At 63.9% G+C, this 112,916-nt stretch carries 109 protein-coding genes, 1 other RNA gene and 2 pseudogenes; 62 read left to right on the forward strand and 50 right to left on the reverse strand.

The genetic code is table 11. The annotated features are described in order from the left end of the window. Positions 1-444, reverse strand: a pseudogene (locus tag C8N32_RS15295) (hypothetical protein); the annotation flags it as partial. Positions 445-591: 147 nt separating this feature from the next. Here C8N32_RS15295 and C8N32_RS07100 point away from each other — a divergent pair. The 3 genes from C8N32_RS07100 to C8N32_RS14845 all read left to right on the forward strand — a co-directional run bounded on the left by C8N32_RS07100 (position 592) and on the right by C8N32_RS14845 (position 1,782). Continuing rightward, the gene (locus C8N32_RS07100) at positions 592-957 is read left to right on the forward strand and encodes a hypothetical protein (protein WP_146159687.1); all 366 of its coding nucleotides are present in this window, start codon (positions 592-594) and stop codon (positions 955-957) included. Positions 958-1,095: 138 nt separating this feature from the next. Then, complete coding sequence (locus C8N32_RS07105; protein ID WP_107891881.1) at positions 1,096-1,350, forward strand: hypothetical protein; 255 nt, start codon at positions 1,096-1,098, stop codon at positions 1,348-1,350. A 48-nt stretch (positions 1,351-1,398) separates the two neighbouring features. Continuing rightward, positions 1,399-1,782 (forward strand): hypothetical protein, encoded by a 384-nt coding sequence (locus C8N32_RS14845; protein WP_146159688.1) that lies wholly within the window; start codon positions 1,399-1,401, stop codon positions 1,780-1,782. On the opposite strand, the pseudogene C8N32_RS07110 reads toward C8N32_RS14845, so the two are convergent. After that, positions 1,685-2,155 (reverse strand): annotated as a pseudogene (locus C8N32_RS07110) (transposase); the annotation flags it as partial. The gene C8N32_RS14845 and the pseudogene C8N32_RS07110 sit on opposite strands and share 98 nt — an antisense overlap. A gap of 269 nt (positions 2,156-2,424) precedes the next feature. Here C8N32_RS07110 and C8N32_RS07115 point away from each other — a divergent pair. The 3 genes from C8N32_RS07115 (at position 2,425) to C8N32_RS07125 (ending at position 6,325) form a co-directional block, all read left to right on the forward strand. Next, on the forward strand, positions 2,425-2,862 hold the full coding sequence (locus C8N32_RS07115) for a MarR family winged helix-turn-helix transcriptional regulator (RefSeq protein ID WP_107891883.1): 438 nt from the start codon (positions 2,425-2,427) through the stop codon (positions 2,860-2,862). Positions 2,863-2,932: 70 nt separating this feature from the next. Continuing rightward, on the forward strand, positions 2,933-4,102 hold the full coding sequence (locus C8N32_RS07120) for an acetyl-CoA C-acyltransferase family protein (RefSeq protein ID WP_107891885.1): 1,170 nt from the start codon (positions 2,933-2,935) through the stop codon (positions 4,100-4,102). Between the two features lie 75 nt (positions 4,103-4,177). Then, positions 4,178-6,325: a hybrid sensor histidine kinase/response regulator gene (locus tag C8N32_RS07125; protein WP_107891887.1), complete on the forward strand. Its 2,148-nt coding sequence runs from the start codon at positions 4,178-4,180 to the stop codon at positions 6,323-6,325. Here C8N32_RS07125 and yaaA read toward each other — a convergent pair. Genes yaaA through C8N32_RS07140 form a run of 3 tightly spaced genes read right to left on the reverse strand, consistent with a single transcriptional unit; the run spans position 6,274 to position 9,408 of the window. Then, a complete protein-coding gene (yaaA, locus tag C8N32_RS07130) occupies positions 6,274-7,035 on the reverse strand; it encodes a peroxide stress protein YaaA (RefSeq protein ID WP_107891889.1) in 762 nt (253 codons plus the stop codon). The two genes, C8N32_RS07125 and yaaA, sit on opposite strands and share 52 nt — an antisense overlap. A 32-nt stretch (positions 7,036-7,067) precedes the next feature. Further along, positions 7,068-9,167: a DNA helicase RecQ gene (recQ, locus tag C8N32_RS07135; RefSeq protein WP_107891892.1), complete on the reverse strand. Its 2,100-nt coding sequence runs from the start codon at positions 9,165-9,167 to the stop codon at positions 7,068-7,070. Continuing rightward, on the reverse strand, positions 9,121-9,408 hold the full coding sequence (locus C8N32_RS07140) for a YggT family protein (protein ID WP_107891894.1): 288 nt from the start codon (positions 9,406-9,408) through the stop codon (positions 9,121-9,123). The genes recQ and C8N32_RS07140 overlap by 47 nt, the downstream gene beginning before the upstream one ends. A gap of 129 nt (positions 9,409-9,537) precedes the next feature. Here C8N32_RS07140 and C8N32_RS07145 point away from each other — a divergent pair, with 129 nt between their 5' ends. From C8N32_RS07145 to mepA, 3 genes are all read left to right on the forward strand, one after another. Further along, positions 9,538-10,068, forward strand: coding sequence for an acyl-CoA thioesterase (locus tag C8N32_RS07145; protein WP_107891896.1), 531 nt, complete (start codon positions 9,538-9,540; stop codon positions 10,066-10,068). A 618-nt stretch (positions 10,069-10,686) separates the two neighbouring features. After that, a complete protein-coding gene (locus tag C8N32_RS07155) occupies positions 10,687-12,033 on the forward strand; it encodes an MFS transporter (RefSeq protein WP_107891901.1) in 1,347 nt (448 codons plus the stop codon). Then, positions 12,015-12,896: a penicillin-insensitive murein endopeptidase gene (gene mepA / locus C8N32_RS07160; protein WP_107891903.1), complete on the forward strand. Its 882-nt coding sequence runs from the start codon at positions 12,015-12,017 to the stop codon at positions 12,894-12,896. Before C8N32_RS07155 ends, mepA begins: the two co-directional genes overlap by 19 nt. Positions 12,897-13,117: 221 nt before the next feature. Here mepA and C8N32_RS07165 read toward each other — a convergent pair whose 3' ends face one another. Beyond that, entirely contained in the window at positions 13,118-14,368 is a 1,251-nt protein-coding gene (locus tag C8N32_RS07165) for a DEAD/DEAH box helicase (RefSeq protein ID WP_107891905.1), read from the reverse strand. 525 nt (positions 14,369-14,893) lie between these two features. On the opposite strand from C8N32_RS07165, the gene C8N32_RS15480 reads away from it, so the two are divergent. Next, complete coding sequence (locus tag C8N32_RS15480; protein ID WP_107891907.1) at positions 14,894-16,072, forward strand: flagellin; 1,179 nt, start codon at positions 14,894-14,896, stop codon at positions 16,070-16,072. Positions 16,073-16,246: 174 nt separating this feature from the next. On the opposite strand, the gene C8N32_RS07175 is transcribed toward C8N32_RS15480, so the two are convergent. The 3 genes from C8N32_RS07175 to C8N32_RS07185 are packed head-to-tail and all read right to left on the reverse strand — an operon-like array spanning position 16,247 to position 18,871. Further along, positions 16,247-17,071 carry an amidohydrolase family protein gene (locus C8N32_RS07175; RefSeq protein ID WP_201132358.1) on the reverse strand — a complete coding sequence of 275 codons (825 nt, stop codon included), beginning with the start codon at positions 17,069-17,071 and terminating at the stop codon, positions 16,247-16,249. After that, on the reverse strand, positions 17,061-18,071 hold the full coding sequence (locus tag C8N32_RS07180) for an aldo/keto reductase (protein ID WP_107891909.1): 1,011 nt from the start codon (positions 18,069-18,071) through the stop codon (positions 17,061-17,063). The genes C8N32_RS07175 and C8N32_RS07180 overlap by 11 nt, the downstream gene beginning before the upstream one ends. Further along, positions 18,068-18,871, reverse strand: coding sequence for an IclR family transcriptional regulator (locus tag C8N32_RS07185; protein WP_107891912.1), 804 nt, complete (start codon positions 18,869-18,871; stop codon positions 18,068-18,070). The genes C8N32_RS07180 and C8N32_RS07185 overlap by 4 nt, the downstream gene beginning before the upstream one ends. A gap of 107 nt (positions 18,872-18,978) precedes the next feature. Between C8N32_RS07185 and C8N32_RS07190 the strand changes: the two genes are divergently transcribed. From C8N32_RS07190 to C8N32_RS07260, 15 genes are all read left to right on the forward strand, one after another. After that, positions 18,979-20,295, forward strand: coding sequence for an ABC transporter substrate-binding protein (locus tag C8N32_RS07190; protein WP_107891914.1), 1,317 nt, complete (start codon positions 18,979-18,981; stop codon positions 20,293-20,295). A 96-nt stretch (positions 20,296-20,391) separates the two neighbouring features. Further along, positions 20,392-21,300: a carbohydrate ABC transporter permease gene (locus tag C8N32_RS07195; protein ID WP_242509497.1), complete on the forward strand. Its 909-nt coding sequence runs from the start codon at positions 20,392-20,394 to the stop codon at positions 21,298-21,300. Next, positions 21,300-22,145, forward strand: coding sequence for a carbohydrate ABC transporter permease (locus C8N32_RS07200; RefSeq protein ID WP_107891916.1), 846 nt, complete (start codon positions 21,300-21,302; stop codon positions 22,143-22,145). The genes C8N32_RS07195 and C8N32_RS07200 overlap by 1 nt, the downstream gene beginning before the upstream one ends. Positions 22,146-22,148: 3 nt before the next feature. Next, a complete protein-coding gene (locus C8N32_RS07205; protein ID WP_107891918.1) occupies positions 22,149-23,258 on the forward strand; it encodes an ABC transporter ATP-binding protein in 1,110 nt (369 codons plus the stop codon). Then, the gene (locus tag C8N32_RS07210; protein ID WP_107891919.1) at positions 23,245-24,357 is read left to right on the forward strand and encodes a mandelate racemase/muconate lactonizing enzyme family protein; all 1,113 of its coding nucleotides are present in this window, start codon (positions 23,245-23,247) and stop codon (positions 24,355-24,357) included. Before C8N32_RS07205 ends, C8N32_RS07210 begins: the two co-directional genes overlap by 14 nt. Before the next feature lie 3 nt (positions 24,358-24,360). After that, positions 24,361-24,690, forward strand: coding sequence for an L-rhamnose mutarotase (locus C8N32_RS07215; RefSeq protein ID WP_107891920.1), 330 nt, complete (start codon positions 24,361-24,363; stop codon positions 24,688-24,690). Beyond that, complete coding sequence (locus C8N32_RS07220) at positions 24,683-25,336, forward strand: RraA family protein (RefSeq protein ID WP_107891921.1); 654 nt, start codon at positions 24,683-24,685, stop codon at positions 25,334-25,336. The genes C8N32_RS07215 and C8N32_RS07220 overlap by 8 nt, the downstream gene beginning before the upstream one ends. Beyond that, a complete protein-coding gene (locus C8N32_RS07225) occupies positions 25,336-26,451 on the forward strand; it encodes an enolase C-terminal domain-like protein (RefSeq protein WP_107891922.1) in 1,116 nt (371 codons plus the stop codon). Before C8N32_RS07220 ends, C8N32_RS07225 begins: the two co-directional genes overlap by 1 nt. Beyond that, positions 26,448-26,780, forward strand: a complete 333-nt coding sequence (locus tag C8N32_RS07230; RefSeq protein WP_107891924.1) for a UxaA family hydrolase — start codon at positions 26,448-26,450, stop codon at positions 26,778-26,780. Before C8N32_RS07225 ends, C8N32_RS07230 begins: the two co-directional genes overlap by 4 nt. Continuing rightward, positions 26,773-27,960: a UxaA family hydrolase gene (locus C8N32_RS07235; RefSeq protein WP_107891926.1), complete on the forward strand. Its 1,188-nt coding sequence runs from the start codon at positions 26,773-26,775 to the stop codon at positions 27,958-27,960. The genes C8N32_RS07230 and C8N32_RS07235 overlap by 8 nt, the downstream gene beginning before the upstream one ends. 11 nt (positions 27,961-27,971) lie before the next feature. Next, positions 27,972-28,700 carry an SDR family oxidoreductase gene (locus C8N32_RS07240; protein WP_107891928.1) on the forward strand — a complete coding sequence of 243 codons (729 nt, stop codon included), beginning with the start codon at positions 27,972-27,974 and terminating at the stop codon, positions 28,698-28,700. A gap of 15 nt (positions 28,701-28,715) precedes the next feature. Beyond that, a complete protein-coding gene (locus C8N32_RS07245) occupies positions 28,716-29,552 on the forward strand; it encodes a fumarylacetoacetate hydrolase family protein (RefSeq protein ID WP_107891930.1) in 837 nt (278 codons plus the stop codon). 73 nt (positions 29,553-29,625) lie between these two features. Further along, the gene (locus C8N32_RS07250; protein WP_107891932.1) at positions 29,626-30,603 is read left to right on the forward strand and encodes a sialic acid TRAP transporter substrate-binding protein SiaP; all 978 of its coding nucleotides are present in this window, start codon (positions 29,626-29,628) and stop codon (positions 30,601-30,603) included. 73 nt (positions 30,604-30,676) lie between these two features. Beyond that, positions 30,677-31,159: a TRAP transporter small permease gene (locus tag C8N32_RS07255; protein WP_107891934.1), complete on the forward strand. Its 483-nt coding sequence runs from the start codon at positions 30,677-30,679 to the stop codon at positions 31,157-31,159. Positions 31,160-31,180: 21 nt separating this feature from the next. Beyond that, complete coding sequence (locus C8N32_RS07260) at positions 31,181-32,452, forward strand: TRAP transporter large permease (protein WP_242509496.1); 1,272 nt, start codon at positions 31,181-31,183, stop codon at positions 32,450-32,452. Between the two features lie 241 nt (positions 32,453-32,693). Here the strand turns inward: C8N32_RS07260 and C8N32_RS07265 are convergent, their stop codons facing one another. Beyond that, entirely contained in the window at positions 32,694-34,250 is a 1,557-nt protein-coding gene (locus C8N32_RS07265; protein WP_107891939.1) for an acyl CoA:acetate/3-ketoacid CoA transferase, read from the reverse strand. A 105-nt stretch (positions 34,251-34,355) separates the two neighbouring features. Further along, positions 34,356-35,240, reverse strand: coding sequence for a hydrogen peroxide-inducible genes activator (locus C8N32_RS07270; protein ID WP_107891941.1), 885 nt, complete (start codon positions 35,238-35,240; stop codon positions 34,356-34,358). Positions 35,241-35,349: 109 nt separating this feature from the next. Between C8N32_RS07270 and katG the strand changes: the two genes are divergently transcribed. The 8 genes from katG (at position 35,350) to C8N32_RS07315 (ending at position 46,226) form a co-directional block, all read left to right on the forward strand. Continuing rightward, positions 35,350-37,506, forward strand: a complete 2,157-nt coding sequence (katG, locus tag C8N32_RS07275; RefSeq protein WP_107891943.1) for a catalase/peroxidase HPI — start codon at positions 35,350-35,352, stop codon at positions 37,504-37,506. Between the two features lie 77 nt (positions 37,507-37,583). Further along, positions 37,584-38,831: an MFS transporter gene (locus tag C8N32_RS07280; protein WP_107891945.1), complete on the forward strand. Its 1,248-nt coding sequence runs from the start codon at positions 37,584-37,586 to the stop codon at positions 38,829-38,831. A 407-nt stretch (positions 38,832-39,238) separates the two neighbouring features. Then, positions 39,239-39,685 (forward strand): DUF411 domain-containing protein, encoded by a 447-nt coding sequence (locus C8N32_RS07290; RefSeq protein WP_107891949.1) that lies wholly within the window; start codon positions 39,239-39,241, stop codon positions 39,683-39,685. Positions 39,686-39,774: 89 nt separating this feature from the next. After that, positions 39,775-40,653 carry a phosphoserine phosphatase SerB gene (serB, locus tag C8N32_RS07295; RefSeq protein WP_107891951.1) on the forward strand — a complete coding sequence of 293 codons (879 nt, stop codon included), beginning with the start codon at positions 39,775-39,777 and terminating at the stop codon, positions 40,651-40,653. Between the two features lie 120 nt (positions 40,654-40,773). Continuing rightward, a complete protein-coding gene (locus C8N32_RS07300) occupies positions 40,774-42,279 on the forward strand; it encodes an SLC13 family permease (RefSeq protein ID WP_107891953.1) in 1,506 nt (501 codons plus the stop codon). A gap of 24 nt (positions 42,280-42,303) precedes the next feature. Beyond that, positions 42,304-43,434, forward strand: a complete 1,131-nt coding sequence (locus C8N32_RS07305) for a capsular polysaccharide export protein, LipB/KpsS family (RefSeq protein ID WP_107891955.1) — start codon at positions 42,304-42,306, stop codon at positions 43,432-43,434. A 71-nt stretch (positions 43,435-43,505) separates the two neighbouring features. Next, positions 43,506-44,528 carry an aspartate-semialdehyde dehydrogenase gene (locus C8N32_RS07310; protein WP_107891957.1) on the forward strand — a complete coding sequence of 341 codons (1,023 nt, stop codon included), beginning with the start codon at positions 43,506-43,508 and terminating at the stop codon, positions 44,526-44,528. 102 nt (positions 44,529-44,630) lie between these two features. Then, positions 44,631-46,226: a DUF4139 domain-containing protein gene (locus tag C8N32_RS07315; protein WP_107891959.1), complete on the forward strand. Its 1,596-nt coding sequence runs from the start codon at positions 44,631-44,633 to the stop codon at positions 46,224-46,226. Here the strand turns inward: C8N32_RS07315 and C8N32_RS07320 are convergent. From C8N32_RS07320 to C8N32_RS07330, 3 genes are read right to left on the reverse strand one after another with little or no spacing between them, the layout of a single operon-like run. Further along, complete coding sequence (locus C8N32_RS07320; RefSeq protein ID WP_107891961.1) at positions 46,223-46,534, reverse strand: DUF190 domain-containing protein; 312 nt, start codon at positions 46,532-46,534, stop codon at positions 46,223-46,225. The two genes, C8N32_RS07315 and C8N32_RS07320, sit on opposite strands and share 4 nt — an antisense overlap. A gap of 3 nt (positions 46,535-46,537) precedes the next feature. After that, the gene (locus C8N32_RS07325) at positions 46,538-47,515 is read right to left on the reverse strand and encodes a sodium-dependent bicarbonate transport family permease (RefSeq protein ID WP_107891963.1); all 978 of its coding nucleotides are present in this window, start codon (positions 47,513-47,515) and stop codon (positions 46,538-46,540) included. 53 nt (positions 47,516-47,568) lie between these two features. Then, entirely contained in the window at positions 47,569-48,219 is a 651-nt protein-coding gene (locus tag C8N32_RS07330; RefSeq protein WP_107892135.1) for a carbonic anhydrase, read from the reverse strand. Positions 48,220-48,367: 148 nt separating this feature from the next. Between C8N32_RS07330 and C8N32_RS07335 the strand changes: the two genes are divergently transcribed. The 3 genes from C8N32_RS07335 (at position 48,368) to C8N32_RS07345 (ending at position 51,010) form a co-directional block, all read left to right on the forward strand. Next, on the forward strand, positions 48,368-48,715 hold the full coding sequence (locus C8N32_RS07335) for a hypothetical protein (protein ID WP_146159689.1): 348 nt from the start codon (positions 48,368-48,370) through the stop codon (positions 48,713-48,715). 79 nt (positions 48,716-48,794) lie between these two features. Further along, complete coding sequence (locus C8N32_RS07340; RefSeq protein WP_107891967.1) at positions 48,795-50,177, forward strand: leucyl aminopeptidase family protein; 1,383 nt, start codon at positions 48,795-48,797, stop codon at positions 50,175-50,177. 2 nt (positions 50,178-50,179) lie between these two features. Continuing rightward, complete coding sequence (locus C8N32_RS07345) at positions 50,180-51,010, forward strand: C40 family peptidase (protein ID WP_107891969.1); 831 nt, start codon at positions 50,180-50,182, stop codon at positions 51,008-51,010. Here C8N32_RS07345 and C8N32_RS07350 read toward each other — a convergent pair. The 7 genes from C8N32_RS07350 to C8N32_RS07380 all read right to left on the reverse strand — a co-directional run bounded on the left by C8N32_RS07350 (position 51,007) and on the right by C8N32_RS07380 (position 57,749). After that, positions 51,007-51,462, reverse strand: coding sequence for an NUDIX hydrolase (locus C8N32_RS07350; RefSeq protein ID WP_244905905.1), 456 nt, complete (start codon positions 51,460-51,462; stop codon positions 51,007-51,009). The genes C8N32_RS07345 and C8N32_RS07350 overlap by 4 nt on opposite strands. A gap of 91 nt (positions 51,463-51,553) precedes the next feature. Beyond that, positions 51,554-52,084: an isopentenyl-diphosphate Delta-isomerase gene (gene idi / locus C8N32_RS07355; protein WP_107891973.1), complete on the reverse strand. Its 531-nt coding sequence runs from the start codon at positions 52,082-52,084 to the stop codon at positions 51,554-51,556. Continuing rightward, entirely contained in the window at positions 52,081-53,262 is a 1,182-nt protein-coding gene (locus C8N32_RS07360) for a geranylgeranyl diphosphate reductase (RefSeq protein WP_107891975.1), read from the reverse strand. The genes idi and C8N32_RS07360 overlap by 4 nt, the downstream gene beginning before the upstream one ends. A gap of 5 nt (positions 53,263-53,267) precedes the next feature. Next, the gene (locus tag C8N32_RS07365) at positions 53,268-54,557 is read right to left on the reverse strand and encodes a BCD family MFS transporter (RefSeq protein WP_107891977.1); all 1,290 of its coding nucleotides are present in this window, start codon (positions 54,555-54,557) and stop codon (positions 53,268-53,270) included. Next, positions 54,557-55,462: a chlorophyll synthase ChlG gene (gene chlG, locus C8N32_RS07370; protein WP_107891979.1), complete on the reverse strand. Its 906-nt coding sequence runs from the start codon at positions 55,460-55,462 to the stop codon at positions 54,557-54,559. The genes C8N32_RS07365 and chlG overlap by 1 nt, the downstream gene beginning before the upstream one ends. Before the next feature lie 42 nt (positions 55,463-55,504). Next, positions 55,505-56,932, reverse strand: coding sequence for a transcriptional regulator PpsR (gene ppsR, locus C8N32_RS07375; protein ID WP_107892138.1), 1,428 nt, complete (start codon positions 56,930-56,932; stop codon positions 55,505-55,507). A 22-nt stretch (positions 56,933-56,954) separates the two neighbouring features. Further along, positions 56,955-57,749, reverse strand: coding sequence for a cobalamin B12-binding domain-containing protein (locus C8N32_RS07380; RefSeq protein ID WP_170106753.1), 795 nt, complete (start codon positions 57,747-57,749; stop codon positions 56,955-56,957). A 307-nt stretch (positions 57,750-58,056) separates the two neighbouring features. Here C8N32_RS07380 and bchF point away from each other — a divergent pair, with 307 nt between their 5' ends. From bchF to C8N32_RS07450, 14 genes are all read left to right on the forward strand, one after another. Beyond that, a complete protein-coding gene (bchF, locus tag C8N32_RS07385; RefSeq protein WP_107891983.1) occupies positions 58,057-58,536 on the forward strand; it encodes a 2-vinyl bacteriochlorophyllide hydratase in 480 nt (159 codons plus the stop codon). Continuing rightward, complete coding sequence (locus C8N32_RS07390; RefSeq protein ID WP_107891985.1) at positions 58,533-59,819, forward strand: ferredoxin:protochlorophyllide reductase (ATP-dependent) subunit N; 1,287 nt, start codon at positions 58,533-58,535, stop codon at positions 59,817-59,819. Before bchF ends, C8N32_RS07390 begins: the two co-directional genes overlap by 4 nt. Further along, positions 59,816-61,354 carry a ferredoxin:protochlorophyllide reductase (ATP-dependent) subunit B gene (gene bchB, locus C8N32_RS07395; RefSeq protein ID WP_107891988.1) on the forward strand — a complete coding sequence of 513 codons (1,539 nt, stop codon included), beginning with the start codon at positions 59,816-59,818 and terminating at the stop codon, positions 61,352-61,354. Before C8N32_RS07390 ends, bchB begins: the two co-directional genes overlap by 4 nt. Then, entirely contained in the window at positions 61,344-64,916 is a 3,573-nt protein-coding gene (locus tag C8N32_RS07400) for a magnesium chelatase subunit H (protein ID WP_107891990.1), read from the forward strand. The genes bchB and C8N32_RS07400 overlap by 11 nt, the downstream gene beginning before the upstream one ends. A gap of 15 nt (positions 64,917-64,931) precedes the next feature. Beyond that, positions 64,932-65,828, forward strand: coding sequence for a ferredoxin:protochlorophyllide reductase (ATP-dependent) iron-sulfur ATP-binding protein (gene bchL, locus C8N32_RS07405; protein ID WP_107891992.1), 897 nt, complete (start codon positions 64,932-64,934; stop codon positions 65,826-65,828). Next, positions 65,828-66,511, forward strand: a complete 684-nt coding sequence (gene bchM / locus C8N32_RS07410; RefSeq protein WP_107891994.1) for a magnesium protoporphyrin IX methyltransferase — start codon at positions 65,828-65,830, stop codon at positions 66,509-66,511. The genes bchL and bchM overlap by 1 nt, the downstream gene beginning before the upstream one ends. After that, complete coding sequence (locus tag C8N32_RS07415; protein ID WP_107891996.1) at positions 66,508-67,947, forward strand: PucC family protein; 1,440 nt, start codon at positions 66,508-66,510, stop codon at positions 67,945-67,947. Before bchM ends, C8N32_RS07415 begins: the two co-directional genes overlap by 4 nt. 17 nt (positions 67,948-67,964) lie before the next feature. Then, positions 67,965-68,747: a photosynthetic reaction center subunit H gene (puhA, locus tag C8N32_RS07420; protein WP_107891998.1), complete on the forward strand. Its 783-nt coding sequence runs from the start codon at positions 67,965-67,967 to the stop codon at positions 68,745-68,747. An 11-nt stretch (positions 68,748-68,758) separates the two neighbouring features. Continuing rightward, positions 68,759-69,388, forward strand: coding sequence for a photosynthetic complex putative assembly protein PuhB (puhB, locus tag C8N32_RS07425; protein WP_107892000.1), 630 nt, complete (start codon positions 68,759-68,761; stop codon positions 69,386-69,388). A gap of 7 nt (positions 69,389-69,395) precedes the next feature. Next, positions 69,396-69,848 (forward strand): photosynthetic complex assembly protein PuhC, encoded by a 453-nt coding sequence (puhC, locus tag C8N32_RS07430; protein ID WP_107892002.1) that lies wholly within the window; start codon positions 69,396-69,398, stop codon positions 69,846-69,848. A 44-nt stretch (positions 69,849-69,892) separates the two neighbouring features. Continuing rightward, positions 69,893-70,189 (forward strand): hypothetical protein, encoded by a 297-nt coding sequence (locus tag C8N32_RS07435; protein WP_107892004.1) that lies wholly within the window; start codon positions 69,893-69,895, stop codon positions 70,187-70,189. Then, positions 70,186-71,301, forward strand: a complete 1,116-nt coding sequence (acsF, locus tag C8N32_RS07440) for a magnesium-protoporphyrin IX monomethyl ester (oxidative) cyclase (RefSeq protein WP_107892007.1) — start codon at positions 70,186-70,188, stop codon at positions 71,299-71,301. The genes C8N32_RS07435 and acsF overlap by 4 nt, the downstream gene beginning before the upstream one ends. Beyond that, a complete protein-coding gene (gene puhE, locus C8N32_RS07445) occupies positions 71,298-72,119 on the forward strand; it encodes a putative photosynthetic complex assembly protein PuhE (RefSeq protein WP_207186955.1) in 822 nt (273 codons plus the stop codon). Before acsF ends, puhE begins: the two co-directional genes overlap by 4 nt. A 127-nt stretch (positions 72,120-72,246) precedes the next feature. After that, the gene (locus C8N32_RS07450) at positions 72,247-72,696 is read left to right on the forward strand and encodes a c-type cytochrome (protein WP_107892009.1); all 450 of its coding nucleotides are present in this window, start codon (positions 72,247-72,249) and stop codon (positions 72,694-72,696) included. A gap of 52 nt (positions 72,697-72,748) precedes the next feature. On the opposite strand, the gene dxs is transcribed toward C8N32_RS07450, so the two are convergent. The 13 genes from dxs to C8N32_RS07515 form a co-directional block, all read right to left on the reverse strand. Next, entirely contained in the window at positions 72,749-74,665 is a 1,917-nt protein-coding gene (gene dxs, locus C8N32_RS07455; RefSeq protein ID WP_107892011.1) for a 1-deoxy-D-xylulose-5-phosphate synthase, read from the reverse strand. Between the two features lie 156 nt (positions 74,666-74,821). Then, positions 74,822-75,916, reverse strand: coding sequence for a photosynthetic reaction center cytochrome PufC (gene pufC / locus C8N32_RS07460; protein WP_107892012.1), 1,095 nt, complete (start codon positions 75,914-75,916; stop codon positions 74,822-74,824). Between the two features lies 1 nt (position 75,917). Continuing rightward, positions 75,918-76,886, reverse strand: coding sequence for a photosynthetic reaction center subunit M (gene pufM / locus C8N32_RS07465; RefSeq protein ID WP_107892014.1), 969 nt, complete (start codon positions 76,884-76,886; stop codon positions 75,918-75,920). 2 nt (positions 76,887-76,888) lie between these two features. Then, positions 76,889-77,737, reverse strand: coding sequence for a photosynthetic reaction center subunit L (pufL, locus tag C8N32_RS07470; protein WP_107892016.1), 849 nt, complete (start codon positions 77,735-77,737; stop codon positions 76,889-76,891). A gap of 144 nt (positions 77,738-77,881) precedes the next feature. Then, a complete protein-coding gene (gene pufA / locus C8N32_RS07475) occupies positions 77,882-78,046 on the reverse strand; it encodes a light-harvesting antenna LH1, alpha subunit (protein ID WP_107892017.1) in 165 nt (54 codons plus the stop codon). A gap of 13 nt (positions 78,047-78,059) precedes the next feature. After that, positions 78,060-78,209, reverse strand: coding sequence for a light-harvesting antenna LH1, beta subunit (gene pufB, locus C8N32_RS07480; RefSeq protein ID WP_107892019.1), 150 nt, complete (start codon positions 78,207-78,209; stop codon positions 78,060-78,062). Positions 78,210-78,329: 120 nt separating this feature from the next. Continuing rightward, a complete protein-coding gene (gene pufQ / locus C8N32_RS07485; protein ID WP_107892021.1) occupies positions 78,330-78,542 on the reverse strand; it encodes a cytochrome PufQ in 213 nt (70 codons plus the stop codon). Further along, the gene (gene bchZ / locus C8N32_RS07490; protein WP_107892023.1) at positions 78,539-80,020 is read right to left on the reverse strand and encodes a chlorophyllide a reductase subunit Z; all 1,482 of its coding nucleotides are present in this window, start codon (positions 80,018-80,020) and stop codon (positions 78,539-78,541) included. Before bchZ ends, pufQ begins: the two co-directional genes overlap by 4 nt. Next, positions 80,020-81,582, reverse strand: a complete 1,563-nt coding sequence (gene bchY / locus C8N32_RS07495; protein WP_107892025.1) for a chlorophyllide a reductase subunit Y — start codon at positions 81,580-81,582, stop codon at positions 80,020-80,022. The genes bchZ and bchY overlap by 1 nt, the downstream gene beginning before the upstream one ends. A 102-nt stretch (positions 81,583-81,684) precedes the next feature. After that, entirely contained in the window at positions 81,685-82,686 is a 1,002-nt protein-coding gene (locus tag C8N32_RS07500) for a chlorophyllide a reductase iron protein subunit X (protein ID WP_107892027.1), read from the reverse strand. Continuing rightward, complete coding sequence (gene bchC / locus C8N32_RS07505; RefSeq protein ID WP_107892029.1) at positions 82,676-83,623, reverse strand: chlorophyll synthesis pathway protein BchC; 948 nt, start codon at positions 83,621-83,623, stop codon at positions 82,676-82,678. Before bchC ends, C8N32_RS07500 begins: the two co-directional genes overlap by 11 nt. A gap of 112 nt (positions 83,624-83,735) precedes the next feature. Beyond that, positions 83,736-84,887 carry a methyltransferase gene (locus tag C8N32_RS07510; protein ID WP_107892031.1) on the reverse strand — a complete coding sequence of 384 codons (1,152 nt, stop codon included), beginning with the start codon at positions 84,885-84,887 and terminating at the stop codon, positions 83,736-83,738. Continuing rightward, positions 84,884-85,744 (reverse strand): polyprenyl synthetase family protein, encoded by an 861-nt coding sequence (locus C8N32_RS07515; RefSeq protein ID WP_107892033.1) that lies wholly within the window; start codon positions 85,742-85,744, stop codon positions 84,884-84,886. Before C8N32_RS07515 ends, C8N32_RS07510 begins: the two co-directional genes overlap by 4 nt. 114 nt (positions 85,745-85,858) lie before the next feature. Here C8N32_RS07515 and crtD point away from each other — a divergent pair, with 114 nt between their 5' ends. Beyond that, entirely contained in the window at positions 85,859-87,394 is a 1,536-nt protein-coding gene (gene crtD / locus C8N32_RS07520; protein ID WP_107892035.1) for a 1-hydroxycarotenoid 3,4-desaturase CrtD, read from the forward strand. Continuing rightward, positions 87,391-88,266, forward strand: coding sequence for a carotenoid 1,2-hydratase (gene crtC / locus C8N32_RS07525; RefSeq protein WP_107892142.1), 876 nt, complete (start codon positions 87,391-87,393; stop codon positions 88,264-88,266). The genes crtD and crtC overlap by 4 nt, the downstream gene beginning before the upstream one ends. Before the next feature lie 11 nt (positions 88,267-88,277). On the opposite strand, the gene tspO is transcribed toward crtC, so the two are convergent. Genes tspO through C8N32_RS07540 form a run of 3 tightly spaced genes read right to left on the reverse strand, consistent with a single transcriptional unit; the run spans position 88,278 to position 91,394 of the window. Then, the gene (gene tspO, locus C8N32_RS07530; RefSeq protein ID WP_338110827.1) at positions 88,278-88,766 is read right to left on the reverse strand and encodes a tryptophan-rich sensory protein TspO; all 489 of its coding nucleotides are present in this window, start codon (positions 88,764-88,766) and stop codon (positions 88,278-88,280) included. A gap of 5 nt (positions 88,767-88,771) precedes the next feature. Then, the gene (gene crtB / locus C8N32_RS07535) at positions 88,772-89,842 is read right to left on the reverse strand and encodes a 15-cis-phytoene synthase (RefSeq protein WP_107892037.1); all 1,071 of its coding nucleotides are present in this window, start codon (positions 89,840-89,842) and stop codon (positions 88,772-88,774) included. Between the two features lies 1 nt (position 89,843). Further along, entirely contained in the window at positions 89,844-91,394 is a 1,551-nt protein-coding gene (locus tag C8N32_RS07540) for a phytoene desaturase (protein WP_107892039.1), read from the reverse strand. 128 nt (positions 91,395-91,522) lie between these two features. Here C8N32_RS07540 and crtA point away from each other — a divergent pair, with 128 nt between their 5' ends. The 4 genes from crtA to bchO are packed head-to-tail and all read left to right on the forward strand — an operon-like array spanning position 91,523 to position 95,814. Then, complete coding sequence (gene crtA / locus C8N32_RS07545; protein WP_107892041.1) at positions 91,523-92,248, forward strand: spheroidene monooxygenase; 726 nt, start codon at positions 91,523-91,525, stop codon at positions 92,246-92,248. After that, on the forward strand, positions 92,245-93,249 hold the full coding sequence (bchI, locus tag C8N32_RS07550) for a magnesium chelatase ATPase subunit I (protein WP_107892043.1): 1,005 nt from the start codon (positions 92,245-92,247) through the stop codon (positions 93,247-93,249). Before crtA ends, bchI begins: the two co-directional genes overlap by 4 nt. A gap of 8 nt (positions 93,250-93,257) precedes the next feature. Further along, positions 93,258-94,940 (forward strand): magnesium chelatase subunit D, encoded by a 1,683-nt coding sequence (locus C8N32_RS07555; RefSeq protein WP_107892046.1) that lies wholly within the window; start codon positions 93,258-93,260, stop codon positions 94,938-94,940. A 4-nt stretch (positions 94,941-94,944) separates the two neighbouring features. Further along, positions 94,945-95,814 carry an alpha/beta fold hydrolase BchO gene (gene bchO, locus C8N32_RS07560; RefSeq protein ID WP_107892048.1) on the forward strand — a complete coding sequence of 290 codons (870 nt, stop codon included), beginning with the start codon at positions 94,945-94,947 and terminating at the stop codon, positions 95,812-95,814. Here the strand turns inward: bchO and C8N32_RS07565 are convergent. From C8N32_RS07565 to C8N32_RS07575, 3 genes are all read right to left on the reverse strand, one after another. After that, positions 95,811-96,746, reverse strand: a complete 936-nt coding sequence (locus C8N32_RS07565; RefSeq protein ID WP_107892051.1) for an SH3 domain-containing protein — start codon at positions 96,744-96,746, stop codon at positions 95,811-95,813. The two genes, bchO and C8N32_RS07565, sit on opposite strands and share 4 nt — an antisense overlap. Before the next feature lie 3 nt (positions 96,747-96,749). After that, positions 96,750-97,745: a GDP-mannose 4,6-dehydratase gene (locus C8N32_RS07570; RefSeq protein WP_107892053.1), complete on the reverse strand. Its 996-nt coding sequence runs from the start codon at positions 97,743-97,745 to the stop codon at positions 96,750-96,752. Between the two features lie 90 nt (positions 97,746-97,835). Continuing rightward, complete coding sequence (locus C8N32_RS07575; RefSeq protein WP_107892055.1) at positions 97,836-98,348, reverse strand: c-type cytochrome; 513 nt, start codon at positions 98,346-98,348, stop codon at positions 97,836-97,838. A 121-nt stretch (positions 98,349-98,469) separates the two neighbouring features. Between C8N32_RS07575 and C8N32_RS07580 the strand changes: the two genes are divergently transcribed. Further along, positions 98,470-99,303: a prephenate dehydratase gene (locus C8N32_RS07580; RefSeq protein WP_107892057.1), complete on the forward strand. Its 834-nt coding sequence runs from the start codon at positions 98,470-98,472 to the stop codon at positions 99,301-99,303. Here the strand turns inward: C8N32_RS07580 and C8N32_RS07585 are convergent. Then, a complete protein-coding gene (locus tag C8N32_RS07585) occupies positions 99,297-99,758 on the reverse strand; it encodes an SRPBCC family protein (RefSeq protein WP_170106754.1) in 462 nt (153 codons plus the stop codon). The genes C8N32_RS07580 and C8N32_RS07585 overlap by 7 nt on opposite strands. 294 nt (positions 99,759-100,052) lie before the next feature. Here C8N32_RS07585 and C8N32_RS07590 point away from each other — a divergent pair, with 294 nt between their 5' ends. From C8N32_RS07590 to recR, 5 genes are all read left to right on the forward strand, one after another. Then, positions 100,053-101,972: a bifunctional 2',3'-cyclic-nucleotide 2'-phosphodiesterase/3'-nucleotidase gene (locus C8N32_RS07590; RefSeq protein ID WP_107892061.1), complete on the forward strand. Its 1,920-nt coding sequence runs from the start codon at positions 100,053-100,055 to the stop codon at positions 101,970-101,972. A 16-nt stretch (positions 101,973-101,988) separates the two neighbouring features. Beyond that, positions 101,989-102,087: signal recognition particle sRNA small type (ffs, locus tag C8N32_RS07595), an RNA gene on the forward strand. A gap of 66 nt (positions 102,088-102,153) precedes the next feature. Continuing rightward, a complete protein-coding gene (locus C8N32_RS07600; protein WP_107892063.1) occupies positions 102,154-103,905 on the forward strand; it encodes a DNA polymerase III subunit gamma/tau in 1,752 nt (583 codons plus the stop codon). 16 nt (positions 103,906-103,921) lie between these two features. Continuing rightward, a complete protein-coding gene (locus C8N32_RS07605) occupies positions 103,922-104,266 on the forward strand; it encodes a YbaB/EbfC family nucleoid-associated protein (protein WP_107892065.1) in 345 nt (114 codons plus the stop codon). Further along, complete coding sequence (gene recR / locus C8N32_RS07610) at positions 104,266-104,865, forward strand: recombination mediator RecR (protein WP_107892068.1); 600 nt, start codon at positions 104,266-104,268, stop codon at positions 104,863-104,865. Before C8N32_RS07605 ends, recR begins: the two co-directional genes overlap by 1 nt. 3 nt (positions 104,866-104,868) lie before the next feature. Here recR and C8N32_RS07615 read toward each other — a convergent pair whose 3' ends face one another. From C8N32_RS07615 to C8N32_RS15540, 9 genes are all read right to left on the reverse strand, one after another. After that, complete coding sequence (locus C8N32_RS07615) at positions 104,869-105,303, reverse strand: molybdenum cofactor biosynthesis protein MoaE (RefSeq protein ID WP_107892070.1); 435 nt, start codon at positions 105,301-105,303, stop codon at positions 104,869-104,871. After that, a complete protein-coding gene (gene moaD, locus C8N32_RS07620; RefSeq protein WP_107892072.1) occupies positions 105,300-105,548 on the reverse strand; it encodes a molybdopterin converting factor subunit 1 in 249 nt (82 codons plus the stop codon). The genes C8N32_RS07615 and moaD overlap by 4 nt, the downstream gene beginning before the upstream one ends. Position 105,549: 1 nt before the next feature. After that, on the reverse strand, positions 105,550-106,119 hold the full coding sequence (pgsA, locus tag C8N32_RS07625) for a CDP-diacylglycerol--glycerol-3-phosphate 3-phosphatidyltransferase (protein ID WP_107892074.1): 570 nt from the start codon (positions 106,117-106,119) through the stop codon (positions 105,550-105,552). Positions 106,120-106,137: 18 nt separating this feature from the next. Next, positions 106,138-108,003 carry an excinuclease ABC subunit UvrC gene (gene uvrC / locus C8N32_RS07630; RefSeq protein WP_107892076.1) on the reverse strand — a complete coding sequence of 622 codons (1,866 nt, stop codon included), beginning with the start codon at positions 108,001-108,003 and terminating at the stop codon, positions 106,138-106,140. A gap of 289 nt (positions 108,004-108,292) precedes the next feature. Further along, positions 108,293-109,075, reverse strand: coding sequence for an SDR family oxidoreductase (locus tag C8N32_RS07635; RefSeq protein ID WP_107892078.1), 783 nt, complete (start codon positions 109,073-109,075; stop codon positions 108,293-108,295). Beyond that, a complete protein-coding gene (locus C8N32_RS07640) occupies positions 109,072-110,028 on the reverse strand; it encodes a calcium/sodium antiporter (RefSeq protein WP_420853790.1) in 957 nt (318 codons plus the stop codon). Before C8N32_RS07640 ends, C8N32_RS07635 begins: the two co-directional genes overlap by 4 nt. A 7-nt stretch (positions 110,029-110,035) precedes the next feature. After that, positions 110,036-110,206: a hypothetical protein gene (locus C8N32_RS14950; RefSeq protein ID WP_170106755.1), complete on the reverse strand. Its 171-nt coding sequence runs from the start codon at positions 110,204-110,206 to the stop codon at positions 110,036-110,038. Between the two features lie 3 nt (positions 110,207-110,209). Then, positions 110,210-111,010, reverse strand: coding sequence for a S49 family peptidase (locus C8N32_RS07645; protein WP_107892148.1), 801 nt, complete (start codon positions 111,008-111,010; stop codon positions 110,210-110,212). Between the two features lie 61 nt (positions 111,011-111,071). Beyond that, complete coding sequence (locus tag C8N32_RS15540) at positions 111,072-112,160, reverse strand: glycosyltransferase family 2 protein (RefSeq protein WP_420853791.1); 1,089 nt, start codon at positions 112,158-112,160, stop codon at positions 111,072-111,074. Between the last annotated feature and the right edge of the window lie 756 nt (positions 112,161-112,916).

Here is a 112,916-nt window from a genome sequence, read left to right on the forward strand (position 1 = left end):
GAAGGACAGCGGGAAGCGCAGATACCACCGCACCGCGCAAAGTATGATGTCACGCGGAAAACGGTGATGCTTGAACGGTGACTGACGCGCCATGACCGACCGCAAAAAGCAGGAAGGTCGCCAAATAGCGCGGTTAATGCTACAGTCCCTCTCCACGCCATGTGTCTCGACGAGGGCGGCGGCCAATTCCTTGAGCGTAATGTCCGGTCCGGCTTGCACGATCTCCAGCAGAAAATCCCGGTGCGGGGCGAGTTTGCCGAACTGACCGGCGGGGCGACCTTGTGGCCTGGGAACCGCCTTACCGTGTTCACGATGCTCCGCTGCCAATCGCACCGCCGTGGCTGCACTCACGCCGAACAGCCGCCCCGCTGAACGGGCCGAGTTGCCCTCAGCGACGCAAGCGCAAATCCGTTCCCGAAGGTCCAAAGAGTAAGGTTTGCCCATGATCCACCTCCCAACAGAAGTGAACCGGAGAAAAATCTGGCCTGTGAATCCCAAGTCGATTCAAATCAAACGCAAACCGCTTTAGAGCAAATTGGTCCTGAAATAGAGGCAGCGTCACAGGGGCGTTTTCCACGGGCACCGATCCGAATGCAGGAAGGGGTTCCAGGTCCTGACGGTTTTGGAGCGGCCCATATCTCCCCGGACAAACACAGACGGGCCCGCGCTTTGGGTTACGCAGACGGGTTTGATCTGATCGAGGACGTTGCGAAGAACCACGACGTTGTGGTGGAGCAGATCAACGGACGGCTGATGCTGGTCAAGCGCGAAGGGCAAAACCGCTACGTCATTGCCGAGTATCAACCCGGCGGAATCTGGGATCGAATTCTGGGGATCAAAGACCAGTACTACGGGGTGACGACTGGGTTCCCTGACGGCTATGGCCAGTCAGTAAGGGGAAAGACCTCGCTCAACAGAGCATTGAACTCTGGCGGAACGAAATTATGGGAAAAATGAGCGCTGTGGTGGAAGGCCAACCACCGGCCAAAGGCCGCCCTGTACCGCTGTTTTGCCCAGCGCTCGGTGTTGGACGTAGTTACTCCGGGGGCGAAGTTCAAGCCCCCGGACAGGCAAGCCGTAGGGTGCAAGATTTCAATGACAGACGAACACGACTTTGAAATCCAGCCCAGCGGCGAGGCCCACCGGCTGCACACGGACCAGTTTCTGAACGAGATACTGGACGGGCTGGAGCGCGGCGCCATGGAGGCGCTGATCGCGACCGACCCGACCGAGACAGCGCGCCACGCCCAATACAGAGGTGAAATTGGCGCCATCCGATCCCTGCGGACGAAGTTGAAGACCCTCGCGGAGGGCAAGACCAAACGTCCGGCACGGGGTTCCGTGGCCTGAGCCGCGGACCATACCTGCAAAATCGCAGAGCACAGGAGACGTTGACCCATGGAGGACAGCGATTTGGAGGCTGTTGCCGACACCTTTGAGGACTTCACCGACGAGGATCACAAGACCGACACCCTTGACGGCGGAGACGATGAGATCGGCAGCGGCAAAGGCAGAACTGATGACGAGGAATACCCGGAGGATCCGGCCGAGGACGCAACGCCGGAAGGCGAGGACGGCAAGGCCGAAGACCCGGATTCCGACGATCAGGTGCGCGTCACACTCGACGACGGGAGTATCCGAAACTCTGTGTATCTGACCGAGCCCATGCGGTTTTCAGATACGGTCAGGCATCGAAGCGCCCAGCGGACATTATGGCCGGATGATTGCGGGCTGCAACCCATTCCCGGACGGCACGGCCTCCCTTCTCGAAGTTGCGGATGACCAGGAAGATCGGCTTCATGGCGGCCTCTTCGGTCGGGGACGAGCCTTTGGTCTTCAGCGTTTTCCACAGCACCCGGTTCAGCGATTCCACGGCGTTGGTGGTATAGATGATCTTCCGGATCGCCGCGCTGAAAGCATAGAACGGGGTGACCTCGGACCATGCCCGGCGCCAGGCCGGGGCGGTCGAGGGATATTTCCCGCCCCAATTCGCCTCGAAGACGTCCAGCTGGCGGGCGACCTCTTCGGCGGTCGGGGCCTCGTAGATCGGGCGCAGATCGGCGGCCACCGCCTTGCGGTCCTTCCAGCTGCAGAAGTTCATGGAATGCCGGATCAGGTGAACGATGCAGGTCTGGACCGTGATCTCGGGGAAGGCCTGCCTCCAAACGGAGTCATTGCCCCGAACACAGGCCAATCCGCACCGAGTGGAATCCCCCGGTCAGGGGATCAGGCGCTCTGACGCATATGAAGCCCTTGACCTGACCGGGACGAGGGGCCATTGATACCGTGTTGTTGTTTTTGTTCATCTTTAACAGTTTTCGCCCGTGCAAACCGCCTGCACCAGAACCCGGTACAGCGATTTCCGCGACACAACAGCCGCTCCGCAAATCGGTCAATCGCTCTTGACTGCCAAAAGGACCACCGATGACACCAAAGGATTTGAGCCGTTTAGATCTTCAGGAGTTCCTCCCCTATCAGTTGAACGCCACATCGGAACGCATCCGCCGCGAAGGCGCGACACGTCTGCGGGCGCATTTCGACCTGTCGGTGACGGAGTGGCGCGTGCTGATGTGCCTGCTGGAACAGGGGCCGGTCAGCGTGCGGGAAATCCATGAACGTCTGAACATGGAAAAATCCAAGGTTTCGCGGGCCGGGGCCGACCTGGTGGAGGCAGGGTATGTTTCCAAGCAGGAAAACGCCGCCGACCGGCGCCTGATCGAAATGCGCCTGACCTCCAAGGGACGCGCCCTGATGGACAAGGTCGTTCCCCTTGCCCTGGACTTTCAGGATGAAATCGCTTCCATGATCGGCCCCGATTACGAGTCCCTCAAGGCCGGGTTGCGCAAACTCTCCGATCTGTGAACGCCACGTTCTTGTGCCCTTTCCCGGTGCGGCTGCTACTGTGCGCTCAGGGAGACCAAGGGAGTCACACATGACCGGCATTGTCATTCTCGGCGGCGTGCGCACCGCCATCGGAACGTTTGGCGGCAGCCTTGCCGCCACCCCGCCCATTGACCTGGGGGCCATCGCCGCCCGCGCCGCGCTGGAGCGCGCCAACCTGGAACCGGGGCGGATTGGGCACGTGGCCTTCGGCCATGTGATCAATACCGAGCCGCGCGACATGTATCTTTCCCGCGTCGCAGCGATGGAGGCGGGTATTCCCGACACCACCCCCGCGATGAACGTCAACCGACTGTGCGGGTCCGGGGTACAGGCGATCGTATCGGTCGCACAGGCACTGATGCTGGGCGACGCCCAATTCGGGCTTGCGGGCGGTGCCGAATCCATGAGCCGCGCCCCCTACATCCTGCCCGCTGCCCGCTGGGGCCAGAAAATGGGAGACGCGGGCGCGGCGGACATGATGCTGGGGGCTCTCAACTGCCCGTTCGGAACCGGCCACATGGGCGTAACCGCTGAAAACGTTGCCGCGGAATACGGAATTACCCGCGATGCGCAGGATGCCTTCGCACTGGAAAGCCAGGCCCGCGCCGCCCGCGCCATTGCCGAGGGCCGGTTCGACAACCAGATCGTGCCCGTTCCGGTCCGGCAACGCCGCGAAGCCGCCGCTTTCACAACCGACGAACATCCAAAGGCGACAACCGCCGATGCCCTGGCCGGGTTGCGCCCGGTATTCCAGAAAGACGGCACCGTGACCGCGGGCAACGCCAGCGGCCTGAACGACGGGGCGGCCGCACTTGTTCTGGCCCGCGAAGACGCCGCCGCCGGGTTGTCTCCGAAGGCCCGGATTTTGGGGTATGCCCATGCCGGCGTACGGCCTGACATCATGGGGGCCGGCCCGATCCCGGCTGTAGAGGCGCTTTTGACCCGGACCGGCCTCAAGGCCGACGATTTCGACGTGATCGAAAGCAACGAGGCCTTTGCCGCCCAAGCCCTGGCGGTCAGCGCCGCGCTGGGCTTCGACCCCGCGCGCGTCAATCCGAACGGCGGCGCGATTGCACTGGGGCACCCGGTTGGGGCGACGGGCGCGATCATCACCGTCAAGGCGCTTTACGAACTGGAGCGCATCGGCGGCAAACGCGCTCTGGTAACCATGTGCATCGGTGGCGGCCAGGGTATCGCGCTGGCTCTGGAGCGGATCTGACCTCCGCCTTACCGGCGGTAAACGATTATTCATCTTGTTCCACCACGATCCGCGCATCCGGGATCGGAGGCGTGCATGGATCTGGCGAAAAAACTGGCAGAGGAGCGGCGCGCGCGCCTCGCCGCAGAGCGGCTTTTACACCAGAAAAGCCGTGAACTGAGCGAGGCAAACCGCCAGTTGGCCCGCCATGCGCGCACGCTTTCGCACGAGATCAGCGAAACCCGGAATCGGGCCGAGGCGCTGGCGGGCCGCAATGCCAGCGTACAGGTCGAACTGCGCCAGGTCAGCCGCGCCGCCGCACTGGCGGAAGAACGGTTATGGGCCTCATTGGGAGCTATCCGCGACGGGTTTGCCATTTATGACCCCGACCTTCGTCTCGCCGCCGGCAACCCGGCCTATCTCGCGATGTTCGAGGGGTTGGAAGATGTCCGCCCCGGCGCGTGCTATTACGATATCCTGCGCCTGTCTCTGGAGGAAGGGTTGTTCGACAATGAGGGCCTTGAGATCGGGACGTGGCTGCAAAATGCCCGTGATCGCCTCGCCCGGACACCGATCGCCCCCCGCGTCCTGCGGCTCTGGGACGGGCGCTACATCAAGGTTGTCGATCGGTTCGCACCCTCGGGGGATCTTGTCACGCTCACCGTCGACATGACCGAAACCATGCGCACCCTCGCCGCGCTGGAGGCGATTCCGGATGGCTTCGTCCTGTTTGACCAGGACGACCGGATGGTGATGTGCAACGAACGATACCGCGAGATCTATGCAAGGACCGCGAACCGGATCAGGCCGGGGACATCCTTCGAAGACCTGCTGCGCTTTGGCCTTCAGGAGAATCAGTACGACCTGACCGGCAAAGACCCTGGGGAATGGATGGCCCATCGGCTGGCCTGCCATCAGATCACCGGTGGGCTGGTGGAGGAAAAGCTCGCCGATGGGCGCTGGGTGCGCATTCTGGAAAAACGCACCCCCGATGGCGGGGTGGCCGGGCTGCGGGTGGACATCACCGAACAGAAGGCCCAGCAGCAGGTTCTGGAACAGGCCCGCCGGGCGGCAGATGCCGCCAGCCGCGCGAAAAGTGTCTTTCTCGCCACCATGAGCCATGAGTTGCGCACCCCCATGAACGGTGTCGTCGGCATGGCCGACCTTTTATGCGCCACGGAAATGACCGGGGAACAGCGCGATTACGCCGAAACCATCCGTCAGTCGGGCGAAACGTTGTTGAGGCTTCTGGGGGACATCCTCGACTTCTCCAAGCTGGAGGCCGAGAAGATGACACTCCACACGGCCCCCTTCGACTTGAAGGACCTGGCCGAGGAGGTCGTGGGCCTGATGCGCAACGCCTTCGCGGGGCGCATGCTGACGCTTTCGGTGACTTGCGATCCTGCCCTGCCGGGCCGGCTTATGGGGGATGCGGGGCGGCTCCGCCAGATCCTGACAAACCTTGTCGGGAACGCTGTCAAGTTTACCGAAAAGGGCCGGGTCGAGGTCGGCATCGGCGGACACGCGCAGGGCGGGTGCTGGCAGGTGCGTCTGACCGTGAGCGACAGCGGCATCGGAATCGCCCCCGAGATGCGGGAGCACATCTTCGGCGAATTCAATCAGGTCGACGACCGGAAGAACCGAAGGTTCGAAGGCACCGGGCTGGGGCTGTCGATCACGCGGCGCCTGGTGGACCTTATGGGCGGCCGGATCTGGGTGGAATCCGAACCGGGCACAGGGTCGTGTTTCGGTGTGGATCTGTGCCTGCCGGTCGCCCCCGGCGCGGTTGTCGCGCGCCGGATGCGCGTACTGGCGGTGGACGACAACCAGACCAACCGGCTGGTCTTTACCAGCATGGCCAAACACCTCGACATCGACCTGGAACTGGTCGACTCCGGCCCCGCCGCGATCGAGGCCTGGGAGCGGGAGCGCCCGGACATGGTGTTTATGGACATTTCCATGCCGGGCATGGACGGCAAAGAAGCAACCCGCCGTATCCGTGAGCGGGAAGCGGCGCAAGGCGCCCCCCGAACCCCTGTCATTGCGCTGACCGCTCATGCGTTGCCGGGCGATGACGCGGAAATTCTGGACGCCGGGCTTGACGGCTATGAAACCAAGCCCCTGCGCCGCGCGCGGCTGGTTGGGCTGTTGAACGCACACGCCCCGCCCGGATGCAAGCCCGCCACACCGGATCAGCCGCGCAGGAAAACCGGACGGTCAGCCCCGGACAGCTCGGGGGTATAGCGGTAGCCGCCGGTGTCGAACTCAGACAAGCTTTCGGGATCCGTCAGGCGGCGGGTGACGACGAAACGGGCCATGGCCCCCCGTGCCTTCTTCGCATAGAAACTGACGACTTTCGGCTTATCCGGTTTGTTTTCAAGAAAAACGGGCGTGATGACGCGTAGTTTCAGCGCCTCGGGCATGACGGCACTGAAATATTCCTGACTGGCACAGTTCACCAGAATATCCGTGCCTGCCTGCGCCGCCGCCGCGTTCAGGGCCCCGGCCAGCCGGTCCCCCCAGTACTCGTAAAGCGACCGCCCCTTGCCGGTTTTCAGCTTGCTGCCCATCTCCAGCCGGTAGGGCTGAATCGCATCCAGCGGGCGCAGCACGCCGTAAAGCCCGGACAGGATGCGAAGGTGCCCCTGCGCAAAGCGCAGATCGTCCTCATCCAGCGAGGCCGCCTCCAGCCCCGCGTAGGTATCGCCGTCGAACGCAAGCGCCGCGGGCTTCGTGGCTTCGGAGGGCGGGTTTTCGGAGAAGGCCGCGAAACGCTCGGCATTCAAGGCCGCGAGCCTCTCGCTCATGTCCATCAGTCGTTGCAGATCGTTCACGGAAAGACGGCGGGCGGTCTGCACCAGATGGGCGGCATCCGCCTCGAAGGCGGGTCGGGTGGTGGGCCTGTCCACCGGCGTCAGGTCAAGCCGTTTGGCGGGCGAGATCACAACAAGCATCGCGGGGTCCTTTTCCTGGAAAGGGGCGTGGCTCAACCGTCTGCGAGAATCTTCAGGAAGGCGCCCCCGAAACGGTCGATCTTTTGCTGCCCCATTCCGGGCAGGCGCGCCATGTCCGCCAGGGTGCGCGGACGGCGTTCGGCGATGTGGCGCAAGGTGGTATACGTGCAGGACAGAAATTTCTCCGTCCCATCGGCGCCACGGCTGAGTTCAAGTTGAGCTTCGTGCAGACGGTCGAGCAGATCCCCGGCCGGGCGACCGGCCAGTTTGCGCCGGGCCGGATGTGGTGTGGGGGCGGGCGCGCCAGTAACGACCTCCAGAAAGGCAGGGCCATAGCGTTCCAGTTTTTTCGCACCGACGCCGGTGATACGCGCCATGGCATCCAGCGTGCCGGGCCGGGTCTCGGCCATCTCGATCAGGGTGCGATCGGCAAAGATCACGTAGGCCGGCACATTCGCAGCCTCGGCAAAGGCGCGGCGGCGGGCCTTCAACGCGGAAAGCAGCGGGGCATCCTCGTCGTTGACCTGCGTTTTCACCACCGGCCCCTTGCGGACCCGGATGGTGTCTCGGCGCAGGGTGATCTTCTCCCCCCTCAGGACCGGGCGTGCCTTTTCAGTCAGACACAGGGCACCGTGACGCTCCGGGTCCGGGCGGACAAGATCATGGCCCATCATCTGGCGGAATACAGCCTGCCAGCCGGGGCGGTTGAACTCCTTGCCGACACCGAAGGTGGGCAGGCCGTCATGCCCCCGCTGGCGAACCTTGTCTGTCGGCGTGCCGGTCAGGATGTCGGTCAGGTGACCGGCGCCGAAATTTTCCCCCGTGCGTAAAATCGCAGAAAGTGCCTTTTGAACGGCCTCCGTGGCATCGAACAGGGCGGGCGGGGCCTCGCACAGGTCGCAGTGACCGCAGGGGGCGGCCTCTTCCCCGAAATAGCGCAGCAAGGTCTGGCGACGGCAGGTCAGGGCCTCAGCCAGACCCAGCAGCGCGTTCAGCCGGGTGTGGTCGGCGGCCCGGCGCTCCGGCGGGGCGGGGCTTTCGTCGATCTGGGCGCGGCGCAGGCGGATATCTTCGGGACCATAGAGCGTCAGCGTTTCGGCAGGGGCGCCATCGCGCCCGGCCCGGCCAATTTCCTGGTAATAGGCCTCGATCGACTTGGGCAGGTCGGCATGGGCGACCCAGCGGATATCGGGCTTGTCCACCCCCATGCCGAACGCCACGGTGGCAACGACGATCAGCCCGTCTTCCTTCTGGAAGCGGTCCTCAACCATGCGCCGGTCGGCGGGGTCCAGGCCCCCGTGGTAATGACAGGCCGCGTGCCCGGCCCGGACAAGCGCGCCGGCCAGGCTTTCGGTCTTGGCCCGGGTCCCGCAATACACGATCCCCGCCTGCCCCTTGCGCGCGGCGGCAAAGGCCAGGATTTGCTTGCGGGGGCTGTCCTTGGGCGCGAAGGCAAGGTGGATGTTGGGCCGGTCGAACCCGCGCAAGAAGGTTTTCGGCGGGGTTCCGTCGAACAGGCGGGCAACGATTTCTTCCCGCGTTTCGGCATCCGCGGTGGCGGTGAAGGCCGCCAGGGGTACGTTCAGCGCCTTGCGCAGCGCCCCGATGCGCAGGTAATCGGGGCGGAAGTCATGGCCCCACTGGCTGACGCAATGGGCCTCATCCACGGCGATGCGCGTCACGCCCGCCCGACGCAGAACCCCCAGCGTGGCACCAGAGGCCAGCCGTTCCGGTGCCATGTAAAGCAGCTTGAGCCGCCTTTCCCGCAGCGCCGCCCAGACGGCCCCGGTTTCGGCCTCTGTATTGGCCGAGGTCAGCGCCCCGGCCTCCACCCCTGCTTCGCGCAGGGCACGGACCTGGTCACGCATCAGGGCGATCAGGGGGGAGATCACCACGGTCACGCCCTCCCCGCAGAGGGCGGGCAACTGGTAGCACAGCGACTTCCCCCCGCCCGTGGGCATGATGGCCAGGATATTCTCCCCGGCGATCACCGCGCACACGATTTCCGCCTGTCCCGGACGAAAACTCTGGAACCCGAAGACAGAAACAAGACGTTCGCGGGCGCGGTCTGCGGTGGTCCCCGCCTCAGGCAAAGGCGTAGATGTTGTTGGCAATGATGATCCGCAGGGCATATATGCCCAAGAGCACGATCAGGGGGGCAAGGTCCAACCCCCCCGTGTCCGGCAGCAGGCGGCGGACCGGATCATAGATCGGGGCCAGAACCCGGCTCACCCCGCCCCAGATCTGCGCCACGACCGGCTGATGGAGATTGAGTACCTGAAAGCTGATCAGCCAGCTCATGATGATGTGGACGATGATGATGAACCACGCCACGTCTAGAACAAGCAGGATAATCTGGAAAAGCGAAGTCATGGACAGCCCCGGTTGCGACGTTTGCCCCAGAGGTAAGCGGCCTTTGCGCATCACGCAACCGCATTCCGCCGCGTCGCGCTTGACGAACCCCGCGCATCAAGGTGCCCTGCGCCCTGAAAGGAGCCGCCGATGTACCCCTTCCTGCGCCTGATCAAGGAGTTCCACGTTCACCGCCATGCACCGCCCCTGCCGCTGACGGGGACGCATGTGTCCACCCATATCTGCTGGCCGTGGGATCTGGACATCTGGATGGAACTCAACAACGGCCGGACACTGACCCTGCTGGATCTCGGCCGCCTGCCACTGGCGAAGCGGGTGGGGTTGATCGCGGTGCTCAGGGCCAACCGCTGGGGGTTGACGATGGCCGGTGTCAGCGTGCGGTATCGCCGCCGGGTCAAGATGTTCGACCGGTTCGAGACCCGCAGCCGTTGTGTCGGCTGGGACGACAAGTTCATCTATATCGAGCAGGGGATGTGGCGAAAGGGAACCTGTGCAAACCACGCGCTTTATCGCTCGGCAGTGACAGATGCGACCGGCATCGTCCGGCCCGAACGCGTCATGGAGGCGATGGGCGCACGCGTGATCTCCCCCCCCTTGCCGGAGTGGGTGCGCAACTGGATCGCCGCCGATGCGACGCGCCCCTGGCCACCCGAAATCTAGCTGCGGAGACCATTGACCGGCTTGCGGCCGGACAGCCTGCATGGCGCCCGAACCGATGCGGGCATGTTGCGCGCTCTGTTCTGGCTGGCGGACGGGAAAATGAACCCGCTGATGCCGCGCCCTCCCAAGAGCCATCGCCAGCCGCGGGACGGAGACCGGCACGTGTCGGGCGAAATGACCCCATCACTCGCGCAGGATTGCATATGCGATACACGCCGGCTGGGATGCGCACCCCAGAACCATCAAGAGGGAAGCAGTGGGCGACACAGGCGGGGTTGCCCGGAGGCAGGCGGTCGCGACGCGCGGCAACCTGCCTCCGGCTGGTTCCCAGGGCATGGAAAGCAAAAGGCGCCACGCATGAATCCCAGGCCGGCATCGACTGGAAAGGCGCTTCGATACGACAAACGTCGCGCATCCCGGATCGAAATCACGTCCGGCAACCTCACGCAGAACCGGCGGCGGAATGCAGTGCGCTTCGACCGGCACCCAGAGGTCTCCCTTTCGGCCATTGCGCCGATCGCGGCCGGGCTCTGCCGACTCTGAATACAATAAGTCTGCCACCTGGGGGCTTGCGCGGCATCCCCGCACACGGTTTGATGCCTGCAAAGGGGGAAACGCATGGCATCACGGCGCATCTGGGGCTGGTGGTTCTACGACTGGGCCAGCCAGCCCTTCAGCACCCTGTTGCTGACCTTCATCTTCGCCCCCTACATCAAAGACCTGCTGGACGATGGCACGGCGGCGCAAGCCGCCTGGGGCTATGGCGTGGGGGCAGCGGGCCTTGTCATCGCCTGCCTTGCGCCGGTCCTGGGCGCCGTGGCCGACAACGGTGGGCGGCGAATGGCATGGATCGTCTTTTTCTCCGTGTTTTACGTGTTGGGAGCAACCGGGCTTTGGTGGGCCGAACCGGGGAATTTCAGCCTGCCGCTCATCCTGCTGTTTTTCGGGATCGGGCTGGTGGGAATGGAGTTCACCACCATCTTCACCAACGCCATGCTGCCCGAACTGGGCGGACGCGACGAAATCGGGCGGATTTCCGGAACCGGCTGGGCCTTCGGGTATACCGGCGGGCTGATCGCGCTGATCATGATGTTGACGATGTTCGCGGAAAATGCGGACGGCGTGACACTGATCGGAATCGCGCCACTTTTCGGGCTGGATGCGGCCGCACGGGAAGGAACGCGCTTTGTCGGGCCTTTCGTCGCCGCGTGGTACGTGTTGTTCATGCTGCCGTTCTTCATGTGGATGCGCGACGCTCCACATCACCGCGCCGTACCGCTGGCGCAGGCATTGCGCGTCGCCTTGCCGGATCTGCGCGCCACCCTGCGCCGCCTCCCCCGAACGCCCAGCCTGATGACCTATCTGGCGTCGTCGATGTTTTACCGGGATGCCCTGAACGGGATGTATGCCTTCGGCGGGATATATGCCGCCGGGGTGCTGGGGTGGTCGGTGGTCGATGTCGGGATATTCGGCATCCTGGCGGCGCTGGCGGGTGGGGTCTTTGCGTGGGTTGGCGGACAGGCGGACCACCGTTTTGGCCCAAAGCCGGTAATTCTGTTTTGTCTTCTGGTCCTGACGGGCGTGGCGCTGGCGGTCGCATTCGTCTCCCGCGAGGCGGTGTTCGGGGTCGCCGTGGGGGCGGGATCGGTCTTGCCGGATGTGGCGTTCTACGGGCTGGGCGCCGCCATCGGCGCGGCGGGGGGCGCGATGCAGTCCGCCAGCCGCACGATGATGGTGCGTCAGGCCAACCCCGCGCGCATGACCGAAGCGTTCGGGCTCTATGCGCTGGCGGGCAAGGCGACGGCATTCCTTGCGCCGGTTTCCATCGGTCTGGTCACCGACATGACCGGTAGCCAGCAGCTTGGCATCCTGCCTCTGGTGATTCTTTTCGGACTGGGACTTTTTCTGTTACTATTCGTCAAAGCAGATGGCGAACAGGCGGAGAAATGGCACGAATTTTCCTGATCCTGATGCTGGCCCTCGGGCTGGCCCTTCCGGCGGGGGCGGAACCGCCGGCCAAACAATTGTTCGGGGCGCAGCGCAGCGCCTCACCGCACAAACCGGCGGTTTTCGGCGCCTATGCAAAGGGCTGTATCGCGGGGGCGGAGGAACTGCCCGAAACCGGCCCCACATGGCAGGCCATGCGGCTGAGCCGCAACAGAAACTGGGGCCATCCCGAAACGATCGCCTTCATCAAACGCCTCAGCCGCGAAGCCACCCGCCACGGGTGGGCGGGCCTTTACATCGGCGACATCAGCCAGCCGCGGGGCGGGCCGATGACATCTGGACACCGCTCCCACCAGGTGGGGCTCGATGTCGATATCTGGATGCTGCCGCCCCGGCGGCTCAACCTGACCCGGTCCGAACGTGAAAGCCTGTCCTCCATCTCCGTGCGCAGCGCCGACCAACGCAGAGTAAACGGCAACTTCACACGCGCCCACGCGGAGATCCTGAAGGCGGCAGCCTCGGATCGCGCGGTGGACAGGGTCTTCGTGACACCTCCGGTCAAGATCGCGCTGTGCAAGACCGCAACGCGGGCCGACAAGGGGTGGCTGCAAAAGATCCGCCCGATCTACGGGCATCACTACCATTTTCACGTGCGGCTCAAATGTCCCGGCGATTCCCCCGGGTGCCAGGATCAGCGCCCGACGGTGGCAGAGCTGTCGAAAGGCGGGAACGGTTGTGACGAGACACTGACATGGTGGGTGACCGACTACCTGAACCCGCCGAAAACCCCCTCCAAACCCGCACCGAAGCAGCGCCACCCCCGTGACTACACGATGGCGGACCTGCCTCGGCAGTGTGCGACGGTGGTATCCGCGCGCTAGGAGACGCGCCACCAGACCGCGGGCTTCAGGAGAGAACAGACCCGAGATCGCCCGCAGGACCAAAGCGGCGTTCTCCGTAACGCAGACCCACAGGCGATGGGGGCCAGACGGCGGTCAGGCATATTGCGCGGTTGCCGTCTCTGCCCGAGGAACCATGCAGGAACAGGGGGTCGGGGCCCCGAAAACAGCAGGCCGGAACGCGCCGGCCTGCCACCAAAGGATCATGCGGCCTTGCGGCGGCGCCTGCGGGCGGGGGCTTTGTCCCCGCGCGGTTTGCCCGGCCCGGCCCGGCCACGCTTCCTTGGGCGCCCCCCCGTGCCCCGGCCCTGTTCCACCGGACCTTCGGGACGGGTCCCGCTGGCCACCGGGATCGCGGCCTTCATAAGTTTTTCGATCTGACGCAACAGGCCCGTCTCTTCGGGGGTGCAAAGGGCAATCGCCTCACCCTCCCGTCCGGCACGGGCAGTCCGGCCGATACGGTGGACATAATTGTCAGGGACCTCCGGCAAATCATAATTGACGACATAAGCCACCCCCGGAATGTCGATCCCGCGTGCCGCCACATCCGTCGCCACCAGCGTGGTAATCGTGCCCTCGCGAAAGGCCCGGATGGCGCGGTCACGCTGTCCCTGGCTCTTGTTGCCGTGGATCGACGCCGCGTTATAGCCATCGGCGACAAGGCTTTTCATCAGCTTTTCCGCGCCATGCTTCGTCCGTGCAAAGACCAGCGTCAGCGCACCGGCATCGCGTGACAGTATCTCGCGAAGCTTTGCCGGTTTGCCCGGCTTGTCGAGAAAATGAACCGATTGGGCAACCTTGTCGGCCGCCTTGCCCGGCGGTGAGACCTGTACCCGGCACGGATTGGTCAGGTAGGCACGGGACAGTTCTTCCATCTGTCTGGGCATGGTGGCCGAAAACAGCATGGTCTGACGCGGTGTCCCCAGTTCAGGGGCGATCCGGCGCAATGCGTGAATAAATCCGAGGTCGAGCATCTGATCGGCCTCGTCCAACACCAGGTGGCGCACGCTGCCAAGATCGACCGCGCCGCGCTCCATCAGGTCGATCAGGCGGCCCGGTGTGGCCACCAATATATCGGTCCCCCGGCCAAGCACCCCGATCTGCCGGTTGATGGATTGCCCGCCAACCACCGTGGCGACGCGCAGTCGTGTGCCCCCGGTCAGCGCCCCCAGGCTTTCCGCAATCTGGTTCACGAGTTCGCGCGTGGGCGCCAGGATCAACGCCTTGGCGGTTTTGGGCGCAGGTTTTCCGGGGCGCGCCAGCAGGTGATCCATCAGCGGCAGGCCGAAGGCCAGCGTCTTGCCGGTGCCGGTCTGGGCAAGGCCCAACACGTCATGCCCGGCCAGAGCAAGCGGAATCGCCTTTGACTGGATCGGGGTCGGTTGGGTAAGACCCGCACGGGTCAGTGCGGCGGTCAGTTTCGGCGCGAGGCCGAGAAATTCGAAATCGGTCAAGATATGTCCTGTTCATGCCGTCGGCCCCTGGCCGTGCGGCGGTGATGCGGCACCCACCCATGGGCGGAAGCTGCGAGGGTCTGGGCGGCCTCGGGACGGGCGGGCGTCTCCCGCGGCATCCGGCCGTCGCATCAGGAACCCTGCGTGATGGGGAACTGTGGATCGTCTTGCGCTGATGCGCCCGAAGGCGCGGCATGCTCACGCGGCAGCGCAGCGTCCCGTGGCATATGGGCCAGCGGCCCCGCCAAGTCAAGCACCCCGAACGCGCCCCCAAGCGCAAGCCCGGCCCCGCAAAGAAGACAGGCCGGTATCGGAACGCTCATAGCCCAGGTAAACGGGGCGGAAAACCCGGCCGGCTTAACCGGATGTTAGAGATTCGCCCCGATCTTGGCCTGCGCACCGGAAACGGTGGCGCGGGGCTGGATGCGGCAATCCCCGTCTCGCATTCGTCAGAAGGCGTTTCGCTCGCCCGGAACGGGCGGTCAACCGACTGGCGCATTGCGCTATTCACGAGGAAAACTCAATATGTCCAGCATTCTCACGAACAATTCGGCCATGGTGGCCCTGCAAACCCTGAAAGGCATCAACAAGGACCTGGCCCAGACTCAGGGCGAAATCTCCACCGGCAAGTCCGTTGCCTCCTCCAAGGACAACGCCGCCGTATGGGCCATCGCCAAGGTCATGGAATCGGACGTTCAGGGGTTCAAGACCATCTCTGACAGCCTGGCGCTCGGCCAATCCACGGTCGCGGTGGCCCGTAACGCGGCGGAGTCCGTCACCGACCTCCTGAAAGAGATGAAAACCAAGATCACCTCGGCCCAGGAATCGAACGTGGACCGGGAGAAGCTGCAAACCGACGTCGAAGCCCTGACCGAGCAGATCAAGTCTGTCGTCGGGTCCGCCCAGTTCAACGGGCTCAACTTCCTCAACGGCAGCACCACGGACGCGACGGAAATTCTTTCTTCTCTCGACCGCGACAGCGCCGGGAACGTGACCGCGAACTCCATCAGCGTGGCCGCCCAGGATCTCCGCGTCGGGGGCACCAACAGCACAAACACCGCAGCCGTCGGGACTGTCGGCGCCGGTGCGACGGTCGGGGCCGCATTTACCTTCCAGGGTGGCGGCGCGGCCCTTCCCGCTTCGGACGTCACGGTCGACAACGACAATCTTGACGAGATCATTGCCGGCGATGTGATCACCATCACCGTGGGGGACAAAACCGCCAGCTATACGATTGCCGAAGGCGATGACGACGCGGCCATCGATGCGGCTGTTGGCGCGGCCCTTACCGATGCCGGTATCACCAATGTCGTTTATACTGCCGGCACGGTAGAGAACGATACCGCCGGCGATCTCGAAATTGGCATCCAGGTCGCGCGTGGTGGTCTGGGGGAACTGTCCGGCTTCGACGTGACCACCGACCAGGGGGCGAAAGATGCCCTGACCTCCATTGAAGGGCTGATTCAGAAATCGGTGAACGCCGCCTCGGAATTCGGGTCTGTCGAACGCCGGATCGATATCCAGAACGAATTCGTCGGCAAACTGATGAACTCGATGAATGCCGGGATCGGCACGCTGGTGGATGCCGACATGGAAGAGGCCTCGGCACGGCTGAAGGCGTTGCAGGTACAACAACAGCTTGGCACACAGGCACTGTCCATCGCCAACCAAGCGCCGCAATCCCTGTTGTCGCTGTTCCGGTAAACCTTTGGCGCGGAGCACGTGAGGCGCTCCGCGCCGGTCTCCTTGCAGCTTGCCATCGCAGAACCAAAGCGATACCGCGGGCCGCGCCCGGAGCGGACAGCGCCTGCATCGCGGCACCAGCGTCTTCGCGAAAATGCGCCACAAGGCGCGCCCCCACACACAAGGCGCGTCCCCTCAGAGACGGTAGAACGCGCGCGCGGTGCCCCCCATGATCCGCTCCCGATCCTCCGCCGGAAGGCCCGAAATCAGGGCCTCCACCATCTCCAGCCACCCCGGATAATCGCCGGCGAGATTCACCACCGGCCAGTCGCTGCCGAACATCAGCCTGGCCGGCCCAAAGGCACATATCAGATGTTCGGCCACCGGACGGATTTTTGCCAGAGTCGGGTCGTCCCCGGCTTCGGTCAGCAGGCCGGACAATTTGCAAAAGGCATTCGCTTCCGCAGCAACCGCCTTTATATCATCCGCCCAGGCGGCAATATCGCCCTTCGCGAGTTCCGGTTTTGCACCATGGTCGATCACGCAGCGCAGATTCGGGTGGCGCCGTAACCGGGCACGCAGCGGTTTCAGATGGCGGGGGAGCACGAGCGCATCAAAGGTGAGCCCCCGGCTTTCAAGTGCCTCGAAGACGGGGTCTAGGCTCGGACGCAGGATCCACTCATCATCCTCGATGCCCTGGATCATCGGCCGGATGCCGCAAAATTTCGGGTCGGCGGCAAGACGGTCCAGCACATCAAGGGCGTCGGGCGCGTCCATTTCAATCCAGCCGACAACCCCCCCGATCCGGTCATGTGCCCGTGCGGTCCGCAACAGAAATTCGGTTTCAGCGATGGTATCGCTGGCCTGGACCAACACGGTTTTGTCGATACCCGCCGCATCCAGAAGCGGCTCCAGGTCCGCAGGCGTGAAATCCCGGTAGATCGGCGCCAGGTCCGGCGTCAGCCAACCGTAATCACCGCGCGCGAGGCTCCAGAAATGGTGATGGCTGTCAATTTTCATGATCTTGTTCCTCCGGAACGGGAGCATCCTGCCGCAGCAGGCCTTCGGTTTTCAGATCGCGCCAGAAGGCCGCGGGGATCGGGGTACGCCACCAGCCCAAAATCTGGGAAAGTTCCTCTACGGAACGCGGGCCGGGAATGGTGCTTTTCACCAGAGGATGCGCGGCGCAAAAGGCCAGGGCGGCGGCGGGAAGCGCAACCGCGTGGGCATCGCAGATCCGGTGAATCGTCCTGACCCGGCTTTCCACGGCATGGGGAATCGCCCCGTAATCAAAGGTTTCACCACCGACGAGGACGCCGGAATTGAACGGACCGCCAATCACGATACGGGTTCCGGCACGGGTACATGCGGGGAAGAGGTCGTCGAGGGGAGATTGTTCCAGCAGCGTGTAACGCCCGGCCAGCAGGAAGACATCCCAGTCGCCATGGCCGAGCGCGTCAAGGCAGACCCGGGTTTCGTTCACGCCGAGCCCGATGGCGGACAGGATGCCCTCGGAGCGCAGCCTGTCGAGGGCACGGTAACCACCCTCCATCGCCATGCGAAACAGGGCGGGGCCGCGCTCCGATCCGTGAGTCTGGGACCCGATGTCGTGCAGGTAAACGATGTCGACCCGATCCCGGCCAAGGCGCTGCAACGAATCCTCAACACTGCGCAGAACGCCATCATGGGAGTAATCGAAGACGGGTGTGAAAGGCAAAGGGGCGACCCAGGCGCCGGGATCCGCCATGGGACCGGGGCGTAGCAAGCGCCCCGCTTTCGTGGAAACAACCGCATCCCGACCGCGCAGGGCTGCGCCAACCAGGTGTTCGGACAGGCCATGCCCGTAAAAAGGGGCGGTATCGAAATATCTGATCCCGGCTTCGTGCGCGGCCCGGATCGTGGCCAGGGCCTGGGGTTCGGGAACCGGATGGAATATCCCGGCAAGGGAGGCACAACCCATACCGAGGGCAGTGATTTCCGGGCACCGGGACGTCGGCTGATTGGCGGAGACTGGTGTCATTCGGGCCCTCCTGTGCTTACGGGGCCAAAGATTTGCCGCGTGATTTCGGCCGCGGTCGAACAGAGCATGGCCAACGCCTGGTCCATGTCCGGGGCGCTGTAACTGTCGATACGCTTGAGGAACGGACATGTCAGTGCCGCGATCGCGTTGCCGAACGGGTCGAGGATGGGCGCCGAGATGTTCATGACCCCGATCGTGGTCTGGCTTTCGCTGCACAAGTGCCCATTTTGGCGAATTTGCTCAAGACGATCCGCAAACTCTTGCGGCGGCATCTCGGTTTCGCCCGCCACCAGCTTGTGCGCCGCTAGGAGCCGCGCGCGCAGTTCAGGTGTCTGGAATGTGGCGAGGACCATGCCGGAGCCTGTGTTGTACACCCCGATGACGGACCCGGTGCGCAAGGATATGCGCCAGTTTCCGCGCGACGCGAAAGACGAGACGATGATGATTTCGCCCTCCTCCTGCATCGCCAGGTGGACGGATTGCTCCGCCTGGGCCACGAAGTCGCGCATCAACGGCTCAGCCGCGTCGAGAAACCGGCGCCGCGGCGGGTGCATGTCGGCAAGCACGAGCAGCTTGAGGCTGAGCAGGTAGCGGTCCCCGTCGGGGTTTCGGATGACATAGCCGCGCCGCACAAGGGTGTCGAGCATGCGGTAGATCTCGTTCGGCCCACGGCCAAGTCCCTTTGCGATTTCCGCCTGTGTCAACGCCACGGACGAAGCCGCGAGCAACTCCAGAATATCGAGCCCCTTGTCCAGCGCCGGTGCGCGGTAGCGAGAAATTTCTGCCGGTTCTTTTCCCATCGCCCCCTCATTCACTCATAAATATGACATTGACTAGAAAATAGTTGACATTGCAAGGTCATTCATTGATGCATGATGTACTCATATAAAAATGAAGGGGAGGCGCAATGAAACTGTTTGAACAATCCTTCACGGCAACGGTCGCGATACTGACGCTTGTGACGCCGCTTCATGCCCAGGATTATGGAAACTTCGAAAACTACACCCTGCGCGTGAAGCTGATTGGCGGCGCCCAGTATGAGCCGCTCTACACGCTGATCCCAGAGTGGGAGGCCGCGACGGGCGCCCGGGTCGACATTCTCTCGCGCAAAAGCCATTTCGAGCTTGACCGCGAAATGAAGCAGGACATCGCCGCCGGCGGTGTCGAATACTGCGTATTTTCCAGCCACACCAACTTTGCCCCGCAATATGCGGCAATGAACCAGCCGCTTGACGGCCTGGTCGGCCAGGATGTGATCGCGGCATTCTCGCCGCTGGTCATCGACCACGCGACGGTTGACGGAAAGCTTGTATCGCTGCCGCGCCATTCCGATGTCTCGAACCTGTTCTACGTCAGATCGCTCTATGAAGACGCGGACAACAAGGCCAGATTCAAGGCGCAATACGGTTACGACCTGATGCCGCCTGAAACCTGGAACCAGGCCAGCGACCAGGCGATATTCTTCGCCGATCCGCCCAACCGCTATGGCACCCACTTCGCCGGCAAGGACGAGGCGATCACCGGGCGCTTCTATGAGATGCTCGTCGCGAATGGCGGCAAGCTCTTCAACGACGACTGGACGGCGGCCTTCAACGGGCCGGAGGGCCAGGAGGCGCTGAACTGGTTCACCGGACTTTACCAGGAAAAGGCGGTTCCGGCGGGAACGCCGAACTATGTCTGGGACGATCTCGGCCTCGGCTTCGCGGCCGGAAATGTGGCCTTCGACCTCGACTGGGCCGGCTGGGCGGGGTTCTTCAACAGCAAGGATTCCAACATCCGGAACGACATCGGGGTGGTTCTCGCACCGAAAGGATCGGGCGGAAAGCGCACGGGCTGGTCCGGCTCGCACAGCTTCTCGATAACGCAGAACTGCGAAAACAAGGAGGCCGCGGCAAGCTTCATCACCTTCCTGACCAGCCATGAGGCGCAGATGATCGAGGCACGCACGGGCCTGCTGCCCACGCGCACACAGGTGTGGGACGACATCATCGCCGAGTTCAAGGACCAGGACAACGACTTCATGGTCGAGGTTTTCGAGGTCTGGGGTGAGTCCATGCGCGATCATGCCTTCACGCCCCCGCTGATCGCGGAATGGGGTGAGGTGTCGAATGCCCTCTGGCCCCAGCTCCAGGCGGCGATCGTCGGCGACAAATCGGTCGAGGACGCGCTGAACGACGCGGCAAAGGAGGTGAACGAAATCATGGAAGATGCCGGGTACAACTGACCCTGCCTGCCGCCGGGCGCTTTGCCCTTCGGGGCGGGTGCGCCCCAAATCCGGATGAAGGGCTGCGCCTTCGGGCGTGCAAAGGAAAGCGACTGCATGAAACGGATGCGCCGATATGTCAGGAACAATGCCGTGCCCCTGGCGCTTTTGGCCCCGGCCGTGATGATCATACTGGTCGTGGTTTTACTGCCCCTGATCTTCTCCTTCTATACCGGCTTCACAAACTATCGGCTGATCCGGCCGGAGTCCCTGTGGGATTTCATCGGACTGCGCAACTATGCGCGGGTCCTGACCGACGCCGATTTCTGGGCCGCGCTGTGGCGAACGGTGCTGTTCCTGACCGTCGCGCTGAACCTTGAGATGCTGTTGGGCCTGTGCCTTGCGCTGATGGTCAACCGCATCACCTGGGGCCAGCGCACCATGCGGACGATCATGATGTTTCCGATGATGTTCTCACCGATCCTGGTCGGCTTCCAGTTCAAGTACATGTTCAACGACACGATCGGCGTGGTGAACAACGCCCTGCAATCTCTGGGCCTGAGCCAGAAGGCGATTCCCTTCCTGGTGGATCGCTGGCTTGCCTTCGGATCGATTGCCTTTGCCGAAATATGGATGTCGACCTCGATCTTCGCGATCCTGATCCTGGCCGGGCTTTTCGCCATGCCCCGCGACCCGATCGAGGCGGCGCGCGTGGATGGATGCACCTCCTGGCAGGTCTTCCGGCATATCACCCTACCGTTCCTGATGCCCTTCATCTATATCGCGATGACTATCCGCTCACTCGATGTCGCGCGGGCCTACGACATCGTCGATGTGATGACAGGCGGCGGCCCCGCCGGGCGGACGGAACTGCTTTGGACGCTGATCGCCCGCACCGCCTATGACGACGCGCGGATGGGGCGGGCCAATGCAATGGCCTATGTCTCCATCCTGCTGTCGATCTTCTTCACCTGGTTTTTCTTCCGCAAGCTCATGGCGGCGCGGCAACACCTGGGAGCCTTCTGATGAGCCGCGGGCAAAGGGACTTTCTGATCTGGGTCGCCACCTTCCTGGTGATGCTGGCGATCTGCATTCCCGGCCTTTGGGTGGTGCTTTCCGCTTTCCGCCCGAACGGGGAAATCCTAACCAAACCTGCCGTATGGATTCCGCGCGACCTGTCGTTCGACAATTTCCGGGCGATCTTCGGCCTGGGGGACAATGTCGTGGGGATTCCGGTCGGCTCCTACTTCTGGAACTCCGCGGTGATCTCGGTCACATCCACGGTGGTTGCGGTGACAATCGGCATGTCGGGCGGCTACGCCTTCGCACGCTATCGGTTTCCCGGCAAATCCTCGGCGTTCCTGTGGCTGATGCTGTCGCGCACCGTGCCGGGAATCGCGCTTTCGTTGCCGCTGTTCATCCTGTGGAGCTGGACCGGGCTGATCGACACCAAGCTGGGGGTCATAATCGTCTACACTGCGATCAACGTACCCTTTACTATCTGGCTGACCGAGGGCTTCTTCCGGCAGGTGCCGCGCGATCTTTCCGAGGCGGCACAGATCGATGGCTGCACACCCTGGCAAGCCTTCTGGAAGGTGGAGTTCCCCCTGGCAAAGTCCGGCATCGCCAGCGCCGCGATCTTCGCCTTCCTGACCTCCTGGAACGAATACGCGCTGGCCAGCCAGCTTACGCGGTCCACCGACAGCAAGACGTTGCCGGTAGGGCTGATGGATTTCACCGCCCAGTTCACCATCGACTGGGCCGGGATGAGCGCAATGGCGGTCATCATCATCATACCGGCTCTGATCCTGACATTCCTGGTGCAAAAGCATCTGATCGCGGGTCTGACGTTCGGCGGAGTCAAGGGATAGGGCATGGCAGAAGTTTCCCTGCGCAAAGTCATCAAGCGATACGGACAGATGGAGGTCGTGCATGGCATCGACCTGGAGATCGCTCATAACGAGTTCGTTGTGCTGGTCGGTCCCTCGGGGTGCGGGAAATCCACCACCCTGCGGATGATTGCCGGGCTGGAGGAGATCTCGGACGGCGAAATCGCGATCGGGGGCAAGGTGGTCAACCGGCTGCCGCCACGCCAGCGCAACATCTCCATGGTTTTCCAGAACTACGCGCTCTACCCGCACATGACGGTGCGCGAAAACCTGGGATTCAGCCTTAAGATCGCCGGAAAGGCGCGCGAAGAGATCGACCGCGCAGCGGACGAGGCGGCGCAGATCCTCGGGCTGACGCCATATATGGACCGCACGCCCGGAGAACTCTCGGGCGGGCAGCGGCAACGGGTCGCCATGGGGCGCGCGATCGTGAGACACCCGGATGTCTTCCTTTTCGACGAACCGCTCTCGAACCTCGACGCGAAGCTGCGCAGCCAGATGCGGATCGAGATCAAGAAGCTGCACCAAACGGTGGCGACCACGGTGGTCTACGTGACCCACGACCAGGTGGAGGCGATGACGCTCGCGGACCGGATCGTGATCATGCGCGACGGGCATATCGTCCAGACCGGCACACCCCTGGACGTGTTCGAACGCCCGGTGAATACCTTCGTCGCCACCTTTATCGGATCTCCGGCAATGAACCTTGTGGATGGCATGGCAGAGGGCGGCGCGATCAGGCTTTCTGACAACGTCAGGGTCCCGCTGCCGCACGGCTTCGCTGCTCTGGCCGAAGGGCAAAGGGTGACCTTCGGCTTCCGGGCCGACAACCTGATGCCCCTGGGGCACGGGCTTGCGGAAACCGGGGAGGTCGCGACGCTTGAACTGCCGGTTTCCCTCGCCGAGCCGCTCGGCGCGGAAACGCTGCTTTTGGCGGAAATCGCCGGGAAGGAAGTGCAGGCGAAGATGATGCACCCGCGCCCGGTATCGCCGGGCGAAGTGCTGAAATTCCAGCTGGCCCTCGACTATTGCCACCTTTTCGACGCCGAAAGCGGCGTCCGCCTCGAACGGAAGCGGGACCATGGCACAGATTGAACATATCGAAATCCGAATGGTGGACCTCAAGCCAAAAGTGCGACGGACGGATGCGATACAGAGCTTCGAATCCCAGGAAACGCCGATCGTCCGGATTGTGGATACCGATGGCGCCGTCGGAACAGGGTATTCCTACACGATCGGCACCGGCGGGCCTTCGATCGTCGCCCTGCTGGAAAAAACGCTGGCGCCGCGCCTGATCGGGCGCGATGCCGAAGAGATCGAGGCGATCTGGAACAGCCTGCTGATGGCGACCCATTCGACGGCGGTCGGGGCGATCACCTCTCTGGCATTGGCCGCCATCGACACGGCGCTGTGGGACTTGCGCTGCCGGCGGGCCGGCCTGCCGCTCTGGCGGCTCGCGGGGGGCTCCAAAAGATCGGTCCCGCTTTACACCACCGAAGGCGGCTGGCTGCATATCGAGACGCAGGCGCTTGTCGAGGAGGCGCTGGAGGCACGGGAAAAGGGATTTTCCGGATCGAAGATCAAGATCGGCCGGCCCCACCTGTCCGAGGACCGGGCGCGGCTTCGGGCCGTGCGCAACGCCGTGGGCGAAGCCTATGAGATCATGACCGACGCCAACCAGTCTTTCTCCCTTCCCGAGGCGATCCGGCGGGCGCAGATTCTGGAGGAGGCGGGAATCGCCTGGTTCGAGGAACCGATGCCCGCCGACGATATCGGCGCGCATGCACGCCTCAGCCGTGCCACACCGGTTCCCGTGGCCGTCGGCGAGAGCATGTATTCTCTGTCGCAGTTCAAGGAGTATCTGCAACAGGGCGCCTGCGCCATCTTGCAGGCCGACGCCGCCCGCATCGGCGGGATCACACCATGGCTCAAGGCGGCGCACATGGCAGAAGCCTTCAACGTGCCGATCTGCCCGCACTTCCTGATGGAGCTGCACGTGAGCCTTGTCTGCGCAGTGCCAAACGCGCCCTGGCTTGAATACATTCCCCAACTCGATCTGATTGCGCCCGAAAGCCTGCGGATCGAGAACGGGCACGCCTGTCCGTCAGACGCGCCCGGGCTGGGCATCGAATGGGACTGGGACGCCATTACCGCGCATGGCGCGATGGCTCCGGTAACCTTGGGGAGGAAATGAGCGATGCAACGCATGGGCATGGCAACACGTCTGAAACCGGAGAAGAAGGCGGAGTATCTGCGCCTGCATGCGGCGGTCTGGCCCGGCATTCTGGCCATGATCCGCGCGTGCAACATTCGCAACTACTCCATTTTCCTCAAGGAGCCCGAGAACATCCTGTTCGGCTACTGGGAATATCACGGCACCGATTTCGAGGCCGATACCGCCCGAATGGCAGCCGATCCGCACACGCAGGAATGGTGGGCCCTGACGAACCCCTGCCAGGCTGCCTTTGAAACGACCCCGGCGGGCCAGCCGTGGTCAATGCTGACAGAGGTGTTTCACCATGACTGACGTACAGATCACCGAAAGGCTTGGACAATGCTACACGGGTGTCGTTCATGACATCCTGCGCGGCATGGGGGTGCGGAATTTCACCCTGCCGCACGAAATCACGCCGCTGATACCGCAGACACCGCTTTGCGGGCCGGCCTTCACCATCGAAGGCCATCCGGACGACACCGCCGATCCGCATGAGACGTTGCTGGCCTGGACCGGGCTTTTATCGACGGCGCCCGCGGGCCATGTCTGGGTCTGCCAGCCGCATACCCATGACATCGCCCAGATGGGCGAACTCTCGGCGGAAACCCTGAAAAACAAGGGCGTTCGGGGATGCGTTCTGGACGGGTTGGCGCGGGATACGCATTTCCTGATCGACATCGGGTTCCAATGCTGGCGGCGCGGTCATACGCCCCGCGATATCGTCGGGCGCTGGCTGCCCGTCGCCACGGGCCACATGATTCACATCGGGGACGTGGCAATCGCGAACGGAGATTTCCTGCTCGGCGACAGGGACGGGATGGTGCGCGTTCCCCGCGCCGTCGTGGCGGAAGTGACCGAAAAGGCGACCGAGGCGATGCAGACCGAAAGCAAGGTGCGCAAGGCAATCCTTGGCGGGACCGATCCGCAGAAGGCGTATCTGAAATACGGAAAGTTCTGATGAAGATCACCGGGCTCGATATACGGGCATGTGCGCTCCGGCGCGACGCCACGGGCCGCGAAACCGCTCTCAGGGGGCAGGCCGGGGGCCAGCGGCACGATTTTCTCGTCTACACCTTGCGTACCGAATGCGGGCGCAGCGCCTCGATGTTCGGATTCGCCGGGGCAAGCGCCATCGGTTCGGCGCATCTGGCCAAGACGCTGGAGCCATTCCTCATGGGGCGCAACGTTCATGACCGCGAGGGGCTCTGGCACGATTTCCGGTTGCGCAACCGGATGTGGGGGCATTTTCCGATCTATATCTGGGGTCCGTTGGATTGCTGCCTGTGGCTGCTGGCGGCGGAGGTGGCGGAGGTGCCGCTTTACCGCTATATCGGCGCGGCGCGGGAAGAAGTACCAGTCTATGCCAGCTCCATGTTCCTGAACGAACAGGAAGATTACGTGACCGAGGCGCTGAGCGTCAGAGCCGCGGGGTTTGCCGGCTACAAGCTGCACCCGCCGGGGCATTCGGTCGATGCGGACCTGGAAATTCACGCAGCGGTGCGCGCGGCAGTGGGCACGGATTACACCCTGATGAGCGACCCCGTGGCCATGCTGACCCTTCCGGACGCGCTGCGCTACGGGCGCGGGCTGGAGCAGCTCGGCTTCGCGTGGTTCGAGGAACCGATGGCAGACGAGTCGCTTCCGGCCCTGCGCGAACTCACCCGGCAACTCGACATTCCCGTTGTCGGCACGGAAACCCTGGCCGGGCACCCTTACAGCCTCGCCGACATCGTGGCGCGCCAGGTGGTGGATGCGATCCGCGCGGACGTAAGCTGGACCGGCGGCGTGACCGGCGTGCTGAAATCGGCCCATCTGGCGGACGCCTTCAACATGAATTGCGAAATCCATACAGCCATCTTCCACCCGCTGGAAATGGTGAACCTGCACCTGTGCGCCGCCCTGCGCAACTGTACCTACCTGGAGTTGCTCACCCCGGTTTCCGATTTCTCCTTCGGCCTGGTCGGGGGGCTGCCGATCAAGGACGGCATTGCGCGCCTGCCCGAAACGCCGGGACTGGGCGTGCCGCTCGACTGGGACCTGATCGAGGATTCCACGCTGGAGGTGATGACATGACCGCAACGAAACGCCCCGCCGGGAACGGGAGGCTGCTGCGCCTGTCGGAGGCGGACAACGTTCTGGTGGCCACGGCACCCCTCGCCGCTGGCCGGGCGGCCATCAACGGCGGCGGCGAGATCGACGTGCTGGCCCCGGTAACGCTGGGCCACAAGATCGCTTCCCGCCCTATCGAGAAAGGCGAGAAAATTCTCAAATACGGGGTTCCGATCGGATCGGCCACCGAGAACATCGCGCCCGGTGCCCATGTCCACGTCCACAATTTGCAAAGCGATTACACCCCGACATATGCGCTCGGGGAAACCGCGTGGGGGGACAAGGATGCTTGAGGGATTTCCACGCAACGATGGGCGCAAGGGGATACGGAACCACCTCGTCGTGGCCTATCTGGTCGAATGCGCGCACCATGTCGCTCGGGAAATCGTGCACCCCTACCGCGATGACGGGGCACAGGTGATCGGGTTTCCCGGATGCTTCCCGAACGACTATGCGCAAAAGATGATGGAGCGGCTTTGTACCCACCCCAATGTCGGGGCGGTGCTGCTGGTCTCGCTTGGCTGCGAAAGCTTCAACCGCTTTGCGCTGGAGCAGACGATCGAGGCCTCCGGTCGGCCGGTGAAGACGGTGGTGATCCAGCACAGCGGGGGAACGCGTGCCGCGATCGCAACGGGCCGGGAATGGGTCTGCGGACAGCTGCGCGACATGGCCGGTGCCAAGAAGGTGCCGATGGATGTCAGCGAACTGGTTGTCGGCACAGTCTGCGGCGGATCGGACGGAACCAGCGGCCTGACCGGAAACCCCGCGGTCGGGCTGGCCTTCGACCGGCTGGTGGACGCCGGCGCGGCCTGCATCTTCGAGGAGACGGGCGAGCTGATCGGCTGTGAAGGCATCATGTCGGCCCGCGCCAGAACACCGGAGCTTGCCGCCGCGCTCACGGCTGCGGTCGAAAAGGCCGCCACCTATTACGCAACGCTCGGATTTGGAAGCTTTGCCGCCGGAAACGCGGAAGGCGGGCTGTCAAGCATCGAGGAAAAATCCATGGGCGCCTACGCCAAATCCGGCAGTTCCGTCATCAGCGGGCTGATCAAGCCGGGCGACATCCCCCCCCGCGGCGGGCTTTACCTGATGGATGTGGTGCCCGACGGGGACGTACGCTTTGGCTTTCCAAATATCACGGACAATGCGGAAATCGTGGAGATGGTGGCTTCGGGCGCACATCTGACGCTGTTTGTCACGGCGCGCGGCTCGGTGGTCGGCTCGGCCATCGCTCCCGTGATCAAGGTATGCGCCAATCCGCAGACCTATGCCAACATGTCCGAGGACATGGACGTGAACGCCGGACGGATCCTGAGCGGCACGCCTCTGGCCGAAGTCGGCCAGGAGATCTTCGACCTGACGCTGGAGGTCGCCGGGGGCTGCCCGACCGTCTCCGAAACGCTCGGGCACACGGAATTCATTCTCACCTACAAGAGCTTCGAGCCCATCGGGCCCGCCTGCCTCCCCGCATAAGGAATTGAAACATGGGACGTCTGAACGGAAAAACCTGCCTGATAACGGCTGCGGGCCAGGGGATCGGCCGCGCAACGGCGGAGGCCTTCCTGAAAGAGGGGGCAACGGTCTGGGCCACGGATATCAACCCGACCAGCCTTGCCCGAATCGAAGGGGCTGTCGCCCGCAGGCTGGATGTGACGGACAGCGCGGCAATAGATGCGCTGCGCGACGAGATCAACGGTATCGACGTGCTTTTCAACTGCGCGGGCCATGTCCATAGCGGCACGATCCTCGAGTGCAGCGAACGCGACTGGGATTTTGCCTTCGACCTCAACGCCAAGGGCCAGTACCGCATGATCCGCGCCTTCCTGCCCGGCATGCTGGCGCGTGGCGGCGGCGCGATCGTGAACATGTCGTCCGTCGCCTCCAGCGTGAAGGGCGTGGTAAACCGTTTTGCCTATTGCGCCTCGAAGGCGTCGGTAATCGGCCTGACAAAATCCGTCGCCGCCGATTTCATCACCAGCGGCATCCGCTGCAATGCGATCTGCCCGGGCACGGTCGACAGCCCTTCGCTGCACGAGCGTCTGCGGGCGACAGGCGATTACGACAAGGCGATGGCGGATTTCATCGCCCGCCAGCCCATGGGCCGCATCGCAACCGCCGAAGAAATCGCCGCGCTGGTCGTCTATCTTGCCAGCGACGAAGCGGCCTTTACGACCGGACAATGCCACATCATCGATGGTGGCTGGGCCAACTGAACGAGGAAAATCGAGATGAAATTTTTAAGATACGGCAAGGCCGGGGCGGAAAAACCCGGCGTCCTGGACGCACAGGGCGCGATCCGCGATCTTTCGGGGCTGGTGGGCGATCTCAAGGGCGATGTGCTGGCCAATCTCGGCGCTCTCAGAGGGATGGATGTGTCCGCGCTGCCTCTGGTGGAGGGCCCGCAGCGGCTCGGGCCGCCAGTGACCGGGACGGGCAAGTTCATCTGCATCGGGCTCAACTATGCCGATCACGCCGCCGAAAGCGGTATGGACGTGCCGCCCGAACCGGTGATCTTCATGAAGGCGACCAGTGCAATCTGCGGCCCGAACGATCCGATCGTGATCCCACGCGGCTCCGTGAAAACCGATTGGGAGGTCGAACTGGCCGTCGTGATCGGCAAGACGGCAAAATACGTTTCCGAGGCCGACGCGATGGATCATGTGGCCGGATACACGCTCACCAACGATGTTTCGGAGCGCGGCTTTCAACTCGATCGCCAAGGCCAATGGACCAAGGGCAAGAGCGCCGACAATTTCGGCCAGATCGGCCCCTGGCTGGTCACACCGGAGGAGGTTCCCGATCCTCAGGCCCTGAAGATGTGGCTGCGGGTGAACGGTGCAACCAAGCAGGACGGGTCGACTGCGACCATGGTCTACGGGGTGCGCTTTCTCATCCACTATCTCAGCCAGTTCATGTCGCTTCATCCCGGAGACGTGATCTCGACAGGGACACCGCCGGGGGTCGGCATGGGACAGAAACCGCCGCGTTATCTGAAGGCGGGAGACGTGGTCGAGCTTGGCATCGAAGGCCTCGGCGAGCAACGCCAGGACGTGATCGCCGGTTAGGCCGTGATGGCCGCCCGGACGGGCGGCAGGGAGGAACTCCCTCACGGTGAGGGATGTGGAAGGGAGAAAAACGATGCGCTTCACGACAATGCTCAAAGCCACCGCGGGGGCGGTGGTGCTTGGCGCCGCGGGGATCGCGGCCCAGGCCGAAGAGTGGCGACTGGGCCACATTCTGCCGCCTGACCATCCCGGCAACCGTGCGCTGGAAGCGGCGGCGGCGGAAATTTCCGAAAAAACCGGCGGACGTGTGGACATCAAGGTCTTTCCGGCCGGCCAGTTGGGCGGGGCCAAGGAAACCCTGACCGGCATGACCATCGGCACGCATCAGATGGCCTTTGACGGCGCGGGCATTCTCAGCCAGTGGACGAAAGAGATCGGTGTGTTCGAAGCCCCCTTCCTTGCCAGAGACTTCGCCCATCTCGAACGGCTTGTTGCCTCCGAGAAGGGTCAGGAACTGGTCACGAAACTGCGCGAGGATCACGGGCTGCGCCTTCTCGACATCTGGTATTACGGCACGCGGCACATGACCAACAATGTGCGCCCGATCAGGACACCGGCGGATGTGGAGGGCCTTAAGCTTCGCGTGCCCGAAGTCGCGCTCAGCCTTGCGTTCGTCAAGGCGCTCGGCGGCCGCCCGACGCCGATGGCCTTCCCGGAACTGTATCTCGGCCTGCAAACCGGGGTTGTCGACGGGCAGGAAAACCCGTTGGCGACGATCAATGCCGCGAAATTCTACGAGGTGCAGGAACACCTCGCGCTCACCGGGCACCTGGTCCAGTTCGTGGCCCCGATCGTGTCCGAGGCCACCTGGAACGCCACATCCGAGGCAGACCGGGCCATCGTGATGGACGTTCTTCAGACCCATGGAGACGCCTATAATGCAACGGTCGAGACGGCGGAGGCCAGCCTGGTGGCCCAGCTCGAGGATAAAGGCATGGCTGTCACCCAGCCGGACCGGCCGGCCTTCTCGGCCGCAATTCAGACCATCTTCGCGGAGTTCGAGGAGGCCTGGGGGCCAGGCACCTACGCAACGCTCTCCGCTGTCGAATAGGGGCGGCTGAAACCGCTTCGCCTGGGTCCCGCGCCACGCCGGCCCGGGCGGGCAATCGGAAGGGAGGACGGGAATGCGGATTTTGCACAGACTGGAAGAAGGATTCCTCGTCGGGGTGTTCATGCTGGCCCTCGCCGCACTGACGGCACAACTGGGGAGCCGCTATTTTCTGGACGTCCAGTTTCCCTGGACCGAGGAACTGGCCCGCTTCGCCTTTACCTGGATCGTTTTTTTCGGCGCGGCCTATGCCATGCGCACCGGCGGACTGATTGCCGTGACCATTCTCGTCGATACCATGCCGGACCGCCCGCGCAGCGTGATCGCAATCCTGATGCATCTCCTGGGGGCCGTTTTTTTTGCCGCGGTGACCTGGGTCGGATTCTCGGTCGCGCTCAAAGTATCGGGGCTCCCCAGCATCGCCATGGGGATCTCCTCGACCTGGGAATATGCCGCCGTTCCCGCAGCCAGCGCGCTGATGTGCATCAGATCGCTGGCAATGGCCCTGAACGTCTGGCGCAACGGATTGCCGCGCCAGGGCCCCGAAACGCTGAGTTGAGAGGACCCCGAAATGATATTCATGCTGATCCTCTGGCTGGTTCTGCTTGCTCTGGGCATGGCCCTTGCCGTGACGCTCGGTTTTTCGTCCATGGTGCAGCTTTGGCTGGACGGAACACCGATGGCGGTCATGGCGCAGCGGATGACAAAATCGATCTCGGATTCCTTTCCGCTGCTTGCGGTGCCGTTCTTCATCTTCGCCGGAAACCTGATGAATACCGGCGGAATTACCGAACGGATCTTCAACTTCGCGCGGGTGCTGGTCGGCCACCTGCGCGGCGGGCTCGGCCATGTGAACGTGGTCGCCTCGGTCGTCTTTTCGGGGATGTCCGGATCGGCGCTGGCCGATGCCGGCGGCCTTGGCAACATGGAAATCAAGGCCATGCGCAATGCCGGCTATGAGGCCGGTTTCGCCGGGGCGGTCACTGTCGCTTCCTGCATAATCGGGCCGATGATCCCGCCCTCGATCCCGATGGTTCTATACGGTGTGCTCGCGGATGTTTCGATCGGGCGGCTGTTTCTGGGCGGCGTGGTCCCCGGCCTGCTGACCGCAGTCGCGCTGATGGCGCTGATCGCCTGGTTCGCCAAACGGCGGAACTATCCGCGCGACCCGGTGCCGTCCATGGGCGATATCGGCCAGGCCACGTTGCGCGCGCTGCTGCCGATGCTCACGCCGGCGATCATCATCGCGGGGATCGCCTTTGGCCTGTTCTCACCCACCGAGGCCGCCGTGGTGGCTTCTCTCTACGCGCTGCTGCTGTCTTTCGGCATCTACCGCGAAATGACCCTGAAGGATCTCGTCAAGGTCATACTCGACACGGTGCGGATGTCCGCCATGGTCTGCCTGATCGTGGCAACGGCAAGCGTTTTCGCCTGGATCCTGGCCGCCAACCAGGCTCCGATGCGGCTTGCGGCCTGGCTCCTGTCACTGACGGAAAACCCGCTGCTTCTGCTGATCGTGATCAATCTCGGCATTTTGGTGGCAGGGTTCTTCATCGAAGGGCTGGCGATCATGATCCTGATCGTGCCGGTCCTGGCCCCGACACTGATCTCGGCGGGGATAGATCCGGTGCATTTCGGCGTCGTCTTCATTTTCAACCTGATGATAGGCCTGATGACACCGCCGATGGGGGTCGGCCTGTTTGTCGTCTCGGGGGTTTCCGGCATCCGGCTGGAGACACTGATCCGCGAGACGATCCCGTTCCTGATTCCTTTGGCGGCGGTACTGCTGCTTCTGATTCTCGTGCCCGGTTTCGTCACCTGGCTGCCCAACCTGGTTCTGGGACCCGCGTGACCGGCGGCAAGGTCCTCTCGGGCCTCTTGCTCAGCCGGCCGGACCCCCCGGCGATACCGGGCGGGGACATCTGCCCGGTCCGCCCTCATATCCGGTATGTGAGACGCCCTGGCCACCGCGGTGCCCTGCGTCGCTGAAACGGGGCACGGGAGACACGGAGAAACACGGAGCCAAAGCCACTCCCCGGCAACCGGCGGGCAAAGGCACGCCGACGGGTCCGGATGACCGACCTGCACCCGCGTTACGCTGTGACGGCCACCTCCAGCCCCATCGGGCCCGGCAGGAAAAGGCGTGCATCCATCGTGGTCACATTGCCTGTGCCGGGGCGAAATCCCATCTGATCCAGAACGTCCCTTTCCAGATCCACACCGGGGGCGACCTCGGCCAGGTCCAGCCCCTCGGGCGTCAGGCGGAACACGGCCCGTTCGGTCACATAAAGGACCGGCTGGCCCAGCCGTGCGGCGCGCGGGCCGGAGAAGGTGATCTGCTCAACCGCTTCAAGGAACTTCCGTGTCCGTCCTTCCCGCAGGATCTTCAAACCACGATCGACCATCGTCTCCAGCCCGCCGGTCGTGAATGTTCCCGCGAATATCAGCGCGCGGGCATTCTGGCTGATGTTGATGAAGCCCCCCGCCCCCGCAAGCCGTGACCCAAAGCGCGAGACATTCACGTTCCCCACGCCATCCGCCTGCGCCAACCCCAGGCAGGCCACGTCCAGACCGCCCCCATCGTAGAAGTCGAACTGGTTGTTCTGGGGGATGACCGCGTCGGTATCCACCGCCGCGCCGAAATCCATCCCCGATGCCGGTTGTCCCCCTACCACGCCTGGCTCCGCCGTCATGGTCATGTGATCCAGGAGTCCTTCCTCGGCAGCGACCGAGGCCACCCCTTCAGGCATCCCGATCCCAAGATTGATAACCGCGCCCGGCGACAGTTCCATCGCCACGCGGCGGGCAATGACCTTGCGCGCATTCAGCGGCATCGGCGGGATGGCGTCCGCGGGCGGGCGCACGCGGTTGGTAAACGCGTGGGAAAAGACCGTCCCGTAGGTCTGCGGATGGTTCTCCGGCCGGGCCAGAACCACCGCATCCACAAGGATACCGGGGATCTGCACTTCACGCGGGGGCAGGCTGCGGGCGCGGGCCAGACGCTCCACCTGGACGATCACCACACCCCCCGCATTCCGAACCGCCATCGCCTGCGCGAGACTGTCCAGCACCAGAGCCTCGCGTTCCATTGTGATGTTGCCATGCTCGTCCGCCGTGCTGCCCCGCAACAGCGCGACGGTCAATTTATGCGCCCGGTAGAACAGGACCTCTTCGCCACCGATCTTCATCAGTTCGACCTGTGGTTCGGTGCTGATCGCATTGACCGCACCGCCCCCCAGGCGTGGATCGACAAAGGTTTCCAGCCCTACGCGCGACACCATCCCCGGCTTGCCCGCCGCGATGTCCCGGTAAAGCTGGCTGATGCATCCCTGCGGCAGATTCCAGCCCTCGATGCGGTTCCCGACCGCCAGTTGCGCAACCTTCGGGATCAGGCCCCAGTGGCCCCCGATGACGCGTCGCAACAGTCCCTCATGGCCCAGCCGGTTCAGCCCGCGCGCCTTGCCGTCGCCCTGCCCGGCGGCAAAAACCAGTGCCAGATCCCGCGGCGTGCCGGTGTCCGTGAACCGCCGCTCCAGCGCTGCCAGAAGTTCATCGGGTACGCCAATCCCGACAAACCCGGATGTGGTGAGAGTATCCCCGTCCTCGATCAGCGCAATGGCCTGTTCGACCGGCATGACCTTGCCTGCCATGTTCGTTCCTCCCCGTGCCAGCTTCGGCGCGGTGGCAGATCCGGTCAAGAGCCGCGGCACAAGGCCATGAAAAATGCAGCCCCGGCAGGCGCGCCCGGAGGTCGCCTATGGTCCCATGCCGCGAAAAACCTCCGCAAGAACGGTGAACTGCTCCGACAGGGGGTTGGTCTTACGCCAGACCATGCCGACGGTGCGGGACGGACGCGGAGCCGGCAGACGCACGACGGAAACCGGGGCGCAGCGCGTCTCCACCGTCACCGCGATCTGGGGGATCAGCGTCACCCCGAGGCCGGCACTGACCATCTGCACCAGCGTCCCAAGCGAACTGGCCTCCATCAGGTCGTGGGCCCGCGCGGGCGGCACGTTGCAAAACGACAGCGCCTGATCGCGAAAACAATGCCCCTCCTCCAGCAACAGCAGCCGCATCTTGCGCAGCGTCTCGGGGCGCGGAACGGGCTTGCCTTCATCCTGAGGCGGGCGGACAAGCATGAATTCCTCCCTGAACACCGGCAGTTCGAACAGCGCGGGTTCCGACACCGGCAGGGCCACGATCGCAACGTCCAGGCGCCCCCCGGCCAGATCCTCGATCAGCTTGCCGGTCACGGCCTCGCGCGGGCGCAGATCCAATCGCGGATAACGTCGCGCCAGTTCCGTCACGCAGGCGGGAAGAATATAGGGGGCAATCGTCGGTATCACGCCCAACCGCAACTGCCCGGCAAAAGGTACCTGGCTGCGGGCCAGATCCCCCAGGTCGTCGACAGCGCGCAGAATTTCGCGCGCGCGGGCGGCAAACCTCTCGCCCAGACCTGTCAGGCGGACCCGGCGGTGGCTCCGCTCCACCAGCGGTGCGCCCAGAATCTGCTCAAGTTCCTTGATCTGCACTGACAGCGCAGGCTGGGAAATGGCACAATCCTCGGCCGCACGGCCAAAATGTCCGTGGCGGGCCAGCGCCTCGAAGTAGCGAAGATGTTTCATCGTCAGTCCCATCATAAGACAGGGTTATCACAAAGATAGGAAAATCAAAATTTATTTAATGATTTTGCTTTGATACCCTCCTCCCGTAACCCGCGCCCCTCGGGGCCAATACAGGAGGTCTGTCATGGACGGAAACACGACCGGCAAATGCCCGGTGATGCACGGCGCGAACACCGCCGCCGGAACATCGAACATGGACTGGTGGCCGAACGCCCTGAACCTCGACATCCTGCACCAACAGGATTCCAAGACCAACCCGCTTGGCGCGGATTTCGACTACCGCACGGCGCTGGAGTCCCTGGATGTCGAGACGCTCAAGGCCGATCTGCGCGCGCTGATGACCGACAGCCAGGACTGGTGGCCCGCCGACTGGGGCCATTACGGCGGCCTGATGATCCGCATGGCATGGCATGCTGCGGGCTCCTACAGAATCGCCGACGGGCGCGGCGGCGGTGGCACCGGCAACCAGCGGTTCGCCCCGCTCAACTCCTGGCCGGACAATGCAAACCTCGACAAGGCCCGTCGCCTGCTGTGGCCGATCAAGAAGAAATACGGCAACAGCATCAGCTGGGCCGACCTGATCCTGCTGGCCGGCACCATGGCCTATGAATCCATGGGGCTGAAGCCCTTCGGCTTTGCCTTTGGGCGCGCGGATATCTGGCACCCGGAAAAGGATATTTACTGGGGCTCCGAGAAGGACTGGCTCGGGGCCGGCCGTTATGACGGCGACGACCGGGAAAGTCTCGCAAACCCGCTGGCCGCGGTACAGATGGGCCTGATCTACGTGAACCCCGAGGGCGTGAACGGCAAGCCCGACCCGCTGCGCACCGCGCAAGACGTGCGCGTGACCTTTGCCCGCATGGCAATGAACGACGAGGAAACCGTGGCTCTGACCGCCGGCGGCCACACGGTCGGCAAGTGTCACGGCAACGGGAACGCCACCGATCTGGGGCCCGATCCGGAAGCCGCCGGAACCGAGGACCAGGGCCTTGGCTGGATCAACAAGAAGGGCCGGGGGGTCGGCCGCGACACCGTGACCAGCGGCCTCGAAGGCGCGTGGACCACGCACCCCACCCGGTGGGACAATGGTTATTTCGACCTGCTGCTGGGCTATGAGTGGGAACTGAAGAAAAGCCCGGCCGGTGCCTGGCAATGGGAACCCGTCGACATCCGCGAGGAAGACAGGCCCGTCGATGTCGAAGATCCCTCGATCCGCCACAACCCGATCATGACCGACGCCGACATGGCCATGAAGATGGACCCGGTCTACCGCGAGATCTCGGAGCGGTTCCACAAGAACCCGGACCATTTCGCAGAGGTGTTCGCCCGGGCATGGTTCAAACTGACCCATCGCGACATGGGGCCCAAGACGCGCTATATCGGCCCGGACGTTCCGCAAGAGGACCTGATCTGGCAGGATCCGGTTCCGGCGGGCAACACCGGTTACGATGTGGATGCGGTGAAGGCACGGATCGCCGCCAGCGGCCTGTCGCTCAGCGACATGGTGACAACCGCGTGGGACAGCGCCCGGACCTTCCGCGGCTCCGACATGCGCGGCGGCGCCAACGGCGCACGCATCCGCCTTGCCCCCCAGAAAGACTGGGCCGGCAATGAGCCCGATCGTCTCACCCGCGTCCTGTCGGTTCTGGAACCCATCGCCGCCGAAACCGGTGCCAGCGTGGCCGACGTGATCGTCCTGGCGGGCAATCTCGGGATCGAGCAGGCGGCAAAGGCCGCCGGCATGGATATCTCCGTGCCTTTCGCGCCCGGCCGGGGCGACGCCACCGACGCCATGACCGACGCGGAATCCTTCGACGTTCTGGAACCGCTCCACGACGGGTACCGTAACTGGGTAAAAAAGGACTACGCCGTCACCCCCGAGGAGATGATGCTGGACCGCACCCAGCTGATGGGCCTGACCGCCCCGGAAATGACGGCGCTGGTTGGCGGGATGCGCGTGCTCGGCACCAATCATGGCGGCACGAAGCACGGTGTCCTTACCCACCGTGAGGGCGCGCTGACGCCGGACTTTTTCGTCAATCTGACGGACATGGCCAACAACTGGGTCCCGGCGGGCGATAACCTCTACGAGATCCGGGACCGCAAGACCGGCGCGGTAAAATGGACCGCCACGCGGGTGGACCTTGTCTTCGGGTCCAACTCCATCCTGCGGGCCTGTGCAGAGGTCTACGCCCAGGACGACAACAAGGAGAAATTCGTCCGTGACTTTGTCGCCGCCTGGACCAAGGTGATGAACGCCGACCGGTTCGATCTGGACTGACCGCGCTTGCCAAACGCCGGCAAGCCCCCTACCTGCGGAACGCCCTCCGGCATTCCGCAGCATCTTTGAAGGAACCCATGGCCGCACCCTCCCCTTCCCGGACGGTCGTCATACGCCGCGCCTGGCGAAACTGGGCGCTGGGGGCGGCGTTCGTCGCGGTCGTGTTCGTGCTGCAATCGGGCTACGCCATCACCAACCTTTCCGTTGCAGCGGACCTGGGCCTGACGCTGGCGCAGGTCGGGCTGGTGGGGGCGGTCTATACCTGGGTTTTCGCAGTCGCGCAGCTTGGGTCCGGGGCGATGCTGGATCAGGTGGGCGCACGGCGCTGCCTGCCGGTGGCGGCCGCGTTTCTGACGGCGGGCGCGCTGGTGTTCGCGGCAGCGACCGGATACCCGATGCTGATCGCCGGGCAGGTGCTGATGGCGCTGGGCGGGGCGTTCGGCTTTGTCGGCGCCGGGTTCATCGGCGGGACATGGTTTCCGCCCGCACGCTATGGGGTTATGTTTTCTCTGGTGCAGTTCGTGGCCTCGGGCAGTGCGCTGCTGGGGCAGCGAACCCTTTCCGCCCTGATCGCGCGGCCGGAATTCGGCTGGCAGGAACTGATTGCCGGCGTGGCTGGTCTGGGCGGGATCGTAACGGTGCTGATGGCACTGTTTTTGCGGGACCCGCCCGGATTCGCCGGGACGCGCTGGCGCGGGCTGACGACATTCGCACACGGCCTCCTGCGGGCGCTGGCACAGGTGGCGGGGCTGCGCACAAGCTGGGTCAATGCGCTGATCGGGGCAGCGACATTCGGGGCGCTTTTCGCCATGGGGGTGGTCTGGGGACCGCGCCTGCTGATCGCGACGGGTTTCGAAACCGCTCAGGCCTACGGGTTGGCCTCGCTAAGCTGGCTGGGGCTGGCACTTGGGGCGCCGGTCATTTCCTGGGGGGCGGGCAGGGCCGGGCGGCTGGTCCTGGCAATGCGGCTGGCCTGCGGGGGGCAGCTTGTGACAATCGGGGCATTGCTTTACGCACCGCCACACTCAACCATGCTGACGGGCGGGCTGCTGTTTGCCTTCGGCTTCATGGCCGGCGGGTCGATGTTGCCCTATCCCATCGCCGCACGGCTGGTGCCACAAGCCCTGATCGGAACCTCCGCGGCAATGGTCAACGCGATACAGTTCCTCGCCAGCGGCCTGTTGATGGCGGGACCCGGCAGCCTTCTGGAAACAACCGGACAGCCCCCGGCCTTCGACGATTACCGGCTGGCGCTGCTGCTGCTGCCGGCGGCGCTGGCGGGGGCGCTGGGCCTTTCGGTCGTTCTGCGGGATCCCCCGCCCTGAGGCTTCGCCCCTCCCGACCCGGCACGCGAACGAGCGGCGCAGGTGGCAAATCCCGAAGCGGCGAAAGGAGACACCGCCGGGGCAAACCCCGCAAAGGCCCGATGGCGTGGCGGCACCCGCCCTGGAACTTGCCGGAGGTCGGGAGGTCCCACGGCAGCCTGCGCGACAAGGACACCGCAAGGTTGTTGCACGGGCGGGCTCGCGACGACCGTTTCGGGCACCCAAAGGGGTGGCCGGACGCACAGGACATGGCGGACAAAGACCAAAGCTGTTTTTACGGGGGCATGCCGCTACGTTTTCACGCACCCTGACAAACCGGTGAAGCATGCGCCGCGGGCTTGAGCTTCCAGCAGGGGGAACGTCCATGACGAATGCATGATTCACATGACGCATCGAAAGGCCCTGTCATGAAGACGATGATAACAACTCTGTTTGCGGCTCTGGCCGGCTTACAGGCGCTCGCCGAACCGACCCCGATCGACGTTTACAAGACAAGCACCTGCGGCTGCTGCACCGCGTGGATGTCCCATCTGGGGGAAGAGGGCTTCGCCCCGAACGGTCGGGATGTGGAGTATGACGCGCTGACACGGTTCAAGCAGCACAGCGGCGTGACCCCTAGTCTGGCCTCCTGCCATACTGCGCGGATAGCGGGATACGTGATTGAAGGGCACGTGCCGGCACAGGACATTCGCCGTCTTCTGGAGACCCGGCCCGAAGCCATAGGCCTTGCGGTGCCGCAGATGCCGCTTGGCTCTCCGGGCATGGAAATGGGCGACAGCCGCGACGCTTTCGACGTGTTGCTGATCCGCGCGGATGGCTCCTCTGAAGTGTTCGCGAGTTATCCCGCAAACTGAATGGCCGAGCACAAGCGTGCCTTCCTCTGGCCTTGCCGGTCAAGCTGCGCTATTGCGCGGCAAGCCCCGCAAGCCAGATCGGACCCGCCATGCATATCGTCACGCTTCTTTGCAATCCCGCCACCCCCGTGCTGGAGCCTGCCACCGTCGAGGCGCTGCGCAATGCCTGGGGCGGGGACACGGCCCATTGGCTGGCACAGGGCGTGGCTGCGGAATTCCCGGTTGCAACCCTGCCCGACAATTTCTGGCAGGTCTGGGAAGAAATGCAGGCACTGAGCATCGACCTTGCCGCCCAGCCCGCCAAGGGTCGGCGCAAGCGCCTTTTGATCGCGGACATGGATTCGACCATGATCGGGCAGGAATGCATCGACGAACTCGCCGACGAGGCAGGTGTCGGCCCCCGCGTTGCGGAGATCACTGCTCGTGCCATGAACGGGGAGCTCGGCTTCGAAGGAGCCTTGCGCGAACGCGTTAGGCTTTTGAAGGGCCTGCCGGTTTCGGTCATCGACAAGGTCCTGAGCGAACGTATCACCTATACGCCCGGCGGTGCGACCCTGATCGCCACGATGAAAGCCCACGGCGGCTACGCGCTGCTGGTTTCGGGCGGTTTTACCCATTTCGCGGCGCAGGTTGCAGAGGATCTGGGGTTTGACGAATACCGTGCCAACACCCTGCTGACCGAAGATGGCGTGCTGACCGGCAAAGTGTCGGAGCCGATCCTTGGCCTGGACGCCAAGGTCGCCACGCTCCGGGAGGTGGCGGCCCGCCTCGGCCTGACGCCAGCCGAAGCCATTGCCGTGGGCGACGGAGCGAACGACCTGGGCATGCTGAACCTGGCGGGCACGGGGGTGGCGCTGCATGCGAAACCCACCGTCGCGGCGCAAAGCGACCTGAGAATCAACCACGGCGACCTGAGCGCCTTGCTGTATCTTCAGGGATACAGCCAGCAGGAGTTTTCCGTCCCCTGACGGGGGAACCCTTGTGCGATGCGGGGGGGACATGACGCCGCGCCCGTGGTGTCTTCCGGTCTCCCCATATCTCACGTGTATGCGTCGGCCGGCACGGCGCAACAGCACTGGACAATGGCGATGCAAAACACTTCCGTACCGCTTTCCACACGCCCGACCGACGACCCCAGCCAGCCGATCGGTGCGGGGCGGTTGCTGGGGCTGGCGGCAGGTCCGGCGCTGGCCCTGACAACGCTGGCCCTGCCCGTCCCGGAAGGCCTGGCACCCGAAGGGTGGCGCATGGTCGGGCTGGCGGCGTGGATGGTCGTGTGGTGGCTGAGCGAAGCCGTCCCCCTGCCCGCCACGGCCCTGCTGCCGCTGATCTACATTCCGATGTTCGGAATCGATACCATGCGCGCCGCCGCAGTGCATTTCGCGGACCCCCTGATCTTCCTTTTCCTGGGCGGCTTCATGCTGGCGGCGGCGGTACAGAATGTCGGCCTGCACCGGCGGATCGCGCTGCACATCGTGGCGGCGGTGGGCGATACACCCGAACGGATCGTGCTTGGCTTCATGCTGGCCACGGCTTTCGTGTCGATGTGGATCTCCAACACCGCGTCCTCGATCATGATGTACACGGTCGGGCTGTCGGTGGTGGAATTCGTCCGCCACACAGCCCGGGACGAGAACGCCGTGCGCCGCTTTGGGGTCGCGCTGATGCTTGGCATCGCCTACGCCGCCTCGATCGGGGGCGTGGGAACACTGATCGGGACGCCGCCCAACGCAATGCTGGCCAGCTTTCTGAACAATACCTACGGGCTGGAAATCAGCTTTTTCACCTGGATGCTGGTCGGCGTGCCGGTGGTGCTGATCCTGTTGCCCATCGCATGGGTGATGCTGTCACAGGTTCTGTTCAGAACCGAGGCCGGGGCGCTGGGCAAGGCCGGGCAGATCGTGCGCGACGAGATTCGCACCCTCGGCCCCATGACCGCGGGGGAGCGTCTTGTCGGGGCGGTTTTTCTGGCCGCCGCCGCCGGATGGATGCTGCGCATGCCGCTGGCCTCGCTTACGGGGCTGCCTCTCAACGATGCGATGATCGCTCTGAGCGCGGCACTGGTGCTGTTCGCGGTGCCGGTCTCACGGCGGCACGGGCACTACGCCCTGACATGGGACGTGGTAAAAGGCCTGCCGTGGAACGTGCTGATCCTGTTCGGCGGCGGGCTGGCGCTGGCCGGAGGCTTCGCCACCACAGGGCTGGCGGAATGGATCGGCAGTGCCGTCGCCGGGATTGAGGTCAGCACCGTGGCGATGATCCTGCTGATCCTTGTCGCCATCGCCTATCTCAGCGAAGTGACCTCCAACACCGCGTCCACCGCCGCCTTCCTGCCGATTCTGGGGGCGGTGGCGGTTGGTCTGGGTCTGGAAGCACAGGTCCTGACCGTGCCGGTGGCACTGGGGGCTTCGATGGCCTTCATGATGCCCGTGGCCACACCGCCCAATGCGATCGTGTTTTCCTACGACCGGATGCGCCTGTCGGACATGGTGCGCGCGGGCGCGGCGCTGAAGGTCATCGGTATCGCCACGGCTTTCGCGGTATTCATGCTGGTCGGCCCCGATGTACTGGGATTCAGCCTGGGGGACGGCTAAGCTGCGGCCGGAAAGGAGCCGCCGATGATCGCCTGGCTTGCCGGCTGGACCAAACGCAAGGATGCCCTGTTCACCGCATTGGCGGCAGCCGCGGGCGGCGGGGTGCGCCTTCCGGCGATCGGGCTGTCCCTGCGCGGCTTCTCTGAAAGCGGTGCCCGCGCCCGCGCCGCGCTTGCGGTGGCCAAACGTCAGCCGCACGGACGCGCGGGACGGTGGCTGAAGCTTCAGCTGATCCGCGCACAATACAACTGGTCACGGCATTATTTCACCCGCCACCCGGAACGCGTAGCCGCCTGCTGGAACGGACTGACCGGCTCCCGCCGGGCGTTCATGGAAGGCGCGCGCGATGCGGGGGCCGCACGGCTCTACCTTGAACTGGCCCCTTTCCCCGGGCGGGTCACGCTGGACCATACCGGGGTGAACGCCCGGAACAGCCTGCCGCGCGATCCGGCGTTTTACCGCGGCTGGGCCAACACTCCGGAACGCCGGGGCGAAGGCTGGCGGGCGCTGGGGAAAAACCTGACCGCGCGGGCTTCGCGCCGTACCGATGTGGGGCAGGCGGGGGCGGACGCCCTGCACGGTGCCGGGCCCTTCCTGTTTTGTCCGTTGCAGGTGCCCAATGACAGCCAGATCACGCTCTTCTCCGGCTGGGTCGGCAGTGTGGCCGGAATGCTGGAAGCCCTGGCCGGGGCCAGCGACGCCCTGCCCGAAGGCTGGCATCTCCGGGTGAAAGAGCACCCCTCCGCGAAGACCTCGCTTGCCGGTGCGCTGGGGCGGGCGGTGGCACGGGCAAACGGCCGGATCGTGGTGGACAACGCCACCGATACCTTCGCCCAGGTGGCGGCTTCCGGCGGGGTCATCACCATCAATTCCTCGGTCGGGTTACAGGCGTTTTTCCACGACAAGCCGGTTCTGGTTCTGGGGCAGGCCTTCTTTGCCATCCCCGGTCTGACCACCCCCGTCAGCGGCCCCGACGCCCTGCGCACCGCCCTTTCCGCCCCGGCGGATGCGGGGTTCGATCCGGCCCTGCGCGCGGCTTTCATGAACTACCTCGACCAGGTCTATTACCTCAGGGTCGTCGATACCCCCGCGGGCCTGCGGCTGGACGGCAACGCCATTGCGCAAAAGCTGGCGGCTGCCCGCGCCGCTGTGTGAAGCCTCTTTCGCCGCGCCCCCCTTTCGGGTATGGCTGCCCGCGCTAACGCGAAAGACGCAAGGAGACCCTGATGGGCTATAAGGTCGCTGTCGTGGGCGCCACGGGCAATGTGGGCCGCGAAATGCTGAACATCCTGGCCGAGCGCCAGTTCCCCGTGGATGAGATTGCCGCGCTTGCCTCGCGCCGCAGCCTCGGCACCGAGGTCAGCTTTGGCGACACCACCCTGAAAACCCGGAATCTGGAGCAATTCGACTTCTCCGGCTGGGACATTGCGCTGTTCGCCATCGGCTCCGATGCCACGAAGGACTACGCGCCCAGGGCCGCCAAGGCGGGCTGCGTGGTGATCGACAACAGCTCGCTCTACCGCTACGATCCGGATGTGCCGCTGATCGTGCCCGAAGTGAACCCACAGGCGATTCACGGCTATGCGAACAAGAACATCATCGCCAACCCGAATTGCTCAACCGCGCAGATGGTGGTGGCGCTCAAACCGCTGCACGACCGCGCCACGATCCGGCGCGTGGTCGTCAGCACCTACCAGTCTGTCTCCGGCAGCGGCAAGGACGCGATCGACGAGCTTTGGGACCAGACCAAGGGCATGTACGTGCCCGGCCAGGAAGTCGCGCCCAGCGTCTATCCCAAGCAGATCGCGTTCAACGTGATCCCGCATATCGACGTGTTCCTCGACGACGGATCGACCAAGGAAGAATGGAAAATGGTCGCCGAGACGAAGAAGATCGTCGATCCTGCGATCAAGGTCACCGCCACCTGCGTGCGGGTCCCGGTTTTCGTCGGTCATTCCGAGGCGATCAACATCGAATTCGAGGAGTTCCTCGACGAAGACGAAGCCCGCGACATCCTGCGCGAAGCCCCCGGCATCATGGTGGTCGACAAGCGTGAGGATGGCGGCTACGTCACGCCAGTGGAATGCGTGGGCGATTTCGCCACCTTCATCAGCCGTATCCGGCAGGACAGCACCATCGAAAACGGCCTCAACCTGTGGTGCGTCAGCGACAATCTGCGCAAGGGCGCGGCGCTGAACGCGGTACAGATTGCAGAGCTTCTGGGCCGCGAGGTTCTGAAAAAGGGCTGATTTCCGCCCATTTCGTCACGAACCCGGGGGCGCCTTAAGGCGCCCCTTGTATTTCGCACCCTCCGGGTCCCAACTTTCACCCATACCGACCGGAGATCCTGCATGCGTAAATTGCCCTTTTTTCTTGCCCTGCTTCCCCTGCCCGCCCTGGCCGACGACATCGCACTGAACGGAACCGTCAGCGCCGTGACGCTTTATCCCCAAGGGGCAACGATTACCCGTGAGATGCCCTTTTCCATGCCGGCAGGCCAGCACCGGCTGATCCTGACGGATCTGCCCCGCGACACACCCCTGGAACGGGTCCGCGTTTCGGTGACCGGCGCACGGATGGGCGGCGTGACAACGCGGGCGGATTTCGTCCCTCCCCGCGATATTACCGACCCCCCTGCCCTGGCGCAGGCCCGTGCCCGCGTCGAGGCCGCCGAGAACGCCCTGCGCGCCGCCCGCGCCGAGGTAGAGACGATCCGGCTCGAACAGACTGCGGCGCAGGCCCAGGTGAATTTTCTCGGATCCCTGTCCGGGACCGGGGCGGATCTGAGCGCCGATGCCGTGCGCAGCCTCGCCACAACCGTGGCGCAAGAGACCCTTTCCGCTCTGCGCGCCGCCCATGATGCCGCCCAGCGAGCCGGGGCCACCGAGCGCGCGCTCATACCGCTGGAGGAGGATCTGGAGAACGCCAAACAGGCCATGGCGGCATTGGTGCCCGACGAGGGTCCGCGCGCAATGCTGTCGGTGGCGGTCTCGGCGGAGACTCCGGCCCAAGGCATGCTGAGCGTCACCTACACCATCCCGGAGGCTGGCTGGACCCCGGTTTACGACCTGCACCTGACCCGCGCGACCGGCGCGCTGACGATCACCCGTGGTGCGTTCATCGAACAGCACACCGGCGAAAACTGGAACGGAGTGACACTGACCCTTTCCACCACACGCCCCAGCGAACAGACCGCCCCAAGCGAGATCGTCCCGCTGTTGCGCCGTATCTTCGACCCGCAGCCGATCGCCCCCAAAGCCCGGCTGATGGCCGATGACGCCCCGATGGCGCTTGCCGAATCCGCCCCGATGACCGCGCAGGCGGATTTCGATGGGATCTCGGTTAGTTACGGGTATTCCGCGCCGGTCAACATCGCCACCGGGGCGGACCGTCTGCGGCTGATCCTTGGAGAGATTTCCCTGCCCGCAGCTCTTCGGGCAGAGGCCGCGCCACTGTGGGACAGCAGTGCCTTCCTGGTAGCACGGGCCAGGAACGACACGGGTGAACCGCTCCTGCCCACGGGGCATGCGATGTTTTACCTCGACGGGCGCTTCGTCGGCCAGCAGCCCCTGGACCTGATCCCGGCAGGGGCGGAGGCACAGTTTGCCTTCGGCCCGATCGACGGGTTGCGCCTGACCCGAACCGTGATCCGCAACGAAGGCGACCGGGGCCTGATCTCCAGGTCGGAGGAATGGCAGGAAACGGTACGCCTGAAGGTGGAAAACCTTACCGGAGACAACTGGCCGCTGCGGGTCGTCGACCGTATCCCCTATGCCGAGCAGGAAGATCTGAAGATTACCTGGTCCGCCAGCCCCGAACCGGCGGAAACCGACCCGGACGGCAAGCAGGGGGTCATGGCGTGGACCTTCGACCTACAGGCGGGCGCTACCCGGCAAATCGAGCTGACCCACCGCATGAGCTGGCCGGAAGGCAAGATCCTGCGCTAGAAACGGCCCGGGCGCAACACCTCGCAATCGGTGACGCAAACGACACCGAGGTGACGCTCCAGGACGGCGAACGCGGCCTCCAGCAGCGGCTGGAGGCGGTCCTCGGACAGGATGCATATCACGCAGACCATCCCGCCGGCCCGGCTGACCTGCCCCTCGCGGCTCCATTCCCCCGAGCGGCCATAGCCCCCCAGAACCGGCAGGATGGTGTAGCCCGCCACTCCGGCCTCTTTCAGCGCACGGACCAGGCGGCGTTCCATCGGGGCCTCTATGGTAATTTCGACACGTTTCGCCTCATGGGTCTGCATCGGTTATCCTCCTGTCGTCAGGCTGGCCAGGGCCACATAGGCCGGGATGCCAAGGGTCAGGTTGAACGGGAAGGTTACGCCCAGCGAAAGCGTCAGGTACACAGACGGGTTCGCTTCCGGAAGGGCGACGCGCATGGCCGCCGGAACCGCGATATAGGACGCCGACGCCGCCAGCGTCATCAGCAACACGACACCCCCGGTCGAAAGATTCAGCGCCAGCCCGGCAGCCAGCCCGAACAGACTGCCCACAAGCGGCATGAGAACGCCAAAGGCCAGAAGGCCGGGGGTAATCACCTTGCCGCTGGCACGCAGGTTACGCCCGGCGACAAGCCCCATGTCCAGCAGGAAAAGGCACAGTACCCCCTTGAACGGGGCCACGATGAAGCTGTCGATTTCCGCCAACCCCTCGGGCCCGGTGATCCAGCCGATTGCAAACGCCCCGACCAAAAGCACGATGGACCCGTTGAGCAGGATCTCCCGCCACAGCCCCGCGTCGATCCCGCCGCCACCGCCCTTGCGAACCACCAGCCAAAGTGCCGCGAGAATCGCCGGGGCCTCCATGATCGCGGCGACGGCAACCATGTAGCCTTCCGCCCCGATACCACGGCTGGCCAACACCGAACTGGCGGCAACGAAGGTCACGATGGAGATGGAGCCGTAATGCCCCGCCACCGCGCCCGCATCCACGACGCTCAGCCGTGTCATGGCCCGCAAAAGCGCGAAGGCCACGAAGGGCAGCAGCACGGACAGTACAATCCCTGTCCCCAAAGACAGAATCAGCGTGCCATCCAGGCCGTGGCCGGCCACGCTTGCCCCCCCTTTGAAACCGATGGCAAAAAGAAGATAGATCGACAGCGCCTTTGCCGCGGCCTCCGGCACGCTGAGATCGGAACGCGCCAGGGCGGCCGCACCACCCAAGGCAAAAGACAGGATGATCGGCGAAATCAGGTTTCCCGCCGCAAGATCGAGTATGTCGGACACAAGACCCTCCCCGGTTTTCTAAGGACATAGAGCCGGGTGGCGCGTGTTTAATCCTAGACCGGCAAAAATGCCTTTTCCGTTTCGTCATAATACTCGACCGCACCGGCGCCGATGTCATTCCAAAGCGCATGCACGGTCAGGTCGCCCGCCTCCACGGCCTCACGCACGAAGGGGAAGGTCATCAGGTTGTTCAGAGAGGCCAGAACACCTTCCTTTTCCATCGCGCGCAGCCGCTCGGCTTCGTTCCCGATATGGGCAAGCCGCTCATAGGTCGGGCGCAGGATATCCATCCAGCGGCCGATAAAGCTGCTTTTTTCCTCCAACTCCGGTGCTTTGCCCGAACACATGTCATGGCAGCCGCGCACACCGCCACAATTCGAATGCCCCAGAACCAGAATATGCGGCACCTTGAGTTGCGTCACCGCGTATTCCAGCGCCGCCGAGGTCCCGTGATGGTCGCCGTCCGGCGCGTGCGGGGGAACCAGGTTGGCGATATTGCGGTGTATGAAAAACTCCCCCTCGTCGGCACCAAAGATCGAGGTCACATGTACCCGCGAATCGCAGCACGAGATCACCATCGCCCGAGGGTGCTGGCCTTCCTGTGCCAGGCGGCGATACCACGCCTTGTTGTCGACGAAGGTCGTCGCCCGCCAGCCCTGATACCGCTGAACCAGATAGCCCGGCAAAGGTTTCGCATGCTGCATCTGTGCCTCCATGGTGTTCCGCCGGACATCTGTAAGGAGCATTTGCGCCAAGTTCGAGCGATTTCTTGCCGCGCGGGAAACCGGGTGTCGAGTTTCTCTCCCCCAATCTGCCAAAGGGGAGCGAGCGAATTTACGCGTGGGAAGGTCGGTGGCACGAATTTCCGTTTTGCGACAGAATGAGACCCTGTCCATGGATGTCGAGCAGATTGCGGATCTCTATATCGGGCTGGGTGAGGCACGCGCAAACCGGCTGATCTCCGCAGCGATGCGGGTGTTGCACACGGATATCCGCACACTGACGGACAGCCACCGGCCCGACCCGGAAGTCGCGTTGCGCGCCTCTGATCTTGCCGGGACGCTGGGTCTGACGGGGTTGTCGCGCCGCCCTCGCGGTGGAGCAAGCCGCCCGGTCGCAGGATACGCATGCGACCCGGGTCACCCGGCACCGGATGCAGGCGATCGCCCGGCGCACACAGGACATCGTGAAGGCGCTTGACGAACGCACCGCCTGAACCCGCTTGCGGGCGCACGCAAAGGGCGTAGTTTGAGCCAATCCAACAACAAGAGAGGCCAGCATGCCCGCCAGTTTCGCACCCGCCACCGCACGAACCATCCCACTGCACGTGATCGAAGAGTCCGCTCTGGCGAGCTGGTGCGCCGCACTGCCCGATGCGCAGGCGGCATGGCTGAAGGCCACCGGGTTTTCCGCCGCCCTTGGGGAGGTTGCACTGCTGCCCGATACGCAAGGCGGGATTTCAGCGGCGGTCGCCGGGTTCGGGACCGCGGCCAAACGGGCGCGCGGGCGGTTTCACATCGCCGCCGCGGCGCCAAAACTGCCGGAGGGCACTTACCGGATCGCCACCTTTCCAGAGGCGGGCGACCCGGCGCAAGAAGCCCTTGGCTGGCTGCTGGCCGGCTACTGTTTTACCCGCTATCGCGACCGGGGGGGGCTGAAGGCCAGGCTGGTCGCCCCCGATGACGTCGACGCCGCGCGGCTGGAAACCATCGCTGCCGGGGAGTTCCTGACCCGTGACCTGATCAACACGCCCGCCGCCGATATGGGCCCCGATGCCCTGGAGGAGGCCACTGCCGGCCTTGCCGCCCGCCACGACGCGGCCTTTACCTCCATTCGGGGCGATGCCTTGCTGGACCGGAATTTTCCATTGATTCACGCCGTGGGCCGTGCCGGTCCGCAGGCCCCACGCCTTCTGGACCTGCGCTGGGGCAAGATGGGCCCGGCCCTGACACTGGTCGGCAAGGGGGTGTGTTTCGACACCGGCGGGCTGAACCTGAAACCCGCCGGCTCCATGGGTCTGATGAAAAAGGACATGGGCGGCGCGGCCACCGTGCTGGGGCTGGCAAGAACGATCATGACCCTGAAGTTGCCGCTGCGTTTGCGGGTGCTCGTCCCGGCGGTGGAAAACAGCGTCGCTTCCGCCTCCTTCCGCCCCCAAGACATCCTGACCGCCCGTAACGGCCTGACGGTGGAAATCAACAATACCGATGCCGAAGGGCGCCTTGTGCTGGCCGACGCGCTGGCGCTGGCCGCCGAGGAAAGGCCGGACATGCTCGTCTCCATGGCAACGCTGACCGGGGCGGCACGGGTTGCCGTGGGGCCGGACATCGCCCCCTATTACACCGGCTCGGACAAGTGGGCGCATGTGCTGGGCCGCACCGCCCGGCAAGAGGCCGACCCGGTCTGGCGAATGCCGTTCCACACCCCCTACGAGACAATGATCGAACCCGGCATCGCCGATCTGGACAACGCTCCGGGCGGGGGATTTGCCGGGTCCGTCACGGCAGCCCTATTCCTGCGCCGCTTCGTGGCCGAGGTTCCGTACATACATTTCGACATCTACGGCTGGCAGCCCGCTGACGCGCCCGCCCGGCCCAAAGGTGGCGTTGGCCAGGGCGCGCGCGCGCTGCTGGCCGCACTGCCCGAAATGCTGGAGATCTGAACATGGACCCCCGCATCACCCCGGCCAATGCCCATGTCGCGGCCCGCAGCCTCGAGGGTCGGCTGCAGGCCCCCCGTTTCGTGGACCCGAAGGCCCGGCGCATCGGCCCGCCGGTCGCGGACCTGCTGCGCACCCCCGCAGGCCTACGGGACCGGCAATTGCTGCACGGAGAAAGTTTCGAGGTCCTGGAAATCCGCGACGGGTACGCCTTTGGACAGGCCGGGCGGGACGGTTATGTCGGCTACGTCACGGCCGAGGCGCTGACCGATCTGCCAGAGCCGACCCATATCGTCGCGGCGCGCGCGACCCACGCCTACCCCGCACCCGACATGAAACGTCCCGAGCTTTGCGGTCTGAGCTTTGGAACCCGGCTGAGGGTGGTCTCCGCCTCGGGAAATTTCTTTGAAACGGCCGAGGGCTGGTTCGTGCCCAAACCGCATCTGCGCCCGGCCAATGCGCCTTTCAAGGACCCGGTGACCATTGCGCAACTGTTCTTTGGCACACCCTACTTATGGGGGGGGAATTCAGCCTGGGGAATTGATTGCTCGGGGCTGGTCCAGGCGGCATATCTGGCCTGCGGCCTGCCCTGCCCCGGCGACAGCGACCAGCAGGAGGAAACCCTTGGCACCGCCCTGCCGCCGGACAGCCCGGTCCAGCGCGGCGATATCCTGTTCTGGAAAGGGCATGTGGCGCTGGCGGTGGACGATCGCGTGATGATCCATGCCAACGCACACCACATGGCTGTGGCTTATGAACCCGTTGCCGATGCCATCGCGCGGATCGTGGCACAAGGCGACGGGCCATTGACCCACCACAAGCGCCTGCTGCTTTAGGCGACTTTCAGGAGGGACTTCAGAATGGGCGCCCGAACGGGCCTGGCCTGCAACTGGTCCAACAGATCGGCCAGGCCTTGCTCTTCCACGAGACGCGCGGCCTCTTCGGGCGAGAACCAGCGTCGCTGACGTTGGGGCTTCTCTTTCCACCGCCGCTCCACCCGGTCCACGACCAGGGGATAGATCACCACCTCACAGGGCAAAACACCGCCCTCCTCCAGCCGCTTTTCATAGCTGAAATGACCCATCGCCTCGCTCAGGATCCTGCCGCGCACGCCAGCCTCTTCCAACGCCTCGATCTCGGCGGCTTCCCAAGGGGCCTTGCCTTCCATCGGCCAGCCCTTGGGCAACACCCAGCGCCGTCTGCGGCGGGACGTAACCAGCAGAACCTTGATTTTCCCGTTTTTGCGGCGCCGGAAAGGCAGCGCCGCAACCTGCTGACCATTTGACACGATACCCTACCCTGCCCGTTTATTGTCTTTACAACATTATAGCGCAAAACGGCACTCCTGACAGGAGGTCATCGAAATTTCACAAATGGATTCAGACGGCCGCATCTTCCCCGAAGATACTTTCCCGGTGCCGGGCCAGGTAAATCCGAAGCCAGGGGGTATAAGCTCCGGCGTTTTCCTCAACCTCGCGCATCAGATCCGGCAGGGCGATCCAGCGGGCATCCATCACCTCATCGGGGTTCAGGTCCAGCTTCAGGTCAGGGCCGGCCGGGGCGGTGAAGATATCCACGATCTCGTGCTCGACCAGGCCGTTGCCCACGTCGGCGCGGTATTCGACGCGGTCCCGGTGCGTCAGGGTCAACCCGGTGATCCCGAGTTCCTCCCGCAGGCGACGGGTGGCGCAGTCTTGCGCACTTTCGCCCCAGTCGGGGTGCGTACAGCAGGTATTCGCCCAAAACCCCGGCGTGTGGTACTTGCCCAGCGCCCGGCGCTGGATGAGAACCTTGTCGCCCTCCATCACGAAGACCGAGATCGCCTTGTGCGGGAGACCCTTCCGATGGGCTTCCAGTTTCTCGACAGGGGTGAGTTCGCCATTGACCCAGGCCGGGATCATCACGCTCATGTCCGCAGCGGCGACACGAGGCCCGTCAGGTGGGCGATGTTCTTGATCCCGATCCTGAGATGCGCCAGCGGGCGTTTCCTGACCAGCTTCTTGTTCATGTAAGCCTCGAAGGTCAGGCGTTGCACATCCACATCATGGCACAGCGAAACGAAACGCTCACGCCGCTCATCGGTGTGGTAATAGGAATCCTGCATCGCCTGCAGCGCGCGGAAGACATTCTTGTGTTCCTTCATGAAGGTCCGGCGCGCCAGTTGCAGATCCTGCGCCCGGCCCGAAGCCAACGCGGCCTGTACCGCCTGCGCGGCCACGCGGCCACCGTACATGGCATAGTAAATCCCTTCACCCGAAGATGGCGCCACAACCCCGGCAGCATCGCCGGCCAGCACCACGTCACGGTCGTTATCCCACTTGTCCAGCGGCCTGAGAGGGATCGGCGCGCCCTCCTTGCGCAGGGTTTCGCATTGGGCCAGACCGGCGCGCTGGCGCAGTTCCGCGGTGGCTTCCTTCAGGTCGAAACCGTCCACACCCGTTCCCATTCCGACCGAGCAGGTCTTCCCGTGCGGAAATACCCAGCCATAGAAATCGGGGGAAATGCGGCCGTCATAGATTACATCGCAACGGTTGGGGGCATAGTTTCCAACCGCTTCGGGGGCGTCGATGATCTCATGATAGGCGATCACATAGGGGATCTTGTCTCCGCCGGGCACCTCGGCCCGCGCAACGTCGGAACGCGCCCCGTCGGCACCGATGACATATTGCGTTTGCAGATGCTTTTCCTCGCCGCTTTGCTTGTCGCGGAAAACGAGGGCGGTCCGGCCCTCATCCCGTTCGAGTCTCAGGAAGGTGCCGGTAAAGCGGTGCGCCCCGGCCTTCTCGGCCCGCGCGCGCAGAAAAGGGTCGAAATCCTTGCGATCCACCATGCCGACAAAGCCGTTCTCGATCGGAATATCCACGTAGCGACCGGTGGGCGAAATCATCCGCGCGGTGTCGATCTTGGCCACAAGCTGTGCGTCGCGGATGTCGAAATCCTTCATCAGGCGCGGAGGAATGGCCCCGCCGCAGGGTTTGATCCGGCCTTCCCGGTCCAGAAGCGCCACGCGTTTGCCCACGCGGGCGAGATCCTCGGCTGCGGTGGCCCCGGCGGGTCCGCCCCCAACAACGACTACATCATAGCTCATTCTCATCACTCCCCGGGAACCAGCCCCGCGTTTTCGGTTGTCGGCCGCTTGCCGTCCATGATCCGGATCGCCATCCACGCGGACAGGCAAAACAGGATCGCCTCTGCCAGGAACACCACGCCGAAGGCCGGTGCGTCACTCATCACGGTCCTCAGGGTATCGGCGGAGGCGGCCCCCAAAAGGCCCCCAAAACCGGCGGCAATCGCCTGCGCCGCCCCCCAAAGACCCATGCGCGTACCCTCACGGGCCTCCCGGCCTTCGCCAGCCAGCGCCATCATCGCCCCGATAGCCGCCACCGCGAACATGCCGTTGAAGACCCCCATCGTCACGACCGCAGGTATCAGCGGCAGGTGCGGCGCATAGATCCCCAGCGCCGCAACCCCCAGCAGCGCCGCCGCCGACCCAAAGCACCCCGCCACAACCCAGGCCCGCAACGACCCGATGCGCAGCCCGGTGGACCCGATCCCCACCACGATCATGCCAAGGAAAACGCCCCCGTTCTGCGCCCCGGACAGCGAGGTGGATTGCCCCGGCGTGAACCCGAACACCAGCCCGGAATAGGGTTCGAGGATCAGTTCCTGCATGAAATAGGCGGACATGGAAAGAAACACGAACAGGGTGAAGTTACGCGCCTTTCGTTCCCCCCAAACCTCCTTCAGCCCGTCCCGGAAGGGCATCTCATCGGGTTCACGGCGGACGATCACGCGACGTTCGATCCCCCATACCGCCAGAGAGGTCAGGATCACCGCGCCGATCGTGACGGTTGCGACAATCTCCATCAGCAACCGGGGCGAATACGGATCCAGGAACATCCCGACAGTCCCCGCGGTAACGGCAATACCCGCGATCATCATCAGCCAGGTTATGGTGGCCGCCGCCCCCCGGCGCTCCGGTGCGGTGGCTGTCGCCAGAAGCGCCAGAAGCGAAGTCCCCGACGCCCCGACCCCAAGCCCGATCAGCGTATAGGCCAGAACCGACAGGAACAGGCCCGGCCAGAAGTGATCGGCCATCACCAGCACGCCGGATGCCGCTGCGAACCCGCCCAGAGCCAGAACGGCCATGCCCCCGACGATGAACCGCGTCCGCCGCCCGCCGGTATCCGACAGAAACCCCCAGCTTGGGCGCGAAATCTGGATACCGTAATGCAGTGCCACCAGCATCCCCGGCAGAACAGCGGGCAGGGCCAGTTCCACCACCATCAGGCGGTTCAGCGTCGAGGTCGTAAGCACCACGATCGCGCCCAAGCACATCTGCACCAGGCCGAGACGAACGATCTGGAGCCAGTTCAGCGTCATCACGCCCCCCCGAGAGAGCGAATCGCAAAGGCCGAAATCATCATGCCGGTCACGTAAAGACCCACACCCACGCCGTTATACCAGGGGGCCTTCCCCTTCGGGTCCCGCATCATCACCGACATGGCCCAGAACTGCACCACAAGCACGGCGCTCACACCGGCGGCATGCCACGGGCGGTCCCACAACGTCAGAAGGCCGATCACCACCACTTGCGGCACCGCCATCACGACGCTGGCAACCCAGGCGGCCTTTTCCGGCCCCAGCGTCACCGGCAGGGAGTTCACGCCCATCTGCCTGTCGCCTTCGAGAGCCTTGAAATCGTTCAGCGTCATGATTCCGTGCGCACCGATGCCGTAAAGCAGCGCGACGATCACCACATGCCCCGACGGTGCCCCGGCGGACAGAACCGCCGCGCCGGTAAACCATGGCAGAGTCTCGTAAGACAGCCCCACAAGGCCGGGCCCCCACCAGCCGGATTTCTTCAGCCGCACGGGTTCGGCGGAATAGGCCCAGGCCGCCAGCACGCCCAGCACGGTCGCCCCGAACCCCCACGGGCCAAGCTGCCAGCCGATCACCAGCGCCAGCAAGGACATGGTCAACGCAATATAAAGCCCCCAGCGCCCCGGAATCCGGCCCGACGGGATCGGGCGGTAAGGTTCGTTTATGGCGTCTACGTGGCGGTCGCACCAGTCGTTGGCCGCCTGGCTCATGCCGCACACGACCGGCCCGGCCAGGAAAACCCCCAGCGCCACCAGCCCCGGACGAGACAGAGGCGACACACCAGACGATACCGTGCCACACAGATACGCCCACATCGGCGGAAACCACGTGATGGGCTTGATCAGCGTCAACATCGCGGCGGGTTCCGGCCACTGCCGGGCGGAGGCGTTGGAAAGATCGGTCATATGCACGTTTGCCCGCGGGGCATGGTCCTGTTCTGCGCGGCGTCAGTCCGCCGCGGCGTTTCTGTTCAGAAGCCCGTATTTACGCAGCTTCACGTAAAGGCTCTGGCGCGAAAGCCCAAGCATCTCGGCCGCAGCGACACGGTTGTTGCGCGTCAGTTCCACCGCCGTTTCGATGCACATCTTTTCCACCACATCCGTGGTTTCGGCCACAATGTCCTTTAATGACGCGGTCCCGACCAGTTCCATCACGCTGCGCACCGCATCGTCGGAAACGGCGACACCGGGCTTGCGGACGACTTCCATGCGGCTGGCATCCCGAATCACGAAGACCAGCGCGGGATGCGCGACGTCAGCCAGATGGGTCACCGAAATCTCAACCGAGACCTGCGCGCCGTAATCCCCGGCGAGTTTGGTCGCAAACATCCGCATCTGTCCGGACCGAATGGCATTTTCCACCAGAACCCGCAGATCCACGCTGCCCCGGACCAGATAATCCGCCAGCGAATGCCCTTTGACCGAGGACATGTCCGGCGCATCGGCAAGCCCGAGGAAACTGTCGTTGGCCGAAAAAATGATGCCGTCCGTATCGGTGAACACGATGGCGTCAACCCCCGTGTGATACATCGCACCCAGCCCTTCGGTCAGATCGTCCGATACGCCGACGGCGGCGATGGCGGGTTCAACACGGCAGAGGATAAGCTGATCCCCCGCCGCGCGAAACGCCTTTGGCGTGACAAGAACGCGCAGTTCGCTGCGGCGCAGGTGCAGATCCAGCGGGCGCACGGTGTCGTCCCGGGCGCTGGCGGCAAGCTCTTGCAGGAATTCGCCCTGACGCCGGCCCTCGAACTCCTGCGCCAGAACCTGTCCCATCAGATCCTCGCGCGGCAGACCGATCAGGGCAGACGCCGCCGGGTTGACATCCACGACCCGCCCGGCCCCCACCGATATCAGCACGAAAGCCTCGGACGTGGCCTCCAGCAAAACCCTGTACCTTGTGTCGTATTCGCGCTGGACCTCGTAATCCCGCTCCAGCGCCATCTGGGCCTCGATCAGCTGCATCTGCATCTCAGCGATCGGGCGCAAATCCCGCCCCATCATAAGAAGCACGGTTTCATCGGGTCCGATCAGGTGAAAGGTATAGCGGATCGGAAATTCCCACTGCTCCTTGTCGCAATGGTTCAGTTCCACCACCGGCTTTTCCGCATCCCGCCCGTCCGCGAAAGCGGCCAGTTGCCGCTCCAGCTTGGGCTGGCTGTCAGAGGTCAGAAAATCGCGCAGGTTCTCCCCTTCCCAGGAGCTGAGATCGCCGAAACCCGGATGCGTCGGGTTGACCAGAACCGACAGTACGCGCCCTTCCCTCGAAATCACGAGCGACAGGTCAGCCGCATGGGTAATGATATCCCCCAGCAGTTCCGGCGCGATCAGGGGAATCGCGCCGCTGGCAAGAAATCTGGACCCGCGGGAACTCACCGCATCGCTCCTTTGGCAGCCGTCATCGCGCACTCTCTCGCTGTGTGGCATGCAGGGCGGCCTTCATCCCGCAAAGGCGCACCGCCTCACGCGGGTCCGAGGTGGCGAAATCCGCCCCCGTGACCGCCCGCGCATCCCTGACCTGTTCGAGGATCGGTCCGCCGATCACGACCGGAACCGCCGCGGCACAGGCCCCGCGCAAACTGCGGACAAGGGCGCAAAGAACCGGCACGGGGGTCGCTCCCGACGCGGAAATCGCAACCATGTCGAAACGGCGCTGCCCGATCTTTTGCAAGATCTCTTCCTCATCTTGCCCCAGGCACAACGAAACGGACAGGCCAAGCCTGCGAAACTGGCTGGCCGCCGCGATGCCGCCCAGAGTATGAAACTCATTAACGGGAACAACAATCAGAATGTTGGGGGCGTCAGGGGACACGGGGCCGTTTTCCGACCACAGCCGCCCCGCATCGTGCAGCAGCGCCTGCAGACGTGCCGCCGCCAGGGTAACCTCGGCAAAGCCCAGATCATCCTGCGCCCAGCGATCGCCCAGAACCCGCGCGGCGGCGGGGGCGTACCCATCCATGACCGCTGCGGCCGAAACCCCGTGGCCACGCAAAACCTCCAGCGCCGGGGTCTTCAGGTTGCCGCCCGGCCGCAGAAGGGCCGCGCAAAACGCGGTGAGCAACTCTGCCTCAACCCTTTGTCCGGACAGATGCGTCTTGGACGCAAGCGCCGAAAGAACCTGCGATACGAGCGATTCCACCCCCCCCGGACGCGAGGGGGCTTCCCATTGTTCGGACGGTACCGTTTCGGCCATGTTCAGCCTCCCAGAAGACCGACTCGTCCCCATGGACCTGAAGGCCCGCCCCCTGCGCCGCACACCGGGTGCGCCAAGATGTCAGCAGGAGTTGACACGGGTGGTCCCTTCACAAGCCCGGAATCATCCATAATACGGTTAACTCCAAATAAAAACGGGGATTTTTCCCCATCCGGCACGTCAAAACACAACGCCAGACGTGGAAGAGTGTAAACTCAAAAAGTGTAAATTACAATTGACACTTTCCGGAAAGCGGGCTTAGGTTGAGGCTTGCCACCGCCTGTCAGGGAGTCGGAGGATGTCAGACATGCGAAAGCACGCCGCGCCTGCGGTGCAACTCTACACGCCGGAACAGCGCCGCCGCCGCGATGAAAGCGTCTGGACCATCGTGCAGGGGGTCTTGGCCCCGCTTCAGTTTCTCGTCTTCCTCGTGTCGCTGGTTCTCGTCGTGCGCTATCTCGCCACCGGAACCGGATACCAGGCGGCCACGATCTCCATCGTGGCGAAAACCCTCATCCTTTACACCATCATGATCACCGGCGCGATCTGGGAAAAGGTCGTGTTCGGCAAGTACCTGTTCGCGCCTGCCTTCTTCTGGGAAGACGTGTTCTCGATGCTGGTGATCTCGTTGCACACCGCGTATCTTTATGCGCTCGCGACCGGCGATTTCGGCCATACCGCCGAGATGGGGATCGCGCTTGCGGCCTATGCCGCCTATGTCATCAACGCCGGACAGTTCCTGTGGAAGCTGCGCATGGCGCGCCTGCAGGGGGAGGCAACGTCTTGACCGTCGATACACCCGTTCCCGCGCGCGGTTGCCGCGACGCGGCGGTTCTGAAGGAACGCGGCCAGCGTGAAGTTTTTTGCGGCCTCACCGGCATCATCTGGTTGCATCGCAAGATGCAGGATGCCTTTTTTCTGGTGGTCGGATCACGCACCTGTGCGCACCTTCTGCAAAGCGCGGCGGGCGTGATGATCTTTGCCGAGCCGCGCTTCGGCACCGCGATTCTCGAGGAAAAGGATCTTGCCGGGCTGGCTTGCGCGAACGAGGAACTCGACCGCGAGGTGGAGCGCCTGCTTTCCCGCCGCCCGGACATCCGTCAGCTTTTCCTTGTCGGGTCCTGCCCGTCCGAGGTCATCAAGCTGGACCTTCACCGCGCCGCCGAACGGCTGACCCGCAAATATGCCCCCCATGTGCGGGTCATCAATTTCTCCGGCTCCGGGATCGAAACCACTTTCACCGAAGGGGAAGATGCCTGTCTCGCCGCGATGGTCCCGGCTCTGCCCGACACCGGGGAGCGACAGCTTCTGATGGTCGGCGCGCTGCCCGACGTGGTCGAGGACCAGGCGCTGTCGCTGCTTTCCGAGATGGGCATTGCCCCGGTGCGCTGCCTGCCCGCCGCCCGCACGGACAAGACGCCGGGCGTGGGGGAGAATACCGTCGTCGCCCTGACCCAACCTTTCCTGAATGAAACCGCCGCGCACCTGGAGCGGCGCGGCGCGCGCATCCTGTCCGCCCCGTTCCCCTTCGGCGAAGAGGGGACCACCGCGTGGCTGTGGGCCGTGGCGCAGGAGTTCGGTGTCGACGCCGAAACGTTCACCCGCGTGACGGAAGCCCCGCGCGCCCGCGCCCGCAAGGCCATTGCCGCCGCGACGGAAACGCTGGGCGGCAAGTCCGTGTTCTTTTTTCCCGACAGCCAGCTGGAAATTCCGCTGGCACGGTTCCTGACCCGCGAATGCGGGATGACCGCCGTCGAGGTGGGGACGCCTTTCATCAACAAGCGCATCGTCGGCCCGGAGCTCGACCTTCTGGCCGAGGGTCCTGTTATTTCCGAGGGGCAGGATGTCGACCGCCAACTGGATCGCTGCCGGGCTGCGCGGCCCGACTTGACGGTCTGCGGCCTTGGCCTTGCGAACCCTCTGGAAGCCGAAGGCATGGCGACAAAGTGGGCCATTGAACTGGTTTTCACCCCGGTTCATTTTTACGAGCAAGCCGGTGACCTTGCCGGACTGTTTGCCCGCCCGCTGCGCCGCCGCGCGCTGCTTTCCGGGCTGGAGGGCGCAGCATGAAGCTGACCGTATGGACATATGAAGGCCCGCCTCATGTGGGCGCGATGCGCGTTGCCACGGGCATGAGAGGCCTGCATTATGTTCTGCATGCCCCGCAGGGCGACACCTATGCCGACCTGCTGTTCACCATGATCGAACGGCGCAACCATCGCCCGCCGGTCACCTACACCACCTTCCAGGCCCGCGACCTTGGCGAAGACACCGCCAATCTGTTCAGGACCGCCTGCCAGAGCGCCTATGACCGCCACAAGCCGCAGGCGATGATCGTGGGATCGTCGTGCACGGCGGAACTGATCCAGGACGATCCCGGCGGCATGTCGGAAACGATGGGCCTTCCGGTTCCGATCATACCTCTTGAACTGCCCAGTTATCAGCGCAAGGAAAACTTCGGTACGGATGAAACCTTCTTCCGGATCGTCAAGGCGCTCGCCCGCCCGATGGAGCGCAGCGCCCATATCAGCGCCAACCTCATCGGACCGACCGGTCTGGGCTTCCGCCATCGCGACGACATCACCGAGGTCACCGCGCTGCTGGAGGAAATGGGCATCAGCGTGAACGTCGTGGCCCCGATGGGCGCCACCCCTCAGGACATTACCCGCATGGGGGCCGCCCATTTCAACGTGCTGATGTACCCCGAACACGCGGAGGCCGCCGCCCGCTGGCTGGAACGCAATCTCGGTCAGCCTTACACCAAGGTGGTGCCGATCGGCATTGGCGCGACCCGCGATTTCATCGCCGAGGTTGCCGGGATGGCCGGCGTCGTGCCCAAGGCGGACGATTCCCGCCTGCGGATGCCCTGGTATTCGAAATCGGTCGACTCGACCTACCTGACCGGAAAGCGCGTGTTCCTGTTCGGGGACGCCACCCATGTCAGGGCCATGGCGCGTGTCGCGCGCGATGAGATGGGGTTCGAGGTGGTCGGCCTGGGCTGCTATAACCGTGAATTCGCCCGCGATATCCGCAAGCTCGCCAGGGATTACGGTGTCGAGGCGCTCATCACCGACGATTACCTCGAGGTCGAGAAGACCATCGAGGATCTCGCCCCGGAAATGATCCTCGGCACCCAGATGGAGCGCCATATCGGCAAACGCCTCGGGATTCCTTGCGCGGTGATCTCATCCCCTGTTCATGTGCAGGATTTCCCCGCCCGCTACAGCCCGCAAATGGGGTGGGAGGGCGCGAACGTCCTCTTCGACACGCTGGTGCATCCGCTGGTCATGGGGTTGGAGGAGCACCTGCTGCACATGTTCCGCGAGGATTTCGAATTTCACGATGAGGCCGGAGCCTCCCATCACGGCGGCGCGGTCAGGCTGCGCGCGGTGGAAAGTACGCCAGCCCCGGCGGAGGCACAGCCCGCCACGGCCGCCTCCGACGCCATCGTCTGGCTGTCCGATGCGGAACGGGAACTGAAGAAGATCCCGTTCTTCGTGCGCGGCAAGGCCCGCCGGAACACGGAGAAATTCGCCCTTGAAAAAGGCGTGCAAAAGATCAGCGTCGAAACCCTGTACGAGGCAAAGGCCCACTATGCGCGATGACAGCCACATTCCCGGCTACCGAGTCGTCATTGTCACGCTGGATTCCCACTCCGCGGGGCCGGCCGCGCGGGTAACGGAACGCCTGTCCAGTGATTTTCCGGGTCTCAAGGTCTCGGTCCACGCAGCGGCGACCTGGGCGGAAAACCCGGAGGCGCTTGCCAGGGCCAAGGACGATGTCCTGCACGGGGATATCATCCTTGTGAACCTGCTGTTCATCGAGGAACACATCACCGCCATCCTGCCCGAACTTCAGGCCCGGCGCGACCACTGCGACGCGATGATCGGCATTATCGCCGACAGCCAGATCGTCAGGCTGACGAAAATGGGCGATCTGGACATGACCAAGCCCGCCTCCGGCCCAATGAAGCTTCTCAAGAAGCTGCGCGGGTCGAAAGACGGCAGCAACGGCGCGCCTGCCGCGGGGGCGGGGGAAAAGCAGATGGCGATGCTGCGCCGCCTGCCGAAGATGCTCAAATACGTACCCGGCAAGGCACAGGATCTGCGCGCATGGTTTCTGACCATGCAGTACTGGCTGGGTGGCTCCGACGACAACGTAGAGCAGATGGTCCGCTTTCTGCTGTCGCGTTATGCCCATGAAAAGGCATGGCGCGGGGCCCATTCCGAGGCGCCGATCGACTACCCCGAGGTGGGGCTCTACCACCCTGACATCGAACACCGCATTACCACGGATCCGGCCCGGCTGCCGGCGCCTGGGGCACCGGTCGCCACCGTCGGTCTGCTGCTGATGCGCAGCTATATTCTCGCCTCGGACACGGCTCATTACGACGCCGTCATCCGTGCGCTGGAGGGGCGCAATATCCGGGTCGTCGCTGCATTTGCCGGAGGGCTGGACGCCCGCCCGGCCGTGGACGCCTATTTCAAAACCGAAGACGGCGTACAGATTGACACGCTGGTCTCGTTGACCGGCTTCAGCCTGATCGGCGGCCCGGCCTACAACGACAGCGACGCCGCGGTAGCGGTTTTACAGGGGCTGGATGTCCCCTACGTGGCCGCGCACCCGCTGGAGTTCCAGACGCTTGGCCAGTGGAGCGCCAGTTCCGGCGGGCTTGGCCCGGTCGAGACCACGATGCTGATTGCCCTGCCCGAGCTGGATGGCGCCACCACACCCACCGTTTTCGGCGGCCGCCACGGCCCCGAGGGCTGTCAGGGCTGCCCCCGCTCCTGCCAGTGCAGCAGCGAAACCAAAGCGATGGCCGCCTGTACCGAACGGGTGGAAACCCTTGCCACGCGGGTGGCGAAACTGGCACGGCTGCGCATTTCGGAAGTGACAGAGCGCAAGGTTGCCATCATCCTGTTCGGCTTTCCGCCCAATGCCGGCGCGATCGGCACCGCAGCCTATCTGTCCGTGTTCGAAAGCCTTTTCAACACGCTCCACCGCATGAAGGACGAGGGTTATGACATCGAGCCCCCCGCCACGGTCGACGACCTGCGCCAGGCGGTCATGGACGGCAATGCCAGAACGTTCGGACAGGAAGCCAACGTCGCCGCCCATGTGCCCGCTGACGACATCGTGCGCGGCACCCCTTGGCTGAGCGAGATCGAAACAAGCTGGGGCCCCGCCCCCGGCCGCATCCAATCCGACGGCACCGGCGTGTTCGTTCTGGGCGCACAGTTTGGCAATGTGTTCGTGGGGGTCCAGCCGACCTTCGGCTACGAAGGCGACCCGATGCGCCTTCTGTTCGAAAAAGGCTTTGCCCCGACGCACGCCTTCAGCACCTTCTATCTGTGGCTGAAGAATCACTTCAAGGCCGATGTCCTTCTGCATTACGGGATGCACGGCGCGCTGGAATTCATGCCTGGCAAGCAGGCCGGGATGGGGGCGCGGGACTGGCCCGACCGGCTGATCGGCGACATGCCGAACGTTTATCTTTACGCCTCCAACAACCCGTCGGAGGCAACGCTGGCAAAGCGCCGCTCCAATGCGGTGACGATCACGCATCTGACACCGCCGCTCGCGGCCTCCGGGCTCTACAAGGGGCTTCAGGAACTCAAGGACAGTCTCACCCGCTGGCGCCAGACGGAGCCGGGCTGCCCCACCCGCGACGACCTGGAAGACCTCATCGCCGTGCAGGCCGATGCCGTCGACATGGGCGGCACCCCGCCCGAAGATTTGTGGCTGAAGCTTCTTGAAACCGAGGACGCGCTGATCCCGGACGGGTTGCACGTGGTGGGCCGCCCGGTCACCACCGAAGAGCGGGCAGAGCATCTGCGCGTAATGTGCGACGTCGATGACGACACCCGAGAGCGGGTGGACTACTGGCTGCAACAGGAGACTGAGCTTCCGGCCCTGATGCGCGCCCTTGGCGGTCGCTATATCGCACCTGTCCCCGGCGGCGACCTGATCCGTTCGGCGGATGTGTTGCCCACGGGGCGCAATATCCACGCCTTCGATCCGTTTCGCATGCCGACACAGTTCGCCCTGCAGGACGGGGCGAAACAGGCACAGAAGCTGCTGGACACCCACGCCGAACTGCCGCACACGGTCGCGTTGGTCCTGTGGGGGTCGGACAACATCAAGTCAGACGGCGGGCCAATCGCGCAGGCGCTGGCGCTGATGGGGGCGAAGCCGCGCTTTGACGGATATGGGCGCCTGTCCGGAGCCGACCTGATCCCGCTGGCGGAGTTGGGCCGCCCGCGCATCGATGTCGTGATGACGCTGTCGGGCATTTTTCGCGACCTTCTGCCCCTGCAAACCCGGATGCTGGCCGAAGCCGCGTGGAAGGCCGCAACGGCCGATGAGCCGCCGGAGATGAACTTCATCCGTGCCCATTCTCTGGCCTACGCGGAGAAGATGGGTGTGGACATGGAAACAGCCGCGCTGCGGGTGTTCTCGAACGCGGAAGGCGCCTATGGTTCAAACGTCAACGGGCTGATCGACTCCGGCGCCTGGGGTGAGGAAGACGAACTGGCCGATGCCTACGAGGCCCGCAAGAGCTATGCCTATGGCCGCGACGGCAAATGTGCCGCCAACGCCGCGCTGTTGCAACAGACGCTGAAAGATGTGGACATTGCGTACCAGAATCTCGAAAGCGTGGAGTTGGGCGTCACGACCGTGGACCATTATTTCGACACGCTGGGCGGCATTTCCCGTGCCGTTAAACGGGCCAAGGGCACCGAGGCGGCCGTTTACATCGGGGACCAGACCCGCGGAGAGGGCAAGGTGCGCACATTGCAGGAACAGGTCGCGCTGGAAACCCGGTCACGCAGTCTCAACCCGAAATGGTTTGAAGGTATGCTCAAACACGGGCATGAAGGGGTACGCCAGATTGAGGCTCAGGTCACGAACACGCTGGGCTGGTCGGCCACGACGGGGCAGGTGGAACCCTGGATCTATCAGCGCCTGTCAGAGACTTTCGTGCTGGACGAGGAAATGCGCAAACGCCTTGCCAGCCTGAACCCGGCCGCCAGCGCCCGCATGGCCAACCGCCTGCTGGAGGCCCATGACCGGAATTACTGGCAGCCTGACGCCGAAACGCTGGCCGCCCTTCAAAACGCGGCTGACGAGCTGGAAGACCGGCTGGAAGGAATCGCGGCGGAATAAGCCGAGGAGAACAGGATGAGCCCGAGAGACGAAATACCGGTACTGAAAGGCGAGGACGGGGAAGGCTCCGTTCAGGTGCATCAGGATCCGAGCATGAAAATCGAGGGGGCCAAGGTCTTTTCGGTTTACGGCAAGGGGGGGATCGGAAAATCCACCACCTCTTCGAACCTGTCTGCGGCGTTCTCGATGCTGGGCAAGCGGGTTTTGCAGATCGGCTGTGATCCCAAACACGACAGCACCTTCACCCTGACCGGGCACCTCCAGCCAACGGTGATCGATGTCCTGAAGGACGTCGATTTCCACCCCGAAGAGCTGCGCCCCGAAGATTTCGTGACCGAAGGGTTCAATGGCGTGCAATGTGTCGAGGCCGGCGGCCCCCCCGCAGGCACCGGTTGCGGCGGCTATGTCGTGGGGCAGACGGTCAAGTTGCTCAAGCAGCACCACATGCTGGAAGATACCGACGTGGTGATCTTCGACGTGCTGGGCGATGTCGTGTGCGGCGGTTTTGCCGCGCCGTTGCAACATGCCGACCGCGCGGTGATCGTTACCGCCAACGATTTCGATTCGATCTACGCAATGAACCGCATCATCGCCGCCGTGCAGGCAAAGGCGCGCAACTACGGCGTGCGCCTGGCGGGGTGCATCGCCAACCGCTCGGAAGATACCGACCAGGTGGACAAGTATTGCAAGCGTGTCGGCTTCGAGCGTATCGCGCATATGCCCCTGGTCGATGCGATCCGCCGATCGCGGCTGATGAAGAAGACCCTTTTCGAGATGCCTGACGATGAGGATATCGTGCAATGCCGGGCCGAGTATATCCGGCTGGCGGAAACGCTGTGGAAAGGAACCGAACCATTGGCGCCCGCACCGCTGGAGGACCGCGAAATCTTTGAACTTCTGGGATTCGACTAATGGACAGCTACTCCCAGACCCGCGAACGGCTGGAGCACTATTTCGACCGCACCGCGTCGAAAACGTGGGAGCGTCTGACCTCGGACGCGCCGGTGTCACGCATCCGCCAGACCGTGCGCGAAGGCCGGGAGGAGATGCGGGCTGCGATGCTTTCCTGCCTGCCGGGGGATCTGTCCGGCGCGCGGGTTCTGGATGCGGGCTGCGGCGCGGGACCGATGACGCTGGAACTTGCCCAGCGCGGGGCCGAAATCGTCGCCGTGGATATTTCGCCCAGCCTGCTGGATGTTGCGAAAAAGCGTATACCCGAGAAGTACCACCCCCGGATCACCTTCGTGGCCGGCGACATGCTGGGGGCGGCGCTGGGACGGTTCGATTTCGCCATGGCAATGGACAGCCTGATCCATTACCGGGCCGAAGACATTGCCGCCGCGCTGGGCAAACTGGCCCCGCGTGTGCGTGAAAAGGTGGTGTTCACTGTCGCCCCGAAGACACCGCTCCTGTCGGCGATGCATGTGACGGGCAAACTGTTTCCGCGCTCCGACCGGTCGCCGCGGATCATCCCCCATTCCGAGGCGCGGGTTGCCTCCGCACTGCGCGAGGCCGGTGTCAGGGGCGCGCTGCGCCCGGTCGCACGCGTGGCCAGGGGCTTTTACATCAGCCAGGCGTTGGAATTGCGGACATGAGCAAGAAGCCCCACCCCCTGACCCGGCTGACGATGGACATGCTGCCCTTCGCGGATGCCGCCTCGGAAGGCTTTCCGCTCAAGGATCTGTTGCGCCTGTCGCTGTTCCAGGTCTCGGTGGGGATGGCCACGGTGATGCTTCTGGGCACCCTGAACCGGGTCATGATCGTGGAACTTTCGGTTTCCGCGATGGTGGTCGCCATCATGGTGGCATTGCCGGTTCTGGTGGCACCGTTCCGCGCGCTTATGGGCTTCAAGTCAGACAATTACCGTTCCGCCATAGGATGGAAGCGGGTACCTTACCTGTGGTTCGGATCGCTGTGGCAAATGGGCGGGTTGGCGATCATGCCATTCGCCCTGATCGTTCTGTCCGGGGACCAGACGCTTGGTCCGGCCTGGGCGGGAGAGGTTCTGGCCGCTCTGGCCTTTCTGATGACCGGGCTGGGTCTGCACATGACCCAGACGGCCGGGCTGGCGCTGGCTTCCGACCGCGCCAGCGAAGAAACGCGTCCACGGGTCGTGGCCATGCTGTACGTAATGTTCCTGTTGGGGATGGGGCTATCCGCCATCATCGTCGGCTGGCTGCTGCACGACTTTTCGCAGATGCGGCTGATCCGCGTGGTGCAGGGGGCTGCCGCCGCAACGGTGATCCTGAACCTGATCGCACTCTGGAAGCAGGAGAAGATGCGCCCTATGACGCGGGAGGAGCGCACCGCCCCCAGGCCGCGCTTTGCGGATGCCTGGGCGGATCTCGCACGCGGAGGCACCGCGGGGCGGTTGCTCGCGGTGGTGGCGATCGGGACATTGGCTTTTTCCATGCAGGATATCCTGCTGGAGCCTTATGGCGGTGAAATTCTTGGGCTTTCGGTGTCTTCAACAACACTTTTGACCGGGGTCTGGGCCTTGGGCGCACTGGGGGGCTTTGCGCTTTCGGCACGGTGGCTGAGCCGCGGAATGAACGCTTACCGCATGGCAGCGGTGGGTATCCTGGCGGGAATTGTCGCCTTCGCGGCGGTGATATTCGCAGCTCCGATGCAGTCAGCCTCAATCTTCTTTATCGGGGCGATGCTGATCGGCTTTGGCGGCGGGCTGTTCGCCGTGGCCACCCTGATGGCCGCGATGTCACTGCCGGTTGAAGGCACGGCCGGGCGCGGGCTTGCCCTGGGCGCCTGGGGCGCCGCACAGGCGACGGCGGCCGGTCTGGCCATCGCGCTGGGCGGAACCATCCGCGACGTGATGACCCAGGTTGCCATGACCGGCATTCTGGGCAAGGGCCTGCAAACCCCGGCCACGGGATATGCGTCGGTCTATCACATCGAAATCGTGCTACTATTCGTCACTCTTGCAGTCTTGGGCCCGTTGGTGCGGACTCATGGCATAACCTCTCCCAACAGGGATCCCTCGGCCAAGATCGGGCTGGCCGACTTTCCCACCTGACCTGGAGGATCAAACCCATGGTGGAATCATTCTTTGGAAACTTCGATCTGGCCAGTCTGTCTCTGTGGCTGTTCTGGCTCTTCTTCGCTGGTCTGATTTTCTATCTCCAGCGGATGAACATGCATGAGGGCTACCCGCTGGAGACAGATGCCGGGGAAACCTCACCCAATCAGGGCATGTTCCCGCTGCCGAAGGAAAAGACCTTCAAGCTGCCCCATGGCGCGGGTGAACTGACCGTGCCAAACCAGCTGACCGACCCGCGCAACGCGAATCTGGCCCTGCGCCAGACATCTAAGGCCAACGGGTTTCCCTTTGAGCCCACCGGAAACCCGATGGTCGACGGGGTCGGCCCGGCAGCCTGGTGCGCCCGCAAGGATGAGCCGGAGCTGGATGGCAAGGGGCATCCGAAAATCCAGCCGATGAAGCACCTGAAAACCTTCAAGGTGTCCGGCGGCCGTGACCCGCGCGGCCTGTCCGTTGTGGCCGGTGACGGCGAAAGCGTCGGGACCGTGACCGAAATGTGGGTGGACGAGCCCGAACAGATGGTCCGTTACCTCGAGGTCGAGCTGGACCCGGCCTATGGCGGCGGCATCCGCCTGCTACCGATGCAGCTGGCCCGTATTGGATGGCTCAAGAAACAGGTGAACGTACACTCGATCTACGGCAAGCACTTTGCCGATGTCCCACAGACCAAATCTTCGACCCAGATTACCAAGCTGGAAGAAGAAAAGATCTGTGCCTACTACGCCGGCGGCAAGCTGTATGCCGACCCCAAGGAGCGGCTTGAGTCGCAGATCTGAGGAGGGGGTTCATGCCTCACGACGATTTCGCCGTCGAACCCATTCGCGGACTTCCCGCCCACCTGCCGGAGGGGGAAGAAATTCTCTGGCAGGGGGCGCCCGACTGGTGGGCGCTCGCCCGGGAAGGGCTGTCTGTCTATTGGGTCATGGGCTATTTCGTCATCTTGTTCCTATGGCGCGCAATCGTGGCCGGCGAAACCATGCCGGCCGCGGCTGCCATAGTTTCCGGATCTCCTTTCCTTGTTCTGGGTGCGATCGTATGCGCGCTTCTGATGGCCGTGGCGTATGTACAGGCCAGGGCTACGGTCTACACGGTAACAAACCGGCGCGTTGCCTTGCGTATCGGCGCTGCCCTGACGATGACACTGAACCTGCCCTATACCTGGATCGGGAACGCAAATCTGGAGTTGCGGAAATCCGGAGTTGGAACCATCGCATTCGAACTGATGGGGACCACCCGCTTTTCCTACCTTATGTGCTGGCCCCACGTCCGCCCCTGGCGGATCGCCCGCACGGAACCCGCGTTCCGCTGCATCCCTGAAGCGGCGAAGGTTGCAAAACTGATCGCCGACGCAGCGGAAACGCGGGTTTCAGAACCCAGGATCACGCACGTCCCGGATGACGCGCTGGTAGCGGAGTAAACGCAACATGCAGTCCAAGAAACACGATGGGCACGGCGATCTCATTCCCCCTGCATTGCTGCGGGGGGTGTTGTTCCTTGTGGCCGCCTGCCTCGTGATCGTGGCCTATGCCCGCATCACGGACAAACCGCTTGTTGCGACTCCGGATGACAGCATTCCCGTGGCGCAGGAACGCCGGATCGTGCTTGAAGGCAGCATGAGCGGCGCCGCCACGGTTTTCGACATCGACGGAAACGTCATCGCCGATTTTTCCAGCGACGAGGGAGGTTTCGTCGCCGGGATATGGCGGGTTCTTCAGCGTGAACGCAACAAGCATGGTGTGGCGCTGGATGCCCCTGTACGGCTGGCCCGGTATGAGAACGGGCGGCTGGCCCTGCACGACGACCTGACCGGGTGGCGTGCGGAACTGATCGGCTTTGGTGCCGACAACGCGGCAGTCTTCGCGCGACTGCTGGATTGAGGGGCCCGGAATGCCCCTCACCCCGAAAAACAGGATGTCACGCTATGGGATTTCTTACCCGAACAAAGGAGACGGCGCCCTGCACGGTTGAAGTCTCTCACAAATTCGAAAGTCTTCATGCGCATGTGCGCTTTGACAACGGCGCCGTGGTTTACCCCGGCGACGAAGTGCTTGTACACGGGCCGGAGATCATGGCCCCGTTTGGCGAGATCGTGACCGAACAGCGTACTGCAACCATTACCCGCGCAAGCGATCTGGAGCGGATCTGGACGCGCCTGACCGGCGATTTCGAAGTTATGGAGCTGTGCGAATTCTCCTTCTCCGGGGAGGCGCGGCTATGAACATGCACACTGCGGACGCCGTGACCGTCGAGGAAGGGCTTGCCATTCAGGAACGTCAGTCCAGGCTGGACAGCGAGGCGGCCACCGCTATCGCGATGCAGAACACTCTGCTGACTCCGCGCTTTTACACAACCGATTTCGACGTGCTGGACGCAATCGACGTGACCCCGGTGCGGGGGGATTGGGACAGCCTGATCGCAGAGATGAAAGCGGACCCCAACAAGGGCCACTTCCGCAAAACCGCAGACTGGGACCATGTCGACTGGGACGGTATGGAGCCGGCGCTGAAAAAGGAATTCGTGGACTTCCTGATTTCTTCGTGCACCGCGGAGTTCTCGGGCTGCGTTCTGTACAAGGAAATGAAACGGCGCGGTCACAACAAGGACGTAGCCGAGCTGTTTCAGCTCATGGCGCGGGATGAAGCCCGGCACGCAGGCTTCATCAACGACGCGCTGCGCGAAGCCGGCATCGCCGTAAACCTGGGTTTTCTGACCCAAAAGAAGAAATATACCTATTTCCGGCCAAAGTTCATCTACTACGCCACCTACCTGAGCGAGAAGATCGGCTATGCCCGCTACATCACGATTTTCCGCCATCTGGAAAAGCATCCGGAAAGACGCTTTCATCCAATTTTCAAGTGGTTCGAGGAATGGTGCAGTGATGAGTTCCGCCACGGCGAAGCCTTCGCCCTTCTGATGAAAACGGACCCGGCCCTGACGCGGGGCGTGAATGTGTGGTGGATCAAGTTTTTCCTGACCGCAGTCTTCGCCACCATGCATGTCCGGGACCACCAGCGCCCGGTCTTCCACGCGGCGCTGGGTGTCGACACGGACTGGTACGGACAAGAGGTATTCCGCAAGACATCCGAGCTTTCAAAACAGATCTTCCCGATCACGCTCGATATTGACCACCCGCGCTGGCAGAAAGGGCTGCGCCAGTTACAGAAAGCCAGCAGCGAAGCAGATACGGCCAGGCGCCGCGGCGGGTATGCCGGGGCGCTGGCGGGCGCATTCGCGGCCCTGCGCGCCACACTGGGCTTTGCAATGTTGTACACGATCCCGGCGAAGCGCCACACGGTGCCCGCCTCAACACGATTGGAGCCAGTCTATTGATTGAATCGGCCTGGTTTGCTGCGCTGGCTGCGCTGTTTATCTGGTGGTTTTCCACCGGGGCCATTCTTGTAATCGTCCGTTATGCCGAACACCGGGGCCTGACCGCCCACAGGCGCGCGACCCTGTGGGGGCTGCCGGGCCTCGCGCTGGGCATCCTCGGGTTCGAGGTGACCCGGCATATCGACAGCGTCGGCGCGGTTTACCTGGCCTTTCTCTCCGCTCTGGCCATCTGGGGCTGGGTGGAACTGGCCTTTCTGACCGGGGTAATCACCGGTCCAAACACTTCTCACTGCCATGTAAGGGCACGTGGATGGGAACGGTTCCTGAGGGCTTACGGCACGATCGCGTATCATGAAACGCTTCTGGTCATCATCCTGTTCGGAATGCTGGTCACCAGCCATGGGGCGCCAAACACTGTCGGACTCTGGACCTTTATCGTGCTGTTCTTTGCACGGATTTCGGCCAAGCTGAACCTGTTTCTCGGTGTGCCGAAGATCAACGTGGAATTCCTGCCCACACCGCTGGCGCATCTGCCCAGCCATTTCCGCATCTCGAAAATGAACTGGCTCTTTCCCTTGTCGGTTTCTGCGCTGACTTTCGCGGTCGCCTGCTGGCTTGAACGCCTGTTTGACGCGGCCATTACCCCCGCGGATACGGTTGGTTTTGCACTCCTGGCGTCGCTGACGGCACTTGCCCTGCTGGAGCATTGGCTGATGGTACTTCCCCTCCCGGACGAAAAGCTCTGGCGCTGGATGATGCCGGAGGCGAAGAAAAAACCGGACCCCAAAACCCCAAAGAACGACGCCCCCAGTTTTTGACAGATGCATCACAGGATGGGCTTGACGACAGAGCTTCCTCCGAAGGTTGTAATTGTTCGATTCAAATTGACCTGAAGCGCGCGGCGCTACATGTTAACCGCGCCACACTCTAGTCAGGGAGAGACTGATGAAGATGAAACTTGCCGTAGCCGCTGCCGGTCTTCTGATCGCCGCGCCCGCCATGGCCGAAGAACTGACCGTCTCTGGTGACGCCGCTGCCGGGGAAAAAGCGTTTCGCCAGTGCATGACCTGCCATGTCGTGCAAAACGACGAAGGTGAGATCCTTGCCGGGCGCAACGCGAAGGTTGGCCCGAACCTTTACATGGTTCCCGGCCGTGTTGCCGGAACGGTCGAAGACTTTCGCTATTCGAAATTCATGACCGCCGCAGGCGAAGCCGGCCTGCACTGGGTTGAGGAAGAATTTGTGAAATACGTTCAGGACCCGACCGCCTATCTGCGTGACTACCTGGGCGACCCGCAGGCACGCGGATCCATGACCCACAAGGTCCGCAAGGAAGACGAGGCCCACGATGTCTTCGCCTATCTTGCCTCTCTGGGGGTCACTACAGCCGAATAAGCGACACCGCAGACACCATGAAAAGGGCCGCCTTTGGGCGGCCCTTGAAATTTCAGCCCCTGGCGCCGAACTTGCCAGACGCAACCCCCAGCGCGTTCAGCGCCGTCGCTGCGATATCGTCGGCACTCATCCCTGCATCCACATACATCCGCGCCGGGCTGGCCTGATGGATAAAGCGGTCCGGCAAGGTCATCGTACGGACGGGAATCCCCCGATCCAGCCACCCGCTACGGGCCAGCCAATGCAGAACCTTCGCGCCAAAGCCACCTTCGCTACCATGCTCAACCGTGACAAGCGCGGCATGGTTGGACATCAGTCGAGCAACGAGATTCGTGTCAAATGGCCTGGCAAAGCGGGCATCCGCCACGGTCACCGATATGCCACGCGCTTCCAGGGCTTCGGCTGCAACCAGACTGCTGGCAAGCGCATCGCCCAAGGACAAAAGCGCCAGTGTGGACCCTTCGCGGACAACCCGGCCTTTCCCGATTTCCAGCACCTGCCCGCGCTCGGGCAGGTCAACGCCCATACCCTCCCCCCGTGGATAGCGAAACGCAATCGGCCCTTCGTCATAGCCTGCGGCCGTCGCGACCATATGCTTGAGCTCGGCCTCGTCCCCCGGTGCCATCACCACGAAATCGGGCAGGTTGCACAGGTAGGACAGATCGAAGGTCCCTGCATGTGTCGCCCCGTCGGCCCCCACCAACCCCGCACGATCAATCGCAAACCGAACAGGCAGTTTCTGAAGCGCCACATCATGGACAATCTGGTCGTACCCACGCTGAAGGAAAGTGGAATAAATTGCACAGAACGGTTTTGTCCCGCCCGCGGCAAGACCGGCGGCAAAGGTCACCGCGTGCTGCTCTGCGATTCCCACATCAAAGACACGGGCGGGAAATCGCTTTTGCATCAGGTCAACACCCGTTCCGGCAGGCATCGCAGCAGTAATCGCAACCACCCGGGGATCACGGGCGGCCTCCTCACACAGAGCCGCCCCGAAGACAGAGGTGTAGGATGGCGCATTGGCCTTTGCCTTTTGCTGCGTGCCCGACACCACATCGAACTTGCCCACCCCATGGTACTTGTCAGCCGCGGTTTCGGCAGGGCGGTAACCCTTCCCCTTCACCGTGCAGCAATGAATCAGAACCGGGCCGGAGGCCCGTGCCCGGGCCGCCCGCAAAACTTGGAGAAGCTGGTTCATATCGTGCCCGTTAACCGGACCGATATAGTCGAAACCCAGCTCTTCGAACAACGTCCCCCCGCCGGGAAATCCCGTCACCAGTTGACGCGCCCGGCGCGCGCCTTCGCGGATCGGGCCGGGCAGGACGGATTCGAAATCCTCCGCAATGTCTTTCAGGCGGCCCAGGGGCGTCTCTGAGTACAAGCGCGAAAGGTAGCGCGACATCGCCCCCACGGGCGGCGCAATGGACATTTCGTTGTCATTCAATATGACAAACAACCGCCGTCCCGCATGGCCCGCATTGTTCATCGCCTCATAGGCCATCCCGGCACTGATGGACCCATCCCCGATAACCGCGATCGCATCGCCCGTCGGCTGGCCAAGGTCGCGCGCCGTGGCAAACCCCAGCGCCGCGGAAATCGACGTTGAGCTATGGCCGGCACCGAAAGGATCGTAGTCGCTCTCCGCCCGCTTGCAAAACCCCGAAACGCCTCCCTCCTGACGGAGCGTATGCATCCGGGCGCGCCGGCCTGTCAGAACCTTGTGGGGATAGCACTGGTGCCCGACATCCCAGATCAGCTTGTCAAAAGGGGCCGTGAATACTGCGTGCAAGGCGACAGTCAGTTCGATCACCCCAAGCGATGACCCCAGATGGCCACCTGTCTGACTGACGATCGAAACCACCTCCTGACGCAGTTCCTGTGCCAGGGCCGCCAGTTCGGAGTTGGACATGGCCTTGAGATCCGCCGGACCGGCAACACGGTCAAGTAAGGGGGTAGCGGCAGTGTTCATGGGTTTTTACTCCCGTCAAAAAGGTGCCGTGTGGCTCGACCTCCCCACGGCACCAGTGCCCTGTCTGACAGGAAAGGAACCGGGGTGTGGATGCCCCGACAATCAGGTCTTGCGACCCAAGCGGGCGCGGCGCAAAAGCGCCGCCCCCATTTTCATTCATTCGCCGCTTGCTGCCAGTTCCGGCCAGTCGGATACCATATCCGTCCTGTTCAGCGGGAAGATATAGCCCTTGTGGCAGGTTGCGCAGTTCACCTTGGCAGCATCTCCCATTTCCCCAAGACGCCCGGCGGGCAAAAGCTCCGCGCGCGGCTCAAAGAAATTCTGGTTGATGTCGATCAGCATCTGCTGCGCGAGCGTCGTCGTCGACCATGCCGGGGTCACCTGAGTCGCGTCGTAGAAGGCGCGGGTGTTGTGGCAGTAGACACAGCCGACATTGATCGAATTCGCCTGGTGGTTCATCAGCGAGAAGGTTCGCTCGGCATCTTGCCAGGTCGGATTGCCCGGCTGCTGGGCAACGCGGCTTTCGAGATCGTGGACCTTGATGCTTGCGCCATCCAGCAAGAAAACCTCTTGCGCATCGACGGGGAGGGCCGAAAACTCACTCAGCGTATACTGGTTATCAAGCAAAACACGGTTTTGCACGGCGGCCCACCCTTCCGAGGACGAATTTACCGCACCTGCCTTGGTCCAGGTATCCGAAGGAATCGGTTCCCCGCGGTGGCAGGTATAGCAGTTCACGCCCTTGCCATCAGAGGCGAGGTTGTGCAGATCCCAATCATCGTTGAGATACTGGGTCACCTCGATGCACTGCTTGGTAATCTCTCGGGTGTACTCTTTTCCCTCGGCAACCTCGACTCCGTCATGCAGCGGAACCGGCATGCCGACCCATTCGCTCATCGCCGTCTGTAGGCGGTCGAAGTTGCGTTGGGTCAGATCACCGAAAGCCACGACGTTCTGGTAAACGTCCTGGGCCAGTGGCTCACCTTCCTCGACCGGGATCGGCGCATAGGTGGTGTAGTTCTCGACAGACGCATCGTAACTGGCGTTGTCACGCTTGAACTTGATCACCTCCATCCCGATACCCCGCGGGCCGGTCTGGGTGTATTCCACCGCGTTGGGGTTGTCGTAGGCAACTATGATCGCAGCCGCGGCCACCGCCACCCCAACCGTGCCGACAAGAATACCCGGGCGAAACAGGTCGGTCGGATTATCCTTGGACCATTGCTTGTACCATTTCGGGAATCTCAGCATGTCAGCCTCCTTGCCCGGTGTAGGCTTCGTAGCCGTAGGGCTCGATGTACTCAGGCGCGAAGTTATGCTCCTGGGCCCAGATGAACCAGTTGTCGACAACGGTGCCGGTCAGGAGGATGCCGATACCACCCGTGATCGGGGTGAGAACCGCAAACCACCAAGCCCAGCGGTGAATGCCTTCCATCGTGGCGTTGAACCCCATGGTCCAGCGCCAGAACAGAGCCGCACGCTCAGCTGCGGTGCCGCGGTCGTAGATCTGCTCCAACTCGCGCTCGCCGCCGAAACGGGTTACGGCAAGAATGGTCGCACCGTGCATGGCGAACAGCATGGTCGAACCGTAAAGGAACGCAATCGAAAGCGCGTGGAAGGGGTTGTAGTACAGGTTGCCGTAGCGGATCGAGAAGGCCGTGGTCCAGTCAAGGTGGGGGAAGATGCCATAAGGCACCATTTCCGACCAGCTGCCCATCAGGATCGGACGGAACAGTCCAAGCACGAGGAACAGCCACAGCGCGGCAGCAAAGGCCCAGGCAGTGTGCTTGCCCAGCTTGTGCTCTTTCGCAAGAAGGTAGGTTCGCAGCCACCAGCAACCGACCGAAACCAGCAGGAAGAAGCTGGCGATCATGTACCAGCCACCATCGTTGAGCGGAGGCATGCGCAAGCCGTATTCCGGGCTGGGTGGCTCCAGCGCCAGCCAGAAGCCCTGGCGCAGCATCTGCACCAGCGACCAGTCCACCTGGGCCAGCATGTTCAGCCCAATGATGAAGAAGGCCGTGAAGCCGGTGAGCAGGCCGATCGAGCCGGTCCAGCCAAGATAGATCGGGCCGAGCTGCGCATTGCCGAACCAACCAAGGAGCTTGAGATGGGCGATCCCCGGACCGCGCTCCTCCATCATGTTGTTCTCGTTGTCCATGCCCCAGTCGGGCGGACCCTGAACCTGAACCTGAGTAAAGATGTTCTGGTATTCAGCCATGATTAGATCCCCCCAGCGGCGCTGGCTTCGGGCCAGATCGGAAGTTCAAGCCACCAGTTCCACCATTCAGGCCATCCCTCGGTCCAGAGCGGGCCGGAAATGATGATACAAACGGCGGAAAAGAAGGCCGCGTTGATGGCCAGCAGGAAGCCGACCCGGTGAATCCCCAGCGTCCCGACCGAATAGCCGATGAAGTCACGGAAGAAGGCGTCTTCGTGATCAGGGGTCTTGGCTTCTTCGCCCTTTTCCGGGTTACAGGCGCTCAGCACAAGGGCACCGTGCAGGGCCAGGAACATCGTCGTGGCAAAGAACAGCGACACGGCCAGCATGTGCGCCGGGTTGTAGTGGAAGTGCAGGAAGGCATAGCCAGTGTTCGACACCCAGTCGAGGTGGCTGAAAATGCCATAGGGAAAACCATGCCCCCACGCGCCCAGAAGAAGCGGGCGGAAGATCACCAGCGTCACGTAGGCCAGGATCGCGAAACCGAACGCGAAGGGAACGTGGTATCCGATCCCCAGTTTGCGGCAGATCTCAACCTCCCGCAGAGCCCAGCTGATGAATGCGCCGGTAGCGCAAATGGTAATGATTTGCCACAGCCCGCCCTCGGCGAGCGGGGCCAGCCCCAGACCGTAGCTGAGGTCGGGCGGCGCGATATGGATCGTCCAGGGGTTGAAGTTGCCCTGCAAGGCCGCCCCCCAAAAAATCATGATCGTGCCAAGGGCAGCGAAAAAGACTGTCGTTACTCCGAAGAAGCCTACATAGAAAGGCCCCACCCAAAAGTCGAACAGATCGCCACCGATGAGCGTCCCTCCACGGACGCGATACTTTCTCTCAAAACTGAGCAGTGCCATCGTCTGTCTCCGCAAATGGCGGCCGTGTCCGTCCGGGCCTCAGCCGTCCTTGTCCTTTGAGATCGCTGCGGGCGAGAGATCGGGGCTTTCGCCCGCAGCTAGTCTTGTCACTTCGGTCCTGACCGAAGCCGGAAAAGGCGAGGCTTAGGCGCCAGCGGCTTTCTCGGCGGCGATGGTCAGCCAGTTGAAGTGGTCCGTGCTGAGCAGAACAAGGTGAATCATCACTGCCAGCAGGAAGAGAAACACGCCTTGCGCAACCAGCACGCGGCGCGGATCGAAGATCATCCAGATCTTGTAGAATTTTGCCATTTCTCAGTCCTCCTCAGAGCCACGGACGCCAGATGTACACTGCCAAGTGAGCAATGCCGGCAACGGCAACGAAGAGCCAGAGCCCGCTCATGTAGACAGCGTGGATTTCCTGCGCCTGCTCGTCGGTGAGACCGGTGAACGACACGTCAGTATTATCAGCCATTAACTATCCTCCGGATCGTCTGACTGATGCCGCGCACCCCGGCGGCCGGGTCCCGACAAGGCCTCATGCCCTGCCGGCATTCGCCCATGGGGTCTGGGCGAATCTCGAACTTCCGCCCTCTCAGGCGGAAAAAATCATGGGCGTGATGATCCGCGCCTGGCTCCAGGCACGCGACACCGGCCCCTTGATGGTCAGGTCACCCTGCTTGAGCCCCGCCAGAAGCCACGCAATGACAGCCAGCGGCAAAGCAGCAATGAAGATGATCGCGAAATAGACGGTAAACTCCGCTTTCGGCGCCCGGTGCGCCCGCACGTCGGAAGTCTGGTCGGTCATTTTCCGTTCTCCTCTTGAAGGCTTGCGAACCCGGCGGGGCGCAGAGCCTCGACGGTTTCCCGCACAACGCGCTCAGCCCCTTGTTCAAGCGCAGCACGCTCGGCAGCGTCGCGCAGGGTCTTAGCGGCGGAAATACGGGTCAAAACAGGGTGCTCGGCAACGATCTTGTCCAGGAGTGCCTGCGCGTCCTCGTCCCAAGGAAAATCCCGGCGCAAGGTCGTCGGCGTCGCAGCGGCCGAATCAAGCTCGGATCCAAGGGGCAGGATATGAAACAGGGCGTCGAACAAGGCGTTGCAAATCTCTTGTACTAGGTAGGTTGCGCCACCATATCCCATGAAAGGTGTGCCCGTAGCCCGTCGGATTGCCGCACCCGGAAACCCGGCGGGGATAAACGCAGGTCGCGGCCCGTGACCGGCAACCAGTTCAGCCATATAGATTTTCTCGTTGATGGACCCGAAAACAACCAGGGGCCGTTTCTGGGCCATCAGCGCGCGAACCTCATTGTTGTTGGTCTTTGCGCCAGCCTTGCGGGCGACCGCGAATGCACAGGGCAGGCCCATGTCCGTTTCAAGGAAATGACGCAGGCCGCGCGCATAGGTTTCACTGGCCACAACGGCAAAGCTCGCGGTGGCGAAGAAGTCCTGCGTGACCGAACGCCACAGATCCCAGACCGGTTTGATGGTCGAGTGTTTCTCCCGCGCGATGAACGGTTCCGGGTCGAGACCCAGAAGTTCGCCGAGCTTGCGCAGGAACCTGGTGGTTGAGTCGATCCCGATGGGCGCCTGCAAGTAGGGCTTGCCCAGAACCTCCGCCAGCCCGCGGCCGAACTCGCGGTACATCACGATATTGACGTCGGCATTCACAAGGCCGCGCATCTCCGCAATGTGGGACCCCAGCGGCATGATCATGTTCACCTCGGCCCCGATGCCTTCCACGAGGCGGCGAATCTCCGCCAGGTCGGACGGCATGTTGAACACACCATACATCGGCCCAAGGATATTGACGCGCGGCTTGTCCCCCTCTTGGCGCTTTTTCTCGGGGGGCATGCGACCCTTGGTCATCCCGAATTCGGTAAACAGCCAGGTCATCGCCCGATCGGCGGCTTCCCACTGGTCCTCGTCGATGGTGCGGGGCAGGAATCGCTGAATATTGGTGCCCTGCGGCGTCACGCCGCCGCCGATCATCTCCGCGATGGACCCTGTCACGACGACGGCCGGCAAGGCCGGATCCAGGGTTTTCCAGGCGCGTTTCATCGCCCCCTCGGTCCCGTCACGGCCCAGCTCTTCCTCACCCAGACCCGTCACAACGATGGGCAATTCATGCGGCGGCAACGCATCCGTATAGTGCAAAACGGAAGTCACAGGCAGGTTCTCGCATCCGACGGGTCCGTCGATGACCACCTGAAGGCCCTTGGCCGCGCAGAAGGCGTAAACCGCGCCCCAATAGCCCCCCGCCCTGTCGTGATCGAGAACCAGCATCAGATCATCTCCTGCGCTTTTTCCGCGCGGCGTTTCTTGTCCAGCTTCTTCTGGTGCAGCGCCCGGAATTCCGGATGGAGATTCGGGCTGCCTTCCCAGACACCGGCGGTGTCGCCTGTCCCGACACCTTCAAAGAACTCCCGCATGGTTGCCATGCGGCCCTTGTTCGCAATCGCAGCGTTGACCACTTGCGCAAGGCTGCCCGCCCCGGCCGGGCCCATCAGGGGCCGCGCCGAAATCAGGTTGGTGAAATAAAGCCCCGGAATCGCGTTCTCCTTGGCATGCTGCACCACCGGAGTCGTGCCGATGGCCAGATCGGGCCGGATCGCATCCACCGCGGCACAATCGTCCTCAAGAGAGGCGCGGTACTTCACGCTCACGCCCCTGGCCTCCAGCCAGGCCCGGTCGGCTTCGGACTGGGCGGTACGGGGGCAGGCCGTCCCGACATAGGGCACGTTGGCCCCGCTCTCGATCAGCAACCGCGCAACGAGCAACTCCGAGCCTTCGTAACCCGACAAGGTGACGGTACCGTCGACCGGCGCCTCCGCCAGTGCCGCCTTGATCGCGGGCAGGAAAGCGTTCTGCGCCGCCGCGACCTTCCCGGCCGCCAGGCCGAAGGTCTTCCCGATCGCGGCCAGCCAGTCAGCCGTGCCGTCATGCCCGACGGGGGCAGACCCCACAACGGGCCGCCCGGCGGCTTTGAACTCACGCATGGAGGCTGTGTAAAATGGGTGAATCGCCGCCACCGCGCCACAGTCCAGCGCCGCGTACAGCTCCCGCCATTCGCGGCACGGCACCACGGGACCGACGGCCAGACCCAGCGGGTCCAGCATGCGACCGATCATCATCGGGTCGGCGGGGAACATCTCCCCCAGAAGCGTCACGGTCGGACGGTCGGACACACCGCCCTGAGGGGCGGCAACCGGTCCGGCCTCGGCCTCCTTGCGGGCATAGTTCAGCATTGCTCCGGCCAGAACGTCCTTGGCCTCCGCATGGGTCGGCACGCCAAAACCGGGCACGTCGATCCCCACGATGCGCACCCCGTTGATCTCATTGGGCAGCAGGCGCAAAGGCACGCCAGATGCGGTCGGCACACACAGGTTCGTCACCACAATGGCATCGTAACGATCCGGGTCCGCCAGTTCATGCACACTGTCGCGGATATCTTCGAACAACTTGCCGGTGACCAGCGTTTCAGAATTGAACGGAACGTAACCCACCGACCGCCGTGCGCCGTAGAAATGCGACACGAAAGACAGGCCATAGACGCAGCAGGCCGACCCGGAAAGAACCGTTGCCACGCGGCGCATCCGCAAACCGACACGCAGACTTCCGAATGCCGGGCACATGCTCTGGGGCTTGTCATGAGGGCCAAGCGGGTAATCCCTGGCAAACTGTTCCAGCATCGCGGACTGTCCCGCCATACGCGCGGCTTTCTCCATCTCGGCGCCACCATGACACCCCCCCGCATCCGACGGTTGGCCAGCCGTCGGCTCCGGTCTGGCCCCCTCGATCACCTCGGCGGCATGAGCGGCGTCGTATCTGACCTCTCCGGTGGTCATGCGTCCTCCCCCTCCCCGTCATCGGGCGCTGGCGGTTCGGCAGGCTCCCCGGCCTGCGCGAGACGCTCCAGCACCTCGTCCCAGCGGGAGAGTTCATCCAGATCAAACATCGTCGTACACCACTTCCAGCGACTTCTTCGGCGCGTAGTTCTTACCCCGCATATCGGCATCCGTAGCCGGTTCGAGTTCGAAATCCGCGCCGGTTTCATCGGCGCTGAACAGCCCCAGAAGCCCGTCCTGATCCAGTGGCCGGGGGCGCACCGGCGGCGCATCGGCCACGGCTTCGGCCAGCCCGGCGAACAGATCCCCCCACGGGCCTTCGTTTGTGCCGACGATCTGGTAGGCCGCAGACTTGCGGCGCAGATCCTCATCCTGGGGAATGGCGGCCAGAACGGGAATGTCCACGGCCCTGGCAAAAGCCTGCGCCTGCCCGGTGCCGTCATCCTTGTTGATGACCAGCCCCGCGACACCCACGTTGCCACCCAGCTTGCGGAAATACTCCACTGCCGAACACACGTTATTGGCAACATAAAGCGACTGCAGGTCGTTCGAACCGACCAGGATCACCTTCTGCGCCATGTCCCGTGCGATGGGCAGGCCGAAGCCGCCGCACACCACGTCGCCCAGGAAGTCCAGCAACACATAGTCGAAATCCCAATCGTGAAAGCCCAGCTTCTCCAGCAGTTCGAAACCGTGGATGATGCCACGCCCGCCACAGCCGCGCCCGACCTCCGGGCCGCCCAGCTCCATCGCGAAGACGCCATTGCGCTTGAAACAGACATCGCTGACGGTCACCTCCTCACCGGCCAGCTTCCTGGCGGTCGAGGTCTCAATGATTGTCGGGCAAGCCTTGCCCCCGAACAAAAGGCTGGTGGTATCGGATTTCGGGTCGCACCCGATCAGCAGCACCCGCTTGCCCTGCTCCGCCATCATATGGCTGAGATTGGCCAGCGTGAAAGACTTTCCGATGCCGCCCTTGCCGTAAATCGCGATAATCTGGGTTTTGCTGGTCGGCTCGGCCACGGGAATCTCCTCAAGCGGCGCGTTGGCCTCATCTCGCAGACGCTGGTCGAAATCTTTGAGGTCAGGCGTATCAAGCGTCATGGGAAGCTCCCCAGTTCAGGATCATTTTCAGACAGGCAGGGTCATTGAAGGCCGTCTCATACGCGACAGACGCGTCATCGGCGGCCACGCTGTGGGTAATCAGCCCCGACAGCGACAACGCCCCGGCCTCCACAAGCGTGCGTGTGGCGATCAGGTCATCACGATCCCACTCCGCCGCAATGCGCAAACGTGCCTCCTTCATGAAGGCGGGCGGAAAGGCGAACGAAAGCGGCTGAGTGTAAAACCCGGCCAGCACAACCTCCCCCCCCCTGGCGATACGGGTGATCAGGCTGTCGAGCAGGCTGCCCACCCCCGAGGCATCGTAAATCGTACGGTAATCCTTGCGCGGGTCATTGTCGGGGTGAAGCACCTCATAGTCCCGCGCCCCGGCGACACGGTCGGGGTTGATTTCCCACACGGTTGGCGCAGGCGCACCGGCGGCAAGGGTCAGCCGCGCCAGAAGGCGACCCAGAACACCGTGCCCGACGATAAGCTCCGGCATTTCCTTGTTGATCCCGGCCAGCGCATGGCGTGCCGTCGCCGCCAGCGCCAAAAGCGCCCCTTCCGGCCCCAGACCGGCATCGATTCGGGTAACGCGATCCGCCGCGGTCACCACCCTGCGGGCAGACCCGCCAAATAACCCGCGCGCTTCCTGGTAACAGTTGGCACCGGGAACGAAGACCCACTCTCCGGGCCTGAAATTCGTGTCCGCCCCGGCCTCGACCACTTCGCCCGCCGCCTCGTAGCCGGGCACCAGCGGGTAGCCCATACCCGGAAAGGGCGGCATTCGGCCCGTGTAAAACAGTTTCTCGGTCCCGGTGGAAATTCCCGAATGGGAAATCTCGACCACAAGATCCCCCGGCCCCGGCTCGCTCAGGGTCAGCCGGCCCAGCTCCAGTTCCTTTGGCCCGCGTAGAATGACCGCCGTGGTCTGCATCCGGTATCCCCCAGAATTTCCGATTGCGTCTTTGAACGAGACTCACCCGCACGGGTGCAGAGGTGATAAACTTTTTGTCAGTCTAGTCTGACAGTCAAAAGTGTCAACTTGTTTAGACAGATTCAGTGTCAGGTTTTGCCGGCTTGCGCGCCGTCACGACAGAGGCGATGAACGGGCGCGGAGCGTGCGGAACCTCGATCTCCGCGAACCCGGCTTCGGCCAGAAGCGCGGAGATCTGCGCGGCAGAGCGTGCCCGCCCGGTTTGCATCGCCATGCAGTAAAAGGCGAAATAGACATCCCCCGCCAGACAAGGGGCGTCCCCCCCCGTCATCGGCTCCGATACGATCAGTCGCCCCCCCGGGGGCAGTGCCGCGAAGACCTTGGCCAAAAGTGCCCGCACCGTGTCATCGGCATGGTCATAAAGCACCCGCACCAACGACACCGCATCCGCACCCCGCGGCAGAGGGTCGTCCCGGAACGACCCTGGCACAAGCGTGGCGCGTGCAGCCATGCCAGCCCGTTCAAACCGCGCCTGCGCGGCAGGAACGACGGCGGGCAGATCGAAGAGAGTCGTCTTCAGGTCGGGATATGCCGCCCCGACCGCCGCAAGAAATGCGCCTGTCCCGCCACCGATATCCAGAAGATGCCCGACACCGTCGAATCGCACCATGCGCAGGGTGTCCTCGGCGACCAGGGCCTGACTCTCGGACATCAGGCGGGAGTACCGGTCCGCCACGGCGGGGTCATCGGCACTTCCGGCCCCGAAAACATATGGCCAGAAGCCGGCAAGCTCCGTTTCCCGCGCCCCGCGCAGAAGGGCGACCGGGTCGGACATGTCGCGATAGAACACCTCGTGATGGAGAATCATCTCCGTCAGGCCCGGCACCCCCAACAGCGCCGCCCCGAGCGGCGCAAGCTGATATCCCCCCCGCACCCGTTCGAACAGGCCCAGCGCCGTGACCGCGTGGCACAACAGCTCCATCCGGTCGGGCGTCATCCCGACCGCGGCGGCCAGTTCGGAAGCGGGCCGGGGCGCATCGCGGGTGGCGGCAAGCAGATCAAGCTCCACCACCGCGAACAGCACCTGTGACTGGACAAACCCGGAGACAAGACCGAAAAGCCGCTCCCCATCCCGGCGCACCCTGCCACGGGTCAGGGGATTCCGGCTCGCCCAGGACTGGAATGCGGGCGAGCCCAGCTTGCGGTTACGCCAGCGCCGCCAGCCAAACCGCGGCACGGGGGCAGGAACGGCCGCATCGGTCATCCGGGGACCCGTTCCGGGACCAGACGTTCTGCCTGTTTACGGACCATCTGCGCCAGTGCGGCCTCACCGGGGCAGGCCGGGATCGAAGCGATCGCCCCGGACAGGATGTCCTTGAGGCGCAGAACCGCCCCCTCCACGCCAAGCTCCGAAACCGCGTTCGGGCGCAGGTTGATCACATCCTGACCGGCGGGCTTGCCGAGCGTCTCACTGTCGCAAAGGGCATCCTTTAGATCGTCGGCCACCTGAAAGGCTTCTCCGATACGGGCGCCCAGTTCTTCCCACGGCCCGGCTTCCTGCCCGGCGACCGCTGCGCCCATCTGGGTCGCCGCTATGAACAATGCCCCGGTCTTGGCCCGGTGGTAGGCAGACAGATCCACGGCCTCTTCGCTTTCCCAGCCCTGCCCGGCGCAAATGCCATAGGGGGAGCCCGTGCGCTTCCCGAGGATGCGGATCAGTTCCAGCGCACGCTCCGGCGCCAGATAGGCCTTGAGCGCGAGACTCTCGAACCCCATCACGATCAGGCTGTCACCGGCCAACAGGGCCAGCGGCTCACTGTAGGCCTTGTGGATCGTGGGCTTGCCGCGGCGAATATCGGCGTTGTCGAAACACGGCATGTCATCATGCACGAGGCTGGCACAGTGAATCAGTTCCAGCGCAGCGGCGGCGGTATCGGTCAGTTCCGGGATATCATCCCCGCAGGCCAGCGCGACCCCCATGCACAGGGTGGGGCGTATGCGCGCACCCCCCGGCGTGACCGCATACTCCAGCGCCGAGGCCAGCCGCGGCGGGGCCGTATCCCCCTGCCCATGACGAATGGCATGATGGATGGCCGCTTCGATTCGCGCCGGGATATCCATCCGGGTTCTCCTGTTCTTAACGGTCCCGCAAAGTGTCAGGTTCACGAGACATTTTAGATTGTAAATCAGAATGGACAGTCTATTTTCCCAAGTCAACAATCCTTGAGGCACCACATGGCCACAGCGGCAGAGAAGGTCATCGTCATAGGGGCCGGGATGGGCGGGCTTTCCGCCGCCATCCGGCTGGCCCATGCCGGGCTGGACGTCACCGTCGTGGACCGCGCGCCCGGTCCCGGCGGCAAGATGCGCACAGTCCAAAGCATCGCCGGCCCTGTCGACGCCGGCCCGACGGTAATGACAATGCGCCCGGTCTTCGAACAGCTTTTCGAGAGTACCGGCACCCGGATGACGGATTACATCACCCTGAACCGGCAGGACGTATTGGCCCGGCACTGGTGGCCCGATGGATCCAGCCTCGATCTCTTTGCCGACCGGGACGCCAGCCGGGACGCCATCGGCCGCCTGGCCGGGGCGCAGGCGGCGGCGGAATTCTCCGCCTTCTGCAACCGGGCAGAGCGGCTGTTCCACGCTTTCGACGCCCCGATGATGCGCGCCGCCGAGCCCCGCCTGGCCGGGTTGGCGGCCCATGTCCTGCGCAACCCGGACCTGATTCCGGCAATGGCTCCACTGAAAACGCTGGCCAGCAGCCTCGAATTCGGCTTCTCCGATCCGCGCCTGCGGCAGTTGTTCGGGCGCTACGCGACCTATGTCGGCGGTTCGCCGTTTCTCACACCCGCCGTTCTTGCGCTTGTCTGGCATGCGGAAGAACAGGGCGTCTGGCAGGTTGAAGGCGGCATGCACGCGCTGGCGCAAGCTCTGAAGAAACTCGCCACCGACAAGGGGGCAAGCTTCCTTTTCAACAGGACCGCCACGCGGATCGAGATTCAGAACGGCGCGGCGGCGGCAGTGCACCTGTCCGACGGGGGGCGCCTTCCCGCCGGGCGCGTGGTGTTCAACGGGGATCCCGCTGCGCTGTCCGCCGGGTTGCTCGGGGATCGCCTGCGCACCACCCTGCCCGCCGCAGCCACGCAACCGCGCAGCCTGTCGGCCTATGTATGGAGCTTTGCCGCCACGCCGCAAGGTCCGGACATGGTGCACCACAACGTGTTCTTCGCCGCCGACCCGCGCCAGGAGTTCGGCCCGATCGCCAAGGGCCACATGCCCCAGGATCCGACCCTTTACATCTGCGCCCAGGACCGGGGGACCGGACGCGCCCCGCACGGCACGGAGAGATTCGAGATCATCATGAACGGCCCTCCGGTCAACGGGACCGCCGCCGCGACCCAAAAGGAGATGGAAACGTGCCGGATTCGCACTTTCGAGACGCTGGCCCAGTTCGGCCTGACCTTCACCCCCAGGCCAGACGTGACGGCACTGACGACGCCGGAGCAGTTCGCCCGCCTGTTTCCGGCATCGCAAGGTTCCCTCTACGGGCGCAGCCCGCACGGAATGCTGGCGGCCTTTCGGCGCCCGACGGCACGCACCACGATGACAGGGGTCTACCTGGCGGGGGGCGGGGCGCATCCGGGCGCGGGCATCCCCATGGCAACCCTCTCCGGCAAGCACGCGGCCGAGGCGATCTTGACGGACCTTGCTTCGCCCTCGATGTCCCCGCAAACGGCTATGCATGGTGGTACATCGACGGCATAAGCCACGATGGCGAACGGTCGATCTCCATCATTGCCTTCATCGGTTCGGTGTTTTCACCATGGTATCGCTGGTCGGGGCGGAAAAACCCCGAGGATCACGTCTGTATCAATGTCGCCACCTACGGCAAGGGCGGCCGCTGGACGATGACGGACCGCGGGCAGGCCGCCCTGCGCCAAAGCCGCGAGACCTTCGAGGTCGGCCCCTCCAAATTGACCTGGACCGGGCAGGATCTGCACGTGGACATAGATGAGCTCGCCTGGCCACGCATGCATCGGCTGAAGGGCCGGATCACCGTGCACCCCACCGCGATAACCGATGTCGAACTGCCGCTGAAAGCCGATGGCAGCCATGTCTGGCGGCCTTTCGCCCCCAGTGCCGACATTACCGTGGACCTGAACCAGCCCGGCTGGCAGTGGGCCGGCCACGGGTATTTCGACGCGAATTTCGGAACTGCCGCGCTGGAAGATGATTTCAGATACTGGACATGGGCGCGCTTTCCTTCAGGCGATAACGGCGCCTACTGCTTTTACGACGCGGACCTGCGCGACGGCTCCGAACTGGCCGTGGGCATGAAATTCCATGAAGACGGGCGGGTCGACATGCTTGAGGACCTGCCTCCCCGGCAGCGGATGCGCCGGTCGCTCTGGACGGTCCGGCGCGAGATGCGCTCAGATGCCGGGTTCCGTCCCTATCAGGATCACGGGATGCTGGATGCGCCCTTCTACTGCCGCTCGGCGGTAAAAACCCGGATCCACGGCGAGGAAACGCTTGGCGTACACGAGGCGCTGGATCTTGACCGCTTCGCGACGAAACTGATCAAGCCCATGCTTGCCTGCCGCGTCCCGCGCCGGGCCGGCTGGAAATTCGGATAGGGAGGCGGCCTTCAGGCCGCCATTTCCTGTGCGAAGGGGTTCCTGCGCCAGACCGAGAAGTTGAGTGCGAAGGCATAGCTCGTCCAGACGACATAGGGCGCCACGATCAGGCCGGCAACAGGGTCCGCCTGCCAGAAAAGCACCACCATCGCCAGAACCGACAGCCACATCCCGCACAACACCACCAGGGCCGCACCCAGACGCCGCAGCCCGAAGAAGACCGGCGACCACAGCGTGTTGAAGGCAATCTGTAAACCCCAGACGGCCAGGGCATATGCCATGGCCGGCGCGCCGCTGATGGCAACCCGCGTGGCGGCGAAGGCCATCCCCAGATAAAGCGCCGTCCACGCCAGCGGGAACAACCAGTTGGGCGGTGTCCAGACCGGCTTGTCCAGCCGTTCATACCAGGAGCCGGGCGAAAAGAACGCGCCGGTCGCCCCCGCCGCGCCCGTGGTCAGGAGAAAGATCGAAAAGAGAAGCCAGTCAAATTGCATATCCATGAGGGTCAGATAGCGCGTCTTTGCAGCGGCTCAAATGCGTCACGACGCTGCGCCCACCGGCGGGCTTCACGTTCGCGGGCCTCAAGCGTCGCCAAAGCGGCGATCACGGATCCGGCGCGGCCTTCGCCCCATGGGTTTTCGTCCGGCTTGCGGTCGGCGGCGGCCTCAACCAGGAATGCGACCTCGGGCAGCGGTTTTGCATAAAGAACCGCGGAACGGGGCATCACCGTACTCAGCGCCGCCTGCGCGGAAGACATCCCGAGCCACCAGAGTTTCTGGGCCGTGCTGGTGTGTGCCCGGCGGTTGATGCTATCGTATTTTCCACGCGCTATCTCTCCGGCAATACCGGCGTAGATGTGGCGCGCGGCAAACATGCCGGGGCGGCAGGTCAGCGGCAGTTCAGGAAGGCCGGTCTCAGCCCGAAAGTAAAGCCGCCGCGCATCGGCCACCATGCGCTTGACAAGACGGCAGAGCTCCGGTGTCGGCCGCGGATCGTCAAAGAACCGCTCCAGCACGATCCCCGCCTCATCCAGCCACGCCAGCGGCAGGTAGATGCGCCGGGCCCGGGCGTCTTCGCCGACGTCGCGGGCGATATTGGTCAGTTGCATCGCCACCCCCATATCGCAGGCCCGGGCCAGCGCATGCGGGCAACGCACACGCATCAACACGCACATCATCGCCCCCACCGTGGACGCCACCCGCGCCGAATAGGCGTAAACGTCCGAGAGCGTGGCATGGCGGCGCTCCATCGCGTCCCATGCGAGCCCTTCCAGCAGAGCCTCGGGCAGGGTACGGGGCATATCGAATTCCTCCACCACTGCGGCGAAGGCCCGGTCAGCCGGAGCGTTCAGCGGCGTGCCGCTGTAGACCTTGTCCAGACGGTCGCCCAGCGACAACACGGCGGCACGCTTTTCGGTGTTCAGATCCACCGCATCATCCGCCAGCCGGCAAAAGGCATAAAGCGCCAGGGCCGGGTTGCGAACCTTGTCCGGCAGCAACCGGGAGGCCGCATGAAACGACAGCGACCCGGTGCGAATCGCTTCCTCACAATGGGCAAGGTCTGCGGGGTGAATCATGTCAGCCTGCTTTCACCGCATCGGGAACGAGCCTGGCCATCACCTCGGCAGAGGTCACCACGCTGGGCAGGCCCGCGCCGGGATGGGTGCCGGCACCGACCATGTAAAGCCCCCCGATCTCCTCGGAGATGTTATGCGGGCGGAAATTGGCGCTCTGGAAGATGCGCGGCTCAAGCGAGAACCCGGCCCCGAAAGGCGACAGGTAGCGGTCGCGGAAATCCACGGGCGTGAAACAGCGGCTGGCGCTGATATGTCCGGCAAAACCGGGCAACAGACGCTCTTCCAGAACGTTTTCCACCATCTTGCGGTAACGCTCGCCCTGTTCGGCCCAGTCGATGGGGGTGTCAGCGTGCAGATTCGGCACCGGCGACAAAACGTAGAACGTATCGTCCCCCGCAGGCGCCGCGGACGGGTCCGTCACGGTGGGGCGATGGACATAAAGGCTCATGTCTTCGGCCAGTTGTCCGCGCCTGAAGAAGATATCCCTGACCAGCCCCTTGTAACGGGTGCCGTTGACGATCGTGTGGTGGCCGACGTCTTCCCACAGGCCACGGGTGCCTTTGGTACCGAAATACCAGACAAACAGCCCCATCGACCAGCGGGCCTTGTCCAGTTTTTCGTCGGTCCAGCGCCAGCGGCGGTGGTTGCGCAGAAGCTGCCCGTACGTGAAACCCGCATCGGCGTTCGACACGACGACATCGGCGGTCAGGATTTCACCGCCTTTCAGGCGAACGCCGCGCGCCTTGTAATCTTTCACCAGGATCTCGTCGACCTCGGTCTCCATGCGCAGGGTTCCCCCCTGCGTTTCGACCACATCCGCCATCGCGCGCGCCAGTGCGGCGACGCCGCCCATCGCATAATGCACCCCGAATTCCTTCTCGAGGTGGCTGACGAGAATGTACATCGACGTCACGTTGAACGGATCGCCGCCGATGAACAGCGGATGGAACGACAGCGCCATGCGCAGACGCTCATCCTTCACGCGGCTACAGGCGTGGGCGTAAACGGACCGGTCGGCACGCAGCCTGCCGAAGATGTGCAGCACCTTCACCAGGTCCATCCATTTGTGCATCGGCTTGCGGCCAAGGTTCTCGAACCCGAACCAGTAACGCTCCTCGCTGTCTCTGAGGAACCGATCATATCCCGGCAGATCGTCGGGCGAGATGCGGGCCACCTCGGCGCGCATGGCCTCCGTCGACTGGCGGGCCGTGAACGTCTCTCCATCGGCAAAGCGGATCTCGTAGAACGGGTCCATCGGACGCAGGTCGACCTCCTTGTCGAAGTTGCGCCCGCAAGCGGCCCAGAGATCCCGGAAGACCTGCGGAACGGTCACGATGGTGGGGCCAAGATCAAAGCGGTGCCCGTTTTCATGAATCGCGCTGCCGCGCCCGCCGGGCACGTCCAGTTTGTCGATCACCGTGACCTGATACCCCTTTGCCCCCAGGCGCATGGCCGCCGCGAGCCCCCCCAGCCCCGCACCGATTACGATGGCCCTGCGGCCGGTGGATTGCGCAGCCTGATCGATCAGGCCCGGGTCTGCTCGTGTCATCATGTCGCTAGGTTAAACCTGTCCAGTTTAGTTTACAATGCTCCTACATAATGTGCGGCGCGGGCGGGAGACACCTTGCGGTCGCACCCTCAGTGTCACAAAAGATTGACAGCCCGGAAGGAGAATCGCCAATGCAGGTCGTTACCCTCAGCTATTTCCGCTATGACAACTGGGCCTCCCGGTTCGAAGCCTTCACCCAGATGGCCCGCGCGCGCTACGCGCTGCGCAATGTCGAGGGGCTGGAGTTCTTCAAGCTCATGGGTACGGGCTCGGATGCCGGGTTTACCCCCGTTCCCAACGTGAACGTCAACGCCATCCTGGCGGTGTGGAAGGACATGGAGACCGCGAAGAAGGCCGTCCATGACAACCTGACCTACCGGATCTGGCGCGATCATTCCTGCGAAATGTGGACGCTCTACATGGCGGCGACCTCGGCGCGGGGCAGGTGGTCGGGGGCGGAGCCCTTCACACCGCAGATGAAGGAAAAGCGCGGCCCGCTTGCGGTACTGACCCGCGCCACGCTGAAATTGCCGGTTGCACTCCAGTTCTGGAAAGAGGTACCCGACATTCAGGACATGGTGAAGGAAGACCCGGACGTGGTCTTCAAGATGGGCATGGCCGAGGTGCCTTGGGTGCAACAGGTGACCTTCTCGATCTGGCCGAATGCAAAGGTCATGAACAAGTTCGCGCGGGGCGATTGCCCGCATGCCCGCGCCATTCAGAACGTGCGCGACGGCAACTGGTTCAAGGAAGAGCTTTACGCCCGCTTCCGCATCCTCGAAGACGAGGGCACATGGGAGGGCAAGAGCCCGCTTGAAAAACTGAAAGCCGAAAAAACCGAAGAAGAGGCGGCATGACACAACCTTTCCCGTTCTCTGCCATCGTTGGGCAGGACGAAATGAAACAGGCAATGATCCTGACCGCGATCGACCCGGGCATCGGCGGCGTGCTGGTGTTCGGCGACCGGGGGACGGGGAAGTCCACCGCCGTGCGCGCCCTGGCCGCCTTGCTGCCCCCCATCCGGGTGGTGGCGGGCTGCCCGGTCAACTCCCCCACGCCTGACAAGTGCCCCGACTGGGCCCATATCGCCCAGCACGACATCGTCGAACGCCCTACCCCCGTGGTGGACCTGCCGCTGGGCGTGACGGAAGACCGCGTCGTCGGCGCGCTGGATATCGAAAAGGCCCTGACCAGCGGCGAAAAGGCGTTTGAGCCCGGCCTCCTGGCCCGCGCAAACCGCGGCTACCTTTATATCGATGAGGTCAACCTGCTGGAAGACCACATCGTGGACCTTCTGCTGGACGTGGCCCAGTCGGGCGAAAACGTAGTGGAGCGTGAGGGCCTGTCCATCCGTCACCCCGCGCGGTTTGTTCTTGTCGGTTCCGGGAACCCGGAGGAAGGCGAACTGCGCCCGCAACTTCTGGACCGCTTCGGCATGTCGGTAGAGGTGACCTCGCCCAAGGACATCGACACCCGGATCGAGGTCATCCGCCGCCGCGACGCCTACGAGATGGACTACGAAGGCTTCATGTCGCACTGGCGCGAACAGGACGCCGCGCTGCGCGACCGCATCGTCACCGCGCGCGGCAAGCTGCCTGCGATGGAGACACCGGAGGAGGTGTTGCGCGACTGTGCGGAGCTGTGTCTCGCGCTCGGCTCCGACGGGCTGCGCGGAGAACTGACACTGCTGCGCACCTCCCGTGCGCTGGCTGCCTTCGAGGGCGCGGAGAAGGTCGGGCGGGAGCATGTGCGCAAGGTCGCGCCCTCGGCCCTGCGCCACCGCCTGCGCCGCGACCCGCTGGATGAGGCCGGGTCCACCACCCGTGTCGCCCGCGTCGTGGAGGAGGTGCTGGCGTGAGCACTCCCATGACCCCGTGGGAGCGGGTTGAAACGGGCCTGGCCGCGCTGGCGGTGGACCCGGACGGTCTGGGCGGATTGTGGTTGCGCGCCCGCTCCAGCCCCGTACGCGACCGCGTCACCGGGGCGCTTGGGGTCATCGACCTGCCGCAGCGTCGCCTGCACCCCGCCATCGGGGATGAGCAGCTCTTCGGCGGGATCGACCTGACCGCGACGCTCGGCACCGGGAAAGTCGTGGATCGGCCCGGCCTGCTTTCCACCCCCGGACTGCTTGTCCTGCCGATGGCGGAACGGACCTCCCCCGGCCTGGCCGCACGGCTGGCCGGGGCGCTGGACAACAATATCGGCCATTGCCTGATCGCACTGGACGAAGGCGCGGACCCGGACGAGGCCTTGCCCGCCGCGCTGGTGGACAGGCTGGGCGTCCACATCGACCTGGAAGCCCTGCCCTGGGGGGAGACGGACCCCCTAACCTACGACACGGACGCCCTGGCCCGCGCCCGCGCCCGCCTGCCCGGTGTAACCGCGGAGGCCGGCATTCTGCAGGATCTGACCGTTGTCGCCATGAAGCTGGGTATCGACAGCCTGCGTGCCCCGATGCTGGCGCTGCGCATGGCGAAGGCACTCGCCGCCATCGCCGGGCAGGACATTGTCGAGGTGGAGGAGGTCGCCGCCGCGGTCGAACTGGTGCTCGCCCCGCGCGCCACGCGGTTCCCGCAAGACCCCCCCCAGGAGCCGGAGCAGGACCAGACCCCACCCGAACCCGAACCGCAGGATCAGGACCAGGGCGACGACGGCGAACAGACCCTCGAAGACCTACCCTTGCAGGACATCCTGCTGGAGGCTGCGCAGGCTGCCCTGCCCGCCGATCTTCTGGCGCAACTGGCCGCCGGAAAAGCCAACCGCGGCGCCAGCGGCAGCACCGGCGCCGGAGCGCGGCGCAAGGGCAACCGCCGCGGCCGGCCGATTCCTTCCCGCCGGGGACGGATGGACGGTCAGTCGCGCGTCGATATCATCTCCACCCTGCGCGCCGCCGCACCCTGGCAGACGATCCGCCGCCGCAGTGCCCGCCATGAACAGGCGCTCTACATCCAGACCGATGACATCCGCCTGCGCCGCTACGAGGAAAAGAGCGATCGGCTTCTGATCTTCGTCGTCGATGCCTCCGGCTCAGCGGCGATGACCCGGCTGGCAGAAGCCAAGGGCGCGGTGGAGCTGCTTCTGGCCGAAGCCTATGCGCGCCGCGACCATGTGGCGCTGGTGGCATTCCGGGGCGAAGGGGCGGAGCTTTTGCTGCCGCCAACCCGCTCGCTCGTGCAAACCAAGAGACGGCTGGCCGCGTTGCCAGGCGGCGGCGGCACCCCTCTGGCGGCGGGGCTGAAACTGGCGCTGGAGGTCTCGGCTCAGGCGTCCGGGCGCGGGATGACGCCAACCATCGCCCTGCTGACCGACGGGCGCGCGAATATCTCCCTGGAAGGGACCCCCAACCGGGCCGAAGCCGCCGAAGACGCCCGAAAAATGGGGCACGCCCTGCGTCTCAACGGCCTTCCGGCGATGGTCATCGATATGGGCATGCGTCCGGAGCGCAGCCTCAAGGCGCTGGCCGAAATCATGGCCGCCCCGTATATCCCCCTGCCCCGCGCCGACGCGAACCGCCTGTCCTCGGCGGTATCGGCGGTTCTGGAAAGCTAGGCCGATGGAGTGGCGCACGGATGGCGCAGACTGGCCCAACAACCAGTTCTCGCGTTTTGTGCGCCACCGGCCCCATTACTGGCATGTGCAGCAGGCGGGCGCCGGTCCGGTCGTACTTTTGCTGCACGGCACCGGCGGCTCCACCCACAGCTGGCGCGACATGATCCCCCTGCTGGCGCGGAATTACACCGTCGTCGCGCTGGATCTGCCCGGGCAGGGCTTCACCCGCATGGGCGCACGCCAGCGCTGCGGGCTGGACAACATGAGTACCGACATCGCCGGCTTCATGGCAGGCGAAGGGCTCTCACCCGCGGCGATCATCGGCCATTCGGCGGGTGGGGCCATCGCGCTGCGCATGGCCGGCCGGATGGATCCCGCGCCCGGGGCTGTTGTGGGGATCAATGCGGCGCTGTCGAATTTCGAGGGCGCGGCTGGCACGCTTTTCCCGATGATGGCACGGATGCTGTCACTCAATCCTTTCACGGCATCGATGTTCGCCCGGTTCACAGCCACCGAAAGCAATGTGAAGGCACTGATCGGGTCCACCGGCAGCGAACTGACGCCTGAGGGGCTGGCGCTCTATCGCCGGCTCATCAGTGACCGGCACCACGTGGACGCGACCCTGACCATGATGGCCCAATGGTCGCTGGAAGGCCTCCAGGCCGACCTGCCGGAAATCTGCGTGCCAACCCTGTTTGTCACCGGGGACAAGGACCAGGCTGTTCCCCCCCGCGTGGCCGAAAGCGCGGTGGCCCGGATGCCGAGGGCCGAGCATGTCCGCTTTGCCGCGCTGGGGCACCTTGCCCATGAAGAAGCGCCCGAGGCCGTCGCCATGTCGATCACCGCCTTCCTTCGGGCGCAGGGCGTGGGTTAACCGCCGGTCATCACCGCCTCGGCGATCTCGATCCAGGCATCGCCAATCACAACGGTGAAAAAATCCACTGCGTGTGAAATCTGCATCGACGCGCCTCCGTCGTATCCGGTGGGCATGTGGTTTTCAAAGCGGATCACCCGTTCCGCCCCACCGGGCAAGGTGACGTTTATGGTCCCGCTCCCGTCACCCCGGCGCATCGCGCCAAAAGGGCATTCCGCGTCCTGCCCGGCGACGGAACAGCGTAAACTGCCGGTGGCGTGATAACCCGTACCGGGAACCAGCGCATCCGGCCCCGACGCCTCTGCCAGGAACTCCCCGGCCACCCATCCGTCATGCATCCCCTGTGCGACGTTGCACCAGCGGCGACCCTCGGCAAAGATACAGCCCTTGTTTTGAAGGATGTCGCCCGACTGGAACCAGCTCAGCGCCTCTGCCCGCAGCGTTGGCGCGCCGCGCAGGTTCAGACGGCCGCCGGAAGAATTCAGCCGGACCTTGTAATAATCCGGTCCGCCGGACAGGCCATCCGCGAAATCCGGTCCGAACAGGCTGACATCCAGTTCGAAATCGCTGCCTTCCCCCCGCCGGGCGGCAGAACGCATCAGGTAAACACGCAGCCGGTAGGCCCCGCTTTCGGGCAGGGCGCCGATAAAGCTGTTGCCCTGACTCGACCCGACGAACAACGCCACGGAGTCCTCTCCCGGCGGCAGGATGTTGAAATAGGCGCTGTCGTTGGTCGCGCTCAACGTCGCCTGGATCACCTGCCCGGCGGAAACTTCCAGCGTGTAATCGATAATCTCGTAACCCACGATTCGCCCCGTGACCGCGGCCGTGGTTTGCCCCTGCGTGAAAGACAGAGGTACAGTCGCGATCTCCCCGCCCTGCGCCACGAGAGGCGCCAGACAAAGCAGCGTGCGAAGAAGAGAGCCTTTCATGATTTATTTCCCGTAATAGTCGCGGAACCACGCGACGAAATTGGCAACCCCTTCACGGAACGGGGTTTTCGGGCAATAGCCGGTCAGACGCCGCAACAGGGCCGCGTCCGCCCAGGTTGCGGGGACATCACCCGGCTGAATCTCCATGTAGTTGCGGATCGCGGGGCGGCCGATCTCGGCCTCGATTGCGTCGATGAAATCCAGCAGGCGCACTTTTTCGGAATTGCCGATATTCACCACCCTGAACGGTGCCACGGGGCTGAGGCTGTCGTCCTCCACCGGCGTGTCGCCGGGTACGGCATCCATCAGCAAGCGTATTCCCCGCACGAGGTCGGAGACATAGGTGAAATCCCGATACATGTCGCCGTGGTTGTAAACGTCGATCGGGCGGTCTCGCAGGATGGCATCGGTGAACTTGAAAAGCGCCATGTCCGGGCGCCCCCACGGGCCATAAACGGTGAAAAAGCGGAACATCGTCACCGGCAGGCCGTGCAGGTGGGCATAGGTATGGCCCATGGCTTCATTGGCCTTTTTCGTGGCCGCGTAAAAGGACATCTGCGTATCGGCCTTTTGCGTTTCGGCATAGGGCATATCGGCATTTGCACCGTAAACGGAGCTGGTCGAGGCCATCAGAAGATGCGCGACATGGTGGCGGCGGGCGGCCTCCATCACGTTAAAGGTGCCGATGACGTTGGCGTCGATATAAGCGCGCGGGTTTTCGAGGCTGTAGCGCACCCCGGCCTGCGCGGCGAGGTGGACGATGACATCCGGCTCACACGCATCCACCGCGGCGGACAGTGCCGCATCGTCCTCCAGCAGGGCCTCGGTCGCGGAAAAGCCGGGGGTCTGGTGCAGCATCGCGTGACGCCGCTGCTTGAGCGTGACGTCATAATAATCCGTCATCCCGTCGAAACCATGCACCTGCATGCCCTCGGCCAGCAGGAGTTCGGCCAGATGATACCCGATGAACCCGGCGGTACCGGTGACAAAGACCTTCATGCGCGCCCTTTCCCCTGACCCGGCATCTGGCCGGGAGTCGGGTGCCGGTATAGGCCTCTGGCCTTACCCGCGCAACGGCAGGGCGTGCGGTTACTGGGCCTGTGACCGGAGGTAGGCGATCACGTCCGCACGATCCTGCGCCTTGGGCAAACCCGCGAAGGTCATCGTGGTTCCGGGGGCAAACCCGCGGGGATTTTCGAGATAGGCGAAAAGCGCCTCCGGCGTCCAGGCCTCGGTGGTGCCGTCCAGCGCACCGGAATAGCCGAAGCCCTCAACCACGCCGACCGCCCGACCCACGACCTGATAAAGCGTCGGTCCGGTCAGGTTCACACCCGGATCAACCTTGTGGCAGGCCTGGCACTTCTTGAACACGCGCGCACCGGCATCGGCATCGCCGGAGGCGAGAATTTCCTCAACCGTCCGTTCCGGTTCTGCCGGGGCGGCCTCGGCCTCTTCCCCTCCGGGGGCCACGTAGGCCTGCGCGCCTTCCCCCGGCGCCGGCATCCGGTAGAGTCCTTTGGCGGCCATGTTGACCACGACGAAAATCAAAAGCGCCCCGCTCAGCGCGGCAAAAACCTTGGTGAAGGCCAGTGTATCAGACATATCGCGTTCCCATCGCGTCTTTCCCCAGCCCTTTCCTATGCGCTTCCCCTTCGGATTGGCAAGGTGTAGATACATCTGCAATCGGGGCCCTTCCCCCGCGCCGCTACGTAAGAGACAGAAAATGACCGGACGGATCGCCTTCCAGGGGGAGCCGGGAGCCTATTCCCACCAGGCCTGCCGCGACGCGCGCCCCAAATACGAACCCATGCCCTGCCGGACCTTCGAGGACACAATCGAGGCCGTGCGCAAGGGAGAGGCCGAGCTTGCGATGCTGCCGGTCGAGAACTCCACCTATGGGCGCGTCGCCGACATTCACCAGCTTTTACCCGAATCGGGTTTGTTCATCGTGGATGAGGCCTTCGTGCGGGTGCACATCAACCTCCTCGCTCCTCCAGGCGCACAACTGGATTGCGTGGAAAGCGCCACCAGCCACACGGTTCTCCTGGGTCAGTGCCGGGATTTTCTGCGCGAACACGGCATTGCCCCGGTAACGGGGGCCGATACTGCGGGTTCCGCCCGGCTGATCGCAGATCTGGCCGATCCTGCTCGGGCGGCTTTGGCCTCCGATATTGCGGGGGAAATCTACGGCCTGGACGTTCTGGCCCGCCATATCGAAGATCATGACCGCAACACCACCCGCTTCCTGCTGATGTCGCGGGAAATGGATCTCAAGCGCAGGGGCAGATCCGGCATGATGACGACCTTCGTCTTCCGGGTGCGCAACATTCCTTCGGCGCTTTACAAGGCGATGGGCGGCTTCGCCACCAACGGTGTAAACATGACCAAGCTGGAAAGCTACATGGTCAACGGGACCTTCGCCGCAACGCAATTCTACGCCGATATCGAAGGCCACCCGGATGACCGCAACGTCGCGCTGGCGCTTGAGGAACTGGAATATTTCACCACGCATCTCAACATCCTGGGCGTGTATCCGGCAGATCCGCGCCGTCACTGACGGGCGGTCTGCTCGATCTGGCGGGCATAGCGGGCGATGCCTTTCTTGAAACGTACATTCAGGTTCGATTTCACCAACCGCAAGGTCTGCAAGAACAACCGCGCCGACATACCCTTCGGTGACAGGTCGATCTGCACGGCAACCCGCGTTCGCCGGGGCGCAAGCGCCATCAGTTCGATCTCGGACCGGCACTCCAGCCCTCCGGTGCGGGAAAAGAACGTCAGAGCGCTCGGCGGTTCATAAACCAGCAATTCCGAAGCCATGCTGCGCCGCTTGCCGCGGTAATCGAAGTCGATCTCCCAGGCCATCCCCTTTGCCGGGGCAGGCATTGTGTCGGTACGTTGCAGCGTCGCCCCCCAGCGTCGCCCCTTCCGTTCCAGCGCGTCGAAATCGGAAATTTGCGCGAAAACCTGATCGATGGGGGCCTCGACATCCTCCCGGGTTGAAAATTTCATTCGGACCATCCCTTTTATGCCTCACGAACAGTTTTGCCCGGCTGCGGGCGCGGGTCAATCCGGCGATTCGCTTTCCCCCGTCCGGAAGACCGGTGGGGTGTGTCCGCCTGGCCGCACCGGCGGCGCAACTGCCGCGACAGGTGTCAATCCCGCCCTTTTTCGTATATCCGTCCTCCCAATCACACGGTCTTGCTTCCCGGCGGAAATCCCCCCCGATGATTGAAAGGCCCGGCCGCGTGATCCCGAACCTCAATCGCCGTGCCTTCAGGCCGGCATAGCCGTGGGAAGGCGCGGATGACGTTGCATCCCTTCTCGGTTCAGGCCCGTCCCTGCCAGGCCCATTTGCGCCTGCTGGAAACGACCGATCTGCATGTCCATGTCTTTCCCTACGATTATTATGCCGACAGGCCCACGGATACCATCGGGCTGGCGCGCACCGCGCGCCACGCGGACCACCTGCGAAAGGGGGCCTCCAATTCGGTGCTCCTGGATAACGGAGACTTCCTGCAAGGGACCCCGATGGGCGACTACATCGCCCATGAAAAGGGCTTGCGGGCGGGCGACGCGCACCCGATTCTCGCAGCGATGGCGGCGGCCGGAGTCGAGGTCGCGACCGTGGGCAATCACGAGTTCAACTATGGTCTCGATTTCCTTCTGACGGCATTGGCGGGCGCGGATTTTCCGGTCGTCTGCGCCAATATCGCCACCCGGCAGGGAGCGACGGCGGTTCAGGACACGACCCTTCTGCCCCCGTTCGTGATACTGGAGCGCCCCCTGACCGATGGCACGGGCCGGCAAAGGCCATTCCGGCTTGGGGTGATCGGGTTCACTCCGCCGCAAATCCTGACCTGGGATCGCCGGAACCTGGAAGGTCGCATCGTCGTCCGCGATATCGTGGATACCGCCCGCGCATTTGTTCCGCAGATGCGCAAACAGGGCGCGGATCTGATCGTGGCACTGGCTCATTCCGGCATCGGTGGCAGCGGCGCCTGGGGACGGCAGGAAAACGCTTGTATCCCGCTGGCCGCCGTGGACGAAATCGATGTGGTGTTCGCCGGACACCAACACCTTCTTTTCCCCGGCTCCTCCTTCAGCGGGTTGCCGGACGTCGATGCGCAGGCGGGCACGATTCACGGCAAGCCGGCGGTGATGGCGGGGTGCTGGGGTTCGCATCTGGGGGCGATCGACCTTCTGCTGGAACACGGGTCTGACGGCTGGCGCATCGCGCGCCACGAGACGACGCTGCACCCCATCGCCCGGCGCCACAACGGCAAGGCCACCCCCTTGGTGGACAGCGCCCCGCATGTACTTGCCGCCGCCGCCGCCGCCCATGACGCCACCCTGGCTTACATCCGCCGCCCAGTGGGACACACACGCGTGGCACTTCACAGTTACTTTTCGCTGGTGGCCGATACCCCCTCGGTGCAGATCGTCGCCGATGCACAGCTTTGGCACATGCGGCAGATGCTTGCGGACACGGAGCACGCCGGGCTGCCCCTGCTTTCCGCTGCGGCGCCCTACAAGGCCGGCGGACGCGGCGGCCCGGAACATTTCACCGAGGTTGCGCCGGGCGGCATCGCCATGAAAGATATCGCAAATCTTTACTATTACCCCAACACCGTGTGTGCGGTGCGTATCACCGGCGCGCAATTGCGCGGCTGGCTGGAACGCAGCGCGGGCCTGTTCAACCAAATCCCGCCCGGTGCACGGGATGCGCCGCTGCTCAACCCCGATTTTTCCTGCTACAATTTCGACACGATCAAGGGGGTGAGCTACGAGATCGACGTCTCCCGGTCGTCCAGGTTCGACCCTCTCGGTGCCATGGCCGACCCGCAGGCCCGGCGAATCCGCAACCTGCGCCATGCAGGCCGGCCCGTGACCGGCGACATGGAGTTCATCGTCGCCACCAACAGCTACCGCGCCGGGGGCGGGGGCCATTTTCCCGGCGCAGACGGCAGCACCATCGTCTTCTCCGCACCCGACACCAACAGGGATGTGCTTTTGCGCTACATCCGCGCGCAGGGGGTCGTGGGGTCCGCAGCGGACGGCAACTGGTGCCTGGCACCGCTGCCGGACACCACCGCCACCTTTGAGACCAGCCCCCGCGCCGCCAGGCTTACCGGCGATGTTCCCCTCCCCCTGACCCCCGTGGCGACGACAGGTGGCTTCACGCGGTTCCGAATCCGGCTGGAGGGTTGCGAATCCGCGCCGTGACGCCTATGTACCGGGATGAGAGGTTGGCGCGGGCGAGCGCCTCGCCAACCCGGTCAGGTCCGGAAGGAAGCAGCCGTAACGAGCCCCGTTCGGGTCGCTGTCCAACCTCTCACCTTTCCCGCAATCAACTGGACGCGACCGCCGCCAGCGCCTACCCTGTGGCGCGACAGCGAGAGGACCCATGCCCGATACCCCCTACCAGGTGCTTGCCCGCAAATACCGCCCGGCCAGCTTTGCCGACCTGATCGGGCAGGATGCAATGGTGCGCACGCTCCGGAACGCATTCGCTGCCGAGCGTATCGCGCAGGCTTTCATCATGACGGGCATCCGCGGCACGGGCAAAACCACCACCGCGCGGATCATCGCAAAGGGCATGAACTGTATTGGTCCCGATGGGACCGGCGGCCCCACCACCGACCCCTGCGGTCAGTGCGAGCATTGCGTTGCCATCGCGGAGAGCCGTCATGTCGACGTTCTGGAAATGGACGCCGCCTCCCGCACCGGGGTCGGGGACATCCGCGAAATCATTGACAGCGTGGCCTACCGGGCGGCCTCTGCCCGCTACAAGATTTATATCATCGACGAGGTTCACATGCTTTCGACCAGCGCCTTCAACGCGCTGCTCAAGACGCTGGAAGAACCCCCCGCCCACGTAAAGTTCATCTTCGCCACCACCGAAATCCGCAAGGTGCCGGTAACGGTTCTGTCGCGCTGCCAGCGGTTCGACCTGCGCCGGATCGAACCGGAGGTGATGATCGCGCATCTCAAACGGATCGCCGGGGCCGAGGGCGCCCCCATCGCCGAAGACGCCTTGGGCCTGATTACCCGCGCGGCAGAAGGCTCGGTGCGCGATGCGCTCAGCCTGCTGGACCAGGCCATCTCCCACGGCGCAGGCGAAACCACGGCCGATCAGGTACGTGCCATGCTCGGCCTGGCGGACCGCGGCCGGGTTCTGGACCTTTTCGACCTGATCATGAAGGGCGCCGCCGCAGAAGCCCTTTGCGAATTGTCGGCCCAATACGCCGACGGGGCCGACCCGCTGGCCGTCCTGCGGGATCTCGCGGAAATCACCCACTGGCTGAGTGTGGTGAAGATCACCCCCGAGGCTGCCGACGACCCGACCGTCCCCCCCGACGAACGCCGCCGCGGGCAGGACATGGCCGGACGGCTGCCGATGCGAGCCTTGACGCGAATGTGGCAGATGTTGCTGAAGGCGCTGGAGGAGGTCTCCGCCGCGCCCAATGCGATGATGGCCGCCGAGATGGCGATCATCCGGCTGACCCATGTCTCCACCCTGCCCGCCCCCGAAGACCTGCTGCGCAAGTTGCACTCCCTGCCCCCTCCGGGGCCGGGCGGCGGGGCCGGCGCACACGGCAACGGAGGGGGGAACACCGTACGCCAGACCCACGCCGGGGGCGTCTCCGCGGGCGCGGCGCCCCAGGGGAGCGGGCCGGTGATGCAGGCCACGGCGCCCGCGCAAGTCCCTCAGGCCGTCCTGGCCACCTATGCCCGGTTCGAGGATATCGTGGATCTGATCCGTGCCCAGCGCGACGCGAAACTCCTGATCGAGGTCGAAACCTGTTTGCGGCTGGTCAGCTACAGCCCCGGCCGCATCACGTTCGAACCCACGCCCGACGCCCCGATGGATCTGGCCTCCCGGCTGGGCCAGAGCCTCCAGGCCTGGACGGGCGCGCGCTGGGGGGTTTCGGTTGCCGGATCGGGCGGCGGGGCCACTCTCTCCGAGATTCGCGAAGAAGAAACCACCGCCCTGAAGGCGGCTGCGGAAAAGCATCCGCTGGTCAAGGCCGTTTTTGCCGCCTTCCCTCAGGCCGAAATCACAGACATAACTCCCCCCGCAGACCTTGCCGCGCAGGCCGCCGAAAACGCCCTGCCCGAGGTTGAGGAAGAATGGGACCCCTTCGAAGACGACTGATCCAAAGGAGACACGCATGTTCAAAGGTTTGGGCGGCATTGGCGACATGGCCAAGATGATGAAGGCCGCGCAGGAAATGCAGGGCAAGATGGCCAAGCTTCAGGAAGACCTGGCCAACACCATGGTGACCGGCGAAAGCGGGGCCGGGCTGGTCAAGGCCACCGCCACCGCGAAAGGCACTCTGACAGGGCTGGAGATCGACCCGTCGATCTTCAACGCCGAAGAGAAGGAAGTGGTCGAAGACCTGATCCTGGCCGCCATCAAGGACGCCCAGGAAAAGGCCATGGAAAAGACCCAGGAAGAAACCCGCAAGATGACCGAGGACATGGGCCTGCCCGCAGGCATGAACCTGCCGGTCTGATGCCCGGCCGGAACCGCGAGATCGAGGCGCTGATCGAGATGATGGCACGGTTGCCGGGGCTTGGCCCCCGGTCGGCCCGCCGCGCGGTTCTGCACCTGATCAAAAAGCGCGCCGTGCTTCTGGGGCCCTTGGCCGATTCGATGCACAAGGTGGCGGCCACGGCGCGCGAATGTTCTGTCTGCGGCAATATCGGGACAACCGATCTCTGCGAAATCTGCGCCGATCCGAAACGCACGAACGGCGAACTTTGCATCGTCGAGGATGTCGCGGATTTATGGGCGATGGAACGCGGTGGCGCTTTCAGGGGCCGCTACCACGTTCTGGGCGGAACTCTTTCGGCGCTGGACGCCATCGGCCCGGAGGAGTTGCGTATCCCCCAGCTTGCCGCCCGCGTCGCGGCAGAGCATATTTCCGAGGTCATCCTTGCCCTGAACGCCACGGTCGATGGCCAGACCACCGCCCATTATATCGCGGACGAACTGGCCCCGACGGGCGTGCGGGTGACATCTTTGGCACAGGGGGTCCCCATCGGCGGGGAACTCGACTACCTCGACGACGGAACGATCAGCGCCGCCCTGCGTGCGCGCAAAGGAATCTGACCCTTACCAGCGGGTCAGGGCCTGCTCATCCGCGTCCCGCGCCGAGACCCAGGCTTCCCCGTCGCTGCGGATTTCCTTTTTCCAGAACGGTGCGCGGGATTTCAGGTAATCCATCAGATATTCAGCTGCGGCGAAGGCCTCGGCCCGGTGCGCGGCAGAGGTGGCGACCATCATGATCGCCTCCCCCGGTACGAGCGGGCCGTAACGATGAATGATCAGACCCCCGACAAGCCCCCAGCGGGCAGACGCCTCTTCTGCGATTCGGGTCAGGGCGCGTTCGGTCATACCGGGGTAGTGCTCTATCTCCATGCGCTGCAAGCTGCCCTCACAGTCACGCACGATACCGGTGAAGGTCACCACGGCCCCGGCCCCGGCCCCGCCGAAGGCGGCGGCCTCGGCGGCGAAATCGAACGGCGCGCGCTGAACCCGGACTTTCATCCGCCCGTCATCGGCGGAAAGAACGCGACCTCCCGCACACCGGCCAGCGGCGCATCGAAATCGGTCAGGTCCTGATCCACCGCCACACGCAGGGCAGAGAGATCCGCGAAAGCGGCGGCATAACGCGCCTCACGCAGTTTCAGTTCCTCGACCAGATCGGCCACGGTGGCGGCACGGGTGTCCACCCGCTCTCTCGGCAGGCCGATGCGCTCCCGCACCCAGGCAAAATACAGGATCTCGATCATTTCATTCCCTTTCCCTCAGAAAGGGTAACGCCTTTGCAAAATAATCCCAACCGGTAAGGAGCGTCAGCGCCCCCGCCGCCCAGAGCAGCGCAAACCCGCCCCATTGCGCAAGACCCGCCAGCCAGCCGCCAAGCAGCCCCTGTGCCAGAAGTACCGACACCGCCACCATCTGCACGGTGGTTTTCCACTTGGCCAGCTTCGTGACCTTCAAAAGCCCCGCCTGCGTCCCGAGAAATTCCCGCAATCCGGAAACGAACACCTCCCGGAAAAGAATGGCCGTCGCGGGGACCATCAGCCAGGCATTCGCCCCCCATAACGCCATCAACGTGCCCAGTGCGATGACAACCATCGCCTTGTCGGCAATCGGGTCCAGCATCGCCCCGAAACGGCTGGTCTGGTTCCATTTGCGGGCCAGGTAACCATCCAGCCAGTCGGTGACAGAGGCCCCGGCGAACAGAACCAGCGCCCAAAGGTCGGCCTCCGGGCGCGGCAGCAGCACGAAGGCCAGCGCCAGCCCCGGCGCGGCGAGCAGACGAAAAACCGTCAGGATATTCGGAAGTGTCCAGGTCATGGGAGGGGTGATAACGCGTCAGCCTTGATCATGGAAGAAGCCATAGATGGTTTCGGCAAGGCTGTCGGAAATGCCCTCCACGGCCTTGAGATCCGCCAGCCCGGCGCGCGACACGGCCTTGGCACTGCCGAAATGGGCCAGCAGCGCACGTTTGCGGGCTGTGCCGACGCCCGGAATTTCCTCCAGCGGGGTCAGGCCCATGGCCCTGGCACGTTTCGCCCGGTGAGTGCCGATGGCAAAACGGTGGGCCTCATCCCGCAGGCGCTGAATGAAATACAGCACCGGGTCATTATGGCGCAGCGCGAACGGGCGGCGGCCGGGGCGATGGAATTCCTCCTTGCCGGCATCGCGGTCGATCCCCTTGGCCACGCCGACCATCGGGATGTCGGATACCCCCAGGTCGGCCATGCTCCTTGCCACAGCGCTGACTTGCCCCGCACCGCCATCGATCAGCAAAAGATCCGGCCATGTCTCGCCCGCGCGGTCGGGGTCCGCTTTCAGAAGGCGTTGGAAACGGCGGGTCAGGACCTCTTGCATCATGCCGAAATCGTCCCCCGGAGTCAGGTCGTCGCCGCGAATGTTGAACTTCCGGTACTGGCTTTTCAGAAACCCTTCGGGTCCGGCAACGATCATCCCGCCAACCGCGTGCGCGCCCTGGATATGGGAGTTGTCGTAGACCTCGATCCGCCTCGGCGGCGCGGGCAGATCGAACGCCTCGGCAAGGCCGGCCAGCAATTTGCCCTGCGCCACGGTTTCGGCCAGCCGCCGGCCCAGGCTTTCGCGCGCATTGCGCAAGGCACTGGCCACCAATTCATACTTTTCCCCGCGCCGGGGCACCGCGATACCGACCCTGCGCCCGGCCTTTTCGCCCAGCGCCGCAGCCATCAGGTCACGATCCTCGATATCGTGGGACAAAAGCAGCAGCCGCGGCGGCTGCTTGTTTTCGTAGAACTGACCCAGAAAACCCCGCATGACCTCCTCCGGTGCAGCCCCGGAACCGGTGCGGGGGTAGTAATCACGATTGCCCCAGTTCTGGTTGGCGCGGATGAAAAAGACCTGAACACAGGCCTGCCCGCCATCCATGTGCAGGGCGATCACATCCGCCTCGGCCACACTGCGGGGGTTGACCGCCTGAACCGACTGCACCTGCGTCAGCGCCCGGATACGGTCGCGCAGGGCAGCGGCGCGTTCGTATTCCAGCCCGTCCGAAGCCGCCTGCATCTGCGCCGCCAGACGCTCTTGTATCCCGGTGCTCTTGCCGGCCAGGAACCGCTGTGCATCACGCACGGCCCCGGCATAGTCCTCCTGGCCGATCTTGCCCACGCAGGGGGCGGAACACCGCTTGATCTGGTACAGAAGGCAGGGGCGGGTCCGGCTGTCGAACACTGTATCGGTGCAGTTGCGCAGCAAAAACACCTTCTGCAACTGGTTCAGGGTGCGGTTCACGGCACCGGCACTGGCGAAAGGTCCAAAATATGCGCCATCCTCCCGCTTCGCGCCGCGATGCTTGGCAATCTGGGGAAAGGGATGTCCGGTCGTGATCAGGATCTGCGGGAAACTTTTGTCATCGCGCAGCAAAATGTTGTAATGCGGCCTGAGCTGCTTGATGAGGTTCTGTTCCAGCAGCAGGGCTTCGGTTTCCGTCCGCGTCGTCAGGAACATCATCGACGCGGTCTCGGAGATCATCCGCGCAATCCGGGCGCTGTGGCCCGTGGGCTTGGCATAATTCGCCACCCGCTTCTTCAGATTGCGTGCCTTCCCGACATACAGTACCCGCGCCTGCGAATCGAGCATCCTGTACACACCGGGGGAACCATCCAGAAGCGGCAGGTAAGACTGGATGCATGTGTGCCCGGTCGGGCTGGAGGCGGTCTGGTCAGTCATCTGAGCGGATGTGATTCCGGTTTTGGGCTGCAATGATACGCGGGTCCCGATCAAGGGAAAACATGTCCACGGTTTCTGTGGAAAACTTTGTGGGCAACTGTTCGGGTATCTGAATTTTTCCTTTTTTTCGGCCCGCTTCCATGGTCTGCCTATATTTTAGGCAACTTTTTAATCTCTTGATATAAAATCATTTTTTTTAATTCATGACGTAAATGTTTAGAAAAGTTAACAAATTCAAGACATCCCCGAAACATCCTCTCTCCGGTGGAAAAGATTGACCTCCGATGTTTTATTCCAAACCCAGGACATCCGGCGTCTGCCAGCCGAGATGCTGGCCGCCATCCACGCACAAAAGCTGCCCGGTCACCGCCGGCGCGTTCAGGAAATACTCCAGCGCAGCGCAAATTTCTTCCGCGTCGGCACCACGCTGGAGCAGCGTCGCCCGGCGCTGGCGCCGGAAGTGATCCACGCTCTGCCGGCCGCCACAAAGGGTCGGCCCCGGACCGATGGCATTAACCCGGATTCCTGGCGCCAGAGCCTGCGCGGCCGTACGCGTAAACGCCCAAAGCCCCATCTTTGCCAGGGTGTAGGTCATGAATTCCGGCGTCAGCTTGCGCACCCGCTGATCCACCATGTTCACCACCAGGCCATTGGCGACAGGCTCACCGGCGGCATCGGTCGTATACGGTGGAATCTGCGCGGCCAGGGCCTGCGTCAGAACGAAAGGCGCACGCAGGTTCGACTGCATGTGCCGGTCCCAGCTCTCACGGGTCGCGGTGGCAAGATTGTCGTATTCGAAGATAGAGGCGTTGTTCACCAGAACGCTAAGCGGTCCGCCCAGCGCATCCGCCGCACGCGGAACCAGACCGGCGGCCTGTGCGTCATCCAGAAGGTCGGCCGACAGGGCCACACCCGCGCGCCCCATGCCCCGGATCTCTTCCACGACGGCATTGGCCTCGGACCCGGCGCTGGCATAGTGGACCGCAACATCGTAGCCGCGCCCGGCAAGATGCAGCGCCATCGCCCGCCCCAGACGCCGCCCCGCCCCGGTCACCAGCGCGCGACAGGTCATGTCAGCACCAGGACGATGTACCCGCCATAGAGCATCAGGAAGAGCGCGCCCCAGATCCGGCCCAGTACCCAGCCGCGGAAGACGAACGGTGCCAGCAGCACGGATGCCCCAATCATGACCCAAAGATCGAAGCGCAGCATTTCCGCCGGAACCGGGATCGGCCCGATCAGGCTGGCGATACCGACGATGCAAAGCAGATTGAACATGTTGGAGCCGATCACGTTCCCCAGCACCACATCCGCCTGCCGGCGCAGTGCCGCCATGACCGAGGTTGCGAGTTCCGGCAAAGACGTACCCACCGCCACCAGAGTCAGGCCGATGACCGTCTCGCTGACCCCGACGGCGCGGGCGATGTTGATGGAACTGTCCACCAGCAGGTCGGCCCCCAATGGCAGGCCGGCCAGCCCCACCCCCGTGTAAAACCCGATCCGCCCCCAGGACAGCGATGAATCCGCGCCTTCGATCTCGCCCTCTTCGGCGGCAAGACCGGCCGACTCCCGCCGATGCCGGCGCGCGATCAGAAACGCGTCCGCCAGGACCACGCCCAGCCCGGCCAGAAGCGCAATCCCGTGCGGCCAGCGAAAAGAACCCGTCATCGCCAGCGACAAGAAAAACAGCGAGGCGGCAAGCATCATCACGTAAGTCCGACGCGTATCGCACTGATCCGTGCGAATGACGCTGATCAGCGCCGGAATCCCCAGCACCAACAGAACGTTCGCCGTGTTCGACCCCACCACGTTGCCAAGGCCGATGCCCGGTGCGCCATCCAGAACCGCCTTGACTGTAATCAGAAGTTCCGGCGCAGAGGTGCCGAAGGCCACAACCGTCAGGCTGACGATCATGGCGGGGACGCCCAGGCGCAGGCTGAAATTCACCGCGCCCTTCACCAGAAGATCCCCCGCCAGCAGCAGAATGGTCAGACCGAGACACGAGAACACCAGATCCATGGCCATGGACTTGTTACTCCTTGCGGCAGGGGCATCGGCCCTTGCCCAGAACATGGCGCCCGCAATCGGGGCATTTTGCGGGTTTGTTCAGGCGGACACGGCCTACACCGGGCAAGCGCAAACGACCGAACATGGCCAACACCATCATGCCGATGAGAAACAGGGAAACGACCTTCAGGATCATGACTTACAACCCGTACCGCGCCCACATGAGTCGGGCCTCCGCCTCGTCGGCCAGCCCGGCCATCGCATGAACCCCCAGCCGAGAAAGCCAGCCACGCCGCACACCGCAGGCAACGAACTTCACCTTCTCGCCAAAGATTTCCTTCATCTTCGGCTCCATATGGGCAACCCCGTCGGCCAGCCCCAGATCCACCGCCTGCTGTCCAACCCAGACATCCCCGGAAAAAAGATCGGCGCCTTGTGCCAGCGTCGCACCCCGGCGCCCCTTGACATAGGCAATGAAGGCCGTGTGCAAGACCGCCTGCAATGCCTTGATGCGCGCGACATCGCCGGTTTTTTCGGGCAGGAACGGATCCAGCAGGTTCTTGGACTCGCCCGCTGTGTAGACGCGCCGCTCCACCCCGTGCCGCGCAAGAAGTTCATGAAAGCCAAACCCCGCCGAAATTACCCCGATCGACCCGAGGATCGAGTTTTCATCCACCCAAACCTCATCGGCCGCACAGGCAAGATAGTACCCGCCCGAGGCGGCGACATCCTCTACAAAAGCATGAACCGGCACGGCGTGCGCATCCGCCAGCCGCCGGATGCGCCGCGCGATCAGAGAGCTTTGCGCCGGCGATCCGCCGGGTGAGTTCACGATCAGCGCCACCGCCGCGGGCCTGCCCCGGCGAAACGCACGCTCCAGAACCGGGGCGAGGCCGGCATCGCTCAACCCGCTGCGAATCCGTGCCCCGGCGATCACCCCGGACAGGCGCACTACGGACACACGCGGTTTGTGCTTAATGAAGGGAAACCACCGTTGCATGTAGCGCATGTAGAACCTGCACCGCCCCAGAACAAGTGACAGCACCCAAAGCCGGGGGGGGTCAGTGACTGGGCGTACCTTTTTCCACGGTGAAAAAGAAGTTGGGCGGCAGATCCTCGCGCAGGATCTCGTCCGGCACGACATCCGGCCCGGCCAGGAACACCCCGGCCCCGAAATGTATGTGCAGACGGGACAGACGCTCCATCCGTGCGCTGGTGAGGTCCGCGTAAAACCGCGCGTAATTCGTCATCTGTCTGAGCGTCTCAATCCTCTCGCGGTGGCGCGCGACGCAATGGCGATGGGCGGCGGCGATGTCCGGGTCGGCCATCAGGCGGTCGTATTCCGCGCGCAGCAACGGCAGCCGGTCCTGGATCGACCTGTCCTCCTCGCCGTTGTTGTTCATGCGGAACCAGTAGGCCATGCCCTGATCGCGCTCGACATGGTTGACACGCCCCCTGTCGCGCTTGACGAGGAAGCTCTCGGCCGAGCGTACCGCGTAGTGGTTCAGCGTCACGAGATCATACCCCACCGTCGTATTGGTGGAGCGCCACGCGTTGCGATAAAACGTCTTCGGCAATCGGCGACCGGAGCCGTTGACCCAGTTGACCTCGTCCACCAGTTGCGGATGCAGCCCCTTGGGCCGGTGCACGCCCATCTTCTTGAACAGGCCGATATTTCGGTAAAGCGTCTTGACCCCCCACGCCTGGTGGGGTTTGCGGGTCATCCTGGGGGCGCAACGGGTGAATTGCCCGGTGATGAACCCGTCCCGGAAGGCGTGGATGTCCGAATTTCCGAACAGCCGCCAGGTCATCGAGATCATGTTGGCCTCCGGCACCGCGGCGCGCAGATCGGCGAGGCGCCCCTGACCCACATGGATGTTGATGTATTCATCGACATCCATACAGACCAGCCAGCCAGCCTTTTGCACCATCTCTTCGTCCTCGGCTGCGAAAAGTGCGGCATGCTGCGGCTTGAGCCGGACCTTGCGGTAAGGGTTGTCGCGACGCTGCACGATCCCCCTTGCCTGAAGCAGATCCAGGAGCTCATCCGTACCGTCGGTGCAATCGTTGGTATAGATCAGGAAATCGTCCACCCCGATGGCGCGGTGATAGGCAATCCATTCAAGAATGAAAGGCCCCTCGTTCTTCATCGTGGTAACGATAACGGTATGGTCGCGCCGCGAATGGCCGGCGATATTCTGTTCCGGCACGCGGCGGGGCCTGTGGTCGAAGGCGTCATGTGCCAGCGCCAACAGGCGGTCATCCTCGATCAGGCTGGACTTGGGCACGATCCGGGCCACCTTCGGGCCCCGGTGGCGAAGCGCCATGCACCGCACGAAAGGCCAGTGACCACCGGGCGGAACCCGCCCGACGCGAATCATCCGCCAAACCCCGTCGGCGGGGATGCGCACGGGCGCGATACACCAGCGCCCGTTCGACCCGATGGAATCGAACTGACGGCAGATGTGATCGCCAAAGGTTGCGTCTTCTCCGCTCCGCAACTGCCACGGATAAACGCGGCGGCCCACAAGCTGCACCAGGCCGCCGGGCACCTCCGACGCCATGTCGAAAGGGGTTGAGCCCTCATGCGGCATCAGCAGGTCGCTGATATCGATGTTCATTACGGCCCGGGCACGATTGAGAAACATGTCGCGCAGAAGCTCATAAATCCCCATCTCGCCCATCGGGGCCTGCCACGGGTCCGGGGCGGGGGCGGTCATGCGGTCCTTGCCCGGCGCGTCAGGGGCGTAATACGGATGCGCCTCCGGTCCGAGTCCGGGTTTGCCCAATGGCACATCGGCGGTCAGAAGCACCACATGGGACAGCCCCGGAATTGCCGCCGCCCGCAGGGCCTCGGCCAGGTCCCCATTCGCACCGGGGCGAACGCGATCGAGGATCAGGGCGGC

The organism is Rhodovulum imhoffii (assembly GCF_003046545.1).
In the GTDB taxonomy this organism is placed as follows: Bacteria; Pseudomonadota; Alphaproteobacteria; order Rhodobacterales; family Rhodobacteraceae; genus Rhodovulum; species Rhodovulum imhoffii.

What these genes read in the sequence shown, in the direction of transcription:
- C8N32_RS07100 (WP_146159687.1), top strand. Translation starts at nt 592, where the DNA reads ATGCAGGAAGGGGTTCCAGGTCCTGACGGTTTTGGAGCGGCCCATATC.
- C8N32_RS07105 (WP_107891881.1), top strand. Translation starts at nt 1,096, where the DNA reads ATGACAGACGAACACGACTTTGAAATCCAGCCCAGCGGCGAGGCCCAC.
- C8N32_RS14845 (WP_146159688.1), top strand. Translation starts at nt 1,399, where the DNA reads ATGGAGGACAGCGATTTGGAGGCTGTTGCCGACACCTTTGAGGACTTC.
- C8N32_RS07115 (WP_107891883.1), top strand. Translation starts at nt 2,425, where the DNA reads ATGACACCAAAGGATTTGAGCCGTTTAGATCTTCAGGAGTTCCTCCCC.
- C8N32_RS07120 (WP_107891885.1), top strand. Translation starts at nt 2,933, where the DNA reads ATGACCGGCATTGTCATTCTCGGCGGCGTGCGCACCGCCATCGGAACG.
- C8N32_RS07125 (WP_107891887.1), top strand. Translation starts at nt 4,178, where the DNA reads ATGGATCTGGCGAAAAAACTGGCAGAGGAGCGGCGCGCGCGCCTCGCC.
- yaaA (WP_107891889.1), bottom strand. Translation starts at nt 7,035, where the DNA reads ATGCTTGTTGTGATCTCGCCCGCCAAACGGCTTGACCTGACGCCGGTG.
- recQ (WP_107891892.1), bottom strand. Translation starts at nt 9,167, where the DNA reads ATGCCCTGCGGATCATCATTGCCAACAACATCTACGCCTTTGCCTGAG.
- C8N32_RS07140 (WP_107891894.1), bottom strand. Translation starts at nt 9,408, where the DNA reads ATGACTTCGCTTTTCCAGATTATCCTGCTTGTTCTAGACGTGGCGTGG.
- C8N32_RS07145 (WP_107891896.1), top strand. Translation starts at nt 9,538, where the DNA reads ATGTACCCCTTCCTGCGCCTGATCAAGGAGTTCCACGTTCACCGCCAT.
- C8N32_RS07155 (WP_107891901.1), top strand. Translation starts at nt 10,687, where the DNA reads ATGGCATCACGGCGCATCTGGGGCTGGTGGTTCTACGACTGGGCCAGC.
- mepA (WP_107891903.1), top strand. Translation starts at nt 12,015, where the DNA reads ATGGCACGAATTTTCCTGATCCTGATGCTGGCCCTCGGGCTGGCCCTT.
- C8N32_RS15480 (WP_107891907.1), top strand. Translation starts at nt 14,894, where the DNA reads ATGTCCAGCATTCTCACGAACAATTCGGCCATGGTGGCCCTGCAAACC.
- C8N32_RS07175 (WP_201132358.1), bottom strand. Translation starts at nt 17,071, where the DNA reads ATGAAAATTGACAGCCATCACCATTTCTGGAGCCTCGCGCGCGGTGAT.
- C8N32_RS07180 (WP_107891909.1), bottom strand. Translation starts at nt 18,071, where the DNA reads ATGACACCAGTCTCCGCCAATCAGCCGACGTCCCGGTGCCCGGAAATC.
- C8N32_RS07185 (WP_107891912.1), bottom strand. Translation starts at nt 18,871, where the DNA reads ATGGGAAAAGAACCGGCAGAAATTTCTCGCTACCGCGCACCGGCGCTG.
- C8N32_RS07190 (WP_107891914.1), top strand. Translation starts at nt 18,979, where the DNA reads ATGAAACTGTTTGAACAATCCTTCACGGCAACGGTCGCGATACTGACG.
- C8N32_RS07195 (WP_242509497.1), top strand. Translation starts at nt 20,392, where the DNA reads ATGAAACGGATGCGCCGATATGTCAGGAACAATGCCGTGCCCCTGGCG.
- C8N32_RS07200 (WP_107891916.1), top strand. Translation starts at nt 21,300, where the DNA reads ATGAGCCGCGGGCAAAGGGACTTTCTGATCTGGGTCGCCACCTTCCTG.
- C8N32_RS07205 (WP_107891918.1), top strand. Translation starts at nt 22,149, where the DNA reads ATGGCAGAAGTTTCCCTGCGCAAAGTCATCAAGCGATACGGACAGATG.
- C8N32_RS07210 (WP_107891919.1), top strand. Translation starts at nt 23,245, where the DNA reads ATGGCACAGATTGAACATATCGAAATCCGAATGGTGGACCTCAAGCCA.
- C8N32_RS07215 (WP_107891920.1), top strand. Translation starts at nt 24,361, where the DNA reads ATGCAACGCATGGGCATGGCAACACGTCTGAAACCGGAGAAGAAGGCG.
- C8N32_RS07220 (WP_107891921.1), top strand. Translation starts at nt 24,683, where the DNA reads ATGACTGACGTACAGATCACCGAAAGGCTTGGACAATGCTACACGGGT.
- C8N32_RS07225 (WP_107891922.1), top strand. Translation starts at nt 25,336, where the DNA reads ATGAAGATCACCGGGCTCGATATACGGGCATGTGCGCTCCGGCGCGAC.
- C8N32_RS07230 (WP_107891924.1), top strand. Translation starts at nt 26,448, where the DNA reads ATGACCGCAACGAAACGCCCCGCCGGGAACGGGAGGCTGCTGCGCCTG.
- C8N32_RS07235 (WP_107891926.1), top strand. Translation starts at nt 26,773, where the DNA reads ATGCTTGAGGGATTTCCACGCAACGATGGGCGCAAGGGGATACGGAAC.
- C8N32_RS07240 (WP_107891928.1), top strand. Translation starts at nt 27,972, where the DNA reads ATGGGACGTCTGAACGGAAAAACCTGCCTGATAACGGCTGCGGGCCAG.
- C8N32_RS07245 (WP_107891930.1), top strand. Translation starts at nt 28,716, where the DNA reads ATGAAATTTTTAAGATACGGCAAGGCCGGGGCGGAAAAACCCGGCGTC.
- C8N32_RS07250 (WP_107891932.1), top strand. Translation starts at nt 29,626, where the DNA reads ATGCGCTTCACGACAATGCTCAAAGCCACCGCGGGGGCGGTGGTGCTT.
- C8N32_RS07255 (WP_107891934.1), top strand. Translation starts at nt 30,677, where the DNA reads ATGCGGATTTTGCACAGACTGGAAGAAGGATTCCTCGTCGGGGTGTTC.
- C8N32_RS07260 (WP_242509496.1), top strand. Translation starts at nt 31,181, where the DNA reads ATGCTGATCCTCTGGCTGGTTCTGCTTGCTCTGGGCATGGCCCTTGCC.
- C8N32_RS07265 (WP_107891939.1), bottom strand. Translation starts at nt 34,250, where the DNA reads ATGGCAGGCAAGGTCATGCCGGTCGAACAGGCCATTGCGCTGATCGAG.
- C8N32_RS07270 (WP_107891941.1), bottom strand. Translation starts at nt 35,240, where the DNA reads ATGATGGGACTGACGATGAAACATCTTCGCTACTTCGAGGCGCTGGCC.
- katG (WP_107891943.1), top strand. Translation starts at nt 35,350, where the DNA reads ATGGACGGAAACACGACCGGCAAATGCCCGGTGATGCACGGCGCGAAC.
- C8N32_RS07280 (WP_107891945.1), top strand. Translation starts at nt 37,584, where the DNA reads ATGGCCGCACCCTCCCCTTCCCGGACGGTCGTCATACGCCGCGCCTGG.
- C8N32_RS07290 (WP_107891949.1), top strand. Translation starts at nt 39,239, where the DNA reads ATGAAGACGATGATAACAACTCTGTTTGCGGCTCTGGCCGGCTTACAG.
- serB (WP_107891951.1), top strand. Translation starts at nt 39,775, where the DNA reads ATGCATATCGTCACGCTTCTTTGCAATCCCGCCACCCCCGTGCTGGAG.
- C8N32_RS07300 (WP_107891953.1), top strand. Translation starts at nt 40,774, where the DNA reads ATGCAAAACACTTCCGTACCGCTTTCCACACGCCCGACCGACGACCCC.
- C8N32_RS07305 (WP_107891955.1), top strand. Translation starts at nt 42,304, where the DNA reads ATGATCGCCTGGCTTGCCGGCTGGACCAAACGCAAGGATGCCCTGTTC.
- C8N32_RS07310 (WP_107891957.1), top strand. Translation starts at nt 43,506, where the DNA reads ATGGGCTATAAGGTCGCTGTCGTGGGCGCCACGGGCAATGTGGGCCGC.
- C8N32_RS07315 (WP_107891959.1), top strand. Translation starts at nt 44,631, where the DNA reads ATGCGTAAATTGCCCTTTTTTCTTGCCCTGCTTCCCCTGCCCGCCCTG.
- C8N32_RS07320 (WP_107891961.1), bottom strand. Translation starts at nt 46,534, where the DNA reads ATGCAGACCCATGAGGCGAAACGTGTCGAAATTACCATAGAGGCCCCG.
- C8N32_RS07330 (WP_107892135.1), bottom strand. Translation starts at nt 48,219, where the DNA reads ATGCAGCATGCGAAACCTTTGCCGGGCTATCTGGTTCAGCGGTATCAG.
- C8N32_RS07340 (WP_107891967.1), top strand. Translation starts at nt 48,795, where the DNA reads ATGCCCGCCAGTTTCGCACCCGCCACCGCACGAACCATCCCACTGCAC.
- C8N32_RS07345 (WP_107891969.1), top strand. Translation starts at nt 50,180, where the DNA reads ATGGACCCCCGCATCACCCCGGCCAATGCCCATGTCGCGGCCCGCAGC.
- idi (WP_107891973.1), bottom strand. Translation starts at nt 52,084, where the DNA reads ATGAGCGTGATGATCCCGGCCTGGGTCAATGGCGAACTCACCCCTGTC.
- C8N32_RS07360 (WP_107891975.1), bottom strand. Translation starts at nt 53,262, where the DNA reads ATGAGCTATGATGTAGTCGTTGTTGGGGGCGGACCCGCCGGGGCCACC.
- C8N32_RS07365 (WP_107891977.1), bottom strand. Translation starts at nt 54,557, where the DNA reads ATGACGCTGAACTGGCTCCAGATCGTTCGTCTCGGCCTGGTGCAGATG.
- chlG (WP_107891979.1), bottom strand. Translation starts at nt 55,462, where the DNA reads ATGACCGATCTTTCCAACGCCTCCGCCCGGCAGTGGCCGGAACCCGCC.
- C8N32_RS07380 (WP_170106753.1), bottom strand. Translation starts at nt 57,749, where the DNA reads ATGGCCGAAACGGTACCGTCCGAACAATGGGAAGCCCCCTCGCGTCCG.
- bchF (WP_107891983.1), top strand. Translation starts at nt 58,057, where the DNA reads ATGCGAAAGCACGCCGCGCCTGCGGTGCAACTCTACACGCCGGAACAG.
- bchB (WP_107891988.1), top strand. Translation starts at nt 59,816, where the DNA reads ATGAAGCTGACCGTATGGACATATGAAGGCCCGCCTCATGTGGGCGCG.
- C8N32_RS07400 (WP_107891990.1), top strand. Translation starts at nt 61,344, where the DNA reads ATGCGCGATGACAGCCACATTCCCGGCTACCGAGTCGTCATTGTCACG.
- bchL (WP_107891992.1), top strand. Translation starts at nt 64,932, where the DNA reads ATGAGCCCGAGAGACGAAATACCGGTACTGAAAGGCGAGGACGGGGAA.
- bchM (WP_107891994.1), top strand. Translation starts at nt 65,828, where the DNA reads ATGGACAGCTACTCCCAGACCCGCGAACGGCTGGAGCACTATTTCGAC.
- C8N32_RS07415 (WP_107891996.1), top strand. Translation starts at nt 66,508, where the DNA reads ATGAGCAAGAAGCCCCACCCCCTGACCCGGCTGACGATGGACATGCTG.
- puhA (WP_107891998.1), top strand. Translation starts at nt 67,965, where the DNA reads ATGGTGGAATCATTCTTTGGAAACTTCGATCTGGCCAGTCTGTCTCTG.
- puhB (WP_107892000.1), top strand. Translation starts at nt 68,759, where the DNA reads ATGCCTCACGACGATTTCGCCGTCGAACCCATTCGCGGACTTCCCGCC.
- puhC (WP_107892002.1), top strand. Translation starts at nt 69,396, where the DNA reads ATGCAGTCCAAGAAACACGATGGGCACGGCGATCTCATTCCCCCTGCA.
- C8N32_RS07435 (WP_107892004.1), top strand. Translation starts at nt 69,893, where the DNA reads ATGGGATTTCTTACCCGAACAAAGGAGACGGCGCCCTGCACGGTTGAA.
- acsF (WP_107892007.1), top strand. Translation starts at nt 70,186, where the DNA reads ATGAACATGCACACTGCGGACGCCGTGACCGTCGAGGAAGGGCTTGCC.
- C8N32_RS07450 (WP_107892009.1), top strand. Translation starts at nt 72,247, where the DNA reads ATGAAGATGAAACTTGCCGTAGCCGCTGCCGGTCTTCTGATCGCCGCG.
- dxs (WP_107892011.1), bottom strand. Translation starts at nt 74,665, where the DNA reads ATGAACACTGCCGCTACCCCCTTACTTGACCGTGTTGCCGGTCCGGCG.
- pufC (WP_107892012.1), bottom strand. Translation starts at nt 75,916, where the DNA reads ATGCTGAGATTCCCGAAATGGTACAAGCAATGGTCCAAGGATAATCCG.
- pufM (WP_107892014.1), bottom strand. Translation starts at nt 76,886, where the DNA reads ATGGCTGAATACCAGAACATCTTTACTCAGGTTCAGGTTCAGGGTCCG.
- pufL (WP_107892016.1), bottom strand. Translation starts at nt 77,737, where the DNA reads ATGGCACTGCTCAGTTTTGAGAGAAAGTATCGCGTCCGTGGAGGGACG.
- pufA (WP_107892017.1), bottom strand. Translation starts at nt 78,046, where the DNA reads ATGGCAAAATTCTACAAGATCTGGATGATCTTCGATCCGCGCCGCGTG.
- pufB (WP_107892019.1), bottom strand. Translation starts at nt 78,209, where the DNA reads ATGGCTGATAATACTGACGTGTCGTTCACCGGTCTCACCGACGAGCAG.
- pufQ (WP_107892021.1), bottom strand. Translation starts at nt 78,542, where the DNA reads ATGACCGACCAGACTTCCGACGTGCGGGCGCACCGGGCGCCGAAAGCG.
- bchZ (WP_107892023.1), bottom strand. Translation starts at nt 80,020, where the DNA reads ATGCTGGTTCTCGATCACGACAGGGCGGGGGGCTATTGGGGCGCGGTT.
- bchY (WP_107892025.1), bottom strand. Translation starts at nt 81,582, where the DNA reads ATGACCACCGGAGAGGTCAGATACGACGCCGCTCATGCCGCCGAGGTG.
- C8N32_RS07500 (WP_107892027.1), bottom strand. Translation starts at nt 82,686, where the DNA reads ATGACGCTTGATACGCCTGACCTCAAAGATTTCGACCAGCGTCTGCGA.
- bchC (WP_107892029.1), bottom strand. Translation starts at nt 83,623, where the DNA reads ATGCAGACCACGGCGGTCATTCTACGCGGGCCAAAGGAACTGGAGCTG.
- C8N32_RS07510 (WP_107892031.1), bottom strand. Translation starts at nt 84,887, where the DNA reads ATGACCGATGCGGCCGTTCCTGCCCCCGTGCCGCGGTTTGGCTGGCGG.
- C8N32_RS07515 (WP_107892033.1), bottom strand. Translation starts at nt 85,744, where the DNA reads ATGGATATCCCGGCGCGAATCGAAGCGGCCATCCATCATGCCATTCGT.
- crtD (WP_107892035.1), top strand. Translation starts at nt 85,859, where the DNA reads ATGGCCACAGCGGCAGAGAAGGTCATCGTCATAGGGGCCGGGATGGGC.
- tspO (WP_338110827.1), bottom strand. Translation starts at nt 88,766, where the DNA reads ATGGATATGCAATTTGACTGGCTTCTCTTTTCGATCTTTCTCCTGACC.
- crtB (WP_107892037.1), bottom strand. Translation starts at nt 89,842, where the DNA reads ATGATTCACCCCGCAGACCTTGCCCATTGTGAGGAAGCGATTCGCACC.
- C8N32_RS07540 (WP_107892039.1), bottom strand. Translation starts at nt 91,394, where the DNA reads ATGATGACACGAGCAGACCCGGGCCTGATCGATCAGGCTGCGCAATCC.
- crtA (WP_107892041.1), top strand. Translation starts at nt 91,523, where the DNA reads ATGCAGGTCGTTACCCTCAGCTATTTCCGCTATGACAACTGGGCCTCC.
- bchI (WP_107892043.1), top strand. Translation starts at nt 92,245, where the DNA reads ATGACACAACCTTTCCCGTTCTCTGCCATCGTTGGGCAGGACGAAATG.
- C8N32_RS07555 (WP_107892046.1), top strand. Translation starts at nt 93,258, where the DNA reads ATGACCCCGTGGGAGCGGGTTGAAACGGGCCTGGCCGCGCTGGCGGTG.
- bchO (WP_107892048.1), top strand. Translation starts at nt 94,945, where the DNA reads ATGGAGTGGCGCACGGATGGCGCAGACTGGCCCAACAACCAGTTCTCG.
- C8N32_RS07565 (WP_107892051.1), bottom strand. Translation starts at nt 96,746, where the DNA reads ATGAAAGGCTCTCTTCTTCGCACGCTGCTTTGTCTGGCGCCTCTCGTG.
- C8N32_RS07570 (WP_107892053.1), bottom strand. Translation starts at nt 97,745, where the DNA reads ATGAAGGTCTTTGTCACCGGTACCGCCGGGTTCATCGGGTATCATCTG.
- C8N32_RS07575 (WP_107892055.1), bottom strand. Translation starts at nt 98,348, where the DNA reads ATGTCTGATACACTGGCCTTCACCAAGGTTTTTGCCGCGCTGAGCGGG.
- C8N32_RS07580 (WP_107892057.1), top strand. Translation starts at nt 98,470, where the DNA reads ATGACCGGACGGATCGCCTTCCAGGGGGAGCCGGGAGCCTATTCCCAC.
- C8N32_RS07585 (WP_170106754.1), bottom strand. Translation starts at nt 99,758, where the DNA reads ATGAAATTTTCAACCCGGGAGGATGTCGAGGCCCCCATCGATCAGGTT.
- C8N32_RS07590 (WP_107892061.1), top strand. Translation starts at nt 100,053, where the DNA reads ATGACGTTGCATCCCTTCTCGGTTCAGGCCCGTCCCTGCCAGGCCCAT.
- C8N32_RS07600 (WP_107892063.1), top strand. Translation starts at nt 102,154, where the DNA reads ATGCCCGATACCCCCTACCAGGTGCTTGCCCGCAAATACCGCCCGGCC.
- C8N32_RS07605 (WP_107892065.1), top strand. Translation starts at nt 103,922, where the DNA reads ATGTTCAAAGGTTTGGGCGGCATTGGCGACATGGCCAAGATGATGAAG.
- recR (WP_107892068.1), top strand. Translation starts at nt 104,266, where the DNA reads ATGCCCGGCCGGAACCGCGAGATCGAGGCGCTGATCGAGATGATGGCA.
- C8N32_RS07615 (WP_107892070.1), bottom strand. Translation starts at nt 105,303, where the DNA reads ATGAAAGTCCGGGTTCAGCGCGCGCCGTTCGATTTCGCCGCCGAGGCC.
- moaD (WP_107892072.1), bottom strand. Translation starts at nt 105,548, where the DNA reads ATGATCGAGATCCTGTATTTTGCCTGGGTGCGGGAGCGCATCGGCCTG.
- pgsA (WP_107892074.1), bottom strand. Translation starts at nt 106,119, where the DNA reads ATGACCTGGACACTTCCGAATATCCTGACGGTTTTTCGTCTGCTCGCC.
- uvrC (WP_107892076.1), bottom strand. Translation starts at nt 108,003, where the DNA reads ATGACTGACCAGACCGCCTCCAGCCCGACCGGGCACACATGCATCCAG.
- C8N32_RS07635 (WP_107892078.1), bottom strand. Translation starts at nt 109,075, where the DNA reads ATGACCTGTCGCGCGCTGGTGACCGGGGCGGGGCGGCGTCTGGGGCGG.
- C8N32_RS07640 (WP_420853790.1), bottom strand. Translation starts at nt 110,028, where the DNA reads ATGGCCATGGATCTGGTGTTCTCGTGTCTCGGTCTGACCATTCTGCTG.
- C8N32_RS14950 (WP_170106755.1), bottom strand. Translation starts at nt 110,206, where the DNA reads ATGATCCTGAAGGTCGTTTCCCTGTTTCTCATCGGCATGATGGTGTTG.
- C8N32_RS07645 (WP_107892148.1), bottom strand. Translation starts at nt 111,010, where the DNA reads ATGCAACGGTGGTTTCCCTTCATTAAGCACAAACCGCGTGTGTCCGTA.
- C8N32_RS15540 (WP_420853791.1), bottom strand. Translation starts at nt 112,160, where the DNA reads ATGAAGAACGAGGGGCCTTTCATTCTTGAATGGATTGCCTATCACCGC.